A 115,343-nucleotide genomic window follows, 5' to 3' on the forward strand; every position below is an offset into this window, starting at 1 on the left:
CTTCAAGTGTTGACGTTAGCACCTGTGATTCTCTTCGCAGGAATAATCCTATACCTAATGAAGCCAAACCAATAATCAGTATACAGGCTCCTAGCTCTACACTATAAAAAGTCAACTCACCGTGTCTAAAGGCCATTCCACGAATCATACGATTGAGCCAATTCATAGGCAAACCCCATGCTGTAACCTGAAAAAATGTTGGAAATGCAAGCGGCGTCAGTTGAATACCTGTTACCAGAAATGATGGATATAGGATCAAGCTCATTCTGGCACCAACCCTGGACACGTTTTGAACAGAATAACCGAGTAACATCGCGAGCAAACATAATGCCATCGAATACAGCAATAAAGGAATGATAAAGACATACGGTGCCGCTTCAAATCGCATATGTCCCACTTGTTTTAACATCCCATAACTGAGCAGGGAAGAGCAGGTGCTTAATATCACATAGGGCAAGACACGAATCCACAGCTGGAAGGGGGAACTCCCCTCAGATATAAGCTTACCCTCTTGCCGAAGACGGGGAGCGATCGCGCCAGCTGCACCCGTCGTGAGCATCAGTATAATGATATTTACAAATCCGATCACCATGGTACCAATATAACTTGAATTGGGATTATATAACATGCGCTGCGCTTGAGACAGCGGGGATACCAGAGCTTTTGCTGATTCGATGTCCATGCCGGTTTGAGCAAGACGTGATACAGCAAGCGTCATATTTTCGGTTGTTATTATTTCTTGAATTGCAGGCCGAATACCACTCAGGCTAGAAGGCATGGTGTTGTCCATCCATACCCCGATACTTGAGGGCAATCCCTGGTCTTTACGTTGCTCTATTCCTTCCGGCAAGAAAATGACTGCCACTGCCTTCTCGTTCGCCAGCAGCGTATCCGGAGAGAGGCGATTGGCAAACACATTTGTGACTTTCATATATTGAGAAGCATTGATTTCTTCAATAAGTTGCCTTGAATATGAAGAGTGATCCTCATCCACAACGACAACCGGTGTTTCGCTCAACTGATTGCGGGAGAACATAAGCCCGAAAAATACAGCGGCAATTAGAGGGGCAGCAAAAATAATAATGATCCACTTACTCCCGCGTATGTGCTTCCATTCATCAGCCAGTGATTTCATCAAGCTGCACCTCCGCAGTCATTCCCGGAAGCAAATCTGTACTTGTTGGAATAGAGATCCGGATCAGAAACATACTTAGATCTGCTTGGCCTTTTTCCCGCGTCATTCGCAGATTGGCGAATTGAGGAGAGGGGGCGATCGACGTAACCACACCTTCCTTTACAAGAAGATTCTCCAGATATGGAAAACGAACGTTTACCTTTTGATCTGCCTGAAGCTGGTTAATCTGTGATTCTGGAATATACAGATCAACATAAAACCCTTCAGTGTTAGGTTCCGTATTCAATATTCCCTGCTTTTTACTTTCAGCCTGACTCACGGCGTCTGTCCCCTTCGCGATCAACAAACCGCCTGCCAAAATAATGATCAAAGTTATGATGATATATAATCTCCATTTAGTCTTCAAGATAATCTCTCCCTATCTAATTACTCTCTTTATGATATGAATTCGTTCACATACAACTTTCCAACCGTAATCAAACGACTCCGGTTACCTTCTTTCCATTCTCTGATGGGCCTGTTCTGCGGCCTCCATGATGATTTCGCCTAGCGTTGGATGCGGATGAATGGTCATGGTTATATCTTCTACTGTTGCTCCCATCTCAATCGCAAGGGAAAGCTCAGATATAAGAGTAGATGCTTCAGCCCCGACAATCTGTGCACCCAATACAAGGCCAGACTCAGCGTGAGCAACGATTTTGACATATCCTTCGGTTTCCTTCAGAGCCAGTGCACGGCCATTAATGGAGAAAACAGATTTGCCAACGACAACAGGAATTGATTTTTGCTTACATGCCGCTTCGCTAAGACCAACGCTCGTAATCTCCGGGTGAGAAAACACAACGAGCGGAATAGCTTTGTAGTCGATGACAGAGGGTTTACCCACGATAGCTTCTGCTGCAATTTTTGCTTCATAGGAAGCTTTATGAGCCAAAGCAGGGCCTTCAACAATATCTCCAATGGCATAGATATGCGGGATGGATGTTCTGCACTGTTCGTCAATCTCGATCAAGCCTTGTGGAGTAGGGGACAGACCTATATGTTCGAGACCCAAGGTTCCATCTGTGTTCGGTTTCCTGCCCACCGTAATTAATGCATAGTCAGCTTGAACAACATGGTGTTTATTCTGACGCATATAGTGGAGATCGATGTGACTCGTATATTGGTCTGCCCCTGTAACCTTAGCTTCGGTTAAGATGGTTATCCCGTCCTTTTTCAGTTGACGAACGACAGGTGCAACAAGCTCTGCTTCGAATCCCGGCAAAATCTGTTCACCGCCCTCGAGCATCGTAACGTTAGTTCCAAATCTCGCAAACATCTGACCCAGTTCCACGCCAATATAACCGCCGCCAACCACAACGAGACGCTCCGGTATGTCGGGCAGCGATAGCGCCTCAGTGGAAGAGAGAATCCGTCCGCCGTAAGGAAGAGAGCTTATTTCAATCGGACGGGAACCGGTAGCCAGGATGAGATGCTTAAAGCTTATTCGACGCGCCCCCTGTTCAGCGTGATATATTTCAGCGATATTCGCATCAGTTAATCTAGCTTCTCCTTCGATAACAGTCACACCCGCCGTTTTGAGTAAAAACCGAACCCCTCCAGACTGCTTATCCACCACAGCTTGCTTGAACACCTGAGCCTCCTGATAAGAAGAAGCTCCGTCAACAGCTCCCCATTGTCTGCGCATATGAAGACGCTCCGCTTCAGCAATGAGCGCTTTGGAAGGAATACAGCCTACATGCGTACAGACACCTCCGATCTGTTGGCGCTCTACAATGGCTGTTTTCATGCCTAGTTGTGACGAACGTAAAGCAGCCACATAACCGCCAGGCCCTGATCCAATGACCAGCGTATCTACGACTTCTAATAAATTCATGATTCGTACCTCCAAACTTAAAATATGATGATCGTAATATATTATAGTCATCATATTTTAAGGGAGTCAATACTCCATTTATAATCACTCTCCCTTTGCTGAAGATGGTGATATATGAATTGACATTAAATAATATGATAACTATAATATTTTAAAATACACTCACAGATACAGACTTATATAAGGGGGAGAAGTAGGGATGCCTTATCCAAAAGGGCACAAGCTCAAAGTTCGGAACCATATTATTACCAGTGCGGCCAAAGCATTTCGAACCCATGGCGTGCGGAATATTAGTCTTCCACATATTATGAAAGGTGCTGGACTGACACATGGGGGATTTTACTCCCATTTTGAAAATAAAGATCAGCTTGTGATGGAGACCTGTCATTTCGCCATTAGTGATACCATTGCAATGCTACAGAGCATTGCAGACAAAAACAAAAACGAAGATCAGACGTCGATTGAGGCTGTCATTGATTTTTATTTAAGTTCCCTGCACCGAGATCAGACGGAAGTCGGTTGTATCTTACCAGCTTTATCGGGAGAGATTTCCCAACTATCGGAGGATATTCGACAAGCTTACACGCAGGAGTTGCAACGTTTTATCGCGTTTATTACAACTATGGCTGGGATGAATACCGCTGATGGTTATGCGTTGGTAAGCAGTATGGTAGGTACCGTTGCACTGGCACGGGCAGTTAGTGATGCGAAGTTCAGTGATGACTTGTTACAGGCAGGTCGTGTGCAGGCCAAACAAATGGTAAAGATCGGCTCCAGGTAACAACGACATTGATGACACAGAGGAAATGGGGGAATGATCGGATGATCATTAGAGAAGCCCGTATTGCAGACTATCCACAATTGAGACATATTTATTTGGATTCCCGGCGGGAGAGCTTTCACTGGGCCAATGCCGATGAGATGAGTCTAGAAGATTTTGACCGGGATACATCGGAAGAACAGATTCTTTTGGCAGAGGACAACGATCAAGTACTTGGATTTGCGTCACTATATGTACCTGACCGCTTTATTCATAATTTGTTTGTGCACCCAAGTGCTGCCGGCAAAGGGGTGGGAAAGCAGTTACTTCAGCAATCCGTGGTCGAACTGGGAACGCCTGTCACATTAAAATGTGTCTCGGATAATCATAAAGCACTCACATTTTATAAAAAGCAAGGCTGGAAAGCTATTGTAGAAGAAGGTGAACCTGGATCAAGATATTGGGTTCTTCAATATAAGGAATGAGGGAAAAGAAGACATGAATATCAGAAAAATAAATGAAAATGGAGTATCTATTGCTTACGTTACGAGTGATGAAGAATTAATTACCGATGTTCAATCCGCTATCGATCTTATGGCTACGGTTCGATATGAAGCCGATTGTCACCGTATTATAGTTAACAAATCTGCTGTCAGTGAAGTGTTTTTTGATCTGAAAACACGGCTGGCAGGTGAAGTGTTGCAAAAGTTCATCAATTACCAGACCAAAATTGCGATCATTGGTGATTTTTCCGGTTATACTAGCAAAAGTCTTCGAGATTTTATCTATGAAAGCAACATGGGGAACGATATATTCTTCGTAACAGAGGAAGAACTGGCTATTGAAAAGCTAAGCAAGAAACAGTGATTTAAATTAACTAGGGCGTGTCTGAAAACTCCGAAGGGAGCAGATTTTGCCGAATTTTCGTTCCAAGCAAGAAAGTTTTCTGCAGGCGTGCCGGGGCACGTCAAGGGAAAGTGACGCAGCAGGGGGCGAAAAGGCGGTGAAAGATGCACTTCAGCGAGTTTTGAGACACGCCCTAAAGAGAGATGGAGAGATTGAGATGGATATTGTGTCATATCGGGAGCAAGATCAGGAACGACTGGTTCAGATTTGGGAGAGAGCTGTTCGAGCAACACATTCATTTTTGGAGGAACAACACATTCAATTCTATCGGGATGTGGTAAGCAAAGTATTACAGGAACGGCAAGTCGAGGTGTGGGAAACTCTAGATAAAGAACATCAGCCTGTCGGTTTTATCGGGTTGCAAGATAACTTTATTGAGATGTTATTCGTCGATCCAAGTCAGCATGGACAGGGAGTTGGTCGTCTGCTGATCGAACATACTGTCAAGATCAAAGGACGCCACCTGAAGGTGGATGTCAACGAACAGAATCCTGGAGCTGCACAATTCTATAGCAAAATGGGGTTTGTACAGATCGGACGCTCCGAATTCGATGGTTCTGGTAATCCGTTCCCGCTATTGCATCTGGAAATTTCATAAAGGATAAGAATGTTCTCGTTGAAGTCGCTAATTTAGCGGCTTTTTTTGCGAGCGTAACCTAGTATGATCTGAATCCTTCACTTGGTCCTATGCCAAATATAAATATTTACCTCTTGCATAAGGAACACATGTTCGGTTTATAATATATACAAACATACGTTCTTAAATGTACAGGAGTGATTTCAGTGTGGACTAAGCAGCGAACCATCATGCTCATTGATATGCAGAGTTTTTATGCTTCAGTCGAAAAGGCAAAAATGCCCCAATACAAAAATAGACCTCTCGCCGTTGCAGGCGATCCAGCAAGACGTTCTGGCATTATTCTTGCCGCTTGTCCATTAGCCAAAGCTAAGGGGGTATCTACCGCAGAACCACTCTGGCAGTCTCTTCAGAAGTGCCCTGAACTGATCATTGTCAGACCTCACATGCAAGAATACATTGAAGTTTCCACCCAAATTATGTCCATTATTGAGGAATTCACCGATCTGGTTGAGCCATACAGTATAGACGAATTATTCGCTGATTTTACAGGGTCTATGCATTTATTTGGTAATGATCCAATCGATTTGGCCAAACAAATTCAAGACAAAATCTATAACGAAACAGGGGTTTACGCCAGAGCGGGCATTGGTGAAAACAAAATTATCAGTAAATTGTGCTGCGATATGATTGCTAAAAAAGCGGAAGGTGGCATTTTTCACTTAAAGAAAGAGGAGTTACATCTTCACATTGGAGATAAGCCCATCCGCGATATGTGGGGGATTGGCTCAAGAATGGAAAAACATCTCTGGAAGATGGGTATCCGAACCATTAAAGACCTGGCGAATACGCCTCTTTCCAAATTAAGAAGCAAATGGGGTGTTAATGGAGAAGTCATCTGGAGGGTTGCCAATGGACTCGACAATTCGCCGGTAACGGTCAACACACACAATACACAAAAGGATATCGGAAACGGAATGACCCTGCCCAGAGATTTCACAGAAGCATGGGAGATTGAAGTGGTTATTCTCGATATCTGTACAGAAGTGTGCAGAAGAGCCCGTAAAAAGGGGCTGATGGGTAGTGTCATATCTGTGAGTGTATCGGGAGCAGATTTTGATCACCCAACGGGTTTTCACAGGCAGGTTAAACTGTCTGATCCTACAAACATAACCGTTGATGTGTGCAAAATAGCCAAACGCATATTCCATCAACATTGGGATGGGCAACCTGTGCGCCGTGTAGGCGTATCCCTATCTCAATTATCCAATGCGGATACATATCAACTATCTTTCTTCGATGATCAAGAGCAGAAACGAGCCATTGATCAGGTGATGGACAACATCAAGGATCGATATGGCGACATTGCCATTCTTCGAGCGAGCTCCATTACGGCTGCGGGCCAAGCGATCGATCGAGCATCTAAAATTGGGGGGCATTACAAATGAGCAAAAAACTGGAGGCCAATGGATTATGGGAATCGAGCCGCATGATGCTTCCACAACATAAAGAACGAATTATACAGCATCGTACTCAAATTCATGTTCAAGCGAAACCTCTGATTCATGAAGATGAGTGGGAGATTATTGCTCAACATATAGATATGTCCCTCAACTATACGTTGCAAGCCACCTTTGAAGTATTTCATGAGTCAGGCAATCGGTATATACACGGGATCGTCACTTCAGTCAGTGCCTTTGGAAAAAAAATAAAAATTGAAATGGATAATGGATTTGAATGGGTCGATTTTGATCAACTGGTCACTGTAAAGTTTGAAGAAGGAGGAGGTGTGTACGGTGAGACAAACTTCTGAGGAACTTGCACTCGTCAAGAGGCTGGTTGAGCTTCCGTATCTTTTAGGTGCTCTGGAGGTAGATAAGCATAAAATATACGCTTCAAACTTTAAGATGAAATCGGTGTATATTGATTACCTGGACGGTACTCAAAAGAAAATTGCTTTAGAGATGTACAAGTCAAAACAAAGTTTAAAGGAACATCATATAAAAATCATTGAAGAGGAGAGATCCGAGCTGAGTTTAACAGTAAATTATTCGGTAAGAGGTTACCTTCACAAAATGACTCTATTATGGAGCAAAGTGAAAGTGGATGTGACCTTAATGCTTACTGAACATATGAGCGTTGATATTACTGATATGCCAAGATAAACATAGAGTTAGAGCAGAATACGGTATATAACGGCATAGGGTGGATATAATACAGCTATAACCATTGTTTTCTTCTCCCGATTTTGGGTAAACCGACCTTTGAAATTGAAGGGTCGGTATTTTTTGTCTTAAATTTTGTGATTGGCATATTAACCATATAAAATGAGAGAACTCACGATTCAGTTACATACAGATAGACATATTTATCCATATTGTTCCGACCCGAAACAAGAATTTATCCTTCAGAGGAATGGTCTGGATAGCACGGCATGGTTCCGTTATCTTGACAGCCAGGAGTATTATAATACAACGTTGAATAAGAGTAGTACATTGGTGACTCACCGTTGAACAACGGAGGATTTTAATGGGTGGAGGGGAGGAAAGTTATGGACTACAATTCACGGAAGGTAGCAGTGTTTGAGACAGAAGGGTTCCGTAACTGTACTGTAGCGGCAGGTCGCCGTCATACCGTCGCTCTTAAATCTGACGGAACAGTCATAGCCGTGGGTGATAATAAATACGGTCAATGTGATGTAAGCGATTGGTCCCATATCGTCGCCGTTGATGCCGGTAATGTTCATATGGCTACGAACACCGGTAATGCTCATACCGTTGGTCTTAAATCTGATGGTACGGTAACAGCTATAGGTTGGAATAAGCATGATCAATGCAATGTAAGCGAATGGCGCGATATCGTAACCATTTCAGCAGGTTGGTGCCGTACTGTTGGGGTTAAATCAGATGGCACCGTGGTTGCGGTGGGGCGAAATAATGAAGGGGAATGCAACGTGAGCAGCTGGCATGATATTATATCGGTCACGACGGGGGACTGGCATACAGTTGGTCTAAAAATAGACGGTACGGTAACAGCAGTTGGTAACAATAAATATAACCAATGTAGCGTAAACGACTGGGGCGACATGTTGGCTGTTTCGGCAGGGTATCTTCATACGGTTGGGCTTAGATCGGATGGCAAGGTAGTGGCTACGGGTAGAAATCATGAAGGGGAATGCGACGTAAGCGGTTGGCTCGATATTGTCGCAGTTGCAGCGGGAAGTTATCATACCGTTGGTCTTAAGTCTGACGGTACAATGGTTGCTGTGGGTTCTAATAAACATCAACAATGCGACGTAAGGGGCTGGCATGACATTAGAGCTATTTCAGCGGGCTGTGCCCACACAATTGGATTGAAATCGGATGGTACGATGGTTGCTGTGGGTGATAATGATTATGCACAATGTGATGTAAGCGGATGGAGTAACATCCAACAATATCATTTTAACAAGGAAACGAATTGAACAACTCTCAGGACCCATGCTGTCTTTTAAGATAACATGGGTTTTCTATTTATACTGCAAAAGAGGATTGCCATCTCAGTAGGAGACAAACCAAAGTCCCGTTGAATCCAAAGCTGTATGCTCCTTAAGTAGAGGGGGAGGGTAGATTAAAGTCGAAGAGGGACTGCATTTTGCATTCCCTCTTCTTAGTGATTTTACAATTAGGAAGATATAATCTTCTAGTTTTTAGCCTAGTTTTCGCGAACCATTGAACCACACGGATTGGATTGACAATGTATCTGAAATATTAGTGATCGGATCACCGTTTATGAGAATAAGATCAGCACGTGCACCTTCGGTAATCCGGCCACGATCATGTAGACCAAAGCAACGGGCCGGTTTGGAAGTAGCCGACTGAAGAGCTTCGATCGGAGTGAACCCAGCCTTCACCAGCAGCTGCATTTCGTGGTGAACACTGGCCCCATGAGCAAGGCCACCAAGGTTCGGAACGGGAACCGGTGCGACATCCGTCCCTACAAGAATATCAACTCCGGCACGGTGAAGATCCATCACATTTTTAAAGCTGTTCTCCATATTGCCATGTGGGAACGTATTGAAGCTTGAGTTCAAGATATCGATCCAATCTGGACTTAATTTGGAATGAACTCGTGGATCATTAGCCAATTCCGATGCCGGATTACCTATAATCGATGAATTCAACACCAAGCACGGTGTAACAAAAGCTCCAGAATCAGCTATGGATTTGACCAATTCGGACGTGTACTCGGGTCTGTCGATAAACAAGTGCCCCAAACCGTCGACTCCAAAATCGATGGCTGCTTTCGATGAAAGAGCCGTCAAAACGTGGGCAATAACCAACTTATCAAACTTGTGGGCTTCAGTAACGGCTGTTTTTAGGATCTCATCACTTAGAACAGGCAGGCCAGGTGCACCCATAACCGTTCCTTCTTCAATCATGATCTTAATATAGTCGGATCCATTCTCCACTTGGGTATGCACATGTTTGATCGCTTCTTCAACCGTCGTCACTTGAGGTATTTCGTCGTGATCGTGAGCGTAGGCGGCCAACATGGCTTCCCGGTCTTCCTCCGATAACTTCTCCAGTTCCTTTAATACGAATTCAGGTATTTCATCTCCATCAGGCAGTAATTCATCTGGGTGCCCACCAGGAGCGGTAATCGCCGTACCAGCAGATCGGACGTCTGCGATGTCATCGACATTTTTTAGCTGAATTTCTCGCCCTCTTTTAGTAAAGTCGCCGTTCATTTCGAGTTCTGTTGTAACGCCGAATTTTAAGGCATCCCGTAATCCGCCAATTGAGGTATGGACATGTGCATCAATCAGGCCGGGTATTAATGTCGCATTTTCTCCATCGATAATTGTTGCGTCGCTTGGAATGTCTCCGCCCACTGAAATAATGGACACCCCTTTAATGACAATATGTCTGGGAGCGATGATTTGATATCCATCAAAGATCCGTACATTCGTAATCGCAGTAATTTTTTCTAACCCAGCATTCTGATTTAATTTCTCCATCATAAATCCTCCTAATGTGTTTGTGACTGAACAACTCGCAGTATAACTGTTAGATACCTAACAGTCAATAGTCTAACAATCGTTTGACAAGCCTACTGGGATCACTGTATATTTTAGCTACTTACAATTAGATTCCTAACAATTAGAGAGGGGACGATGGACGGTCATGCATTCCCGAGAAGATACGCCTTATATGGAGTTGTTTCAAATTATCGGTCTTAAGTTAAAGAAAAGAGCGGATGAAAGTATAAAAGAGTTAGGATTAAGTTCTCAACAAGGAAAAGTAATCGATTATATTTATGAGAATCAAGATAATCATATTATTCAAAAGGATCTTGCAGATCGGTTTCATCTGCGTGGGGCAAGTGTTACAAGCATGCTTCAAGGTCTAGAGCAAAAAGGTTTCATCGAACGGAAAATCCCGGCCAATAATGAACGGCAAAAAAATATTTATGTATTACCAAAAGCGGTTGACTTGATTGAAGACTTTAATAACTCATTTCAAAAAGTAGAGGATGAAATCGTTCAAGCCCTAAATGACGAGGAGAAGCAAATCTTAAAGAAATTATTGATCAGAATTAATGAACGCATATAACAGATGAGCCTGCATAGGTAACTGAGGGCCATAGAACACTGATTTAATATAATCTTTAGAAAAAATTGGATAGGGACAAGAACATTAGTTAAGTAAAAGTCACTATCTATGATCATTACCCTGTCAAAGTAGACAAAAAGGGGAAATTTAAGCTACGACCGTTTCTCGGTATTCCACCGGGGGATGGTCGTTTGGATTATGAGACATACAAAAACTGTAATATTTAAAACAAAAGTGAGAGGAGCATAATTCATGTTTGATGAAATTGCTTTCTCACCAGGAATTATTCTTACAATGGAATGGAAATCTTGGATCAAAAAGATATTTTTCAAATCAGGTATAATTATAGAATGAATGTTATTGATGTTTAGACTCGAATAATTTACATAACTTAGTCCAAGAGTGCTATAAATATGTAAAGGAAATAATAGGATGAAGATAGTTGGCACTGAATAGAGTAAATACTTCATCATTTGAAATCTTTCTATTTAAGGCGGTATATTGATGAAAAAAATTGAAATTAAAGTAACTAACTATAATCCCAAGTATGCTGAACATACCGTGAAAATGTGGAGAGATAGCAAGGAACGGGCAATTGGCCAGGCTGAAACCCATAGCTTCGAAGACCATCTAAATTTTTTAAATCATATCCTATCTAAACAGTATCAAATAGATTTAGCGTTAATTGATGAAAAAGTAGTTGGAATGATTGCCTATAGTGAAACTGAGATAAGCCAACTTTATATTCATATTGATTATCAAGGGAATGGAATAGGGCGAACCTTGCTTAATAAAGCAAAAGCACAAGCAAATGGAAACTTAACTTTGTATACATTTGAAATTAATAAAAATGCCCAAAGATTTTATGAGAATAATGGTTTTGAAATCACTGGTAGAGGACAAGAAAATGAAGAGAATTTACCTGATATACGATATGAATTGAAGTTGTAAAAATCGAATATCAATTTACAGTCCAAAAAGAAACAGTCTGCAGGTTAGCTGGGTGCTTGACCACCCAACCATATTCACTGGAACTGTAATCCCACGTATTTATTATCTTGACAGTAATTGAGTCTGACTCGTAATATTTGAAGTGGAGATGTAGGAAAGGGGACTCGCTGGACAATGTGGACTTCCTTGTAATGATTATCTAAACTGGATCGCTCGACTTGGTGTTTTGGTTATAACCACACGCCTCGTTTGTGATGCCGATCTGCAATCATTCAAGGGACGCGAGGAACCGTTTGATCAAACCCGGACGCGGATACTTGATGTATCCGTTTTTTGTTTTACCCAGGATAATTCCATCTCCAACGAAAAATGGATTTCTCCCTCCCCTATTAAACGGAGGAAATAAAATGAGCAAACTATATGGAAAAACGGCTATCGTGACAGGCACAAGCCGCCCTGGTGGGATCGGAACCGCCGTCTGCCGCACGTTGGCGCAAGAAGGCGCTAATGTGTTCTATACCCATCTGTACGATTACGATAAGACAGAGAATCCGGGAGATGCCGACAAGAACTGGCCGGATCTCTTCGCTGAAGAACTTCGCTCGTATGGCATTAAGGCAGCGCATATGGAGGTCGATCTTACCGATCCCGCTTCTCCGGCGCGAGTGCTTGATGCGTGCCGGTCGGCTGTCGGGCTGCCGACCATTCTCGTCAACAACGCTACGTACAGCGTATCAGCTGATTTCCGTCAATTGAATGCATCACTGATCGATGCGCACTGCGCTATGAACATTCGAGGCACGTTCATGCTATCGGCCGAATTTGCGCGTATGCTGGAGGTTGAACTGGCCGGTCGGCAGGTCCTTTGCGGTGGCCGGATCATCAACCTTACATCCGGTCAGGGTAAGGGGCCGATGCCTGGCAATCTCGCTTATGCCGCAACAAAAGGCGCTGTCTCCACCTTTACCGAATGTCTGTCTGCTGAGCTGGCTCCGTTTCACATTACTGTGAATGCGGTTGATCCCGGTCCTACTGATACGGGTTGGATGTCAGAAGAAGTGAAAAAAGCCTTGCTACCGGGATTTCCGATGGGCAGGATCGGTCTTCCTGAAGATGTATCCCGCCTGATTGCTTTTCTGGCAAGCGATGACTCCCAATGGATCACCGGACAAATCATCCATTCTCGAGGTGGGTTTAATTAGGCAGACGGTTCATTAACTCAAGGGAAACAATAGTTCCATAAAATCAAAGAAGGCCGCCGATCAACAGGATCGGCGGCTTTATTCAATTACTGAGCAGTAAAGTTTAGTTATAATCAATTTTTATCACCAGAAGATAAAGTCTGCTTGGTAGAATTGTGGAGTAAAAATCACATCAACTGGAGTGGATACTATGCTTTCTGAGGAAGATTATGCGAAGGTAGCGAAAGAAGCTTTACATCGATACCCAATCATTTGGGAAAAACTTGTGTATCTCGGAAAGAATGATAATGTTACATTTCAAGTTCAGACCAACGATGATAATCAAAAGTATCTTATCAAAATCCATATCTCAACGATTTCCATTCATCCAAAAGGGAATGTGGCATCAGAGCTTATTTGGCTTGAAGCTTTGGTTAAAGATACAAATCTCGTCGTACCTGCCCCTGTCAGAAATTTTCAAGGTGATCTGGTAACAGAAATATCAACTGATCTTAGCGAAAATACAATCATGGTGACTATTCATCATTGGATTCATGGAAGTGTGCTTAGAAGAGAGCCAACAAGTAATGAAACTGAAAATTTGGCTCTCTTAATGGCGGCTCTCCATAAACATTCTATGCAGTGGAATCCACCTGAAGGCTTTAATAGACCAATATACAATTCTGATCATTTATATTCATCACTTAATCAATTAAAACAGTTAGTAAATTTGGAGCTTATCTCAAGTGAGGTATTTGTTTATGTGGAGGAGTCAGCCCATAAAATAGCAAATGTGATACAAAATCATAAACGTTTGCCAAGTAACTGGGGAATTATTCATTCTGACCTTCATGAGAGTAACTATGTTTTTTATGAGGATACTCCTCGACCCATAGATTTTTCCAATTGTGGCTATGGTTTTTATTTATTTGATATGGCTGAAACATTTATGCATCTTTCATCTGAGAATAGGAAAGTATTTATTTCAACGTATAGCAAAGTAAATCAACTACAAGAGAATTATTTCGAGTTATTAGAAGCATTTTTTATTTGGTCAATAATTAGGACTTTTGCATTCCACTCTCTAAATTCAAATGAACAACCATCCTTAGCGGAAAATTTCCCGTCAGTTATTCAGAACTATTTTAGGAAATATCTTAAAGGTGAAAATTTTTTATTGAACTGACGGCGAAATTATAGTTTAACAAAAAACTAAGAAGCAGCCGACCAAATTAATTGGCTGCCCTCACGACCAATTTACTCAGACCGATCCGGATGACTTCTTCATTAATACGCTAGCAAACGTGAGGGGGGGCATAATTATGTTTGATGACATAGATTTTTCACCAGGAATTATTGCTTTCAAACGGAATTCTTGGATCAAGAAGATATTTTTCAAGTCAGCTATAACGATGGAAGGATTATTATTGATGTTGGCCCGAATCGTTAATCATTCTAAGATTATCGGTTCGGGCCTTTTTGATGAAAGTCTCTGATGTCGCAGCATCTCTGATCAGGATTATCCAATATACAACAGGTTTACGTCTCCGCCTGTTAACGTCTTCGGAACGCTCCACCACGGGCCAGAGCATAGAAAATCAAGAGAGCAATGATTGAGCCAACGATCGCGGGTATGATATGAAATCCACCCACCACCGGCCCCCTCGGTCCCAACAGTTCATACCCTAACCATGATCCAACAAAACCAGCAATGATATTCCCGAGTACGCCTCCCGGCACGTCCCGTCCAATCAGATTTCCACTTAACCAGCCAATTAGCCCACCGACAATAAGTATCCAGATTAGATACACGCATTGGTCTCCCTTCCATTGAATTATTACAAGTTATGTTTCATTAGGGGGAATGTTGCGGATGATCCGAGAATCGATCATGAAAGCATTTCCATTTTAATCCAATGATAGTAAAATCGGTTGTACCACCACTAGGTATGAATGCTGGTGCAGATAGGGATTGAAGATGACTAGTACAGAAAGGAGGCAGTTAGGTGTTCTTATTTCGAAGTCCTTTTATTATAGCCTTGTTGATGATGTGTCTGATGTCGGGCTTGGCTGCTTGTTCCAAGTCAGAGCATGCGGAAGATAGGGGTGTTACGACAAATGCTGACTTCACAGAGCAGAGCCAGCATTTTAATCTGAATGTGCAAGAGCCGTCATGGAAGCTGGATACCACCCCCGTCAATCTAACGTGGTTCGTTGGAGCCGAATGGTACGGGCACACTTGGGGTGAGAGTCTGACTTCCAAATATGTCACCAAAAAAACAGGGGTCAATATCGAATTTGAAGTATTAACTGGTGAACCAAGCGAGAGGTTATCACGGATGTTGACGACCGATCGTCTGCCGGATTTGATAACCATCGGCTCCTGGGAGAGTGCGGTTATCAAACTTCGGGAGAGTCATCTCATCTATGCCCTGGATGAGCTGGCCAACCAGTATGATCCTTACTTTTTCAAGGTAGCAGATGATGGTGCTCTACAATGGTATCGGCAGGAGGACGGTCATACCTATGTCATTCCCAATGATGCGTACAGTCCCGAACAGATGCGTTCAACCGACTTGACGGGAGCAAACCAAACCTTTCTCGTACGTAAAGATCTGTATGAGTCGATGGGCAAACCGGACCTTAGCACGCCGACAGGTTTTCTTAATGCATTGCGATTGTTGAAGAATCAATATTCGGTTTATAAAGGCCAACTAATCAGTCCGTTTTGGGCACAGGGAAATGCATCCTATGGAATGACCGAATACTTGCAAAATTTGCTTGCGATCCCCCATGAACAGAACGGAAAGGTATACGACCGAATGACAGATCCCGATTATATCGAGTGGCTGAAAACATTTCGTACTGCATACGAGCAGGGCTTGATTAATGTTGATTTTCTGGTCGACTCCAGTGCACAGGTGCAGGAAAAAACCAGCCATGCCCAATATTTTATGATGATTCGGGAATGGACAGACATATCGGACCTCAATTCGAAATTGGAAGTCCTTACGAATCAAAATTCAACCTATATTGCTGTAGATGGACCCCGGAACAGCAGGGGAGAATCCGCCAAACTGTTCCCTGGCAGCATGGATGGCTGGATGGTTACGATGATCAGCAAATCCACGAAAAACCCTGAACGAGCCATCCGTTTTTTGACCTATCTGGCCAGCGAAGAAGGCCAAAGAGATTTATTTTTGGGCAAAGAAGGTGAAACTTGGACGATGGAGAATGGCAAACCCCGATTGACAGCGGCAATGGTCCAGTTGTATGACACGGATCGGGAGCGGCTGGAAAAGGAATATGGCATTATGGATACCTACTGGATGCTGCGAAACCCTGCTTTCGTCAACCCGTGGAGACCCGAGCATACTCCGTCCATTAAGCAAATGGAGGCGTTCGCTAACCAACACGCCGATCTGGACAGCGGCATCTATAAGGGACTCGATCCTGTAGGGGATTCCGATATAGCATTAGCCTGGTCACGTATTTCTCAGAATTGGGAAGAGGTGCTGCCAGAACTGATTACAGCGAAGGATGAAGCTGCCTTTGACAAAATTTTCGAAAATTTTCTGATCCGTCGTGTGAACTACGGCTTTAACCAGGTAATGGAATATCGCCAAGCTGAACTGGAACTGCGAAAATCCAAGATAGCCAGATAACCATTCCCTAATACATTGTTACCGACATAATAACTAGTAATATACGGTATAACAAAGGTGGTGAATATATCAGAATGAAATACCTACTGACGAGATTGAGGAAGCTTTATCGCAATGCCCGTATATCCCAAAAGCTGTTTCTGGCATTTAGCCTGATGATTGCCATACCTGTTGTTTTGATATCCTTTGTGTATATCCGCATGCAAGAAACCCAGCTATATAAGGACGCTATGGCGACAGGCAACAGCCACGTTACATGGCTGAATGAACAATTGCGCAGAAGAATGGATACAATTGAGAACGCTTCCAATACAGCCCTCACTCAAAAGTCATTTGTGGATTTTATTCATTCCAATATGCTTGTGGATGGACTGCGTCTGGTGAAGTTTAAGCAAAACCAGTTTGAGCAAATGCTCAATATCATTCAAAGTAATGCGATGATCAGTGAACTTAGTTTTTACGTCGATAACCCAAACTTGTATGAAATCTGGCCTGAAATCTATCATTACAAGAAATTTTCACCGCAGGATTATTGGGTAAAGCTTCGGGATGAAGGCGGTGCGGGATACCGCTTATTTTCTTTTAGGGATGGTGAGCACACCTTATCCTACTATCGTCTGGTTCGCCTTCAAGGGCAGGAACAAAAACGCCCTAGCATTATGGAAGTGCGCGTTCCCCACAGCATGTTTTTCAGCGACCTGCTACAAGAGAACAAGGGGGACTTCTTTTCGGTGTTGATGAACGCAAGCGATTCTCCCCAGTATGTTTACAATCCCCAGCATGAGTTTTCGGAGAAGTACGGGCTGGGGCTGGAGGAGATCCTCGGCAGTATCCATCGTCAGCTCGATATATCGCCGCAGGAAAGCCCGCTTCAGGTCAGGGTGGGAGATCAGAGTTACTATGTATTGTATCGATACATCGCTCCGTTGAACACTTATGTGGTCGATATCGCTTCTCATCAGGCATTGATGAAGGGACCACGCAGTTGGTATGCATATGTGGTGACGATTACATTATGTGTATTGCTGCTGATTATGCTACTTGTATCCCAAACGACGCGGCGTATTTTCCGGCGGTTGGACAGCGTACTCATTTCAATGCGTCAGGTACGGAAAGGGGAGCTGGATGCAATGATTGATACAGGCCTTGATGAGAACGAAAGAGGAGATGAAATCGATGAGGTGGCGGTGAATTATAATAAAATGTTACATGAAGTCAAACGCCTGATGACACAGGTCGTGGATAAGCAGTTAATTGCCAAAAACGCACAGTTACACTCTCTGCATTCGCAGATCAATTCCCATTTTTTATATAATGCGCTGGAATCCATTCGAATGGTGGCAGAGGTACAGCGGCAACCTGCTATAGCCAATTCATTGGTGTCGCTCGGCTCCCAGCTACGTTACAGCATGCAGTGGCGCAGCGATACTGTTGCTTTTCGTGACGAGCTTGCCAACATCCAAAGTTATATTGAATTTATCAACTTCATGGAAGGTGGCAATATCATTATGACGGCAGATCTTCCGCAGGAGATCCTTCGCTACGCCATTCCCAAGATGTGTATGCAGCCCATCGTTGAAAATGCAGTTCATCACGGAGCACCTTCAGGCGGTAGCGTATCTATAGAAATTACGTTTTCTGTGGAGAATGACTGTCTGCTATTCATTAACATAAAAGATGACGGAGAAGGGTTAGAGCCTGCGATGTTACAACGTCTTCAGGCAGTACTGCGAAGCGAATCGGATACGCCGATGGTAACCCGCAGGAGCGGACTTGGTTTGGAAAACGTGAATAAGCGGTTGCAGCTTCATTATGGCAAGAATTGCGGTCTTTGGATTGATAGTGTGCAAGGCGAATATACCTGTGTAACGATACGCTTGCCTTGGGAAAATGAAAATCTTGGAGGGTGGTAGAGCATGATTAATATCCTGATTGTGGACGATCAAAAACACATTCGTGACGGCCTGCAGGCCATGCTGCATCAATTTCCTCTGAAGCTGAACAACATTTACTGTGCCGCGAGCGGGATGGAGGCGCTGTGCCTATTGCGGCAGCATTGCATTCACATCGTTATTACCGATATCAGGATGCCGGATATGGATGGGTTGGCACTCATGGCTCAAAGCAAAAAGGAATACATGGATGTGGAATACCTCATTATCAGCGGTTATAGTGAATTTACATATGCTCAAAAAGCGATCGGACTTGGGGCAAAGGGCTACTTGCTAAAACCTTTGAAACGAGAGGATCTGCACAATTCCCTTGAGCATATATGGCAAGAGATCCAGACACGGCAGGCACTTACGCATAATATGCAGCATGTATCCCGTCTCGCCCAAGAGACCGAGAGTAAAGAATTAAGAATGTTTATGCAAGGTGCGTTAAGTGATGATACATGGATTCTTCAGATTGAGGAACAAAATGATGTATTATGGCGTAATTATCGCCTAGCCCTGCTGAAGGAAGAAGTTGGCATTAAGCAGCCCGGAGCCAGCAGCGTCCATAGCATGGAAGCCATTGCTTATCGTGTGTTCGGCAGACAAGGTTGTATTTGCCTGCAACATCGCCCATACCTGATCCTTGCGGTGGATGCGTCCATAGATCCAAGTGTTTTTTCTGCAGCACTCAAGGAAGGAAAGATCGATGCCATAACAGCCATGACTAACCCGATTCAGGGGTTAAAAGAACTACCACACAGCTATACCCAAGTGCTTGAGCTCTATCGCCACAGTTACCTGTTTCCTGATCAGTATAGTATCTTCCCAGCACATATTAAGCATATGGAGCAGCAGTGGCAACTTCCCTATGAAGACTTATATGAACTCTTCCAGTCAATCGGAACAGATAACAGTGGAATAATGACTCAGGGTATTTCTGCACTATTTCACAAAAAGGTATTGCAACGCTATCCTATTCGCTATACCCAGCAGCTCTGCGCAGCCACCGTTCAGATGATGGAGGAATACGAACGAGTTATCCGCCCTTATATGGGGGAGGAAGCGCTGGACCTTGAATCATTGCGTAATCTCTTTGATTATCCAGGGATGCGTGATTATATACAAGCACTACAACAGCAGCTGCTTCGGCTGAATCAGTTCTATTATGACTATAAATGCAGCTATCGCCATTCGAACGATCTTAATGAAGCCATTCGTTTTATACACGAGAGTTACCATAAACCGCTGGATCTTGCGATGGTATCCAATCATGTATCGCTTAATTATGCTTATTTTTCAAATCTGTTTAAGAAGAATATGGGTAAAGGTTTTGCTGAATACCTACGGGATGTACGTCTGGATAAAGCGCGGCGGCTTCTCGCCGAAACTGATCATAAAATTGTTGAGGTGGCTGCTATGGTTGGATATGAAAGCTATAAAAGCTTTACACGTGCGTTCCGACAGGTGATGCAGATCCAACCCACTGAGTACCGACAGATGATGCGGCAGAAGGCAGATTGAATCAAAAGCCAAAAAAATGGGATACCACAAAAACAATTGTACCTTTTCAGCAAATTAACCTATTCGATAGAATAAAGATATCCCTTATGTAAGCGATTACCTTAATACGTATGGATTGGGAGAAGCTATTATTCTATTAAAGGAGGGCAATTATGAATCCATCTCACTTTAGGGAGAAACGGTTTATGAAAAAGGTACTCGGTATGTTGCTTGTGGTTGTGATACTGGCTAGTATTGGCATACTTCCGGCTTCAAAGGTTCAGGCAGCGGGAACTACCGTAACCTCAATGGAGTACTTCTCACCCGCAGACGGGCCTGTTATTTCAAAATCAGGTGTTGGCAAGGCCAGCTACGGATTTGTTATGCCTAAGTTCAATGGTGGCTCCGCGACATGGAATGATGTTTACAGTGATGTAGGCGTTAATGTGAAAGTGGGCAACAACTGGGTTGATATCGACCAGGCAGGCGGATATATCTATAACCAAAACTGGGGGCACTGGAGCGATGGAGGATTCAATGGCTATTGGTTCACACTCTCCGCAACAACCGAGATTCAACTGTACTCCAAAGCAAATGGTGTGAAGCTGGAGTATCAACTTGTATTTCAAAACATCAACAAAACAACCATCACAGCGATGAATGCAACACAAGGTCCACAGATCACAGCAGGCTTCACCGGCGGTGCAGGTTTTACATATCCAACGTTCAACAATAATCCTGCGGTCACTTATGAAGCTGTTGCGGATGATTTGAAGGTATATGTCAAACCTGTAAACAGCAGCACTTGGATTGATATTGACAATAACGCAGCTAGCGGCTGGATCTACGATCAAAATTTTGGCCAATTCACGGATGGCGGCGGTGGGTACTGGTTTAACGTAACGGAGTCGATCAATGTCAAATTGGAATCAAAGACTTCTTCGGCTAACCTTGTTTATACCATTACGTTTAATGAACCTACAAGAAATTCATATGTCATTACGCCATACGAAGGAACAACCTTCACAGCAGATGCGAATGGTTCCATTGGGGTTCCGCTTCCGAAAATTGATGGGGGGGCGCCAATCGCCAAGGAACTGGGCAATTTTGTATACCAAATTAACATCAATGGACAATGGGTTGATTTGAGTAACGCCAGCCAGAGCAAATTTGCATACTCCGGTAATGGGTACAACAATATGTCCGATGCCAACCAGTGGGGATACTGGGCCGATTACGTCTATGGCCTGTGGTTCCAGCCGATCCAGGAAAATATGCAGATTCGTATCGGCTATCCACTGAACGGTCAGGCGGGCGGAAGTATTGGCAACAACTTCGTCAACTATACCTTTATCGGCAATCCCAATGCTCCGCGTCCGGATATATCTGACCAAGAGGATATCTCCATCGGAACGCCAACCAACCCGGCTATCGCGGGCATGAACCTCATCTGGCAGGATGAGTTTAACGGAACTACGCTGGATACAAGTAAATGGAACTATGAAACAGGATATTATCTCAACAACGATCCCGGTACATGGGGGTGGGGTAATGCAGAGCTACAGCACTACACGAACAGCACCCAAAATGTATATGTACAGGACGGAAAGCTGAATATCAAAGCTATGAACGACAGTAAATCTTTCCCGCAGGACCCTAATCGGTATGCACAGTATTCTTCTGGAAAGATTAACACCAAGGATAAACTGTCCTTGAAGTACGGCAGAGTCGATTTTCGAGCCAAACTTCCTACCGGTGATGGCATATGGCCAGCACTGTGGATGCTTCCACAAGACTCTGTATACGGCACTTGGGCTGCATCAGGTGAAATTGATGTGATGGAAGCGAGAGGCCGTCTGCCTGGATCCGTAAGCGGTACCATACACTTTGGTGGACAATGGCCCGCGAACCAGTATTCGGGCGGCGATTATCACTTCCCGGCAGGGCAAACTTTTGCCAATGATTATCATGTATACTCAGTAGTCTGGGAAGAGGACAACATTAAATGGTATGTAGACGGCAAGTTTTACTATAAAGTCACTAACGAGCAGTGGTATTCCGCAGCTACACCGAACAATCCGAATGCACCTTTCGATGAGCCGTTCTACCTCATTATGAACCTGGCAGTCGGCGGAAACTTTGACGGCGGCCGCACTCCGAACGCATCTGATATCCCGGCGACGATGCAAGTGGATTATGTACGCGTGTATAAAGAACAGTAATAAAACAGCAATTTCCATAATTAATAAGCCGTTGATCTAATTCAGATGATCAACGGTTTTTTTATTGTTCATTTGTCTACAAGAGCTTGAGCATATGAATTTAGTATGTTCAGAAGGATGACAGAGTACAGTTATCTGTCCTAGATTGTAAAGTGATATTGTAATGCCAGAGGAATGCAGTTGATAAACATTATCATTCATGATATATTGTTCACCAGTAAACAAAATATAAGTAATTATTTAAAAATACTTTATTATTTAAGAAATATTTTTGTTTACAAGTAAATAAGGAGCGATCACAAGATGACTTCAAAAGATCGAACAAAACAATTGCTTCATGACCAATTTATCCGTTTTTTACATGTATATGAGAACCACAAGAATACAGAAATTGAGCATTTCCTAAGTATCGCCCAGCGAGAAAGCATCGAGAACATTCCTCAGCATTTGACCGCCGTTCATATGATCGATTGCATAGGAAAGCATGAGCCTATTAACAACACAGGTATTGCCGAGGCGATGAATTTATCCAAAGCAAGTATCACCAAAATTGGCAACAAACTGCTGGAAGAAGGATTCGTCAAACGCACAAAAATGAATGACAACAAGAAGGAGAGTTATTTCCGGTTGTCACCGCAAGGCAAAAAGATCTTTGAATTGCATGAACGTCTGCATGTACATGAGGCTGAACGCTTCTATCGTACGCTCGACAAATATTCGGATACAGAGCTAAAAGTCATTCATCAATTTCTTCAAGACAGTAGCATCAATATTGAATCCAGATCAAACGAAGGAGAGTGAGGTATTTGAGTCTGGCGGAATTGATCAGGGAGCGCAGAAGCATTCGTAAATGTAACTCTACGCCGGTGGACCAGGAGTTAGTTGTTGAATTACTACGTAAGGCTAATCGGCTTCAACCATTTGATGAGGCTGGCTCGTGGCGTGTGGTATATGCCGGAACTCCAGAAGCGCGCAAACGGTTGGTGGACTGCATGCTCGAACAGATGTCGCAGAGCAAACTCGGCAAACTGATTCCCGGAAAACTTCTGGAGGTGTTCAAAAAGAGAGTTACCGATATTCCTGCACACGTCATTGTTATGTCGACTGTAGGGCCGGATCGTTTGACCAATGACCGCAATTATGCGGCTGCCTGCGGGATGATGCAGAGTTTCCAACTGATGGGTTGGGAACATGGGTTAGGAATGTTATGGGATACAGAGTCCATGATTCAGCATGAAGGATTTTTCAGAGGAATTGGCATGCGTGAGGATGAAAGATTCGTTGGCATTCTTCATATAGGGTATTTCGACAAAGTGCCGAGAAGTCGGAAAAGAACACCAGCCGAGCAGAAGTGGACCATATTACGAGGTCAATCTACATAGAAGAGGGAGGATGTAAAAAATGAAATTGTCAGATCTGGAAGGAGACATGGGCGGCCCGAGTGAGTTTTTGGATCGACCGGTATCGCAGGACCTAATTCTTGAGTTGCTCAATCATGCCGTATGGGCACCAAATGATGGACTCCGAGAGCCGTGGCGATTTATCTTTGTTGATAACCCGTATGGAGACATCCTGCAGGGATTGCAAGAGCAGGCCCCTTCGTATCTTCTAGTCTTGGTAAAAACAGAGGCTGATCAACATAAGCGGGAAGAGGATTTTGCAGCGGTCTGCTGCCTAATTCAAAATTTCCGCTTGCTAGCATATGAGCAGAGTCTGGGTGTGCGCTGTACATTGCATGACTGGATGTACGAATCGAGCCGTACTGAAGTGTTTGGTGTACTGAATAACGAGCGTATTGCTGCAGTTCTAGAATTGGGATACGGTGCAAATCAGTCGAAAGGGACTACTGATTTATCTGAAACTCAACTTCATTTTGAACTTCTCTAGGGTGTTTTTCATTAAAGTCGCTTTGTTGAGCGGCTTTTTTTATTTTATCGACCACGTTTTGATCGTGTTGATCTTTTTGAAAGCTTGACAAAGTCAAAATGTTTATATATAACTAAATTAGTTATAACCATTATGGTTATATTTAAAAAATCAAAATTGGAGGTTCATATGAAAATCATAAATCATTTTATACCCGTTTTTACCGAGCAATTGGAGGTAACCGTTGCATATTATGAATCTCTTGCGAATCGATCTATGGATCGTACGTGGAATATTCCCGAGGCAGGCTTATCTTTAGCCACAGTATATCCTTACGTCATTGTGTCTGGAAGTCCTGAGGCGCTGGAACCTGCTAGATCACTCCGAGCAGTGGTGTATGTCGATTCCATGGACGAATTAAAGGCAGAATTAACCAAACAAAATACCCTTATCGTAAGAGATCAGCATGGTCCTATTGGTCCAAGCGTTTTTGTTCAACATCCAGATGGCAGTTTTATTGAATATGTTGAGCCTGAGGCAGCTTCTGTCTGAATTGGTGCAACATCAATACATACAAAATAAAGCTACTCCATTAGAGGAGCAGCTTTATTTTGTATTTGCCTTTATCCGTAGTTGCTCCACAATTTGAGCAAGGGTAACAGAAGCGAGTTCATCCTCCATAGCCTTCTGGGCATTAGAGAATTGGGGTAATAGAATGGATTCAATGTTCATTCCTACAGAACAATTGGGGTCAGTATCCTTGTGGATTTTGAAAAGCTGGTCTCCGTCCACCGATTCGACTGCTTGGAAGATATCCAGTAGCGTTAACTTTTCAGGAGATATCAGAAGAGAGGCCCCTGCAACTCCTGGTTTTGTATCGATATAACCCGCTTTCTTGAGCTGGGCCATGATCCTTCTAATGACTACAGGGTTACTATTGATGCTACGCGCAATTCGATCGCCTGTACTGTAAAGCGGGTCCAGCGCGATCATGGAAAGAATATGGACGGCCATCGAAAAGCGACTACTTATTTGTTTCAATCTACTCACCTTCTTTGCTGAATAGTATAGTTTCTTTCATAGAACAGGTCAATCGACGGCTTCGTCACCAGGCAAACAGAGTGGATGTGAGGAATTGTCAAAAACCACCCGCTATGAACTGCACCTCCAATCGTTAGATAGCCTCCAACAATTTAAGATACAGCTCACCGAGCGCGTGGTTACGATTTTCCTTATCCTAATGGAAGGTAATGAATTGGTGCTTATGTTTCTATGGAAGAGCAGTAATCACGATATCATCCACGAAAGCTGTGTTGTCCCCGGTTCCCGAAGTTGCCACAAACCGAATTTGATGTTTTCCGGGCTTGTTGAGCTGAAAGGAGTTCGTGGTGAACTCGGCATAAGCACCGCTTGTCGGTATAAATGAACCGAGCAACTGATCATCCATGTAGACATCAAAGGACTGTTGCCCCCCAAAACTGCTCCGCTTCGCAGACTGAAATTGAATGGCGTAGTGGCCTGCTGGGAAAATCAGCGATTGGCTGAACTCGCCCTGCTTGCCATTCAGGGTCTGCAAGTATGCAGCTTGCGTGCCTTCAGGCGCGTTGGAAGCACCGAACACACTGCCATTGCGAATGCGGCCTGCATTGTTTTTGAAGCTCCAGCCGTCACCGCTTGCCACAGCTACTCCGTTCTGGGACGTGACGGTTGGACTTTCGAATCCGCCATGTTGCAGAGCGGCATAGTCAGGAACGGCAACCTTTTCTATGGAAACCTGATCAATAAACGTTGCACCTGTGCCTGTCCCTGTTGCGGAAAATAGAATCGTATGCGATCCAGGTTCAACGGTAAACCAATCCGTAGTGAAGGATTCGTAGGTGCTGCCAGACGGCGTAATCGTTGCGACCGTTTGCCCATCCACTTCAATCTGCACCGGTTGAGCTTGCCCTGCATTCTGAGCGGCAGCTTTCAGGTTCATGACGTAGCTGCCTGCTGGAAACGTCAGCGACTGTTGAAATGAACCATGAACGCCATCCTGAGTTCGAACAAATGCAGCCTGAACCCCGGCAGGTGCTGGAGTAGAAGTCATGCTGCTGCCACTTCGCAATATCCCCGCCTGATCATTGAAGCTCCATCCAGCAGTTATGCCGCTCACCGTGCCAGACGGATCAGTAACTCCAGGTGACTCAAAGCTCGAATTGGTGATATAAGGGTCTTCCGGAGTCTGTGGCAACGTAATTCGTACATCATCGATAAAAGCCGTATTGTCACCATCCGTCGTTGTGGCTACAAACTTGATCGTGTGTTTGCCCCCAGCGCTCTCGAAGGGCTCCGTTCGGAAAGTTTGGAAGTTGCTGGATTCAGGCCGATACGAGCCAATAACCTGATCATCGAAATAGATGTCAAAGGACTGCGTGCCGCCAAAGCTGGTGCGTTTGGCCGCCTTGAACGACATTTGGTATGTTCCCGGCTTGAAATGGATCGACTGTCTTATCGTGCCGGAGACGCCGCCATCCGTTTTCAGATAACCTGTCTGTACACCTTGAGGCGCAGCAGTAGCCTGGAATGGACCGTTGTTATGCTGTACGCCGGAGCGGCTGTCGAACACCCATCCGTTGGTCATGGGTCCCGGTCTGGCCGATGTGGTAGCCGGTTTTTCAAAACCAGCGTTGAAGAACGTGACCACAGGAAGCTCATCCGGTATTTCGAGGTTAACAAAGCATCGCTTGTCTACACCCGGAATCGGATCGCCCAGCATGGCACTTGTACAGGCAACGCCGTTTTCCTGAATGGAATAATTAAATAATCCGTCTGCACCGTATGCGACAACCGCTTTCCCCTGAAAATAACACTCTCCGCCGTTTTCGATCATGCACAGCTTATACCCGTCCGGAGCGCTGCTGATTTGTCCAATCTGATACAGGGAGGACACCGTGCCGGATGGTTGCAACCCATTTTTGAATGCTTTGGCTTTGTAGTGTGCAAGCGAACCTTCGTTCAGAACAATCGGTCTGACATACAGGGAAGACTGGGCTGTAGGCTCGCTGCCGTCTGTCGTGTACCGTATTTGCGCTCCGCTCGTCGTTGTCTCCAGATAGAGCACTTCGGAGCTAGGGAATATATGCCGATCCAGACTGAATGTTGGAACTTCAACTTTACCCGCCTGTGAAGAAGGCAGGACGCGTACGAGGGCGACACCATACGCCGATGGATCGGCCGTGCTGGTTGCACGAACGGCAATCAACGTTTCATCCGTCACCTGAGGTGCCTGATATACGCCGCTGCTGCTGTTAATGGTGCCGTTGTTCTGTCCGACCACGCTCCAAGTCACACTTCCGGTATTATCAATTACTTCTGCCCCAAGCGTGATGGAGTCACCTGAGCGAACCGTAGGATTAACTTCATCCAGCTTGACCTGGGTCTCGGCTGGTCGGGTCGTGTAGATGATCACATTGTAATCTCCATCCACGTTGGTGTCTGTCAACGAATTCCCTCCTGGAAAAGTTGCTGCAACCGGAGGAAGAACCGCGTTGGCTTCTTGAACAATATCGTTGTTGTATACAAATTTGCGGAACGTTTGATTCACCGCAGTATCGCCAAAATTCAGCTTGATTTCTTTTTCCGTGCCGGCTTTGGTCTCCACAAGCACGGTATAATTGCCGTCGTCGCCTCTGAACGCCGCAGCGCGTACATCGTTCGAACCGCCCGTGTCCACAGCCAGAACCTCGCTATGCTCGGGAATATAACGGTTCAGCATGCCTGCGATATAAAATGTTTTGCGAGGGGTCAGCCCCAGAACAAGCGCATCCCACATCGTATATGTGCCGTTCGTTCCGCCGGTAGGATCATTGGTCCAAACCCCGTTTAACTGCCACATGAGGGCTGATTTCACACCCATATTGGCGGTTTGGATGACCGAGTTCGCATATCCCGCATCCCAATTGCTCGCCTGATCATCTGCCCAGCCGAATTCGGTCAGGTGGAGCGGCTTGTCGCCAACATACCCTTTCCGCAGCGCAAAGGCGTTGCCGAGCCCTTCATACGATTCTCCATATACATGGAAGCTGTATCCATCGATGGCGTCATCCGCATATTGCTTCATGTACTCAATCCAGGCCGGAGCGCCCGTCTCTTCAGGACCCCAGATTTCGATCAGATCGCGCAGACCATCCACAGTCAGCCTGGCACTCGTTTTATTCACCATTTCGGCATAATAGGCTTTCTGGTCACCGGGAGCCTCAAAGTCCCAACTGCCGTTCGGTTCGTTATAAAACGTCAGATATTTCACGTTGTCGTAACCGCGGTTCAGTATCAATTCCTCCAGCAGGGCAGAGGCAGAAGCGGCATAAGCATCCAAATCAGCTGGCGCACTCGTCCATGGATCAATGCCCGGTATTGTGAACCAGTCATGCACAGTCGATCCGACTTTCCAACCAAAGTTTAGCTCAATTTCGGTTCCGGCAGCCTTGAAGGCGTCGAGATATTTGTAGAAAGCTTTCATTTTGGCACTGTCCCATGTATAGGTTCCTTTCGCGGGTTCCATCCAGTCGATCTGAAACCACACTCTGGCCACCTTGGGCTGAATGGTCTGAATTCGCTTGTTGTCTACCTCCCAGTGGGCTTCCGAATAGCCGTATTGAGTTTGCCCGGGCATGAGGGCCGTAGGAATGGTGTTGACGCCGACGCCGAGAAAATCATCCTGAATCACATCACTCGTATCCATCGTAATTGTGTGGCTGGTACGGTTCAGATTCTGGCTCTCGTTCTGATCCGCATAAATGAGGGAAGGAGCGGGAACAAACGAAGCGAGCATGGTGGATATAAGGAACGGAATTGCCCATTGTGAAGCTAAACGACCGGATCTACTTTTCATTTCAGCTCTCCTTTTTCATGGTTTACCGCAAGGGCTACTCCATGAGGTGGTTTAAGACAGTCGACTTGCGGCACTTAAAATGATAGCGTTTACAATATAAGTAAGATTTGAATTATCCATGGATACAGTTGAAAAAATAACGGCTGAGGTTGAACAAAACGAAGCCGGGTTGAACGATTCTGCTTGGTAAAGGCCCTTTACGAATACAAATGTGCATTTTATGCTTTTATTAGAGAGTGTTTCGTCAGAAACATGAAAATGATCGTCATAGCAATGCCCATGGAACTGTAAAAATAGGGAGGGTCCAATAACATGTCAACTAATCCATACTCTACCATCACTGCGCTTCAGGTTTCCGACACCGGTCGCTATCTGGAAACGTCGGAAGGAGTCCCTTTTTTCTGGCTTGGTGACACGGCTTGGGAACTTCTGCATCGTTTGAACCGGGAAGAGACTGAACTGTACCTTCGTACAAGGGCCAACCAGCGTTTCACGGTCATTCAAACGGTGCTGCTGGCCGAGTTCAGCGGTACCACAACGGGCAATGCTCAAGGCAGACTGCCTTTTCATATGGACGAGAACGGTCAACCTGAACCAATCCGTCCGGATACCGATGGACCTTATTCCTATTGGGATCATGTAGACGCTATGCTTCAACTTGCAGGCAATCTGGGTCTGTATGTTGCACTGCTCCCGACTTGGGGTGACAAGTTCAACAGGAAGTGGGGGAAAGGCCCAGAAGTATTTTCACCGGAAACGGCCTTTGATTACGGAAAATGGCTGGGAGAGCGATACGCTGAATATCCTCAGATTATCTGGGTACTGGGGGGAGACCGTCCTCTGGAGACGAAGCGTCATTTCGACATTGTCACGTCCATGGCACAGGGGCTGAAACAAGGCGGTGCCCGGCAACTAATGACGTTCCATCCACCGGGATGCGAGTCATCTTCTCGCCAACTGCATGATGAGCCGTGGCTTGATTTCAACATGATTCAATCCGGACACGGGGAGCGGGAGATTACCAATGATAGACGTGTGCAGCAAGATTATGAACGTAAGCCGGCGAAACCCACGCTTGATGCCGAGCCATGTTACGAGGATATCCCTGTCGGCTTCCGGGGTGAACAAGGTTATTTCGATGCAGCAGATGTGAGGAAAGCTGCGTATTACGCTTTATTTGCCGGTGCGCTGGGTCATACGTATGGACACCATTCCATATGGTCAATGTACCAAGGTCCGCATGATCTCATTGAATCGAACAGCCAAGGGGATTATTTCATTATGTCCTGGCGGGAAGCACTGCATCGTCCTGGTGCGGAGCAGATGCGCCATGCGCGTGCATTACTCGAAGGGGAGCTGGGCCCGGATTGGAGACCCAATTCGAATCTGATTCATCAGAACCGTGCAGGCGCAAATCATGCCGTAGCTGCGCAGAGTAAATATAACGCTTACATTTATCTAGCCAATGGCTTGTACGTCGATGTCGTCATGGGGTATATTGAGGGCAAGAAAACAAATGCCATGTGGTTTTGCCCCAGAACAGGAGATACAACCAAGGTTTCTTCAGATTCAGATTCTACAATACCGAATCAAGGCATTAAACGTTTTGCAGCCCCAACCAGCGGAAGAGGGAATGACTGGATTTTGATTTTGAAGGGGGTCTAATGCATGTATAAGGTGATGATCGTAGAGGATGAAATGCTCGTTCGCATCGGACTGAAAAATTCCGTCGAATGGAGTAAATTCGGCTTGGAGGTTACGGCCGATTTCCCGGATGGCCTGGCCGCATGGGATTATTATGAGCGCGAGAAACCCGACGTGGTCATTACCGATATCAGTATGCCCAGAATGGATGGAATGGAGCTGATCTCCAACATCCGCAAGCAAGACAAACATACACGCGTCATTGTGCTGTCATGTCTGGAAGAATTTGAATTGGCTCGCAAAGCACTGACACTGGATGTGTCCAGTTATATTCTTAAACTAACCATGACCGAAGAAGAGATTGAGCAGGTACTAACAGGGGTCAGGGAAGAGCTGGATCAGCAGCATATCCCACCCCAATCGCAAAAGACAGGGACGGCGTCTCCGGATATGGAGCTTGTGAAGGAAAAGATGTTTAAAGATTTTATGTTCTATCGCATCTTCTCAACGCAGGAATTCGCCAGATTCGTCTCGGAGAGCGGTCTACGCCTTTCGCCCGTTCGTCTCGTCGTGTGCGTAATGGAAGTGGATCGATATGCCTCGCTCAAGGAACGTTTTCGGGATGAACACGGCCACTTGGTCAAGATGTCGCTGTTAAACATTTTAAGCGAGATTATGTCCGGTTATAAACGGGGAGAGGCGGTTCAGATCAACGATCGGCATTACGCGCTTGTATTGCATTATGCCGATATACTGTCCGAACAATCCATCGTGCAGGAACTTCGGCAGTTGCTCGAACATGTTCAGGATACGATCCGTCATTATTTCAACAGTACTGTTTCGTTCGGGATCAGCAGCATCAACGGGGGATATGACTCGCTGCCGAGACAATATGCCGAGGCACAACGCGCATTGCAGCGTAAATTCATCACCGGCCCCGGACAACATCATCAAGGAATAGGGCGTGCAGACCATTCGGGCGTGCTTGAACGACTTGAACGGCTTCGAAGCCATACACCTCTTCGGGAATTGCTTCCTTCGCTCAAACAGAAAGAATATGACGAATTCCTGGATGAGATTGAACGCGGCATGAACGAAGAGCGAAAATCAATGGAGATCACGATTTACCAGTTTGTGCAATGGATTAATACGAATGTATATGATCATAACAATGAAAAAACGCTGCTGCTTAGCATGACCGAACAGTTGGAAATCTGTGACACGATGCCGGATATGCTTGACCAGGTCGTTATCTATATTGACACCTTGGTTGATTTAATTCGCAAGCGCTTACAAATGAGTGATGAGATTACCCGCGCCATTGAGTATATCAAACGTCATTATACCGAAAACATCAGCCTCCAGATGGTTGCAGACCATGTAGGTCTTAGCATGGGGTATCTCAGCAACCTGTTCCGGAGAGAGCTGCAGATCACTTATATTGATTATGTGAACCGTTATCGGATTGAACGCGCCAAGGACCTGCTTGCCCAAAATCAACTGCGCTCTTCCGATGTGCCGGCTCTGGTCGGCTTTTCGCCCGAGTATACGTATTTTAGCAAGGTATTCAAAAGAATCACGGGTCTTAATCCGAACGAATATCGGCGCCAAACGACGCTCAAAGACAGAGGGTGACATGAATGAGAACATCCGTCAAATCCCTGTTTGTCTCCAGACAGCTCCGAACACAGCTTATTCTGTATATTATGGTCATCAGCCTCGCCGTACTGGCGGGGGCTTCTTATTTTATTTATTCCTTTATGCAGAACATGATCAAAATCCAGAACGAACGGTTGCTCTACCAGCAATTCCAACAGCTTGACCATAACATAGGCGGCCTGGTGAAAGAGATCGATCGCCTATCCATGCTTTTTCTGCGGGATGATCACATTCAGCAGTTTTTGTACAAAATTTCGGAGAAAACGGAAGAGGAATTTCTCGAATCGAAAAACGACGTGCAGCGGGTCATTGCCGATTTCATCGACAACTACAACTATATTGACTCAATTTATATTACGGCGGATAATCTCGGGGCAGTAGGAGGTAGTCAGAAGCGGACGCTCGTTTACGATCGGGTCGCATGGCAGCAGAGCTTCTTTACTTCCGAGCCCTTCCGTCAAACGCTCGAACAGTACCCTCATCTGGTTATGCATTCCGGGATCAAAAAATCATTCTACAATCCGTATCTGACCGGAGAAGACGATGGTTACCTGATCAGCCTGATGCGTGGCACGCGTGCCATCTATGATCCAACCACAAGCGCCACCTTGATTTTTAATATCGATGAACGGTATCTATCATCCATCTACGCTACGGCGCTGAACAGTGAAGAAGGCGACATGTATATCGCCAGCGCTGAGGGAACAATCATTTCGGCCAGTGAAGCGGATCGGGTCGGTACACAGAGCCACTTCACACCGGGAGCGGAGCTGACGGACGGAGATTACGGAAGCCTGGATGACGAAAAGGCCGGACGCAGCATGCAGGTTGTATATTACAAACTTCATGACGGCGGGTGGTACCTGCTGAAAGAAATTCCGCTCAGTCAGTACGCAGACCAGATTCTGGGCGTTCAACGAATGCTTGTACTCGTGTTCACGATTAGTGTGCTTGCGATATTCATAGCCTCCTATTTCTGGCTTCGCAAAATCATTAAACCCCTCAACCAATTGTCTAGCAAAATGAAAGACATGAGCCGCGGTGAACTCGGGGTTACCGTCGATCACGTTCCGAATAATGAGCTGGGCACGGTCATTCGCCGCTTTAATGAGATGTCGCTCAGCATGGTAGAACTGGTGGACAAAAACAATGAGATTCAGGAGAAAAAGAGGGAGCTGGAACTGGAGGCATTGCAGTATCAGATTAATCCGCATTTTCTGTATAACACCTTGAACATGATCCGCTGGATGGCTGTCATTGTGAAGGCGGACAACATCGTAAATACGATTGTAGCACTGGGCAATATATTGCGCCCCGTATTCTCCAGCAAAGACTCCATGTGTTCTCTGCGGGACGAACTGTCGTATCTGGACAATTATCTGAAGATCATTAATATGCGATTCAACAATAATATTACATTTACAATGGACGTGGATGAAGAGTGGATGGATTGTCAGGTGCCACGTTTTATCCTGCAACCGCTGCTGGAAAATTCCATTGCTTCCGGCAGACAGAGTGAAGATTTTGCCATTCAGATTGGAATTACGGCCTCAGTCAACCAGGAACGTCTGATGCTGAGGGTCACCGATTCCGGCGTCGGAATGGATGCAGAGAGCATCTTAAAGTTAAACGAAAAGCTGGCTAAGGGAGAATCGCCCAAATCCACTGTTGGCGGGAGCGGAATCGGACTGAATAACGTCAATAAACGGATTCGTTTGTATTATGGACCGGACTTCGGCATTCATTTCGTTCCGGCCGATCAGGGCGCAGAGGCCATCGTTACCTTGCCTGTACATCGATGATAGAAGAGGAGCTGCGGCTTCGAATGATCCATGCTCTCGTGAGCTTCGCCGAAAGGCAGCACATGAGGGCGTTTTTTGCATATTGGAGCACTGCTTATTCGTTCAAGCGGAGTCTCAAAATTGTTCAAGTCGGCTCGGAGGGCAGCTTTGTTTTTTTCAAGCAAATCAGGAGATCTTTCATTCAAGGACCATCAAGAAAGCGTTATCATATGAATAAGCCAATACGAAAGCACACGTACAAAGGAGAAATTCATATGCAACGTACCAAGACCCTGAACAGAGCCGTAACCCAAAGGACCGGCAAGCTGAATCGCAAGGACGGCATACACCTCCTGCTTCTGGCCACACCATTTGTACTGTTTACGCTGGCCTTCAGCTACGTACCTTTATTCGGATGGATCTACGCATTCTTTGATTACAAACCAGGCATCCCACTTCAACAAACCCCTTTTCTGGGGCTGGAAAATTTCCGCAACATGCTGGATGATCCACGGATGGGACCCGTGCTGGCGAACACGCTGGCACTAAGCTTGTTGTCCATTGCAACCGCTCCCGTACCGATGCTGCTTGCCATACTGATCTCGGAAGTCCGCTCCGGCTGGTTCAAAAGGCTGGTGCAGACCGTCTCTACACTACCGAATTATATTAGCTGGATCATCGTATTTTCCCTCGCATTCAGCATGTTCAGTACGGAGGGAGCCGTCAATTCCATCATGATGAAAACGGGGATCGGCAGTCCACCCGTGGATATTCTTGGTAACTATGACCGGGTATGGACGGTGCAAACCTTGCTGTTGCTGTGGAAGTCCGCAGGATGGAGCGCCATCATCTATCTAGCTGCCATCGTTGGCATCGACAGCGAACAGTATGATGCAGCCAAGGTGGATGGCGCCGGGCGCATGCGTACGATCTGGCACATTACGCTACCGAGCATCATGCCGACCTTCATTGTGCTTTTGCTGCTCTCTGTCAGCAACCTGCTGTCCGCAGGGTTTGAGCAATATCTCGTATTCAGCAACGTCATGATTGCAGACCGGATCGAAGTGCTTGACCTCTACGTGTATCGGCTCGGATTGGTGACAGGTGACTATTCGTACTCGACGGCTGTGGGCATTTTCAAAACGGTAATTAGCGTTCTGCTGCTCTTCAGCGTCAACATTCTATCCAAGAAAGTTCGCGGTCAAGGCATCGTCTGACCCCAGGGAAAGGAGCAAAACAAACATGCGCACACAACCCGCAGGACAGACGCTTCGTCCCGTCCGCCATACCGATTGGAAAGACCTTACGTTCACCCTTTTTAATTACATCGTGCTGTCCTTGATTGTCATCATCACCATCTATCCGTTCTATTATATCTTCATCTATTCAATCAGCGATCCCATCGAGGTTCAGAAAGGGGTATATTTCTGGCCAGCCGGCTTCTCCCTTGAAGCATACCAAGCGACGGTGAAATTGCCGGGCATCATGGACGCTGCCATTGTCAGTGTCTCCCGGACCGTGCTCGGAACGTTAATTACGGTGTTCAGCTGTTCCTTCTTTGCTTATCTCATTACCAAAGAAGAGATGCCATTCCGCAAAATCATTTACCGTTTTGTACTGATCACCATGTACTTCAATGCAGGCTTTATCCCATGGTATCTGACGATGAAAACGTATGGATTGCAGAATAATTTCCTGCTGTACATCATTCCAAGCGCGATGTCGGGCTTTAACATCATCTTGATCAAAACGTTCATCGAACAGCTACCCGCATCCCTGGAGGAATCGGCCAAGATCGATGGGGCCGGGTACTTCCGGATCTATCGCAGCATTATTTTCCCGCTGTCGATGCCGATTATCGCCACCATTGCCGTATTCTCCGCCGTAGGTCAGTGGAATACCTGGTTCGACAACTTTTTCCTGGTGGAAAATCCGAAGCTGCAAACGTTGCAACTGGTACTCTACAACTTCCTGAACCAGTCCAGTAACCTGTCCAACATGACGACAGATGAGTTGACCCGCGGCGATGTTGTCCGGACGCTCACACCGCAGTCCATTCGCATGACCATTACGATGCTTGTCACGCTGCCGATTGTCCTGGTGTATCCGATGCTGCAGCGGTATTTTGTCAAAGGCATCATGATGGGAGCCGTCAAGGGTTAAGACTGTAAAAGGTGCAATCACACCGGATTATCCGGCAATCGCCGATAATTATAGAAGAAGAAACAGGAGGGTTATGACATGAGAACTAAAAAGTCGTTCCGCCAAGTAATTGCACTGCTCATGATGACATCGTTGCTGCTGGCAGCTTGTACGGGCAGCGGCTCGGGAACGGGCCAGACCAGCACGGGGGAAACCGGTTCGTCAGATACCGGCTCGGACAAAGACCTCGTGACGCTGCGAGTGCTCATCATGGAAACCGGCTCCAAGTGGAATACGCAGCAGAACAACGAAGTGGCCAAGGCTATTGCCGAGAAGATCGGTGTCAAAATTGAATACGTTGAAGCAGATGAAAACAAATTCAATGTATTGCTTGCTGGCGGCGATCTGCCCGACCTGGTACGTACAGACGTGAACAAATATCAAAAACAGTTAATTGAAGGGGATCTAATCGTTCCGCTCGACGATCTGCTCGCTACATCCGGCAAAGACATCACGGCGAACATCGGTACTGTGGTCGAATACAGCAAAAAGAACTGGAGCAACGGCACCGGAAACCTGTATTTCCTGCCTCCCCAAGTGCAATCCAAACCGGGCACTTCCATTGCGCCAATTACCATAGGCCCGACGATTCGTTGGGACTGGTATAAGGAGATCGGCACCCCGGAAATGGCCACAATGGATGACTTGCTGGACGTTGTAGGAAAAATTGTGGAAAAGCACCCGCAGACCGAAGACGGCAAAAAAGTGTACGGCGTGTCCATGTGGCAAGATTGGGGATTATGGCCTTATACGATTCCGCCAATTATCTTTACCGAGAATGTAGGCACGACAAGCGACCTGACTGCAGCCAAAGTTGGCGGTAGCGATTTCATCAGCAACTTGACCGACGAATCCTCCAACTTCTGGACTGCACTTAACTTTTATAACAAGGCTCAACGCAGAGGATTGCTCGATCCGGATTCCCTGACGATGAAGAACAATGACTACATGGCTAAGGCAACTGCAGGACAGATCGTTGTTGGCCCCGCCACCTGGGCGATGGGGGATTTCAATGCACAGCATGCCAAGGATGGCAAAGGTTATCTCGTTGTACCTGCCGGCAAACTGGCCTGGACGGGTGCAGTCAATCCGCTCGGATGGCAGGATAAAGCCTACAGCATATCCAAAACATCCAAACATCCTGAAAAAGCGATGGAATTCCTCAATTATATATACTCCTATGAAGGTGCACGCACCATGTATAACGGCGTAGAAGGAACGCACTGGAAGATGGTAGACGGCAAACCGACACTTACGGACGAAACACTCGCATTGAAAGCAGCAGGCGGAGCTCCATACGAAGCAACTGGACTTTCACTGGATCGCAACATCATCGGTCTGGGCGGCGACATGGTCAATCCTGATGACAAGATGCCAATCGACCTCTTTACCTCGGAGGAGGCGCTGTCCAAAGCGGCCACCCCGCTTGAGAAAGATTTTGCAGAACACTATGGCGCTTCTTACTCGGGAGAAGTATTCAAAAATTGGATCGATCAAGGCAAACTAAATACGTTCACCACCTGGATGGACGGCATGACGGACGAGGAGATCGTACAGCGGAACACCGTTCCAGGCGTAACCTTGGACGACAAATTGAAGAAACAGGAAGCAGAACTTAAAGAACTGGCAGCGCGCGAAGCGGCCAAAGTGATTCTTTCCAAGGATGAACAGGCATTCGAAGCAAATAAACAGGCTGCACTTGCGGCATTCAAAAAAGCAGGAGCAGATGAGTTTACCGCTTGGTATAACGCCGAAGTGCAGCGGCTTCGTCAAGCTCACGGGCTGTAATACGACTTCGCTCGTAACGACAAGCGTCACGAAGAGGAGCTAAAGCTGTGAAGTTTTAGCTCCTTTTCTTTTAAAACATTCAGTCAAACGGGAGTTGATACAGCCGTGGAGCATATTTTATCGACTGGCGGGAGGGATCTGCCGACGGAACGGAAAGAGAACGCTGTTCAGACGGAAGCATTCACGTGGCATGCCTCATGGATCTGGGGAGAAGGCGAGGACTGGCCGCGCAACGAATGGCGTTGTTTTCGCCGGGAATTCGAATGGCATCATGGGGACCATGGAAGCGCTGAGGTAACCATTACAGCAGATGCCCGATATGTGTTATATGTCAACGGAGTGCTGTGCGGAAGAGGACCCAATCGCTCTTGGCCTTTTGAACTTAACTATCACGTGCATGAAGTGGGCCATCTGCTGCATTCCGGTCATAATACGCTGGCTGTACTTGTTATCAGCTATGGTGTAGCTACGTTTGCGTATTTGCCGGGAAGGGGCGGGCTTCTCGCTCAACTGGAGTCCGTTCGCTATGAGGCTGATGGGAGTTACCTGAGAAAAGAACTCATCGTGGGTACGGATGCATCCTGGCAGACCGCTCTGCATGATGGATATGAACGAAGGGCGGCACGCATGTCCTGTCAGCTTGGCTTTGCCGAACAGATGGATGCTCGCTGCTGGAATGATCGTTGGCAAGAAGTTGACACCTTGACGCTCGAAGAGCAAGGAATCTGGACTCCTGCCCGCATCATTGGCACGCCTGGCGATGCGCCATGGGAATGCTTGGTCGCAAGTGATATTCCGGAACTGACGGAGCAAGAAGTATGGCCTGTCCGAGTGGAATCATTGAAAGAAGCAACTCTTGTGTCCTGGACGCATGTGCTCGATGTACGCGAAGCGATGGAGCCGACAAGTCGGATGCACGCCAATCCGGTATCCTTTGCCGGTTATGTCGCAGCGGTCATTCGGGCAAGTGGCGAAGCCGAAGCAGTTGTCGGATTTTTCAGCGCGTTCCATGCTCTGCGCGGCATCACGCTTAACGGCTCATATTACCCTGCATCAGATATGGAGGGAGAACGGCCGCGCAGGCTTCAGCGAGTTAGGTTGCGGCAGGGAGAGAATCTGCTGCTGATCGAGCTGGCAGGGCAGGATCATGGCGGAGGACTGCACTTTGGAATCGACTGCGATGTTCCGTTTACGGTTGTATCGCCATTCGATGATGCGCCAATAGGCAACACACCGTTTGTCCTGATTGGTCCGTTTGCCACCCTCGTGCATATCGACCACCAGCCGGATCGCGATCCCATCCGTGCATATCAGGGCTTTGGCGGAAATCTACCTCTGGACGAAAAGGCATTTCCGGATGCCGAGGTATATCTGCGATGCCGCAGCTTGGCTGCCACCCCTGAGCTTGTTCCATTCCGCGGCTGGATGAAGCCATTCCCCGAGAGGCTTAGCTCGGAAGCTTCAATCTTTGCGTCCAGCATCTGGAAGATACAGGAGCAGGCGCGTCCCGTTCCTGCGGACTTGCAGCAGATATGCGTCGCCAATCGGCAGCCGGCAATCGTGCCGACAAGCTCTGGCGGAAGGAGCACGGAGCTGATTCTAGACTTTGGCCGCGAATGGTCGGGCTATCTGCGATTCGAGGTCGATGCGGGGGAAGGCACCGTCATCGACGCGTATGGCTTCGAGTATATGGACGGTGACTGGCGACAGGATACCTTTGGTGTGGATAATACGCTTCGCTACGTATGCCGCGAAGGCAGACAACGCTACGAATCGCCGATTCGGCGCGGACTTCGTTATCTCATGCTTACCATACACGGAAATACGAGACCAGTACGGCTGTTCGGCATTAGCCTTGTGCAAAGCAACTATCCGGTGACAGAGATCGGCCGATTCCATAGTTCGGACGCGATCCTGAATGACATTTGGGAGATCAGCAAGCATACTACCTTACTGTGCATGGAAGATACATTTGTGGATTGTCCCACGTATGAACAGGTATTTTGGGTTGGCGACAGCCGTAATGAAGCACTCGTGAACTACTATCTATTCGGTGCAACAGATATCGTACAACATGGTCTGCAGCTTGTTCCGGGATCAAGCCGGCAAACGCCGCTCTATGTGAATCAGGTACCTAGCGGCTGGAGTAGCGTGATTCCAAACTGGACGTTTTTCTGGGTCACCGCTTGCCTTGAATATGTCCGACATACTGGAAGCAGGGACTTTGCAGCGAAAATCTGGCCAAAGGTAAAGTTCACGCTTGATCACTATATCTCACATATCGATGCCAGAGGACTATTGTTCATTGAAGCCTGGAATCTGTTGGACTGGGCACCATTGGAGCAGCCGAACGACGGAACGGTCACCCATCAAAATGCGATATTTGCGCGCACGTTGGCAGATGCGGCCCAACTGGCCGAATTGGCAGGTTGCGCAGAAGACAGCCCTTACTACTGTTCCGCATCGGAAAGAGTAACCCGCGCCATAAACAATCATCTATGGAGTGAGGATCGGCAGGCTTATATGGACTGCATTCATGCCGATGGCTCTCTTTCCAGCACCTATAGTATGCAGACGCAGGTCATGGCGCTGGTTACCGGCATTGCAGTTGATGAGCGAAAGGAGAAGCTCAACGCATATTTAACATCGCCACCTGAAGATTTTGTAGCCATAGGCAGTCCGTTCATGACGTTTTTCTATTATGAAGCGCTGGTGATGCACGGCAAGACGGATCTAATGCTCCGGGACATGAGAGAGAAGTTTGGGGAAATGGTGAAACATGAGGCGACCACTTGCTGGGAGATGTATCCGGGATTTGCCGAGAATCGGCCCCATCCGAAATACCTGACACGCAGTCATTGCCACGCCTGGTCGGCAGCACCAGGTTACTTTTTGGGAACATCCGTGCTCGGGGTTCGCCCGATTGCAGACGGTTGGACACAAGTTAAGGTTGCCCCCCAGCCTTGCAATCTGCAATGGGCGAAAGGAGCTGTACCTCTGCCTGGCAACGGAAGGATCGACGTGAAATGGGAGATTCGGGAAGAGGAAGGTAGCGAGTCCACGTTTCATTTGGAGGTATGTGCTCCGAAAGAAATTGCAATTGTGATGGAAGCACCTGAAGGATACCGACCAGTACTGGTACACAGGACATTATGAGTGCACATGCAAAGCGAAACTGATCAAGAATGGAGAGTTAGCGCGATGACACACATCTCATATTACCGTTCAGATGAAGGTAAACGCTTTCTGGACGAAGTTCAGGACGAGGCCTACGTCCGTTCCTCGCTGCATGGGGATGCATGGGTGGAGAAGGACAGCCACATTCCAATCCACTGTACGACAGACAAAGTGCACATTTCAATAGCACCCCGCCATGCCGATGCAGAGCCATCAGCTGATTTCACATATACCAATCACCACAACGCTCGCAATTCTGCCTTCAAAGAAACATTACTTTTGTCCGGAATCTGGCGTATGAAGGGAGGCGAGGCAGCTGATCATGGAGATCCGGCGCCTGCGACAGGCTGGTTTGGACGAAAAGCCCAGGCAAGTGAAGGCATGCGGGAACGCTGGTACGAACCGGATCACGATCGGAGCGATTGGCTGGAAGTTAGCGTGCCCACAACGGTGCAGAAAGCCCTGGTTGATCAGGAACTGCTCGATGATCCCCACTGGAATACCAACACGATCGATGAACTGGAGAATCACGGTATGCCTGAAGAGACCCCCGTCTGGTTCCGCAGGACATGCGTGGAATGCAAGGAATGGTGGTTTGCTACGTCATTTGAACTGCCTGAAGAATGGGTGGGAGGCCGACTCTCCTTACAATTCGACGGGATCGACTACTCGGGCACCGTATTTTTTAATGGCGCATCACTGGGACATCATCAGGGCATGTTTGGCGGCCCAATTCGTGATATTACAGACTTGGTTCGACATGATAAATCCAATGTGGTTGTTGTTCGACTGGACCCTGCACCTCAAAGTTGGAACGGCCTGATGAAGCCCAGTCCGGGCTTTGGCTGGCATTATGGACACCTGATTTCACTCGGCATCTGGAAGGATGTACGGGTGGTGGCCGAACCGGACATCGCTTTGCTTGATCCGTATGTTGTAACCCTGTCCCACACCTCGGATGAAGCTGTGCTTCACTTGGAGTTTACGGCTGAGAGTAATCTCGTTGAGCAAGTGGAATTATCCATCAAAGGCTGTATCCGATCGAAGAAATCGAAAACGAGTGTGGATTCATTTGACCCTGATAACCAGACACTTTGCCAAAGGGATACCCATTTTACGTATTCCATTGAAGTGCCATATGGCAGCAGCAAATTCAGTACCGTAATCAGACTGACTGATCCCGAGGTTTGGTGGCCGACGGGTTACGGGGAACAGCCTCTCTATGAGCTTGTGTTATCTGGATCCAATTCTGAGCCCATTAACGTTGGCGAAGCTCACACGTCTTTTGGCATCCGTACGATTGAAATGCGTCCTATGAACGATGCCGCACCGGAAACGGAATATCGCTGGCAGTTTGTCATCAATGGCGAGCCCATGTTCATCAAAGGCGCGAACTGGTGTTGGCCTGATGCCATGCTTGACCATCAGAATGGGCAGTATGAACGGCTGCTGGAGCTCGCCCGCAGGGGAAATGTGCAGATGCTCCGGGCATGGGGCGGCGGCTTGGTGGAAAGTGACGAATTTTATAATCTGTGTGATGAAAAAGGCATTATGGTCTATCAGGAATTCCCGCTCTGCTGGGGTCCACCCGATTCACCACTGACGGACCTTGGCATTATTGACCGCCAGACCACCATTTCAGTAAAACGGCTCAGAAACCACCCTTCCTTGATCATGTGGGGGGGCGGCAATGAAAACGGCAATCATGGCGGTGCAGACGAAGGATTATTTTTGGTCGGAAAAAGATGCCGCGGATACGATCCGTCCCGTCCGTTCCATCGAACCGATCCATGGGGCGGAAGTGTGCATAACTGGAACGTATATCACGGGGGTGAATCCCTGGATGAGGCAACATTAGCGATGCCATCGGTATTTTACGGCGAATTCGGCATTCCAAGTCAGACCAATGTTTCAAGCTGTCTGCGCTATATGCCGGAAGAAACGTTGGCGTCATTTCCTCCAACTGAGGAGAGCAGGGGTTGGAAAGCGCATTTTCACCAGTTCGGTCTGAAGGATGTCATTAAAGTCATGCGCTACGCGGCGTACGGACCGATCCGCAACTGGCAGGACTACATCACGTATTCTCAGACCGCTCAAGGTGATGCGATTCGACTGACCGCTGATGTACAGAGGGCGGGAACAGGAAGAGATAAGAGCGGCTTCTGGTACTACAAATTCACGGATTGTTTTCCCGGACATTCGTGGGCGGTGGTCGATTATTACGGAACAGCCAAGCTTTCCTATTATCGTGCCAAACAGGCTTCACGTCCGCAAAATGCCTTCATCACCTGCACCAAACTGGATGCGTGGCAGCCAGGTGAGATATTCCGCGCAGCACTGCATGTCGTGAACGATTCGCGTAACGCTCTTATCAATGCAGCTATCCAAGTCTCGATGTACGATAGTCAATTAACCGAGGTGATGAATTGGAATTATCCGGCTCTAACCGTGAAGACCGGGCTGGCGAGCTGTATCGATCAACTGGAAGTCACGTTGCCGGAAGAATCAGCAATTCGGCCGTTCTTGATTGTCGTCACGCTTCATGAAAGCAATGGAGATCTTGTGTCCGATCAGTGGTATTGGTTCAATGCCCAGCCGAAGACTCCTGAGTTGATCACGTTTGAGAGAGAGCACCGCCATCAAGCAAACGAATATCCTGGCGATGAGGCTAAGCAGGCATTTGCATTGTACGCCGAACTCTCCGATGCACCGCTGCGTGAACTTCCGCGCACTACGCTTGAATGGTCTGTCGAGACCCAAGACCAGAGCGGTTTCATTGTCATTCGAAACATGGGAAACGTGCCTGCGATTCGAGTGATGATTCACCATTTTCCAGACGAGTGGAGTTGTTATCTGGATGACAATGATTTTGGATTGCTTGCGGGAGAAGAGAGACGTATCCCGTTTGAAATCGGGCCTGACGTGATCCTGGACGGCATTACGGTAAGTGCCTGGAATGCGTTTGAGATATCCCGAAGTGGCGTGCCTATCACAAGTAAATCGTGCTGACTGACAGGAAGGAGCGACAACATGACATCCATGAAGAACATGGCGGAAACGAAGGAGAAATCCGTATCTGACGAATGGTGTGCCAAGTGGATTACACGCCCGGTAGTCCAGCCTCATGACTGGATTTCATATCAGGCGGAAGTCATTCTCAGTGTGGAAGAAGGCGGTGCAGCATTTCTGTTCGGTTATCGTGACGAAGGCAATCACTGTGGTATTGAACTGCTTGAGCCTGAAGAAGATGCACAGCAGACACACGTGTGCATATACCGCGTTGAAGAAGACGTACGCCAGGTTCTGGGGAAGATGGTTTTACCTGCACTGCACAAACTTCCTCAACGTTTATCACTCAAGATAAGTACGGAAGCCGGGGAATGGCAAGTATCCATCAATGAACTTTACACGCATCGCTGCATGGCAGCAGCTTATGAAGGAACGATTGCATTCCGGACGACTGACGGGCAAAAGGCAACCTTCCGTGATCTAAGGCTCAGCGGGAGTGATGGCCGCGTGCTGTACTCCAACCGCTTTTATGATCCGAAGACGACTCATTTTACCACAGATACGATTAGCCCTTCGGGGAATGGGCTTGTGCTTGAGGAAAATATGCTGTCGATCTGTGAGGCACCCATTCCAGTTGACAGCCCTCTGTTTCGAAAAACATTTGAATTGCCATCGTCCGCAGTTGAAGCCAGATTGCGCATCTATTCGGTAGGTTGGTATGAGCTCTGCATCAACGGGAACCCGGCGGACAACCGAGTTCTGGCTCCAGCCAATTCGCCCTATTCCCGCAGAATGCTCTATGACACCTATGACGTGACCCATCTGCTTCAAGACAAAGATAACGTACTCGGCGTGTGGCTCGGGAATGGTTACCATTTCAATTATTCACGGTGGGGATGGAAATGGAATCAGGATAAAACCTTTATCATGCAATTGGACCTCCAGTTTGAGGATGGCAGCAAGCGTACGATTATAACCGATGAATCTTGGTCATTCGCGTCAAGCCCGATACGTTCCAATGATATCTATGACGGAGAGTCCTATGATGCACGACAGGAGCACATCGGTTGGGATCAACCGGGATTTCTTGAAAACGGAAAGTGGTCGAGGGCAGTAACTGCCGAACCACCTGTCGGCAAGCTTGAAGCGAACATTCAACCTCCTGTTGTACCTCACAACCCGGTCGAGCCCATCGCTGTCTTAAGGCCACGTCCAGGCGTGGGCGTATACGATTTTGGTCAGAACATGGCAGGGTGGGTTCGCATTCAGGTAACAGGCCCGGAAGGCAGTCAAGTGATGCTGAGATACAGCGAACTGGTCGATGAACAAGGCAACATTGATCCCTGGACGAATCGAAATGCCAAAGCAACCGACACATACATTCTCCGTGGGGAGGCGGAAGAACGTTATGAACCTCGCTTCACGTATCATGGGTTCCGTTATGTGGAAGTCAGCGGTGAGGCAGATCATCTTTCCATTCAGGCCATTCCCATTCATGCAGATGTAGAGCCGGCAGGCAGCTTTGAAAGTTCGGATGAAGGACTCAATCAGCTCTACAGCAATATTCGATGGTCGTACCTCAACAATCTGGTCAGCATACCCACGGACTGCTGTCAGCGAGATGAACGTACGCCTTGTCTCATGGATTCCGCAGTTGTGGAGGAAGCCGGCATGCACCATTTCAATATGCAGAATTACTATCGCAAATGGCTCGGAGATATTGAAGAAAGCACGACCAACCCGGACTGGAGCGGGGACAAAGTGTTTCTTCCTTGGCGTCTCTATCAGCATTATAACGATCTGGATATCTTGCTCCAGCGTTATCCGTCCATGAAAGCATATATTGACCATCTGCATCAGGAGTGGCCACACCATCAGGTGAGGGATGGCTTTGGGGACTGGTGTCCTCCCAATGATGATGGTTGGGAAAATTACTTTCACGAAGTCGAACTGGTGAATACAAGTATTTACTACAAAATCACGTCCATTGTTGCCGAAACGGCGTTGATCCTGGGCTTGAGCGCAGATCATGAACATTATTCGACGCTGGCTCGGGATATCAACCAGGCCTTTCATCGAAAATGGGACGTGGGGAACGGCGTTTACAGCAGCGGTTCCCAGACCGCTCAGCTTCTGCCGCTCGCTTTTGGCATGGTGCCGGTCAAAGAGCGGGCCTCAGCCGCAAAACGGCTTGTGGAAGCTATTGGGGAACACGACGGTCATCTTCATACAGGCATCTATGGCACCAGATATCTGATTGACGTACTGGCGGACTACGGATACATCGATGTTGCCTATGAGCTTCTGAGCAAAAAGGAATATCCCGGGTTCGGATACCAGATTGAACGCGGAGCAACGACGCTCTGGGAGCAATGGAGCGAGAAAGGTGGCATGCATTCCCATGACCACGCCATGTTCGGGGGCATCAGCGTTTCTTTTTACACGCGGCTGGCTGGTATTAGGCCCGACTCTCCCGGTTACGAAAAAATATGGATTGAGCCGATGATCCCCTCGAAGTTGGAAAGGGTGAGCGCTTCGCTCAGGACGGCACATGGACTCATTGCAGTAACTTGGAAAAAAGACGAGGCAGGGCTTCATATGGAGGTGACGATCCCTGAAGGAACCACAGCCACGTTTGTCGTGCCGGCTGATATGGTAAATGCCGTGAATCTACGCCGTTCTCACACATTGAACCCGGGACAACACATCTTCTCCATCCCAATCCATACGATCCAATAAAATATGCAGAAAAGGGGAAATACAGATGACGGATATGAAGCATCGTTATGAGAGTGGATTTCCAAAGATCGGCATTCGCCCCATCGTGGATCGCCGTAAGCTTGTAAAGGCTTCACTGGCTGAAAGCACGATGGAACTGGCGCACGAAGCTGCTGCTGCGATTACCTCCATTCTCCGAAACCCGGACGGCTCCCCGGTGCAGGTTGTCATCTTTGATACATGCATCTCCGGAATGAGCGAAGCAGCCCGTTGTGCCGAACAGTTCAGGAAGGAAGGCGTCGGGGTCTTGGTCACAGTTGCAAACGGTTGGTGTTATCCACTTGAAACGATGGAAACGGACCCAACCCTGCCGCACGCCGTCTGGGGATTCAATGGCACTGAACGCCCCGGTGCGGTCTACCTGGCTGCGCTGCATGCGGCGCATAATCAGAAAGGCCTGCCCATTTTCAAAATCTACGGCAGACATATTCAGGATCTGGAGGAACGCAAACTGCCAGAGGATGTTCGGGATCAACTGGTCCGGTTCACTCGTGCGGGTCTGGCTGCTGCACTGCTGCGAGGAAAATCCTATCTGTCGATCGGCTCCGTCTCCATGGGCATCGCAGGTTGTATTGTAGACGAAGATTTCTACCAGCGTTATCTGGGTATGCGCAATGCCTATGTAGACATGACTGAGGTTACGCGCAGGCTGGAGAAGCAAATCTATGACGAGCAGGAATTCCACTCAGCTATGGCTTGGGCCGATCTTCATTGCAAGGAAGGGCCTGATCCCAATCCGGAGTCGGTTCAAATCGATCCAGAGAGCAAAAAGGAGAACTGGAAAACTTCCATTCGCATGACGTTGATTGTGCGTGATCTGATGATCGGCAATCCCAAACTGGCCGAAATGGGATACGAAGAAGAGGCGTATGGTTATAATGCCATTGCTTCCGGGTTTCAGGGACAGCGTGAATGGACCGATCACCTTCCCAGTGCAGACGTGCTAGAGGCGATTCTATGCAGTTCATTCGACTGGAATGGCACTCGCGAACCCTACATGGTCGCCACCGAGAACGACAACCTGAACGCCATCACCATGTTGTTCAATCACTATTTGTCGCATACTGCCCAGATTTTTGCGGATGTTCGTGCATTTTGGAGCCCGGAAGCCGTGAAACGCGTAACAGACTGGCAGCCGGTTGGTCTGGCTACGGCAGGATTCATACATCTGATCAATTCTGGACCGGCAGCGCTTGATGGAACGGGAGAGCAGCTTCGCGACGGTCATCCCGCGATGAAACCTCACTGGGAGATTGATGAGAAGGAAGTTCATGCCTGCCTCAATGCGGTTAGCTGGCGACCAACCTATATGGACCAATTTGCAGGCGGAGGCTATTCTACCGATTATACAACGCGTGGGGGGATGCCCGTCACCATGGCACGCATTAACCTCATAGCAGGGCTGGGGCCGGTGCTTCAGCTTGCGGAAGGGTATACGTTGGAGTTGCCAGAGGAAGTGCATCAACGACTGGATCTGCGAACGACACCAACGTGGCCAACAACATGGTTTGTCCCGAATCGGGTAGCAGGTGATCCGATATTTGATGACGTCTACAGCGTGATGGAAGCCTGGGGTTCGAACCATTGTGCTGTAAGCTATGGCCATATCGGAGCCGACTTGATTACACTTGCGAGCATACTGCGCATTCCGGTTAACATGCACAATGTTGAAGCAAAGCGCATTTTTAGGCCCAGCGCCTGGTCAGCATTTGGCACAAAAGATCATGAGGGTGCAGACTATCGTGCATGTGCTGCATATGGCCCGTTGTATGGCTGAGCAGAGAGGATGACAGGATTGGAAATGCTTTGTGACTTTGGAAGGTATTCATCTAATGACTCGGAGGTTGCAGACATATGACGACCCATTTACAGCCTAAAGGGATTGGCAATATGGAGAGGTTCGACTTGCTTCCTGTATTAAAAGACGGTGTGCAGGTTCACTATGAAGGAAGCATCGACAAGCAAGGACGCAATGCGGACTGGGATTGGTGGCTTTATAAGGACAAGGAGGAATGGGTGATTTTTGATTATTGCGGTCCAGGATGCATCTATAATTTTGTCCAACACCGTTATCCCGAAAGTCCGGAACCCACCTTTTCTTTTTATTTTGACGGCGAAGATACGCCCCAATTTGTAATTAAGGCCTCCGAATTCGGGAGTAAATTTCCTTTCGTAACTCCACTGGCAGACGCTTATATTGGACCCGAGGACAATGGGCGTGGACCGATACGCGTCGTTCGAAGTTATGTGCCTATGCCTTTCAAGAAATCATGCAGGATTACTTCGGATATTCAACTAAAAGGAGCAGCCAAAGGGGATGGCGGTTGGGGCCATGTCGTTTATCATTCCTATGATGACTCTGATCAAATATCTACGTTCACGGGAAAAGAAAACTATTCCCCGCTGATCGAAATATGGTCTCGGGTTGGTGAAGATCCCAAAACAGCCGTGAGATGCAAATCCCGATATTACGAAATGCTGGCCGTTAAAGCAGGAGAGAAACGAACCATTCTGGAAGAGGCGGGTCAAGGCAGTATCGCCTCCATAAGCGCTGCGTTCGATCCCCACTCCTTTGCATCTGAAGACCTGCAACACCTCTGGATCAAAGCAAGCTGGGATAAACATGAGCAACCGGATATTTGGTGCCCCATAGGTGTATTCTTTGGCAACGAGCTTGGATTCAATCCTGTCGGCGTACTCTCGCATGGAAGAAGAGGGGACGAATCATTCTATAACTATTTCTCCATGCCGTACTGGGAGCATGCGGTGATTGAACTGGTGAACAAAGGGAACCGTGACGTTTTGTTATCCGAATTACACATTGAATTTACAGCAGAGCGAAACGCTGTTTATGAGAAGGGTCGAACCGGTTATTTTCGCACATCGAAATATTATGAACGCAAGGCAACACTAGGGTCGGACAGCATCATCGGTCAGCTCAAGGGAAGAGGACACATGGTAGCTGGGCACGTAACAGGCTTTACCCGTAAACCGGGCACAGTCAGCTGTGAAGGCGATGTCCGTATCCACATTGACGGCAATGCAACACCACAAGTTGAGAGCGACGGTTCCGAGAGCTGGGTATGTTATGGTTGGGGGTTTCCCACGCCGCCCGAATGTAATCCATCCAGCGCCTATGACGGAATCCCTGACAACCCATGGTCCATGGTCAGAATGTGCAGCGGTGACTGGTATCCGTTTCAGACGGAGCTTGTATTTGGTATCGAAGCAGGCGAGTATAACAACCAGTATCTCGAACATTCAGGCATTCTGTTCTACTATGGTGTGGACGAACCCGGAATGGTTCTGACGGACGAAATGGATATTGGCGATCCGATATCGGAGAGGAACCATGATTACAAAACAGAAGGCAGCCGCGGTTACTATACTCTGGATTCAGCTTATGAAGGCGACCAAGACGATATCATAATTCGTGACAGCGGTCATGAAACAAATGGTTATAGTGAATTCACAATCCGTATCAGGGAGGACAACAGAGGCGTAAGACTGCGGCGGCGGTGTGATCAGATCACAGGCAGACAACGGGCCTTTGTTCATGTAGATGGGGTGAAAGTAACAGAAAGAACGTGGTACACGGCGGACCGAAATCCCTATAAACGATGGCTGGATGATGAGTTTGTAATCCCTGAATCCTATACCAGAGGAAAAAAGGAGCTGCATATTCGAATCGAATTCATTCAGGACGGCGAGGCCAGAGCATGGAACGAATTCCGTTATTGGGTATATACGATGATTTAGAAGAACGGAAAGATGTGCTGGGCGTTCGACTCTTTGAATCAATTGGGCAAGCAACTCGCTTTTAAAACTGTGGGCAAACGCTTTTTACCGCATGCCCAAGACGTACTTGAAAAATTGGAAGAAGCTCGTAGTGCTGTCCATAACAATGAAAAAACTTAATGGTACCCTAACGAGAAGAGGGACTTCATTTTGAAGTCCCTCTTCTTGGAAATTTCACAATTAGCAACGCCATAATTTACTAGGTTTAACCTAGTTGTTGCGAACCATTGAACCACACGGATTGGATTGACAAGGTATCAGAAATATTAGTGGTCGGATCACCGTTTATGAGAATAAGATCCGCACGCGCACCTTCGGTAATCCGGCCGCGATCATGTAGGCCAAAACAACGGGCCGGTTTGGCAATAGCCGACTGAAGAGCTTCGATCGTAGTGAACCCGACCTTCACTCATTCCAAAAAGAAGAGGATGAAATTGCTCAAACCTTTAATGACGAGCAGAAGCAAATCTTAAAGAAATTGCTAATCAAAATTAATGAAAGCATATATGGAAAAGGAAATATATAGATAGTCTAAAGCTAAAAGGAATGTTGCCTTGCAAACACGTTTAAACGAACGGGAAACAAAGTTCCATAAAACCAAAGGAGGCCGCTGATCAACAGGATCAGCGGCCTTATTCGACTACCGGGCTGAAAGACGATGACAATCAAAAGTTTCGCGGGACAAGAACATTGTGCCATTTCCGATTTGTTAGTGATTTATCTGGTGATGAGATCGAATCTGTCCGTTCCGGTTCGTTGACGACCTACACCTCCAACAAAGTGGCTGCTGTTGAGCATTTAAGCGCTCGTGAGCTTTTGCTGGCTTGCTCATCAGGTACCGGATGGTATTGGCAGCCAGGATGTCATTGAGAACATAACCTGGACACCGTTTCGCATCTTGCAGTGATGTCCAGATTCTGAAAGCCAAGTACACTTGTGGGTTGGTTTTCAAGTCGAATAAATAATTGTCTACCACAGAGACAGGAAAGTTATCCTGTTTTGAAGAAACAGTTTATGTAAGCGCATGCAGCAAGGTTAACCTTGTCGATAACACGTTTACGGATGTTCCAAATAGAATTGGCTAGCTAATGAGAGAATTTTAAGGGAGAGTGCACATGAAACTTCAATATGACAAACCTGCAAATGTATGGACGGAAGGGCTTCCCATAGGTAATGGCCGTCTTGGCGGCATGATCTTTGGTGGGGTGGAGCAGGAGAAAATCAGCTTGAATGAGGACACCCTGTGGTCCGGTTATCCGAAGGACGGCAACAATCCTGGGGCAAAGGATACTCTGCCAAAGGTCCGCGCGCTGTTACAGGAGGAACGTTATACGGAAGCAGACACGCTGACCAGAGAGATGATGGGCCCGTACACCCAATCGTACCTACCCTTCGGAGATTTACTCCTGCATTTTGAACACGGGGATATCTACCATTCCTACAAGCGGACGCTGGATGTAGAAAATGCAGTGCACAGCCTTGAATATCAGATTGGCCATGTGATTTATACCCGCGAAATGTTTGCGTCGCATCCGGATCAGGTACTTGTGCTGCGGCTGGCTGCTAGTGTGGAAGGTGCGCTGAATGTACATGCGTCACTGGATAGCCCGCTTCGGCATGTGACTAGTGCTAGGGAAGAACGTTTGGTTCTGGAAGGAACTGCCCCGGAGCATGTAGATCCGAGCTATTTTGCAAGCGATGAGCCGATTCGATACGGTGACCCTGAACATAACAAGGCAATGGTATTTGAAGGACAGCTAGCGGTGAAGACAGAGGACGGACAGGTAACGGTGGATGGCAATGGAATTCATGTATTGGGTGCAACAACGGCAACCTTTTATTTCAGCGCAGCTACAAGTTTTAACGGTATGGATGCCATTCCGGGAGTTGAGGGAAAAGATGCTTCCTTCACTGCAAGTTCATTTCTGGATGAGGCGGTAGCCAAGCAATATGACAGCATGCTTGACTCGCATATTGAAGATTACCGTAGGTTGTTTGATCGGGTGAAGCTCCAGATTGGGAATTCACCTGCTCCGGAGGAGATGTCCACCGAACAGCGGATTACAACCTATGGAGCGGAGGACCCGGGGCTTGTGGAACTGCTCTTTCACTATGGGCGCTACTTGCTGATCTCAAGCTCCCGTCCGGGAACACAAGCCGCGAACCTTCAGGGTATATGGAATGCAGTAACTCGCCCTCCCTGGAGCAGCAATTATACGTTGAACATCAACACGGAGATGAACTATTGGCCTGCTGAAGTATGCAATCTGGCGGAATGCCATGAGCCCTTACTGGACTTGATCAGCAATCTGGCGAAGAAGGGCGTTGAAACAGCACAGGTCAATTATGGAACTCGCGGGTGGACCGCGCATCATAACACGGATATCTGGGGACAGACGGCGCCGGTGGGCAATTATGGTGACGGTGATCCAAGCTGGGCCTTCTGGCCGATGGGAGGTGTTTGGCTGACTCAGCATCTATGGGAGCATTATACCTTTAGCGGAGACGAGGAGTATTTGCGTACTTCCGCTTATCCTGTGTTGAAGGAGGCAGCCCTGTTCGCACTGGACTGGCTGATTGACGATGGTAGCGGTTGTCTTGTGACTGCACCTTCGACATCGCCGGAGCATAAATTCAGAACAGCGCAAGGTGTAGCAGCGGTCAGTCCAGGTTCAACCATGGATATCTCATTGATCTGGGAATTGTTCACCAACTGTATTGAAGCCTCGGAGATTCTTGGAACGGACCCGGATTTCAGAAACGAACTGGTGAGCATCCGTGAGCGTCTTCACCCGCTGCAAATCGGCAAATACGGCCAATTGCAGGAGTGGTCGAAGGACTTTGAGGATGAGGATATCTATCATCGGCATACCTCACATCTGGTAGGGGGTTATCCGGGTCGCCAGCTTTCGGACGAGGAGACACCAGAGTTGTTTGGCGCTGCCAGAACCTCGCTTGAGCGACGGGGAGATGAAAGCACGGGCTGGAGCCTGGGATGGCGTGTTGCGCTTTGGAGTCGTTTCAGGGAAGGAAACCGTTCCCTGCGTCTGCTATCCAACATGCTACGCCTGGTCAGAGATGGGTCGTCGGAACAATACAACCATGGAGGGGTTTATCCGAATCTTCTGGGAGCACATCCTCCGTTTCAGATCGACGGCAACTTCGCCGCCTCTGCCGGGATAGCCGAGATGCTGCTGCAATCTCACCGTCCTTATATGGAACTGCTTCCCGCACTGCCGGATGCTTGGCAACAAGGCAGCGTTTCCGGTCTGCGTGCCCGAGGCGGATTTGAGGTTAGTATCCGGTGGGACAACGGACAACTTGCAGAAGCGTATATCACTTCACACCTGAGCCGGGACTGCGTGCTTAAAGGTGAAGGTCCAGTTGTGGTAACACTTGACGGCAACGTGATTGAAACGGAGAGCATCGATTTAAATCACATAAGCTTCCCTACATCTGCAGGACGTACTTACAAGGTTAAGTTGAGTTAAATCGCGTTATGTATCGGAAGATCGTTGCATGGCAAATGCTCTATTCGGTCTTTATAATTAGGGCAGACTTGGGCAGGAGAGACATAACCAGCTCCGCTCAGGGCACAGCATGCAACAATAAGGAGGCGCATCATGCTAACTAGCGATACAGCCGTACAAGTGCAGCAACAGAATGATAATCTTGTAAGCATTACAAATGGGCACGTGAGCCTGGAGATTAATCTTGAAAATGGTGAAGTATCCTTTATCGGCAAGCATTCTTCCCATGTAAAGGGCATTCGTAGTGCTTTTCGCTGGCAGGGCCGGGAATACAGCACCGATCATTATCAGAACCATGAGCTGGCGTTACAGGAAGATATTGTTCGAGAAGGTTTTGGAAAAGGTATCCGCTTGGTCGTATTGCATAAAACCTCGTTGCTGCCGCAACTGGAGCAGCATTTTTATATGTATGAATCCTCACCGTTTGTACTGGTGCAGACCGCTATAGTCAGTGATGAAGAGCTTAAGGCGAATCGCATGGCTGTCATCCAATCCAAAACCATATCCCTCGGCGGAAATTCCGGCCAGGATGAACCGAGCGTTCTGCGTGTACCATTTGACAACGATAAATGGGTGAGATATACGGTGGTCAAGCCGCCGCTTGATGTGGAGAGCTACGAAGCGACAGCCTTGTTCGCTCCCGATAGCCGACGGGGAATTGTGATGGGTTCCCTTACGCATAAAGTATGGAAAACAGGGATTCGTATGCAAAGCGAAAAAAGCGGACGGATTGAGGGACTTGATCTGTACGGTGGTGCCGTGAGTGAACTGACTCGCGATTCCCAGCCTCATGGTTATGTGAAGGGAAAAAGAGTGGAATCTCCCCTGGTATTCGTCGGGTTCTATGAAGACTACCGTGAAGGTCTTGAAGCTTACGGTCAGGCGAATACCTGGATTGAGACTCAATTGCCTTGGGAGGGCGGTGTTCCAATCGGGTGGAACAGTTGGTCTGCGGCCATGAGTGATCTGGACTATGATCTGTATACAGCAACCAGCGATTTTCTAAAAAAAGAAGTGCAACCACTTGGATTCCAGAATGAAGATACTTTATATATTAACTTTGATGCGTTCTGGGACAATTTCACACCGGAAGAAATGAAGAGTGCGTTGGACCGGGTACGGCAAAACGGACATAGAGCGGGCACGTACTGGACCCCATTTGCCTTCTGGGGAGGGCCTGATCAGTTCGGTCAGACGGTCGAAGGAAGTAACGGCAAATACACCTATGCTGATATCCTGCTGCGTGACGGTGAGGGCGAGATCCTGCCGGATGTAGACGGTGGTCTGGCTATTGACCCGACACATCCTGGAAACCTGCAAAGGATTGACTGGTTCACGGGCAAATTCATCTCGGAAGGTTTCGAATATATCAAATTGGATTTCTTGGCGCATGGCGCGCTTGAAGGGCAGCACCACAACCCGGATATTACAACAGGAATCGCGGCTTATCATTATGGCATGTCTTATTTGCAACATAAGCTCTCGCCAGACGTAATCGGACGACCGTTTTTCATTAACTTGTCCATCGCTCCATTATTTCCTTATGCTTTTGCCCACAGCCGCCGTATCTCCTGTGATGTCTTCGGTACACTTGCGGATACGGAATACCTGCTGAACTCATTGACACACGGCTGGTGGATGAGCAATACGCTCTATCGCTACAATGATCCTGACCATTCGGTATTGTACAAAAGCTTCAACCAGGAAGCTACCGGTTGGCATGAAGGACGCAGCCGTCTGACCGCTTCAGTTATTGCCGGTACGGTGCTCCTGCTAGGGGATGACTTCCGTAAAGAGGAAGCTGCCGAACGAGCAAAAGAATGGCTTGGCAACAAGGATATTTTGAGCGTTGTTCGTATGGGCAAAACCTTCCGTCCAGTTGAAGGTGATTATGGGAAGCTGTCTTCTGACGTGTTTGTCTTGGAATCGCCGGAAGAGAACAGTTTCTATCTCGCCGTCTTCAACTTTGATGCTGAACAAGCTGCGGTTAAATCTATCTCGCTGGAGCGGGCCGGACTAAATTCCAATGCTGTATACAGCTTGCAGGATCTGTGGGAAGGCTCACAAGGGGAAACGTCTGGAGGGCTTACTGTCTCACTGGAACCTGCGGAATCCAAAATCTTCAGATTGACTGTGAAGGGAAACTGACCTGAGGCGAAGTGACCATTCAAAGCCTTGTTCAGTTTTAGAATAAAAACAAAGACAAACGCGCGCTTATGTATCTCACAGATCGCGCGTTTGTCTATTTTTGGGAAGGAGTCTATTTCTAGAGATAATCATTTTGGACCGGAGGACATGATATGAATGATTTTACTATGTGGTATTCAACGCCTGCTGCACATTGGTCTCAAGGCCTGCCGCTGGGAAATGGAAGAATAGGGGCAGTTGTTATGGCTTCATCCCATCGAGAGGTATGGAGTATGAGCGAAGTTACCTTCTGGTCGGGTCGGATTGAACAAGAACAGCCTTCTGCAGGAAGCAAGGCTGCACTGGAAGAGATGCGTAGCCATTTCTTCTCCGGCGATTATGATGAAGGAGATCGTCTTGCCAAACAACATTTGCAGCCAAAGAAGGGTAATTTCGGTACCCATCTCGGATTATGTGAAGTTGTTATTGATATGGAGAAGAAGAATTCGAGTTCGGATGAAGCGGGAAGCTTCCAACGTGAGTTGGATCTGACTCAAGCGCTTGCCGGAGCGTTCTGGAAGGATGACAACAGCATGATTCGACGTGAAGTTTTCGCATCCAATGTCGATGATTTAGTGGCCTCCAGAGTCTGGAGCGAAGCTCCGGGTGGAGTAACCTTTACACTTGGCTTACAGGCAGGCACGGAATCATTCAAGGTTGTAGCTTTAGATGACAATACGCTTGAATTCCAAGGACAGGCAACGGAAAATGTACATAGCGATGGGACTTGTGGCGTATGGTCCAAGGGTTTGGTCAAGTTGGTTATTTCCGGGGGGACCATCGCAAGTATTGATGGTCGATTAACTGTGACCAGAGCGGATGAGGCATGGATTTATTTTAGTGTGAGCACAGATTATCGCCGTACAGATCAGGATTGGGAAACAGAGAGCGAGTCTACGCTGTTGAAGGCTTTAAAGAAGGGGTATGCCTCGTTGAGGGAGGAGCATGTCCGCGATTACAGCGAGCAATATGACAAGGTTGATATTCAATTGGGGGGCAAGAGGAAAGCCGATCTGGCTACAGACCAACGCATTCGTTTGTTGGAACAGAATGACAAGAATGAAGATCCGCAGCTTTTCGCTTTATTTTTTCAATATGGACGGTATCTGACCATTGCGGGTTCTCGCAAGAACTCTCCGCTACCGCTCCATCTCCAGGGAATCTGGAATGATGGTGAAGCGTGCCGGATGGGATGGAGCTGTGACTATCACCTGGACGTGAATACCCAGATGAATTATTACCCCACAGAGATTGTGAATCTGGGAGAGAGCCATCTTCCGCTGTTGCGCTACATTGAAGATCTGGCACTGGCGGGCAGAGAAACGGCACGTAACGTATATGGATGCGACGGATGGGTCGCTCATGTGTTCTCCAATGTATGGGGTTTTACGTTACCTGGATGGGAGACCTCGTGGGGGTTGAATGTTACAGGAGGATTATGGCTGGCTACACACCTGATTGAGCATTATGAGTACAGTCAGGATCGTGCTTTCCTAGAGAATGTGGCCTATCCCGTACTTAAAGAATCGGCGGTTTTCAATCTGGACTATATGTGTGAGCATCCTCGGAACGGTTGGCTGGTAACGGGTCCTTCGAATTCGCCGGAGAATCATTTTTATCCTGATAATTCAAGAGAGGGGACACAGCAGCTGTCCATGGGAACGACAATGGACCAGATGCTGGTGCGCAGGCTCTTTGAGTTTTGTCTTCATTCAGTTGAACTTCTGAACAAAGACGAGGAACTTGGACGCAAGCTGTATGAAGCAATTAGCAAGCTTCCACCTCTACAGATCGGCAAGAAAGGCCAGTTACAAGAGTGGCTGGAGGATTATGAGGAGGGGCAGCCGGAGCATCGGCATTTGTCCCATATGTATGCTCTGTATCCGGACAGTCAGATTACACCTGAACGTACACCGGAACTCAGTGCGGCAGCACGAGTAACGCTGGAGAACCGCATGGTCCAGGAAGAGCTGGAGGATGTTGAATTTACAGCTGCTTTGTTTGGACTGGGTTTTGCAGGATTGCACGATGGGGAAATGGCATATAAACACCTCTCACATTTGATCGGCGGCTTGTGTTTTGATAATCTGTTCACCTATTCCAAATCCGGAATTGCAGGAGCAGAGAGTAATATTTTCGTCATTGATGGAAATTTCGGCGGTACAGCTGTCTTAGCGGAGATGCTGCTGCAAAGTTATGCGGGCGAGATTCACCTTCTCCCAGCACTGCCACAGGCATGGAGCACAGGATCTATCTCCGGTCTGCGGGCAAAAGGGAATGCTGAGGTTGACATCGTCTGGGAGAATGGAAAGCTGACCTCTGCGAACATTCACACTTGCTCGTCAGGAACGTTCACCATTGGTTGGGGGGAACAAAGAACAATCCTTCATGCCGAAGCAGGCGAAAGGTACTATTTCAATAGCGAGCTGGAGTTGGTAAAATAACGATCTATACTTGAAAATGACTTTCATTGATATAAACCATGGTCCCACGGGGGGAAAAACATATAATAGAGACAGAAAGAGACAAAGGGAGGGGACATGGATGTACAGTATTTTTTTGGTAGACGATGAAGAACTGGGACTTGAGATGATGAGGGATTATATCCGTTGGGAAGAGATGGGTATCTATATCATGGGAACAGCGAGTAACGGCAGGGAGGCCTTGGAGAAGATTGAGGCTACCCAGCCGGATATCGTTCTTACCGATGTTCAGATGCCGATAATGAACGGTATTGATCTGGCTAGAAAGATATATGAGAGCTACGACTCGATCCAGGTGATGTTTCTGACCGGACACGACGAATTCCAATATGTAAAATCGGCTATCAACGTAGGGGCCGTGGGGTATATGTTAAAACCTTTGGATATGAACGAAATTGAAAGCGTTATCAGTAAAGTTAAACAGCGTTGTGAAGAGGTTGCAATGAAGAACCGTTCTTTGGAGGCGGCCAAAGCCAATATCCTGAAGGAGTTATCTTACGAAAAAAATGAGGCTCGTGCTAATGATCTTGCTTGTAGTTACAGCCGTCTAACCCGACAACCAGAGACCGACCGATATGCAATGGCCTTGTTCAGTATCGATCCCAAGGAGGCTGAAGAGGAACAGCAAAGTCTGGAGGAATGTACAGGTCGGCTGGTGGCTTTTCTCGACCATTTCTTCAAGGCGAAGAACATGAAAGGGATCTTTGTGGATTACAAGGAAGGAGAGACTGGTGTATTTATGGAAGCAGCCCAGCAGCCGGGACACTATGCGTGGGAAGACTTGGCTGAGGCTATTCGTAGTGCACTGGATTTCACGGTGACGGCAGCTGTAGGAGGACAAGAGACCGAGTTAGCCCATATTCACTGTCTGTACGAACAGACGCGTATCGTTTTGAACGAGCGTTTCTATGAAGGTACAGGCACGATTATTCATGCGGAGTCACTTTCGAACCAGTTTTATACGGAGCATATGCCCCCTTTTGAACAAAAGGGATGGTTTGAGGCTATTAACCGACTAGATTTTGAATGGGCGGCACAGAATCTGCACGGGTATATTGAGGGATTGGCGAAACTGCGAGTCAAGAAGAAAATCATCTGCGACTGGTCGATAGATCTCGTGAATGAGCTGCTGGAGCAGCTTCATAAACCTGTTCCGAAGCGGGCTGAGCTATATCATTCCATCTATAATGCACTGACTCTGCATGAGATCGAAGATCTGATTCTCGGTACTGCGGAAGATGCTGTGAGCATGCTGGGTGAACGGTTTATGGACAAAAATGCAAAATTGATTCATAAGGTCCGTACCCTCATCGATCAGAATTACAATCAGCCGATTACCATCAACAGCCTGTCTGATCAGGTCTATCTGTCACCGAACTATTTGAGATCCATTTTTAAGGACAAAACAGGGATGACTATTCATGATTACCTGACACACATCAGACTGGATAAAGCCAAGGAAATGCTGGCAGATGGCTCGCTCAAGATTCACGATATCGCGCAGAACGTGGGCTATGAGAGTACATCCTATTTTATTTCTCTATTCCTTAAGACACAGGGCGTAACACCCAACGAATACAGGAAAAGTATATGACGATAAAGGTAATGATGGTATTGATATGGTAAATGAAAGAGGCTTTCCTGTATGAATAATAACATTGTGGTATGGAACATCCCCCTCCTCCTTTTTACAATTAGGCATATAGGAAAGGAAGGAGGAGAGAGGGGATTTAACAGCTCTTTATGAAAGCGATTACAGATAATAGCTATGAACCACTAAAGGATAGGCATATGGAGATCTAACTCAATCAAAAGAAAATGGAGGCATGATATGTTGGGACGAATTATGAAAAAAGGATTTGTGTTCTTTATCATTATTTGTTTGGTCATAGGCGGGGGCCAGTTCGCCCGAACAGCTCACGCCGATGAGATGAATACCTATGAAGCTGAGGCCGAGGGGAATATTTTGCTTGGTAACGCGACAATCTCTGATAGCCCGACGGCTTCAGGCGGCAAGAAAGTCGGAGGCATGTATCAGGGCAGTTCCTTGCAATTTAATAATATTACTGTAAGTGAGACAGGAAATTATAAGATTTCCGTTTACTACATTTCAGGTGATTCGCGGCCATTCAATATTAGTGCGAATGGCGGGGAGAAGCAATATGAAGAACCGCCCAAGACAGTTGACTGGGATACGGTGGGAATGTTTGACGTGACCCTTCCGTTGAACGCGGGTACCAACGCCATCCTGATCGATGATAACAACTGGTATTCTCCCGACATCGACAAGATCGTGATCCGAGGTTTGGACAGTGGTCATCCTGGAGAAGGTGGCGGAGACGACTGGAAGAAAAATCTGCATGGTGCAGTCATTGAGGCAGAAGCAGCCGACAATATTTTGAAAGGCAATGCCAAGGTGGTGGACAGCAGTATCAGTTCAGGCGGAAAAAAAGTAACGGATCTGAACAAAAACAGCTCACTGCAATTTACGAATGTTACTGTACCGGCAGAGGGTACATATTTGATCCGAATATCTTATATCTCTGGTGACCAGCGACCTGTATATATGCAAGTAAACAATGGCACGGATGAGATGATTGATCTGCCCAAAACGGCAAGTTGGAATACGGTAGGTACGTATGATGCGGAAGTTTCCCTCCATAAGGGAGTTAATACCATTACGTTCTCGGATCATGATTGGTACTCCCCCGATTTGGACCGAATTGAAGTCATCCCGTATACGCTTAGCTATGAAGCCGAAGATTCGGGTAATACGCTGACTGGTGAAGCGCGTGTAACAGAGAGTCCGAATGCTTCCGGCGGCAAAAAGGTCGGCTATCTGAATGGTGGGAGCTCCTTGACGTTCAACAAAATTATAGCCCCCATGACAGGTGATTACCGCGTTAAGGTAGATTATTTTTCCGGTGATCCACGGAGTTTCTATGTCCATGCGAATGGTGGGGAAGAGCAGTTCCATGACCTGCCCAAAACCCCGGATTGGGATACGGTAGGTACGTATGATCTTACACTCCCATTAAATGAAGGCGAGAATACGATAACTTTTTCAGACAATAATGGCTATTCTCCCGATCTGGATCGGATTATCGTTGAGCCTGCAATAGAGACGGAACCCGAAACTCCGGGTGAAGGCGATGATGATCTGGGAACACCGGGTGACTCACAACGATACGGGGATATCACGGTGACCGATTACACCCATGGCCTTCTGGTATCGAACGGAAAATATGAAGTGTCTTATAGTACCCAAACCGGATTTGCCGGGTACAGCTGGGCAGACGGACAGAAGATGCGTGGTATCTTCAGCAGCATTAAAATTGGGGAGAATCTTGTTGAAACCAAAGGGTATGAGAGTCATGTAAGCGGTGGAAAACCGGTGGAAATTCAGGATGGCTTCGGCAAAGGCGTGGAGCTGACTTTTGTTCATACTTCCACTGGCAAGCCAACTCTGAAGCAAGTCTATCGGTTTTATGAAGATCAATCGTATTTCCTCAACCGTCTGGATGCCCTCAGTGATACAGAGATTCAGAGCAATTACATGTCACCCATAACGGTGAAAAATACGGGCGGTGTAGATATCGGCGTCAGCTCAGATAATCGAGTACTGACCGTGCCTTTTGACAATGATGCCTGGATTCGTTACAAATCTCAAACGATGAACCGGGCGGATACCAGCTACGAAATGACGACGGTATTTAATAACTCGTCTCGTCATGGTCTGGTGATCGGTTCAGTAACCCATGACACATGGAAGACTGGTATTGATTGGAAAGGGTCTGCTAATCGTTTGAATGAATTTGCTGTGTACGGTGGCGCAGCGAGTGACGTTACTCGTGACACCCAGCCACATGGCAGCCTGACCGGTACTGAAATATCCTCACCTATGATTATGGTAGGCGGTTTCAGTGATTATCGTACAGGACTTGAAGAATACGGTAAAGCCAATGCGATCATCACACCTCCCCTGGCCTTGAATCCAGAATTGCCGCAAGGTGTTCCAGTTGGATGGAATAGCTGGGGAGCTTATGATAGCGGGCTGTCGTATCAGAACGTAGTGGATGTGTCTAATTATTTTAAGAACAGCCTGAAGAAGTTCAATAATAACGGCAATGTGTTCATTAATATGGATTCCTACTGGGATAATCTGAGTGATGCAGAGCTTGCCCAAGCCGTATCCGTCATTAAGAACAATGGTCAGCATGCGGGCATCTATTGGGGACCATTTGTATATTGGGGCAACGATATGAGCCAAAAAGTGGATGGTACCAATGGGCAATATACGTATGGGGACATTGTACTCAAGGATAGTGCAGGGAAACCTCTGCCTACACTGGATGGAGCGTATGCACTGGATGTGACACATCCGGGGAGTCAATTGCGCATGAATTATTTTCTGGATAAGTTTAAAGCGCTGGGCTTCACATTCATCAAACTGGATTTCTTAACCCATGGCTCGCTGGAAGGCCAACATTATGATACTAATGTGACGACAGGGATTCAGGCGTACAATGAAGGAATGCATTACGTCGAAGAACGATTGGACGGGAAAATGTTTATTAGTGCGTCCATCGCACCAATCTTTCCGAGCCAATACGCGCACAGCAGACGGATCTCCTGTGACACCTATGGCAAAATCAACGAGACGGAGTACATGCTTAATTCATTGACATATGGCTTCTGGCAAAATGGAACGATCTATTCCTACACAGACCCTGATCATCTGGCATTAAGCAGAGCATCCAGCCTGGAGGAAGCCCGTACCCGCGTGAATTCCGGTGTAATTGCCGGTACGGTGATGCTGGATTCCGATGATGTGAATGATCCGAAGGCACAGGAGTACATGACGGCATTGTACAATAACACGGATGTTCTTCAGGTGGCGCTGAAAGGGAAAGTATTCAAACCACTTGAAGGGAATACAAACGCCAACGCCGCAGATACGTTTGTTCTGAAGGAAGGCAATGATTATTACCTTGCTATATTTAATTACAACGGCAACAGTTCAGCAAACAAAACGATCGATCTGGGCCGCGCCGGACTGAATGATTCCAAAACCTATACTTTAAAAGACTTGTGGACAAGTGAATCTTCGTCAGCCACAGGTTCATGGTCCATCTCGCTGGGGCCGGCTGAATCGAAGTTGGTTAAATTGACCGAAAAAAAGAATATCCCTGAAAATCCAGGCAACCCAGGTAACCCAGGTAATCCAAGCAATCCTGGCAACAACGGCAATAACAATACTACTACTAGTGGGAACTCCGGCAACAGCACAGCTCAGGAGAACGATACAGTAACACTGGTCATCACAGCGGATATGCTGAAAGTGGACAGTGGAGCAGGGAAAGCCGTCGTAGACATCAAAGCAGATACTCAGGAAGTAAAACTTTCAACGGCTGTCTTACGCCAGCTCGGCAACTATACACTGGAAGTGAAATCAGGCAAGCTATCCCTGCAAATTCCTTCGAGTTTGTTCAAGCAGCTGTTAAATAAGTTACCGGCAGGGCAACAGGAAGAAAGTACGATTTACTTGAAAATGGTTCCACTTGGCAGCAAGGCCAAGGAGGTCGTTGCAGCAGTGGAATCATCATCTCGGGCAACCGTTGCTCTTAAGGGAGAAATCTATGAATTCAGCCTCTCGGCAACAACCAAATCAGGTACAACCGAAACACTCTCTGTGTTTGATCACCCCATTACGCTGAGCCTGGCAGCAGCCGAGAGCTTCGACCCTTCACAGGGAGGAATGTATTATATTAACGAAAATGACGAACTGAAATTTTTAAAATCGGATTATGCGAATGGTGTATTAACGACTACAGTGAGCCACTTCAGCAAGTATGCCGTGCTGGAACTCGATCGGACTTTTACCGATGTTCCGGCCAGTCATTGGGCCAACTCTGTAATCAAGGAGTTGGCAGCAAAGGGCTATGTCGAAGGTACAAACGAGGATCAATTTGAGCCAGGACGTGCAGTCACCCGCGCTGAATTCACCACCATGCTCGTTCATTCTCTGGGGCTGACCGTAGCTGGAGAAATACAATTTTCAGATGTTGCGACAGATGCCTGGTACGCGGAACCCATCTCGATTGCGACCCAAGCCGGTATTGTGAAGGGACGAAGCGCAGTCAGCTTCCAGCCGGATTCGCAGATTACCCGGGAGGAAATCACGGTGATGCTGATGAAGGCATATGAACTGAATGTTGGGAACGTGCCTGTTGGTTCTACAGATATCTTGTTTACCGATATGGATCAAGTTTCTTCATGGGCAGCTGATTCGGTAAAGGATGCAGCCCGACTAGGACTGGTTCAAGGCCAAAGACGGGGACAGTTTGTGCCGAAAGAGATTGCATCCCGTGCTGAAGCGGCTCAGGTCATCTATAACTTAATTTTGAAGTAGGCTTTAAGGCTGCGAATTCCATCGCAGCCTTATTTTCATACCTTTGAAATGACAGACGATATCCCTTATGGATTGTAAGAATGCGATATGGCTAATGTAACTCCTGCTTCTTACAATAATAAGTATGTTCACAACACACAGCACGAGGGTAACAGGAACTCGAAAGGATGATAAACTTGACGATTCAATATAATGAACAGCTACGTATATTTGCAATACAGACGCAAAATTCGTCCTACATTTTCGGAATTAATGAGAGAGACCACCTCCAACATCTGTATTGGGGTGACCTCGTTGACATTGAGGACAGCGCGCCGTTGCTCCAACTACAATCCCATAGCTCTTTTGACGCGGAAGTGGAGAGAGAGGTGGAGGAGTATAGCTTCTGGGGAGGTGCTTCTTATACAGAGCCATCTCTGAAACTGCGTATGCCAGATGGTGTCCGCGATCTTCAGGTAAGGTATGACCGTCACGAGATCATAGAACAGGATGGCAGACAGACGTTGATAATTACGTTGAAGGATCAGGTATATGCACTTGAGACGCAGCTGATATATCGGGTCATCCCGGAATTCGATCTGGTGGAGCGTTACGCCAACATCATCAATATGGGACAGAAGGATATCGTGCTGGAAAGCATGCAATCCGCAGCCTGGACTTTGCCATATCTCCAGGATTACCGTCTGACGCATGTTACGGGGAAATGGTCGGGTGAATTCCAACTGCGAAATACCATTTTGACAGAGGGGAAAAAGGTGCTTGAATCACGGAGAGGTTTCACTGACGGTCATGCCAACCCATGGTTTGCAATAGATGACGGCCTTTCGACTGAAACAGGCGGCAGGGTATGGTTTGGTGCTCTCGCCTGGAGCGGCAACTGGAAGATGGTCGCTGAGAAGACGCCATTCACGCATGTGCGGGTCACAGGTGGCATCCATGATTTTGACAATGAATGGTTGCTGGGTGCGGGCGAGAGTTTTGAGACACCTGTCTTTGTCGGCGGATTCAGCCCTGAGGGCTTTGGCGGAATGAGCCACCGCTTACATCAATATCAATACAAGTACATATTGCCCCGCAGTAAAATTGGGAAAGTGCTGTACAACTCCTGGGAAGCTACCTACTTCGATGTGAACGCACAGGATCAAATGGCGCTTGCCGAGCGGGCAGCCAGGATGGGTGTGGAGCTATTTGTCGTGGATGACGGCTGGTTTGGGCAGCGACACTCCGACCGTGCAGGGTTGGGTGACTGGAACGTGAATAAGGAGAAATTTCCGAACGGACTTGTGGAGCTGATTGACCGGGTTCACGGACTTGGGATGGAATTCGGCATATGGGTAGAGCCGGAGTCGGTCAACCCGGATAGTGATCTCTATAGAGCACATCCAGACTGGGTATATCATTTTGAAACCCGGGGACGAACGGAGCTTCGCAATCAGCTGCTGCTGAACATTTCCAAGCCTGAGGTTAAGCAATACATTATCCATTTTATGATCGAACTGCTTGGTAACCATGAGATTAAGTTCATTAAATGGGACATGAACCGGACCATCACGGAGCCTGGCATGAAGGGTCACCCCATTAACCGCCAGAAAGAAATATGGGTAAGGCATGTCCAGAGTCTCTATGATATATGGGCACAGCTACGAGCCAAGTTCCCGGATGTCGAGTTTGAGACTTGCGCAGGAGGTGGCTCGCGGATTGATCTGGGTATCTTCCGTTATGCTGACCAATCCTGGCCGAGCGACAATACGGATGCGTTCGACCGTCTGAGCATTCAGGAAGGCTTCTCGTATACGTACGCGCCACGTATGATGACCTGTTGGGTAACCGAGTCACCTACAGGAATGAATGGTCGAAACGTCTCCCTGAAGTATCGTTTCCACAGTGCAATGATGGGCACGCTTGGTATTGGCTCCAACCTGAACGAGTGGAGTAATGAATGGATTGAGCAGTCCCAGGAATTCATCGGTCAGTACAAAGCCATTCGCCACCTGGTACAATTCGGTAGACAATTCCGTTTGACTGCGCTTCGTCATAAGGGAGTTACCGCTGTACAGTACAGCGATGCAGCTGGAAGTGACCATGTGCTGTTCGCCTTTCTTCACTCGCAGAAGCTGGGTGAACCGTTGCCCAGACTCCGTTTGGTAGGTCTCCATGCTGACAAGACCTATATAATTGAAGAGTTGGGGTTATCGGTCCGTGGCCGTGCTCTGATGAACATTGGCGTGGAATTGCCTCTACGCGGTGATTTTGACAGCCTGGTGTATCGTATTCGTGAGCAAGTATAACGTTCTGTAGAATGGTTTAAAGGGAGTGCTTTGCAAGCCAATAGTGGCTGCATCGCACTCCTTTTTTATTGAATCTCTTTTTGAGGCAGACGGATCTGGACCGTGGTTCCCATGCCTAGTTTGCTAAACACTTTGACACCGTAGTATTCACCAAATTTGAGCTTAATTCTCCGATCCACATTTGAAATGCCATAGCCCCGTCCTTCTTTCTCCTCAAACAAAGACTGAAGCGTCTCACGCCGCATGCCCATTCCATCGTCTATAACCGATAAGATGATGCTACTGTTCTCGATGACGCCCTTGATATGGATATTTAGGGGCCGATCCTGATTCCAAAGAGCGTGAATGACTGCATTCTCCACAAAAGGCTGTAACGCTAGCTTCACAGTGGAGTAAGGCAGGATCGATTGATCTATCGTGTAGATGATGTTGAGCTTGCCCTTAAATCGAATAAGCTGAATGGCATTATAGCTCTGCGTCAGTTTCAGTTCCTCATTGATGGTCAGGATGCTCTTTCCTTTATTCAGGGATATCCGATAAAACTTGGCCAGATGAAGGACCATATCCTGAATCTGTGGATCTTGATGCTTTACGGCCAGAGAGGAGATCGAGCCGAGTGTGTTATACAGAAAATGAGGATTGATCTGAGCTTGAAGCAGGTCAAGCTCGGCTTCCTTGCTCTGCAGCTCCTTTTGGTAGACCTCCGTCACCAGGCTTTTCAACCGGGTTGTCATCTGTTCAAATGCAAAGTGAAGCTGTCCGATCTCATCACTGCCCATTTGTTCCTCATGGGTAGGGTTGAAATCTCCTCGTTCAATGCGCCGAATCATCCGTATTAACGTCCTGATGCGTTTGCTGAACAGCGATGCGGTAATATAAATGAGCAGCAGCGCCACGCCGATGAAGCCTAGTGAAATTTTGATAATAAGCTGAGAGAGAGCTTTGGCATCCTTGATAATACTGTCATAAGGGAAGATGGATACTGTTTTCCAGCCGTTTTTGAGCGTGTTATAAACCGCTAGAGCCTTTACCCCTTGATACGTTGTATCAAATCTTCCAGAAGCCGTATCGTCAAAATGTTGATGAAGAAGTTCGGGCAGGCTTGTATTAATTAACTGTTTGTCGGCGGAGGACAGAATCATACCTTTGTCATTAATGATGAAAATATCTTTGCCGCCTGCTTCCTTTTCCATTAAGGAATAGATGACCGACTCCGAGATTTGAAAGACCAGCATCCCATAGGGATACTGATTACTATTGTTGTTCAGCAGCCGGGCGAGTGTAAACATGGCAGGACCGTTCTCTGTCTGCGGCGTTGAGAGATGAATAATGTTCCCATAGGATTGTTTCAATTTGTGGAACAGTTCCGTGTTCTTAACTTCGGGTGTAATCTGCCGGATATAATAATTGTCTTTGGGCAATGATGGATTGTCTGAATAAATGAATGCGCTATCAAAATCAGGGTAGGCAGCCATCACAGTGTCAATTCGATTGCCAATGTAATTATAGACGTCCAGATAGGATGGGTCATCCTGATACTCGTTCGTCAGGTAATTGGCAAGGCGGTTATCCAAATAAATGGAGGCGGAAATGTGTTCGTAGCTATCCAGTTTGTTCTCCAGATTTTTAGTGATCTGAGCTGTTGAGTTCGTCATATTGATGTAGATCTGCTCAGTAAGTTTCGTTTTGGTAAGTTCGTAGGAAAAATAAACCAATAGCATCATTGGAATGATGGTGACCAGAACAAATACCATGAACAATTTGGAACGAAAGTTCAGGTTAACAAAAGGCATGTATATGTATTTTCGATAGAATTGGCGCATCCGGAAGCCCTCTCTTGACTGAATATTCGTTGCACAGTTCATCATAGCAGAGTGAATATGGAAATCCAATCCTCACTTTGCACAAAAACATCTTTAAAAAGCGGTATCTTTCGGAGAATTCAACTATGGCGAGTAATCCGTGTCAAATTTATGATTAATAGGAGAGAAGTTGAATCAAGATATGGCCGACCATGCTGCTGTATAGAAAAAGGGAGGGTACTTAATGCATAAGGTAAGCGCTATCAAAACAGTCAGGAGCAATAACTTGATAAGCAGACTAAAAGAGCAAAAATGGTTATTCGTGCTTATGCTTCCTGCCTTCATTGCGACATTGTTATTTTCCTATGGTCCGATGTTTGGATTGTATATGGCGTTTACGAATTATCAACCGGGTGGGGGATCGTTCTTTTACCAGTTCTTCCATGCCGAATTTGTAGGTTTCCAATGGTTTGAGTATTTCTTTACTACAGGTGATTTCTACCGGGTTATGCGTAATACGCTTGCGACAAGCTTGCTGACACTGTTCTTCGGATTTCCTGCCCCGATCATCCTCGCGCTTGTGCTGAATGAAGCGAGACAGGGATTTTTCAAACGTTTTGTGCAGACGGTTTCTTATCTGCCGCATTTTATCTCATGGGTTATTGCAGCCAACATTGTGATTACGCTGCTGGCTTCGGATGGAATGCTAAACAACATTCTGGTTCTGCTGGGTATTGTCAAAGAACCTGTCGCATTTTTGCAGAACGGCCCTCTATTTTGGTGGATTATCGCATTGTCGAACATGTGGAAAGAGATGGGATTCAGCGCCATTATGTATCTCGCTGCAATCGCTTCCATAAATCCGGAGCTGTATGAAGCTGCCAGGGTGGACGGAGCCAGCAGATTTAAGCAAATGTGGCATATTACGCTGCCATCTATGCGCCCTACCATTGTCATATTGGCTATTCTCGCGGTCGGAGGTATTTTGAATGCAGGATTTGAACAGCAATACCTGCTGCAAAATAACACCGTACTTGAATACTCCGAAGTGATTGACATTTATGCCTACAAATACGGACTACAGAATAGCATGTTCTCCTACGGGGCTGCTGTAGGGATGTTCAAATCCGTTGTTGCCTTTATTCTTGTTCTCATCGTGAACCGGATTTCCAGAAAAGTGAACGACCAGGCGTTGTTCTAACTATAAAAGACAGAGGGGAGCGCTTGTGATGATTCTGAACAGATTCGGGGATCGTACTTTCAAAATAATTGTGTATTTCATTCTTATTCTCGTATTACTGGTTACATTTCTTCCGTTTTGGAATATACTCGTTCTTTCATTGAATAGCGCGGAAGATACGGTACGAGGCGGCGTCTACCTGTGGCCAAGGGATCTGACCTTGGATAGTTATCAGCAGATTCTGAAAGATAGCGAGATATTGAACGGGCTCTGGGTCACCGTCAAGCGAACGCTTATTGGTGCACCGCTGTCGGTTCTGGTCATTACGATGCTTGCGTATCCGCTAAGTCGGCGGAATCTGATTGGACGCAAAGGCTGGAACTTGTACTTTATCTTTACCATGTATTTCAGTGGTGGACTCATTCCATTCTACATGGTGCTTAAGGCACTCAACATGATCGATACATTCTCGGTATTCATTTTGCCAAGTTTGATGAATGTCTTCTATATGATTATCGTCCGTACTTTTATGGAACAGCTGCCCCATGAGATTGAAGAATCGGCGAGGGTGGACGGGGCTAACGATCTGACGATTTTCTTCCGGATTGTGATGCCGCTGACAACACCTGTGCTTGCAACGGTGGGTCTTTTCCAAGCCATTGGGCATTGGAATGCCTGGTTTGATTCCTATGCGTTCACCTACAGCTCGGACCTGAAAACTCTTCAAGCCGTGCTTGTCAAAATATTGAATCAATTTCAGACTGGTGGCATGATTTCCCAAACGCAAATGCTAGCTAACTCTGCCAAACGAAATGCCGTTTCCAGCGATACCATTCGAATGGCTGCTACGATGGTAGCCACTTTACCAATCGTTATGGTGTACCCGTTCCTGCAAAAATACTTTGTTAAAGGCATGACTTTGGGAGCGGTCAAGAGTTAATCTGTTCCATAATCCGGTTACAGGGAAGGCTTGTCCGGTGGCCTCTCCCTGAAAGGGGGTGGGCAAAAATCGTTTTGGAAATGCTCAATCTAGCACGACAGGAATTTATTCATTGGGAGGAATTAGGGTGTCAATGACAAAGACTAAAAAATGGATAATAATGGGGATTACGGCTGCATTAGCGTTTGGTTTACTAGCGGGTTGCTCCTCCAATGATGGGGAGAACAATACAGCAGGTAAAGACGGGGAACAAGGGCCGATTACGCTGACTTGGTTTGATGGCAATACCAAGGGAGAACCTTTTACCGATGCTGTTGCCCAGGAAATTACCAAAAAGACGGGCATAGAGATTTCCATCCAGCAGCCAACGGGTAATCCAACGGAAAAACTGAGCCTAATGCTGGCGAGTGGGGACTATCCCGATGTGGTGGTCATGAGCCGGGGAGATGCTTCCCTTGATAAGTACATTTCAAGCGGCGCATTCATTCCACTGGATGAGTTGATTGAGAAATATGGTTCTGATCTGAAAGAAATGTACGGAGATACCTTGACCAAAACACGTAATACAGACGGCAAGAACTACTATCTGGCAAACTGGTATGGACTCGACAGTGATCCGGTTTTCGGTATGCTGATGAGACAGAGCCTGTTGGAAGAGTTTCTTCCGGACAAAGCAGATGGTTCACAGCCCCTCACAACAGACGAATTCGAAGCACTCCTGAAAAATTTTAAAGAGAAATACAATACGATTGATGGCAAAGAGTCCATTCCGATGACGATGAACGGGGAGAACATGGGTGCGAATCTGGGCACATTCAAAGGCATGTGGGGCTTAAAAACGTATTATGACAACAACGGACGTCTGCAATATGATGTCAAGGACCCCAAATATCGCGAGATGCTGTTATACATGAATCGCTTATATAGAGAAGGTCTGATCGAAAAGGAATTTGCGATTAGCAAAACACAGACCTGGATTCAAAAGCTGACGACTGGTGCGGTATTTACTACCCCAGGTGCATATTGGGATCCGGGGAACGGCAATGCGGCCTTGAAGAAGGATGGCGGGGAAAAGAATCAACTCTTTGCTTACAAAGTTGTTGCTCCAGGTGTAGATCCGGCTCAAACGACGTTTGGCCCAAGAAGTTCGCTTGGATGGGATGCAATCGCCATTACCAAAAACAACAAACACCCGGAAGAAACGATAAAGCTGTTTAATTATCTGGCGAGTGATGAAGGACAGCATTTGCTGCTGTGGGGCAGGGAAGGCGAACAGTACACCATGGTGGATGGCAAGCGACAACCAAAACCTGAATTCCTGCAAAGCTTCAAGGATAATTGGGATGATACGGTGAAGAAAAGCGGCGTTCGCAAATGGTTATGGTTTATCAAAAATGGTCTGGACCCGAACGGACAGCCGTATGACATGGCAGTTAAATTCCAGCGCAGTGAAGTGGATGAACTGGCCATTAAGAGTCTGGGCGATTCCGTATGGGATACAGCGCAGTATGACAACCTGAATCCGGATGGGGGAACACCTCAAGCTCTGACCGCCCAGAAGGTGAAGGATATTATGGATCAGAGCATTACGAGAGCGATAATTGCTCCAAGTGAAGCTGAAGCCAACTCTGTATTTGACAAGATGCTGGAGGATATGAAGAAGGCTGGCGATGAGAAAGTGGAAGATATCATTAACGAGAAATATGCTCAGCGTATGGAACTGTGGTCTTCGAAATAATTGGAAATCAACTCAAGAGTGTCCCGGGTGATTGCTCGGGGCTCTTTTTATTTGTGGACGCATTTAATCATCCTGTTGCTGTCGCGGGAGAAGAGAATTTTTACCGATTAGAGTGTTACCCAATGATTATCATGACAGAAATGATGTGGCGAGATAAAAGCACAATTCGCTTAGTGCTTCACCGAGCAGGTAATGTTGCCTTGGAGTCATACTGTTACCGAAATTATGCGTTGTGTTTCCGTTTCTGGTTATTATGTTTTTTTGTACATATTAAAAAACGTCCCTGATGCTCGTTTTTAGAGTTTTTATCAAAAATACGTATATGGGGATTAATGATGGTTTTCATAAGGGTAACGACCCTGTTTTGTTTCTTAAAAAGCTATATTGACCTATAGTTTTAGGTCTATTATTATGTTGCGGAACGCGTTCGCATTGTTTGAGATATTGTTGTTGAGGAGTAGGTAGAATGGAGTTTATATGGTATTTGGCTTTAATCATTGTTAGTACAAAAATAGCAGGACATGTATCCGTGAAATTGGGGCAACCCTCTGTTCTTGGGAAATTGGTTGTCGGTATTATTTTGGGACCTGCAATTCTGGGGTGGATTGATAATAATGAATTCATTCATTATGTCTCTGATGTAGGTGTGTTATTACTTATGTTTATTGCTGGATTAGAAACTGACCTAAATCAGTTAAAGAAAAATTGGAGATCAGCAGTTGCTGTTGCTTTTGGTGGGATTATACTTCCTTTTGTAGGTGGATTTGGAGTAGCAGATTTATTTGGATTATCTACGAACTATGCACTTTTTATGGGAGTTTTATTCAGTGCAACATCTGTAAGTATATCAGTACAGGTGCTAAAGGATATGGATCGTTTAAGTTCCAGGGAGGGCACAACCATTCTTGGAGCTGCTGTAGTAGACGATATTTTAGTTGTTATCCTTTTAGCATTTATGATGAGTTTCTTGGGTACAGGTCAGGATGTATCCTTGGGACTTCTAGTAGGAAAGAAAGTGCTGTTCTTCATAGGTGTATTTGTTGCAGGGGCATTTATAGTTCCTCGTGTTATGAAATGGCTCTCAACTCTTAAAGTAACAGAGCCCATAATATCAATCGCACTCTTCATTTGCTTTGGATTTGCATACTTTGCTGATCTGATGGGTATGGCCGGTATAATCGGTTCATTTGCTGCCGGTATTGCAATCTCACAAACAAATTTTAAGAATGTTATTGAAAAGAAGATCGAGCCCATTGCATATTCAATTTTTGTGCCCGTATTTTTTGTAAGCATTGGTCTCAATGTTTCATTTGAAGGTGTAGGTCAACAGATCGGATTCCTTATCGTTCTAACCGTTGCTGCTGTTTTGACTAAATTACTCGGCGGTGCATTGGGAGCAAAGATTACAGGATTCAGCAATGTTTCTTCTTTTGCTATAGGAGCTGGGATGGTATCACGAGGAGAGGTTGCATTAATTATTGCATCAACTGGTTTACAAGCAGAACTTCTTTTACCTGAATACTTCACTTCAGTTATTATAATGGTCATACTTACAACTTTAATAGCGCCACCATTGTTAAAGGTGTTATTTAATCCACGTCAGGGGATTGCTTCAAAAGAAGCCGGGTAATAAAGTAAAAGGGGGCGACTATTATATCTAAACTTTATTTGTTTTCTTATAAGCCTAAAAATGAAGGATGGACTGAGGAGTGTATTAACTTTCATCTTGAACATCTTTTTGAGGTCAAACATCTTCATGACAGAGTGTATTTAATTAAAACAGCGGATGATATTGATTTGTTAGATAAGTATCTTCTTGAGTGTCTACGTACACACGATAGTTACTTTTTGCTACAAATCAGTGAAATGCCTGTCACACATCGTCAGAATGGTCTTATATCTGAAGATGTGGCTAGATGGCTTCAACTGTAACTAATTTCAACGGACTATCATTAGATAGTTCGTTTTCTTTTTGTTGAAAAAAGGAGGAGTCAACAGTAGTGCAACTCCACTCAAGAAGTTGATTTCGGATCTAGGGATGAAGGAATACATAGCAAAGCACATGGAGAAGAGGTAATTGCTGCACAGGAAGTTACCGAGCGGCAAAAGATATAAACAAAAATTTAATACCGATTACTTCCGGTGAAGGGGGAATAATCACTATGTATATTTGCGTATTTTTTTAATTTTTGTCCTTCACATGTGTAAAAAGAATAAAAATGATGCTACATTGAAATTAGTAAAATCCCATTAACAACAAGGTTTTTTCGCATAATGACATGTCTCCTGTACAAGGACAAACGTATATTAAGGAGGGAATCAAATGTCAAGTCAAGCATTGGACCAATTTTTAAGTTCGAACATCGAAGATTTAAAGAATAAAGGTCTATATAACTCCATCGATACACTGCAGGGTGCAAATGGTCCTGTTATTCGTATTGACGAAAAGTCCCTAATCAATTTGTCTTCTAATAACTATTTGGGCTTGGCAACAGATTACCGACTGATTGATGCTTCTGTTAAGGCGGCGCAGACATACGGGGCAGGAGCAGGGGCTGTGAGAACAATTAATGGTACGATGGATCTTCATATTGAGCTGGAAGAAAAACTGGCCCGTTTCAAACAAACGGAAGCCGTTATCGTGTATCAATCGGGATTTAACTGCAATATGGCTGCGATATCCGCGGTAATGGACCAACTTGATGCGATTTTATCCGATGAGCTGAACCACGCTTCCATTATTGATGGCTGCCGCCTGTCGAGAGCCAAGGTAATTCGCTTTAAGCATTCGGATATGAATGATTTAAGACGGCTGGCGAAAGAGACCAAGGAATCCGGTCAGTACCATAAAATTATGGTCATCACCGACGGGGTTTTCTCCATGGATGGTGATATAGCAAAGCTGCCCGAAATCGTGAAAATAGCAGAAGAATTCGATCTGATTACTTATGTGGATGATGCCCACGGTTCGGGCGTTCTCGGAGCAGGTGCAGGAACCGTGAAGCATTTTGGATTGTCCGACCGTATCGACTTTCAAATAGGTACTCTTTCCAAGGCAATTGGCGTTGTCGGCGGTTATGTGGCGGGAAAAAAACAACTGATCGAATGGTTGAAGCTGAGAAGCCGCCCGTTTCTGTTCTCCACATCGCTACCTCCGGCTGCAATCGCTTCCTGTAGCGCTTCGATCGACATTTTGATGAATGACAAGGAGCTGATTGAAAAGCTGTGGGAGAACGGCAATCATTTGAAAAATGGATTGAGCAGGCTTGGATATAATGTAGGTCAAAGTGAAACACCGATCACCCCTTGTATCATTGGCGATGAAGTAACCACCCAACAGTTCAGCAAACGGCTCTATGAAGAAGGCGTTTACGCTAAGGCCATCGTGTTTCCGACAGTCCCGAAGGGAACCGGAAGAATACGCAACATGCCGACAGCAGCCCATACTAAGGAGATGCTCGAACAGGTGATCTCCGTTTATGAGAAAGTTGGCACAGAAATGAAGCTGATTTAGCTACATTCGCGGGAGACTATTTCGGGAGGAATGTCTATGAAGAAGATATTGGTGACCGGAGCACTGGGCCAGATCGGTTCTGAGTTAGTTGTTAAATTACGTGAGATTTATGGTGCGGATCACGTTGTTGCTACGGATCTCAGGTCATCATCCCACGAGATCACCCGATCCGGGCCATTCGAACTGCTGGATGTGACAAATGATAAAGCGATGTTTGAAATCGCCAAGCGGTACGAAGTAGATACCGTCATGCATTTGGCTGCGCTACTCTCGGCTACGGCAGAGGAGAAGCCCCTGCTTGCCTGGAATTTGAATATGGGCGGATTGATGAATGCACTTGAAATATCCAGGGAGCTCAGTTGCCAATTTTTCACTCCGAGCTCCATTGGATCTTTTGGCCCTTCGACTCCGAAAGATAATACCCCGCAGGATACGATCCAGAGGCCTAATACGATGTACGGCGTGAACAAGGTGTCCGGCGAACTGCTTTGTGATTATTATTTTCACAAATATGGTCTTGATACCAGGGGACTGCGATTCCCGGGTTTGATATCTTATATGACGCCTCCCGGCGGAGGAACGACGGATTATGCGGTGGAAATTTACTATGCAGCTGTGACGAGTGGTCGGTATACATCTTATATCGCCAAAGACTCAAATATGGACATGATGTATATGCCGGATGCGCTGAACGCCATCATTGATTTAATGGAAGCGGATTCATCCTGTTTGATACATCGAAACTCATTTAATGTCACCGCAATGAGCGTCGATCCAGAAGCGATCGCTGCCGCGATTCGGGAAGAGATTCCCGGATTCATCCTGGATTATGATGTTGATCCGAAGAGACAGGCAATTGCCGATAGTTGGCCGCACTCCATGGATGCAACAGCTGCGAGAACAGAATGGGGATTTCATGCCCGCTACGACTTAAAGACCATGACGAAAGATATGCTATCACAGTTAAGTGAGAGACAAATGCTTCGCAAAGCTTAATGTTATTGTAAACTTACAGTACAGAGCGAGTAGAAATAAGGCTGGGTTGAAGGTACAGAACATGTTAATTACGAAATTTATCAATTCCATTAAGCTAACGGGCAGGATAGTGGTAAAGCGAAGAGCGGAGATGTTTTGATTTATCTTCAAGCGTACAATATTATTTTTTAAAAGTGCAGTCATAGAAAAGGAGCCGTCATTCGAGGGGCTCCTTTTCTGTGATATCTACCCAGCTACTGTTCGCAAGCATTTATCACTCATCATCTATTGGAATACCTGCGGCTTTTAAGTGTCCGTGAGTGAGAATTTTTCCGAATTGAGAAGCAAGTTCACTTGGGGTATAAGAAAAATCATTTTTAACCCACCATATTACAATGCCCATAAAAGTAGATGCGATATATTGAAGTAATAATTCCTTTGAAATCTGAAGGGGCATATTATCCAAGCCATCTTCCACTGTATTTTTTATAATTTCCTCCATCTTTGATTGAAACCCATAAATTCTATTCTCATCAAGTAACAATGCTTTATAAAAGGGAATATTGCCTTTAATTTTCTCCAGTATGGTTTGCATTAGTTGTTCAAGCATAGAGCCGCTTATAGGAGATTTGCTGCTCGAACAAAGATTGAGTGTACTCTTTAGTTCTTCTAATAATTCGTCCATAGATACGTTTAACAAATCGGGTTTGTTCTGATAATGAAGGTAAAAGGTATTTCGGTTAATCATCGCCTTATCGGCTATATCTTGAATCGTAATTCCTTCGTACCCTTTTTCATTAAGAAGTTCTATAAACGCCTTTTTTATCGAATGTTTGGAGCGAAGGATACGTAAATCGATTTTTTTGCTCATTATGGCTCATTCCCTTAACTTTTTTTGTTAGATATACGACATTTAAGTTGAAACTGTATTTTATCTCTCAAAATCAAAATTATTAAACATTGAATGCTGACCTTTTATTTATCATAATAAACAAAAGATAAATATACAACACATTGACCATTATTTATCTGGTTGATAATTAACTTTAATTAAAGGAGAGATTTTAGATGAAAACGATAGCGATTGTTGGAGCAGGAGCAGGTTTAGGGATGTCCATTGCAAAGAAATTCGGACAAAATGGATTCCGCGTAGCGCTTATTGCACGAAATGAAGAAAAGTTGAACCAACTAGTTATTGAATTAGAACAATTGGGAATCGAAGCTGCTTCATTTCAAGCGGACATATTAAATAAAGAACAAATTGAGATGGCATTTGCTGCTATTAAAGAGAAATACGGATTTATTGATGTTCTTGAATACAGTCCAACGCCGAGCTTTGACTCAGTAGCGCCAACACTAGATGTAACTGAAGAAAATGCATTATACCAATTTCAATATAATGTTTTAGGTGCTTTATCAAGTGTTAAACAAGTGCTTCCGGATATGTTGGATAAGCAAAGCGGTGCTCTGTTATTTACAACGGGAGGTGCTTCAGTACACCCGGTACCGATGATGGGTAATGTCGGCATTGCAATTTCAGGACTTCGTAATTATATCTTTAATTTGAACAGCGAACTAGCTGACAAAGGAGTTTATGCAGGTCACCTTTCGATCGGAATTTGGATGCAGCCAAATTCAGGAGTTCAAGATAAAATCGCTGATATTTGGTACGACATGTACAGCAAAAGAGACAGAGTAGAAGAGTTTATAACTGAAGATAAAGTGTAAGCTGAATAATTTATATTAGAGGAGACACAGGAAAGAATATGAATATCACTGTTTTTGGTGCAACTGGTGCAATTGGACAGCTTGTGACCCAACAAGCATTAGATCACGGAGATTTCGTTACGGCATACGTTAGAAACCCCCAAAAAATCAGCCTCAAACATCCAAATTTGAGTCTTGTACAAGGGGAACTTTCGAATAGCTCAACCATCGAGAAAGCCGTTGCCGAATCTGATGTCGTAATCAGCACATTGGGGCCAGCCTCCGATATGTCACGAAAGCTTAAAGGCACGCCGATTGCTGACGGACACGAACTGATAATTAAGGCTATGAAGAAACATAACAAAAAAAGGTTCATTACACTTGCGACGCCAGCTTTGCAATCAGATGACGATAAGAAAAACATGTCCACGATACTTCCAGGTGTATTAGCCAAAGTTCTCCTTCCGAACGGTTATGCAGAAATGAAGAAAATAGAAGGAATAATTAAAACATCGAATATGGATTGGACAGTCGTTCGAATTATTAACCCCAATGTTAAATACACAGGGCAGTCTTATGACTATTCATTTGGAGATCAATCGGCTAAAATGTCTGTTTCCAGAGAAAATGTTGCCAAATTCATGTATTCTGCTGCTCGTGACAACCAATTGATTAGAAAAATGCCTATTATTTATAACAAATAAACTCAATAAAAATGAAGTATTCACCGATTAAGGTGGTTAGTGAGGGAGAATTCAAAATGAAAATCGAGATATGGTCGGATTATGTTTGTCCATTTTGTTATATTGGTAAACGACGATTAGAGTCTGCATTGGAGCAATTCGCTCATCCAAATGAAGTGGTCATTGAATATAGAAGCTTTGAACTTAATCCGCAAACATCCATGTACTCAGGCAAAAGTATGCATCAAATCCTTTCTGAGAAACATGGTATGAGTATCGAGCAAGCGAAAAAGGCACATGCTGAACTTGAAAAACAAGCAGCAATGATGGGGCTCGTGTATAATATCGACCAAATACAGCCCACCAATACGTTTGATGCGCATCGTTTAACCCAATATGCCAAATCAGTGGGTAAAGATCAGGAATTAGCAGAGAAGTTGTTCTATTCTTATTATACGGACGCCAAGTTAATTAGCGATTATGAAACCTTAGCAGATATTGCAGAATCAGTTGGAATGAACAGAGATGAGTCCATGGCAGTTCTCCATGACCGCTCCAAATATGCTAGCGAAGTGCGTTCAGATGAAGCTACAGCAAAACAATTAGGGATTACAGGAGCACCTTTCTTTGTCATTGATAGAAAATACGCGATATCCGGCGCACAACCAACAGAGGTATTTTTAAAAGCTCTTAACCAAGCATCTCAATAAATAAATCCAGGTATTGGTAAGACAAAGATACTATGAAAGCATTATCGAGAGAGCAATCACAATGTATTTTAGAACAGCGTGTAGATAGTCAGTTCAAGCGAAATAGGCAAAATCATAAACCGCCCAAACTCCTTATTGGAATTGGACGGTTTTTTCTTTTCGTCATCAAATAATATTTGCTTCTCAATCGTGTATGCGATATATTGCATATAAGATTAATTGTAATGAGGATGAAAACCATGCCAATTCCCAAAGATTTTGCCTTACCCGCCCGTATGTCTGCAAAAGAAAGAGCGTTTTCTCAGATTCAGCGATGGATTATTGATGGAACACTGCAACCAGGTGAAAAGCTTATGGATGCGGAATTGGCTGAATCGCTTGGAGTCAGCCGGACACCGATTCGGGAGGCATTTCAGTTGCTCGAAGTTCAAGGCCTCGTGTCTATGCATCCAGGAAAAGAAACAAAAGTAACGAATATTGAGAAAAACGATATTTTCAAGATGTACTCAACGATGGCTGCTCTTCAGGCTTTAGCTGCTGAAATCACCGCCCAAATTATTGTTTCAGAACAGATCGAGAAACTAAGATCCATAAATTTGGAATTTGCTAGTTCCATTAAAAATGGACAAGTTTATCAAGCTATGGAGGTGGATGAGCAATTTCATAACTATATTGTGGAGCTCTCAGATAATCCTTATGTAGCCACATTTAATGCCTCTCTACAGATTCACATTAGGCGATTTAAGTATGTGTTTTTAAAACAACCCATCACGGCTACACTAGCTTCAGTGGAAGAGCATGATTTGATTATTAAAGCTTTTGAAGGCAAAAATAGCGATGATGCTCACATAATAATGAAACAAAATTTTATCCGACCGATGCAGGAACTGTACGAAATACTTTGAAATGAGGAATAAAAAACATGGAGAATAAAAAAGATCTTCGTATTCGAAGCAAGGTAATCAGTGAAGGTGCTAACCGTGTACCGAACAGAGCCATGCTGCGTGCAGTTGGTTTTCAGGATGATGATTTTAAAAAGCCAATGATTGGAATAGCGAGTACGTGGAGTGAGGTAACCCCGTGTAATATGCACATCAATGATTTGGCGGTACAAGCTAAGCAGGGCGCACGTGATAACGGCGGTGCTCCACTGATTTTTAATACGATTACCGTTTCGGATGGAATTTCGATGGGGCACGGCGGGATGTTGTTCTCGCTGCCAAGTCGGGAAGCTATCGCTGATTCGATTGAAATTGTGACCGGAGCGGAGCGATTTGACGGCGTTGTTGCAATCGGTGGCTGTGACAAGAATACACCTGCATGTCTGATGGCTATTGGACGCATGAACATTCCTTCCGTTTATGTATATGGGGGAACCATTCAACCAGGTAATCTCGACGGCAAAAAAGTGGATATCGTTTCCGCTTTTGAAGCCGTTGGTCAATATCAAGATGGTAAAATAACAGATGAACAGTTGCATAAGGTAGAATGCAGTGTTTGCCCAGGTCCAGGCGCTTGCGGAGGCATGTATACCGCTAATACGATGGCAGCCGCTGCAGAAGCAATGGGGATGTGTTTACCTGGTTCTTCTTCGACATCAGCAATTTCAGCGGATAAAGCATCGGAATGCGAAGCAGCCGGTAAACAGGTCATCTCACTGCTTGAACAAGAGATTTATCCAAGAGACATTATGACGAAGAAAGCATTTGAGAATGCGATCACTGTTGTTATGGCTCTGGGGGGATCAACTAACGCATTTCTCCATCTGCTAGCTATTGCGCACTCGGTAGAAGTCGATTTAACTTTGGATGATTTTGAGCGCATTCGCCTGCGTGTTCCTCATTTGGCGGATCTGAAGCCAAGTGGTCAATATGTAATGCAGGATTTGAACGATATCGGTGGCGTTTCAGGGGTAATGAAGCTATTGCTTGCTGAGGGATTACTTCATGGGGATTGCCTCACGGTAACAGGCAAAACGTTGGCGGAGAATTTAGCGGAAGCTGCTCCACTTCCGAATGGTCAAGAGATTATACGTCCGCTCGATAATCCGCTAAAGCCAGATGGACCATTAGTTGTGCTTCGCGGAAACCTCGCTCCTGAAGGCGCTGTTGCAAAAATGTCAGGTATGAAGATACAACAGTTCTCTGGCCCAACTAAGGTGTATGATAGCGAAGATGAGGCGACAGTAGCGATTATGAATGATGAAATTAAAGAAGGCGATGTCGTGGTCATACGTTACTGTGGTCCGAAGGGTGGACCAGGTATGCCAGAGATGCTTTCCGTAACAGCACTCATCGTAGGCAAAGGACTCGGTGGGAAAGTTGCTCTCATTACAGATGGTCGATTCTCGGGTGGCTCGCATGGATTTGTAGTCGGCCATGTATCACCTGAAGCACAGGTAGGTGGACCGATCGCTTTGCTCCAAAATGGGGATATGATCACCATTAACAGTGACATCCAGGAGATGAAGGTTGAGGTGTCAGAAGAAGAGTTAGCCGCTCGAGCGGAAGCGTGGGTACAACCTCCGCTGAAAGTAAAATCTGGTGTACTGGGCAAATATGCCAAATTAGTTTCATCTGCTTCCAAAGGGGCAGTAACCGATTCGATGGATTAAACCAAATATAATCGATAAATTTTAATGATTGCTTATTCAAAGTCGCTCCGCTATGCGGGGCGACTTTTTGTTGCTCTCTATCACATGAACGATATATAGATATTGCGATTGAAAAAAGAGTTAATTTCTATGTGGGAATTGTATATTTTATCGGGGGAAGACCTTTAGTATGTGTATAGGAAAAAACTAGCGGGGAGTGTAGAATTACATCATATATTGTAAGCGCTTGCTTTAATTGCTGAGAGAGGGTACGATGCATTCAATGAATTAACTCAACCCTGTAATTCTATTATTCCAATACCAAAGGAGATGCCTTATGAATCAACAACAACTACCTAAGCCTCACCAGCCGCTCGTAACCCACATCTTCACTGCTGACCCGTCCGCCCATGTCTACGAGGGCAAAATCTACATCTATCCTTCCCATGACCTCGATCATGATGAGCCGAGCAACGATAACGGCGACCAGTATAAAATGGAAGACTACCATGTTCTCTCAATGGACAACTTCGATTCCCCGGTGGTCGATCACGGTGAAGCACTGCATCTGAGAGATATTCCATGGGCCTCCAAGCAGCTCTGGGCACCGGACGCCGCTTACAAGAACAATACCTATTACCTGTTCTTCCCGGCACGGGACCACGACGGCATCTTCCGTCTGGGTGTGGCAATATCAGAGTCTCCGGCAGGCCCGTTCACGCCGCAGCCGAATTATATGGAAGGCAGCTTCAGTATCGATCCGGCCGTATTGGTGGATGACGACAATCAGTCATACATCTATTTCGGCGGACTCTGGGGTGGCCAGCTGGAGAAGTGGCAGACTGGCAGCTTCGTACCAGATGCAGAAGGACCGGCTCCTGACCAGCCGGCGCTTGGACCGCAAGTTGCCGTGCTTAGCGACGACATGCTGTCCTTCCAGGGCAAGCCTGCTGAGATATCAATTGTCGATGAAGACGGGAATCCGATTCTGGCGGGGGATGAGGACCGGAGATATTTTGAAGGACCGTGGATGCATAAATATAACGGATATTACTACCTGTCCTACTCTACAGGCACCACACATAAGCTCGTATATGCGATCGGCAAGAATCCGATGGGACCATTCACGTTCAAGGGTGAGATTCTATCTCCGGTTATCGGCTGGACAACACACCACTCCATTGTGCAAGTTGAAGACAAGTGGTATTTGTTCTATCACGACAGCTCCCTGTCGGAAGGCGTCAACCACAAGCGGTGCGTTAAATATTCCGAGCTGAAATACAACGAAGACGGAACGATTCAGAAGATCAATCCTTATCCGGACGGTGAGTAAGCTGGCCGGTTAGCGAAAACAGATACAATTCAAGATAAGGCATAACATGAGGCAGCTCCTGACGGAGCTGCTTTTTTGATAGGAGGATCAATTGTGTCACTCAAACGTAATTCTTAACTCCTGATCATGTTTAGGCTGCTTAAACTCGTTACATTGAATTTCAACCCAGGTTTGTAATCTACTATCTTTTTGCACTTTATAAACAAACCGACCTTATTCCGATTTAATTAGTATGTAAGGTCGGTTTGTTTGTTTTAATGAAGGGACATTACTAACTGTCAATAATGCTCTTGATATTTTTAATTGTTGCAAAGTGCATGGCTTCATGGTAAATCAGAAAACTCAGTAATTGTTCTACATTTGTAAAGGTAAGTCCTGTAGAAGACTTGTAATGGGGATTGATTTCTTCTTTCAATTTGCCTGAAAGTATCGTTTCAACCCTTTCAATTTGTTCAGTTAACAAGTCGATTAGCTGTGCCATCGTTGGAGGCTCTATATTCCAGTCAGTCGGTTTAGTTCCTGGATCAAACAACTTGCTAAAATGAGCAGGATATTTGGTTTCTTCCCCAGAAAGTTGGAACGCGAACTTCTCATGTATTACATACATGTGGCCTAGATTCCATTTTATATTGTTTTTCAAACCAGTTGGAATGATTTCCGAGGCAGAGTCATCTATATCCCTCACATAATCAACTGCCTGACGGCGAACAAATCCCAATTGATCAGCGACAAAATTGCTCATGATATGGACCTCCTATTAAACAATTTTGTGTCAGTTAGCAGAGTTGCTTTTGGAAACATGAGTTGACACTCGTTGTGACAGATTTGCCAACGTACGTTCAAAAAAGGATTCATCATTAAGAGCTCTACTCAGAATTAATCCCCCTTGAATACTGGCAATGGTTTCCTCTGAAATTTGGTCAGCAGTCTCTTTAGAGATACCTGTTTGAACTAGTGCCGCGCTGAAGGCTTCAATCCATCTTATAAAATATTGCCGAATGACAGCAGCGAATCGATCTCTTGTTTCGTCCAAAGCGAATGCACCAATAAGGCATATACGCTGACCGGATTGAAAATAAGTATCGACCTCTTGCCACATATGATCAATGGCTGCCCGGGGTTCATTCTTTTCGAGCGGTTCAAAAATGTTCTTGATAAACCATTGATCAATATGGGCAAGAATTTCAGCAGCCATCTCATCTTTTCCACCCGGAAAGAAATAATACAAGCTTCCTTTAGATAGACGCGTACGGGCTGTAATTTTACTCAAAGATGCGCCCTCATAACCTAATTCACGAAATACCTCAGCAACGAGAGGGATGACATCCGCTTTTTCAAAAACAGTACGAGTCATAGGTTTAACTCACTTAGGCTTGGATGATCAGCGGGGCGCGTGCCGAGAGGCCAATGAAATTTACGTTCCTCTTCCTTAATCGGCATGTCATTAATCGAAGCAAATCTGCGCTGCATCAAGCCGTCCTCAGCAAATTCCCAATTCTCATTTCCATACGATCTGAACCAATTGCCACTATCATCACGCCATTCATATGCAAATCTAACGGCAATACGGTTATCCGTAAATGACCAAAGCTCCTTGATCAGGCGGTATTCCAGTTCTTTGGCCCATTTCCGAGTTAGTAAAGATACAATATCTTGGCGGCCTGTTATAAATTCGCTCCGATTTCTCCAATAACAATCCTCAGTATACACAAGTGAGACGCGCTGAGGATCTCGGCTATTCCAGCTGTCTTCAGCCATACGCGTTTTTTGGATTGCTGTCTCAAGAGTGAATGGGGGAGTTAAATTATTCATTAGATTTCCTCGCTTTCTAAACTGTTTGTATCAGTATAAACCGATCGGTTTATAAGTGCAAGTTTACATCCGAAATTCAATACAAATTTCGAATCGGTTCAGATTCATAATGTACCAAGTAGCCGTCAATCTTATGCGTAGTGGCACTTTTGGTGTATTACCAATGATCACGAGAGTGTTCATTCTTCATATGCATATCCTATGAAAATATTGAACAAGCAGGACGTTCTCCTCTATAGGAGGCGTTCTGCTTGTTCTCTCATTTTGTTCTTTTAGCTAAATGATCAGTCGAATTAACTTTAATCTTGCAAAAATTCGATCAATGCTACATTAAATTGTTCAGAATGGGTCGCATTGAAACCGTGTGGTCCACCTTCAACAACGACCAGACGGCTGCCAGGGATGGATTCATGAGTACGTTGTCCGCTCACCTCCAAAGGCACGATGGCATCGGAATCACCATGGATAACCAGTGTAGGAATGTTGAACTTCTCCAGATCCTGACGGAAATCCGTAAGGGCAAAGGCAGCAATACAATCCAGTGTGCCTTTAGGTGAAGCCAGAGCTGCAATATCACGGTTATAAATACGGAATGGTTCGCTCACAAGATCTGTGCGGTCTCCAGCAGCGAAAAAGTTGCTTGTAAAACCATCCAGGAATGCTAGCCGATCCGCTTTTACCCCGTTTTGGAACTCTGCAATCGTTGCATCATCCAATCCGCCTTGAGGATTGTCTTCGGTTATATAGAGATAGGGAGGAACCGCTCCCGCGAATACGGCTTTAGAAACGCGTTCTGTGCCGTAGGTTCCCACATAACGTGCAACTTCGCCGCCACCCATGGAGAATCCGACTAATGTGGCATCACGCAGATCAAGGTGAAGTATCAATTTATGCAAATCCGAAGCAAATGAATCATAGTCATAACCATCCCAAGGTTGAGAAGACTGACCGAATCCACGACGGTCATATGTGATAACACGGTAGCCTGCTTCAATTAGGGCAGGAACTTGCTTCTCCCAGGATCGCCCACTCAAAGGCCAGCCATGAATCAGAATAATTGGTTTTCCCGCACCATGATCTTCATAATAGAGTTCAATTGCTTGTTCATTCTCAGCGCCTACATTCACTTTTGCCATGGAAAATACCTCCATTAGTTGTTATATTTTGTTTATACACAAGCTATTTGGATCAGACATACGAAAGGGGACTTGTTCATGAATCGCCTCACTCTCTATACCGTTTGTTTTATTATAAACCGATCGGTTTATAATTGCAAGTTCATATCTTAGTGTGGGTACTCAGTTGAGTTACCACGATAATTGAGAATCTGAGATGTTAACGCTTCAATTTATTGAATCCATTATTTAATATAGGAGTGTATTTTATCGATATTCAATTACGTTTAACTGTCAAAGAGAATATTGAACAACGAATTGAAGAGCAAAAAAAAGAGGCTGATCAAATGGACAAGTGGTTGATGACTTATTTCAACATATCCAATAGCCTTACTTACAGATCATCTGCTTTTAAAATCTGTACAATTAGAGGGAACAGCAACAAGTTCGAAATCTCGAGTTTCAGTTTGTAACTCGAGATTTCGAACTTGTTTTTTTGGTGTTCATCTTGAATGAAGGAAATCAAGTCCGTGCATAACGTAAGGAATAGCCGTTTTTATATATTCTTCTGGTGGCACAGTGTTATTGTGTTGCCAATCAACTGAAGCCCCGAAAATTCCCCAGCTTAACATGACTGCTGCAACTCTCAGTGATTCATCGCTGTCTGTGGAATGTTGTTTTAATAACATTTGGTAAAATAAAAGCTCTAGTTCTTTTTGTATTATGACTTCAATTGTTGTCTTAAAAGTCTCGAAGCCGCTTCGACACTGTTTTGATAAATCCACTTGAAAATTTGTGATGGACAGGAAAACATTTATGATCGTTGTTTGATTTAGCTCTCTATACTCAACGATTTCATTATACACAGTGGTCATGAATCCCTCTTTTATTACTTTTTCCAATAAATCATATTTATCAATGAAGTGATAATAGAAGGTGGCACGATTTACTGTTGCTTCTTCCGTAATATCATGGATGGTGATATCCTTAAATTCTTTGTTCTTTAAAACGTGAATAAATCCATCCATGATTAATCTACGTGTTCGAATAATACGTGGATCTATTTTTGTTTCAGCCATAAGAAATCTCCTTTTCTTTTTACTATTTTCTATACATATTTGCTTATTTGTCGGATATCCGACATCGGCTTAAAACTGTTGGTTGAACAATATTTGAATAATAATATAATTCAATTATACAACATGTGTTGTAAAAACAATAGGTGATAAAAAAGCGAGGTGTTTACAGCTAAATATAAGTGACTTGGAATTTAACAAGTTAACTCGCAAATAGATGGAAGCTTGAGATATAAAAAATTATTATTTTGGAGGTTATCCTTATGACAAGTGTATTATTCATCAAAGCTAACAACAGACCAGCAGAACAAGCTGTGAGCGTTCAAATGTACGATACTTTTCTGAAAACATACAAGGAGCGCAATCCGCAGGACACCATCATAGAACTCGACCTTTACAGTGCGGAGCTGCCGTATTACGGCAATGAGACCATCTCGGGACTTTATAAGAATGCTCAGGGATTGGAAGTCACTGCCGAAGAACGGCTGGCTGCGGAAATCGCGAACCGTTACTTGGACGAATTCCTGTCCGTGGACAAAGTCGTTTTCGCATTCCCTTTATGGAACTTAACAGTTCCGGCCCCTCTCATCACTTATCTTTCCTATTTGTTGCAAGCAGGGAAAACGTTCAGATACACGGCAGAAGGGCAACCCGAAGGGCTGATTGGGGACAAAAAATTTGCTCTTCTCAATGCGCGCGGCAGTGACTTCTCATCGGAAGAAGTGGCCCCGTTGGACATGGGTTTAAACTACGTCAAGAATATAATCGGATTATTGTTTGGTATTAAAAATCCAGAGAGCGTCGTTATTGAAGGACATGCTAAATATCGGGACCAAGCTGCGGAGATTATCGAATCCGGATTGAAAAAAACGGCTGAACTGGCGGCAAGATTCTAAAAAAGCAAGCACACGAAAGGGGCGGAACGAATTAAAAGTTAGAGATTTGGGCAGACATCGGCTGCCCCTTTTGTTATATCGGTAAACGCTATTTAACTCAATCTGCTAGCATAAAGGGGCTTAACGATATGAAAAACGCAATTTTCCAAGGCACAATAGAACATTCGGGATTTGTAGTACCCAATATTGAAGTAGCAGTTGAATTCTTCACTAACATTTTGGGTTTTGAAGTCTTGTTCCGGCCAAAAGGAATGCAATTTGAAGACGATAGTTTAAAGAGGTGCTTCGGGGTTCACGAGAATTCCGTTGTGGAAGGGGCAGCATTTTTACAATACGGGGGTAGAAAGATTGAATTGGTTCAATGGTCGACGCCAGATCAACAGAATGTTCACCTAAAACCCAGTGATATCGGTGTAGCTCATCTAGCTATTACAGTTACCAATTTAGAAGAGGCTTTGAAGTATTTTGCAGAACAGTCTGATGTTAAAGTTAGAGAGCTGAGCCCTCTTGGATTTTTCTATATAACAACTTCATGGGGGATGGAGATTCAAATAATGAAACAGATGCCAGGCACAGAAAGTATTCTTGAACACTCTTAACTATAAGTTCCACTAACTCTGGAAGAAGCAGTACTTTCGCTGGCGTCTCAAGAGGTACGTGTGTCGGTGCTTCATCTTTCAGCAACGGGTCATGGCGGTGGTGAACACAATTTTATTAAGAAGCTAATTCACTTCCCACGTGATAAAGGTGTTTCAGCGTATACAGGCGACGGGACTAACCGTTGGGCGTCTGGTAGCAAGAGTTGTTTGTGACCATGCTGGAGCTCTTCAAGCGCATCGACAATTTGGTTCAGCGGAATATATGCCATGACAATCACTTCCTAGCATTAGTTCTCATCAAAGAATACAAGTAAGAATGTTCCTAACTAACAAAGACGCTGAACTCGCCGAAAAATTAGAGGAGTGATTTATTTGACACGCCAAACGGGCAAAAGCGGAGAAATCGGTCACACAGGATTTACGGATGCCAATGTACCTGACCAGTCGGGCAAATGCTTCATCGTCACCGGGGCCAATACTGGAATTGGCTTCGAAGTATCGCAAGTACTGGCAGCGCGAGGTGCACGGGTGCTGCTGGCCTGCCGCAACGAAACGAAGGCGAAAGAAGCCATGGATCGGATTCGGATGAATACCCCCGGAGCTGACCTTGCTTTCCTGCCGCTCGACCTGGCGGACCTGGAGAGTGTGCGGAGTGCAGCCGAATTGGCTTCCAAGGAGCCGCGCGTCGATGTATTGATCAACAATGCCGGCGTACAGGGTTCGAAGCTGAGGCATACAGTGCAAGGCTTCGAGCTGACGTTCGGTGTCAATCACCTCGGTTGCTTCGCGCTCACCACACTGTTGCTGCCCAAGCTCATGGAAACGCCTGGGTCGCGCATCGTCGTCACAAGTAGCGGTCAACACAAAGACGCGAAAATCGAATGGGACGATCTTAATGCAGAAAAGAGCTACAAATGGCTCCCACGCTATGGCGCGAGTAAGCTCGCGAATATGCTCTTCGTCTTCGAGTTGGACCGGCGGCTGAGTGCTGCGGGATCACCAGTAACAGTCGTGGCCTGTCACCCGGGCCTTGTGGGGACGGACCTTGGACGCGATAACATGGCTGGCAAAGTGATGATGCCGTTGATCGGCCTATTCTTTGCCAAACCTGCCATGGGTGCCTGGGGCGCGTTGCACGCAGCCTCAGGGAAGATAAAGCCAGGCGGCTATTACGGGCCGTCAGGATTAGGCGAGTTGCGGGGACCTTCCCGCGAATGCTCCTGCTCCGAGCAGGCGCGAGATCCGAAGCTTGCCAAGCAACTGTGGGATATATCCGTCGACATGACAGGGATCGATCCCGGCTTGCCTCCTGTAAACTGAAAGTGCACTTTTGTTTATAACAAGAAAAAGTTCTCCTATGGCGTCATCCGCGGGACGAACCGATTCCTGGTACCGGCGTTGGAATTGAGGGAGCTTTCGACCGAACGGATGAGAATTGTCATGGAGCAGGTGGTGCGTCATACCTCCTCACTGGGACTTGGCACCTGCTGGCCGGGAGGCACATTTAACTCTTCGGCAAAATGATGGGGGCTCGAGAGAAGGAATAACATTCGCGCAATCGGCTATCCGAAGGACGGTCTGGTGTCGTGGGACAAGAACACGCTCCCATTGAAGTCGCTATTTTAGCGGCTTTTTTTATTTTACCGATTACCGTATTGGACAAGAATCTGTTCCAATTGATGATTAGATATATATCTAATCTACATATTACGGATTAGATTAGAGTAGCCTCCCCCTTTTTAAAGCTAAACGATATCATTTGCTAGCTGGAAGTGTACATTATGAAGAAAATAAAAATAGAAGAAGGAATTTACCTCGAAATGATTTACTTTGGCGAAGTCTGCGCGACCTCCAGTCATTGCTGATTGATATCCAAAAGTTCCAATACTGTGATTGGATCAATTTTGTTAGCTATGGCAATTGTATGGGTACGTTTTTGGATCACTGAGGCTCATATCTCATCCTAGAATGCTTGTTGCATGGCGGACGTTAGATATAAAGCAAAGAAATTGAGGTTCCTAGGTATACCCTAGACCTTTTTTTGAAAAATTTGTCTCTCGGAAGACATTAAATGCCTAAACATAAGTCCCAGCTTTAAGAGCAGCAGATGATCGGTATTCTTTAAATCCAGATTCAGCAGCCCCGAAATTTTCTCCAGTCTGTACAGTACGGTGTTGCGATGGATATATAACTCACGTGCAGTTTCATTCACTTGACCGTTGTTGGCGAAATAGGCTTCAAGTGTGTGCATCATCTCGCTGGTGTATTCCTCTTCTTTGTCCAGTAGAGGACGGAATAAATAAGAGCAATACCTGATCATGACCTCCTGTGGAATATGTTTGAAGAGATAAATAAATTCCAGGTCAGCAAACATGACAATCGGTTCACTTAAACCAAGCTCCGTACTGATTCTCTCAGCATCCCCGCACTCCCGGAAGCCGTCGATGAACTCCTCCATTCCCGTTCTTACTTTACTGATAAAACATGTCCTTGTTCCGTGGTCCCATGAATGCATCAAATCCGCATACAAACGTACCGAATCCTCATACTTTTTTCGATCCTTGGCCTCTTCTTCTAGAAGGGGGAAGAGTGAATATATGCGATTCATCACATAAAAATGATGGGATTCCAAGGAGGACGTTTTGGGATGATCCTGAAGCCTATTCTGAATCTCCCTCAGTTTGCGCCTCTGAATTTCATGGTCCCAAGCATCCGCTCTTGAGGAAGATACCATGCATACGTAAGGCGTGCTCCAAAATGTGCTGCCCAATGCTTCGGCAAATTCAAGCACCGTTTTTAAAGAGGCGTTCCCCTTTAAGTAACGTTCCATGGCCGTGCCAAGACGACTACCTGCTGCAGTTGCCTCCTGATTCTGGATGACCTCCAGATGATAGGAAAGAATAACGGCAGCTTGGTGAAAAATGCCCTCCATTTCATGTGCTTCGAGCAGGTTTTCAGTTTGTATCAGCAAGTAGCCGTATGACTTTCCGTTTTTCAGCAGGGGCACCCGATACAATAAGTTGCTCGCCGACTTGTAAAACCGATTGTCCTGATTCCAGGGCCAATCGCTCAATAGCTCCATATCGGAACAGCGGGTCATATTATACAAGGTCTGTCCTTCAGAGGTAACAATGGCTAAAGGAACCCCTAAAATGCTTGTGATACTTTGAAAATAATTGGTGTACTCATCCGCCTGCATCGCAAAATCAACCAGCTTCTTCTGTGTTTCAAGCAATTCATTCAGCCGGCGCGTATCGCGTTGGAACTCGGATTGGTAGAGAGCAGTGATCTGCTCGGAAAAGGTGAATTGAAAAGGCAGCTCAATTAGGGGCAGGCCCAGCCGATCAGCTTCCAGCAGGGCTATCTCTGGTATTTCGGCCCAATATCGACCAAGCTTGATGCCAAGTCCGGAGGCCCCACGTTCATTCAGCTTTTGCAGCAAATTAACAAATTCCTCGGGTGAATCCCTAATCGCATACGCTGTAGTCAACAAGAGTTCCCCTTCTTTCATCCAGTTGATCACATCCGGCGCATCCATCAAATTGATGGAGCTAATCGTTCGAGAAATTCCTTTTTTACCGGCTGCCAACTTGCCTTCCGATAACGGGTACACCGCCAACGCATCTTCTATCGTCAATTGCATGTCATTTCATCCTCCTAAAAGATACATATCTGAATCAGGTACCGGACACCATGTAACTTTTTAAGTAATTATATAGGGGCTTGTCGAATTTCTGCAATCCCTTTTGTTATATATATGTAATATAAGTTAACACAAAACATCAAATGTTCTGTTTTTGAACCAACATAAAGCGTATACCGTTAGATAAAAAACCAAAATTGTGTTAGGAATATTTACACTCATATTTTTTGGCTATATGATAGGACACAACTTCAAAGAGAAGAGGGGATTCAGATGCAGCTCACCCAAAATCAACAGGCAGCGGCCCAAAAGGACAGTCGTTCCATGCTTGTAATCGATGATGTCGGCAAAATCTACCCCAATGGCACTGTAGCTGTGCAGCATGCGAATCTGCATGTGGGGGAAGGAGAATTCCTATGTTTTGTCGGTCCTTCCGGTTGCGGGAAATCTACCATTTTCAATATGATTGCCGGTTTGACGGAACCGACCTCCGGTCATCTGACCGTGCTGGGTACTTCCCCAAAGGAAGCACGCAAACAGAATGAAATTGCCTTTGTATTTCAGGAGCATACCCTGCTCCCGTGGGCCAAGCTGATTGATAATGTCACCATGCCTCTTACTTTGCGTGGTGTATCCAAAAAGGAGCGGATTACCGAAGGGGAGCGGGTTCTAGAGCTGGTAGGCCTGAAGGATTATATGAAAGTGCTGCCCCGTGAGTTGTCAGGCGGAATGAAGATGAGAGTATCTATTGCACGAGCGTTGATATCTCGTCCCAAGCTGCTGTTAATGGACGAACCGTTTGGCGCCCTTGATGAAATTACCAGACAGACGCTGCAGAATGAACTGCTAAATATTTGGGAACAGGACAAGAAGATGTCGGTTCTGTTCATTACGCATAACGTTTTTGAAAGTGTGTTCCTATCGACAAAAGTCGTGGTGATGACGCCTCGTCCCGGTAAAATTTCGGATTTCATTGATATTCCGTTTGCCTATCCGAGGGATGATGAATTCCGGACCCAACCTGAATTCGGTGAATATGTACGCAGCGTGTCCAATGTACTGAATCATTGATAGCAAGAAATGAGAGGAGAGGGAAGCAACATGGAAGAGATGGTAGCTAATCCAGCCGTTGAAACAACACCAGGTATCCGAGCTTCTGGGAAGGACAATGCCCGCAGCCATCATCCGGCAGAAGAGAGCCCAATCATTGGACTGCTGAAAAAAATTCTGCCGCCAATCGTCGTGTTTGTCCTGTTTATCGGTGGATGGGAATTAATCGTGCGGATATTCGGAATGCCCCCATATATCTTGCCCAAGCCATCCGATATTGCCGCAGCCGCTGCTGAGAACAGTGCGAATCTGATTACATCAGTAAGCACAACCATTGTTGAGGCGTTGATCGGTTTTACGATCAGTGTCGTGCTCGGTATTTCATTGGCCATTCTACTGGCCCTTTCCAAAACAGTGGAAAAAAGCGTATATCCCTACGCTATTATCCTACAGACTATTCCGGTCGTTGCGGTAGCGCCAATCATAGTGATCTGGTTCGGAGCGGGAATAAATGCCATTGTGATCATTTCATTCTTAATTAGCTTTTTCCCGATTTTATCAAATACGCTGATCGGATTGAATTCAACGGATCAGAACATGAAGAATTTATTCTATTTGTATAATGCAAGCAAGCTGCAAACCATTTGGAGGCTGAGATTTCCAGCGGCACTTCCATACATTATGGCAGGACTGAAAATTTCATGCTCCAGTTCGGTTGTCGGAGCGATCGTGGGTGAATACATTGCAGGCATTGGTGGCGGACAAGGCGGACTCGGTTACGGGATTACTGTTGCGGCAACCCGCCTGCAAACGCCTTATCTGTTCGCCTGCGGTTTAGCGGCATCTGCCCTAGGAATCGCATTTTTCCTGATCATCAACATGGTGTCGAACAAACTTTTGAAGTCCTGGCATGAATCAGCAATGAAATGATACCAGAACCGGGGGAGAAGATCCAACATGTCCAAACATCATATGAACTTTCGTTACAAGAAATGGCTGCTGTCGGCTGCTTCTTTGATCCTACTGCTTCTAAACGCATGCTCCAATTCCTCCGCTCTAGAATCCGCCGCCTCGGCGGGAGGGGAAGCGGGAACAGATTTGAAGCAGGTGAAACTGATCGAGGGCTGGTACGCCAAAGGGGAAGATGGAGGCTATTTTGCGGCATTGCAGCAGAACTTTTATAAGGACAAGGGCATAGACATGACGATTCAGCCAGGAGGCCCCGAGGTGTCAACCATGCAGCTTGTCGCTGCAGGCAAAGCTGAATTCGGTATCTCGTATGCGGATGAAATTCTGAAGGCGCGGGAACAGGGAATCCCTGTTGTCGGTATCCTTGCCGGTTTCCAAAGCACACCGCAGGTTCTGATGTACCACAAGGGGGAGAACATTCAGGATTTCGCAGACCTGAACGGCAAAACCGTATACATCGGTACAGCGGTGCCTTACTGGGAATATATCAAGAGCCAATACAATCTGACAGATGTAAAAGAAATGAAGTATAACGGACAGCTGGTCAATTTTATCAATGATCCCAGTTCGCTCAATCAGGGTTACATCACGAATGAGCCTTACGCACTTTCTCAGCAGGGGGTTGAGGTGGACTATCTGAAAATCGCCGATTCCGGTTATGCGAACTATGCAGACGTTCTTTTTACGACGGAAGATTACCTTAAAGAGCACCCTGATGTTGTTGAAGCTGTGGTGCAGGCAAGTCAGAAAGGTTGGAGCTATTATCTGGACAACTATGAAAAGGTAAACCCGTTTATCCAAACCTACAATCCCGATATGACGGTAGAAGCAATGAATTATGAAGCAGTGCAGGAAAAACCCTTTATTCTTAACAAGGATTCCGAAGCAAATGGTGTTGGTTATATGACAAAGGAACGCTGGAGCACCTTGCAGGATCAGATGATCAAGGGCGGAGGATTAACGAAATCACTAGATGTTACCCAGGCGTTTACAACGGAGTATCTGATGAAGCCATAGACCTGAACCAAAAGTAATGTGAAGCTTCAAATCAGAAATTTCAGAAAAAATGAGGGGACTTAATATGTTCAAACTTGGAAATCGAAAGAGCTATTGGCAAGTGTCCGAAACGCTGGTGGATCTGAGGCGAACGCAAAAGTACGGCAAGTCAGTAACCCTCCCTGCACAGCCGCAGGAAGTCATATTTGATCTCGACCATACGGCAGTTATTGTCATCGATATGCAGAATGATTTCTGTTCACCGGGTGGATGGCTGGATTCCATTGGGGTCGATACCTCTCCACTCCTTAACCCGGTCAGCCGGCTGAACCGACTGATGCCCGAGCTACGCAAAGCGGGAGTGCCTGTGATATGGGTGAACTGGGGCAATCGGGAAGACCGAATGAACGTGCCGCCATCCGTGCTTCATGTATACAATTCGGATGGGCGAGGCAACGGCATCGGGGACCCGCTGCCGGGGAACGGCTCCAAGGTGCTGGAGAAAGGCAGTTGGGGAACGGCCATTGTCGATGGTCTGGATTCGTCCCCCGATGATATCTATGTGGATAAATATCGCATGAGCGGGTTTTGGGATACACCACTGGACAGTATTCTACGCAATCTCAATATTCAAACGGTATTGTTTGCCGGAGTAAATCTCGATCAGTGTGTCATGCATACACTGCAGGACGCGGCTTGTCTCGGATATGACGGCATACTTCTGGAGGATTGCTCGGCAACAAGCTCCCCGGATTTCTGCATAGAAGCGACATTGTACAATATCAAGCAATGTTATGGCTTCGTTGCGGATTCCACCTGGTTGGTACAAGAGCTGAGCGGGGGAGCGACTCCTATAGAGAGGAATACCTCGGAAGAGCTGGCATCCTTAGAAGGCTGAGCGGAAGGATGGGATGAAGAAATGAAGGACCAATGGAACGCCATTGTCAACCAGGTGATCGTTGAACCGACAGGACAGGGTAGGCTGAACGGACTCAGCTATATGGTCAAGGATGTATATGCCGTCCGTGGCAATACAAATGGCGCGGGTAATCCGTGTTGGCTCCAGACGCATGGACCCGAGGCGGAACACGCGGAAACGCTCAACCTGTTATTGCAGCAAGGAGCAAGGCTAACGGGCATGACGCATACGGATGAGCTGATGTTCAGCTTGAATGGTGAAAATGTTCATTATGGAACACCAGTGAATCCAAGGGCTCCCGATCGCATCCCTGGCGGTTCATCGAGCGGATCGGCGGTTGCCGTCGCCGCTGGGCTTGCTGACTTCTCCCTTGGAACGGATACGGGAGGATCGGTCCGTGTTCCATCTTCGTACTGTGGAATTTATGGAATGCGTCCATCGCATGGCCTTGTCTCCGCGAAAGGCGTTATCCCACTCGCTCCCAGCTTCGACACCATCGGCTGGATGGCACGTGATCTCGAAACGCTGTGCCGGGTAGGAGAAGTGCTTTTGCCGCAGACAGACTCGGGTACAGGCTTCAGCCGGGTGCTCATCGGTGAGGATGCGTGGGAGCTTGCTGACACGGAGAGCAAAGAGGCGCTTACCCCTTACCTGAAGTTGCTGTGCGGCATGGCTGCGAGCCATGAAACTGTTCGCATCGCCCCTCAGGGTCTACCTGAATGGATGACCATGTTCAGGACGATCCAGGGTTATGAAATATGGCAGGAGCATGGGGCGTGGATTGAACGTGAGCAGCCGACCTTCGGACCAGATACGGCCGGGCGATTCTCCTGGGCAAGCACCGTTGAACGTGCCGATCAGGAGAAGGCAGCCAAACGCCGGGTTGAGGTGTGCAAGCACATGGCTGACCTACTCAGAACGGATACGGTGCTTGTGATTCCGACGACGACTGGAGCGGCCCCGAAGTTGGGCTTGGGCGGGCCTTTAATTGAAGAACGAAGAGTGAAAACGATGCGTTTAACCTGCATTTCCGGCTTGTCGGGTCTGCCGCAGCTTACGATTCCCGCTGCGGAGGTACTGGGCTGCCCGGTCGGTATTTCGATCATTGCCGGTCCGGGACAAGATCAACGTCTGCTGGAATGGGCCACATCCTTTCTTTCAGCAATAAATTCAGAAGTAAAAGGATAAGAGCATCATTCGATATATGAACATGAAGTTACACGTATAAACAATAAAGCCTCAGGAGAAAGGGTGTCTGTTATGTTTCAACGATATGAAGGAACAGCGTGGGAGGAACGATTTTTGCCCCGTCTGACAAGCAAACAGGTTCAAGAACTGCCAAAGGATAAGGCGCTGATTATTCTCCCAGTCGGAGCTGTGGAGCAGCATGGCCCCCATCTGCCTGTATATACGGACACTTTGATTGGGGAAGCGACATTATCACAAACGCTGGAGCGGGTGCGGGCGGATAAAGAAATCTGGCTGCTGCCTCCGGTCTCGTATGGCAAAAGCAATGAACATATCGGACTTCCGGGCACGATTTCCTTATCTGCGAGCACACTGCATGCCATCATGCTGGACATTGCAGAAAGTCTGAAGGCTAGTGGTTTTCGCAAGTTACTGTTGTTTAACACCCATGGCGGCAACGCGGATTTGCTAAATACGGTATCACGAGAAATACGGATCAGAACGGGGATGATGGTTTTCTATCTCAGTCCCGGCAGTCTGAATGTGGCAGAGGATCTCCTGTCTTCCGAGGAGCTGGAATACGGTATTCATGGTGGTGATTATGAGACCTCTCTCGTGATGTCCATCAAACCGGACTGGGTGGACAAGGAGTTCCTCGTCAAAGAGCTTCCTGATATGTCCTCTTACCGCTTTCTTACATTAGAAGGGAAAATTCGTTTCGCCTGGAAGATGGCTGATATCTCCGCTACCGGCATTGCTGGTGATGCTACGACGGCCACGCCTGAGAAAGGCAGCATTATTCAGGATAGAATCTCAACGATTTTGTCAGAGGCGCTGGAGGAACTGTGTGATTTTGAAATCACCGATGTCCGCAGGACCGAACCGGTTCAACAGCCAGCAGGAAGCACCCTGTGAAGCTCGTCAGTCTGAAATACGGCGATGGCGAACAGGCCGCGATTGAACATGCGGAACAATTCTTTCTTCTGCATGAGATCAACAGGGCGGAAGGAAGCACATGGGGCACCTCCGTTATGGAGATTTTGCAGCAAGGCCAGCTAGAGGAGCTAATCCAGTGGTATCAGAAGCACGGGGATAGAGCAGTTTCATCAATACCTTTCATACCTTCAGAAGGAGCCATAGCTGCTCCGCTCTTCCGCCACCCTCGTAAAATATGGGGAATTGGCATGAATTATGTGCAAAAAGCAATCGATCTCGCATCCACTCCTCCAGAGCGTGAGCCAGTCTGCTTCATGAAGCCGGACTCAAGCCTGATCGGGCCGGAAGAGTATATCCAGCTGACGGCTCAGGATGTGAATGTGACATCAGAAGCAGAGCTTGGCATTATCATCGGCCGAACCTGCAAAAATGTGCCGGAAGAACGTGCGCAGGAGGTCATTGCAGGTTTTGCCGCAACGCTGGATATGACTAACCAGGACATTCACGCACGGAACCCGAGATTCCTGCAGCGATCCAAGGTATTCGATACATTCTTCAGTCTCGGACCACAACTAATAACACCTGATGAAATAAGTGATCTGCAGAGCCTCGTCGTTGAAACGGTGTTGAATGATGAGGTTATTCATAGCAATACGGTGTCTCGCATGATGTATCATCCATGGTTCATTGTCTCGTATTTTTCACAGATGATGACTCTCTATCCGGGTGATGTGATCATGACAGGCACACCCGGGTCCGTCCGGATTCAGCAAGGAGATGTGGCCGAGTGTAGAATCAGTGGCTTTATGACGCTTCGAAATCCGGTAGGAGAAGTCGTATAAATCATCAGTAATTTTCCTTGGGGAGTGGTAATGAGATGAACAAGTACAGACAAAAGGGAACTGTCGTTTTACTTGCAGCAATACTTTCCTTATCCACATTGCTGGCGGCTTGCGGGAATCAGCCAACGGCTGAGAATGCCTCTGCTGCAGGGGGAAGCGAGGAACTCATGGCAATTACACAGGTGACGAACTGGTTTGCACAAGCAGAGCACGGGGGTCTGTATGCGGCAAAGGAACAAGGATATTACAATGAGGCTGGTCTCGATATGACCATCCAGGCAGGTGGGCCGCAGGTGTCTCCAACACAGATTGTGGCTTCAGGCAAGGCGCAGTTCGGACTGGCAACAGCGGATCAATTGCTGGTCGCTCGTGAAGAAGGAATCCCTCTTGTTGCGATTGCAACGATATTCCAGAAAAGCCCGCAGGGACTTATGGTTCATGCCAATCAGAACATGTCCTCCCTGGCCGATTTGAACAACCGCTCCGTATACGTGGGGACAGGCTCGGTGTTTTGGGATTTTGTGAAGAGTAAATACCAATTGGGTAACGTGAAGGAATTGGCTTATACCGGTTCTTTGGCTCCTTTTGTAGCCGATGAAACGGTTGCCATTCAGGGATATGTAACCAGTGAGCCGTACGAGATGAAGCAGCAGAATGTAGACATTGATTTCCTGCTACTGGCGGATGCCGGTTATAACCCGTATTCCAATGTGCTGTTCACCACGGAGCAGTATATCCAGGATCATCCTGATATTGTGCGTGGTTATGTCGAGGCTTCGATGAAGGGCTGGGATTATTACAAAACCAATTATGATACCGTGAATGACGTCATTTTAAAGGAAAACCCTGATTTTACGAAAGAAAAGCTGAACTATGCCGCAGAAGCGCTTATCCCGTTTGTATATGAAGGTGATGCGGCGACACATGGTGTTGGCTACATGACAGAGGAACGCTGGACGGAGCTCGGAAAGCAGCTTAAGGAGATTGGGGCATTGAAAGAGGAGCCTGATGTCAGCAAAGTATTTACGGATGAGTTCTTGCCGAATTCCTAAGAGATTCCTTTAATGAGATCAGTATTACAACATACGGGAGGGGAACCGAATGAATGAACATTGGATAACCGTATTGAAAGAACGCATGGATCCGGAATTGCTGCATTGGGAGGAGGCGGCGCTTGCCAAATATTCGATGGATTATCATCACTTCTCTCCTGTGCTGGCCAGTCAGCTGCAGGGTAAGGTCGCCGAGTGCATCGCCAGTCCGCGCACCGAGGAAGAACTTGACGATCTGCTCTCCATAGCAGCAGAGCTGGGAGTTCCGCTAACCATCAGGGGGAACGGCACCGGCAACTATGGCCAATGTGTTCCGGTCACAGGCGGAATCGTCCTGAATCTGGCCAAATACAACAAGGTGCTCGAAATGGGAGAAGGCACGATGCGGATCCAGGCCGGGGCCAGACTCGGCAAAATGGAATCTACTGCCCGCAAGGCAGGTTACGAGCTGCGTACGATGCCTTCCACCTTTCAATCCGCGACGATCGGCGGTTTTTTATGCGGCGGTTTTGGCGGCATCGGTTCGATCAGCTGGGGAACGATCTGGGATGGGCTGGTACGTTCTCTAAAAATCAAGACTGTTGAGGTTCATCCCCGTACCATTGAGCTCCAGGGGGACGAAGTGCTGCCTTACCTGCATACTTACGGTACAATCGGCATTTTGTCCGAAGTGGAAATCAATCTGGCTCCCCGAGTGGAATGGATGCAATGGGCAGTGACCTTTGACCGTTTTGAACAGGCTTTTCGCTTCGGGCAGTCGGTAGCTGAGGACAATTCCTTGGTGAAACGGCTAATTTCCATCCATGAATGGCCGGTACCATCCTATTTTCTTCCGCTTGATCTCCCCGCTGACCATGCTGTCGCATTACTGGAAGTGGATACAGCCAACGAATCCCAGCTTGAACGTATCCTATCGGAGTATGGAGGGCACTTGGCTATGAAGGTCTCTGCCGAACAGTATCACAAAGGTGTAGGTGTCTCCGATTTCACATGGAATCATACAACTTTGTGGGCGCGCAAGGCAGATCCTGACTTGACTTACCTGCAGCTCAATTTTGACCCCTCCAGTGCCCTTGAGCAAATCTCATCAATGAAAAAGGAATATCCGGAAGTGATGAATCATATCGAGTTTGCCCGGCAAAACGGAAATTTGCTGATCTCCGGCTTGCCGCTGGTTCCCTTCACAACGGAGGAAAACCTGAATCAGCTGATGGAATGTTACGAGAAAAACCGCGTTATCGTCAACAATCCGCATACATGGGATTTGAAGGAAGGCGGGCGATCGTACGCCCATGATCGTTTGTGGGAAATCAAACATCGCAATGACCCGAAGGGAATTTTGAATCAGGAGAAATTAAAGCGTTCGGCAGTTAGCGGTATCTGATCAACGGGTGACGGAAGAATGGCGCAGCCTGCAGCAGTTAACGTGACATGCGGATTTTACTAGTCAATCCGTATCTACAGCAAAGGAGCGAGTTGCATGAAATTTGGAAATGTAGTCATCCGCCGAAAGGTCCCTTGCACGATGCGCGACGGCATAACGTTGTATTCAGATATATACCTGCCGGACGAGACAGGAGAATATCCTGTGCTGCTGATGCGCCAGCCCTACGGACGGTCGATTGCTTCTACCGTTACGCATGCCCACCCCGTCTGGTATGCAAGTAAGGGATATATCGTGGTAATCCAGGATGTCAGAGGGCGGGGCGAGTCGGAAGGCGAATTTAATCCGTTTGTTCAAGAAGCAGAGGACGGATTTGATACCATCGAATGGGCAGCCAGTCTGTCCGGCTCGACCGGGAACGTAGGCATGTACGGTTTCTCTTATCAAGGGCTAACACAATGGGCAGCAGCTTCCCTTCACCCTCCTGCGCTCAAGGCGATTGCACCGAGCATGTGTCCGGCAGACATGTATCATGGCTTGTTTTATCCACATGGCTCCTTCGCACTTGGCAACCATCTGCCGTGGGCTTTCCAACTGGCTCGTGACACGGCACAAAGAGCGGGTGACTTCGAAACGGCAGAGCAATGCTCACGACTCATGCGCAGCCCCGATGAGATGCTTTGGAAAATGCCATTGAATGAAAGACATCCAATTCTGGAGCAATACTTTCCCTCATTTTATGATTGGATCGATCATCAAGCGTACGATGAGTACTGGGAGCAGATGAACTGGATCAACGATATCGTAAAGGAACCCGTGCCGGCGCTTCATATTGGGGGATGGTATGACGGTTTCCTCATGGGCACGTTACAGTCGTTCGAAGCTCTGCAAGCTACGGCCACACCGGATTGCTTTCATCGGCTCATTGTCGGCCCGTGGGCCCATATTCCATGGGGGCGAAGAGCGGGCGGAATCGATCATGGCGAGCAGGCGGATGGTGATCATCATCTGGAGCAGCTGCGCTGGTTTGATTATTGGCTGAAGGGCAAGGAAGACATGGAACTGTCTGGTGAACTGCCGATCCGATATTTTGACCAATTGAGTCATGAATGGCATACGGGAGAACAGCTGCCTTCTCTATATGAGGATGGGGCCTCTCCGTCCGAATGGTTTTATCTGTCCGGGTCACAGACCCCGGCGAATGGTGCGGCAGGAGGGGGGAGACTCGAAAAGCATAAGGAAGATGTAGAGGAAGCTGTGCCGGATGTATTCGTGTACGACTCACGTCTGCCGATGCGCCTGGACTCTTACCTGCCGTCGGACCGAGCTGCCATTCAGGAACGGCAAGAAATTCTGGTATATACGGGAGGGCCGCTTGCAGAGGATATCCCGATTTTTGGGTCCCCGGAGTTATCCGTGCAGTACCAAACATTGGGAGGTCCGACGGATCTGGTAGCCATCCTCACCACCGTATCCGAGAAAGGAACGGCCCGGCTACTGAGTGTGGGTCGCACGGAAATCTGCAGTGAAGGAGCAGATGCTTCCAATGAATGGAGAACAGCGCAGATCCGGCTGCGTCCCTTGGCGGCCACCCTTCCGGCTGGCTCGTATGTCCGGCTTGAGTTGACAGGCAGCGCCTTCCCGTTATTCGCCCGGCATCCAAACGGTGTTAGAGACGAGATGAACAGCACGGGAACAGGTGGGTTGAAAATTGCTACCACAGCTGTTCGCAGTACAGAACAGGACATATCCTGTTTGAGGCTACCGGTAAAAAGATAAAAAGCGAAGCATAAATTAAAATCAATCAAAGTGAGGTTGAATGTATATGGTGAACATTCCAGGTCTGGTTGCTGGTAACTTTGAGAATTGTCCCGTCCACAAAATTTCCGCACAGGATACGAATAAGTTCATCCTGCTGTGCGACAGGGAGCAGGTTCCTTTCACTTCATTTGTGGAGATCTTCGAGGTTGGAGGCAGAACTCCATCCAATGAACACCGGGAAGCTTATGAATATTTTTATGTGTTAAAAGGGGAGGGGCTAGCCAAAGTTGGCAGCGAGTATGAGACTCCGGTCCGCCAAGGCTCGTTCATTATCATTCCACCGGGCAACCATCACGATATTATTAACACGGGCAGCACACGTCTGTATTGTCTGACGACCATGGTACCGGACGAAATGTTCTCGGATATGATCAAAGCGGGTCCGGCCACCAAGCTTGACGAGGAGGATCTGGCCGTGCTTCAGGCGCTGGCTACCGCACAATGAGTGCAGGGCTGCGTTTCATTAATGTATGCCTTCCGCACCGGAAAGACCTTGGTCTTTATGAACTAAAGGCGGAGGTTGGAAAATGGGTTAGCATCCGTCGGCAAGATGATTTCCTTGATGCATGGGAAAGCGGCGCTTCCCGTCTGATGGTCCCGCATCAGGCTGGATCGGATCTGAAACGGCTCGCAGACGCAGATTGCATCGATCTGCAGGGCGGCATGATGCTTCCTGGCCTGGTTGACTGTCATATGCATCTGGATAAGGCCTTCTCGCTTGAGCAGGTGTCGAATCGATCCGGTACACTTCATGAAGCTATTCTTAATTACAGCCAGGCTGTACAGACATTCAGCAAGGAGCAGTTAGCGGAACGCATGCTGACGGCTGCCAGAATGGCACTGAGCTACGGGACCACGACCATAAGGAGCCACCTCGACTTCCCTGTTCATTTGGGGAGAGAGGTGGCCTTTCGGACAATTGAGGCAGCCTTGGAAGTACGGGAGAAGTTGAAGGGTAATATGGCTATCCAATATGCGCTCATGGTTCCGTTCCGTGGCAATCATGAAGCTGCGGATGAGGCCATCGAGGAAGCACTGCGGATGGGAATTGATGTACTTGGCGGAGCCCCTCATCTGGCAGATGACTCTGAAGGAGAGATTAGCAGGATTTTTCGTATAGCAGAACGTTTCGGTGTACCCATTGATCTGCATGCTGATGAAAGTGATCATCCCGGAAAAAAAACCGTGCTGAGCATCGCTGAGCATACGATTCGCTACGGTTATCAGGGCAGAGTGACGGCAGATCATCTGTGCTCATTGTCCGCAATGACGGAAAAAGATGCACAGTATGTGATGGCGAAGATGAAGGAAGCCGGTCTGAACGCGGTAACGCTGCCTGCGGTGAACCTGTATCTTCAAGGACGGGAAGATCACGGCCTGGTAAGACGGGGCACAACACGCATTCGCGAGCTGCTTGCAGAAGGCATTCCGCTTGCTGCTGCCTCCGACAATATTCAAGACCCATTCCATCCGTTCGGTCGCGGGGATCTGATACAGATTGCACAAATCACATCATATGCTGCCCATATGGGCAGTGAACGGGATTTCGTACAGCTGCTGCGGATGATCACGGATATACCTGCTGGAATCACGGGCTGCGACGAGTATGGAATAGAAGAAGGGTATGAGTGCAACTTTGTTGTCACGGATGCTTCGGATGTGACGCAGCTGTTATCAGGTACAAAAATGAGTCGCTGGGTGTATGCCTCCGGCAGATGGCAGTCTGCTTTGCATACCGCTCAGGCATTCGCGTCTGAACTGGTAACATGATTAGCAACAAACAGGAATTACCCTCAGTTGAACATAGAAGAGAAAGAAGGTGGCAAGATGGTTCCACAAGTCACAGGCACACAGACGATGGTAGTCAGTCCTCACTCTTTGGCCAGCGCGGCAGGATCGCGTATTTTGCAGCAGGGAGGTAACGCCTTTGATGCCGCCGTGGCGGTGAGCGCCTGTCTTGCCGTCGTATACCCCCATATGACGGGGCTGGGAGGTGATTCCTTCTGGCTGACCTATAGCACCGAAGAGAGAAAGGTCAGGGCATATAACGCGAGTGGACGTTCGGGCAGTCGGATTACCGCGGCCTGCTTTGCCGGCGAATCAGCCATCCCGCAGCGGGGACCCCGAAGCGTCATTACCGTGCCGGGTATGGTGGACGGTTGGGATGCCATATTACAGGAATATGGCTCGAAGACGCTGGCGGAGGTGCTTGAGCCCGCGATCCGTTATGCGCTGGAAGGCTTCCCGCTATCGCCGGACCAGCATGTCAATACGGCTGAGCGTTTCGATGTGCTGGCAGCTTATCCACAGACTGCCGCCATCTATCTGCCTGGAGGCAAGGTTCCGGAGCAAGGCAGCCGCTTTGTGCAGTCTGCTTTGGGAAGCAGCCTGCTCCAGGTTGCGGATCAAGGTCGTGATGTATTTTATTCAGGCAGTGTTGGTCAGGAGATTGTTCGCTCACTTAAGGAGCAGGGAGGTCTACTGACACTGGAGGACTTTGCGAGACACAGAGGTGAATGGGTGGAGCCGATCAAAGGGAGTTACCGAGGGCTTGATCTTTATCAAGTCCCACCGAATTCACAGGGCTTTACCGGTATAATGGCGCTTCAAATTATAGAACAGTTTGATTTGGAGAATATAGAGCACGGTTCCTATGAGTACTATCACTTGCTCGTGGAGGCGCTGAAGCTGAGCTTCCGTGACCGTGATCGTTATTTGACAGACCCACAATTTTCCTCCATTCCGTTGGACCGACTGCTATCCAAATCCTATGCTGCGAAGCTGGCGGCCTGCATCGATATGGAGCGAGCTCTGCCCATGGATACCCAGCCGGTAGGTCATGATACGGCATATGCGGCAGTAGTAGACAGCGAGGGGAATGCTGTGTCATTTATCCAAAGTCTCTATTTTGAATTCGGCTCGGCTGTGGTTGGGGGAGACACCGGTATATTGCTGCAGAACCGAGGCTCATTCTTCTCCCTTGATCCGTCGCATGTGAACAGGCTGGAACCGGACAAAAGAACCTTTCATACGCTGATGCCGGCGATGGCTTGCCGTGATGGGAAGCCATATATTTTGTACGGTACCCAGGGAGGAGAAGGTCAGCCCCAGACTCAGACCGCGCTGCTGACTCGCATGGTGGACTATGGTATGACTCCCCAGACCGCTGTGCGTGAACCCCGCTGGGTGTGGGGAAGAACATGGGGAGAGGCAACACAAGAATTGAGAGTGGAGGACCGAATCGCGGCAGAAGTGCAGCAGCGTTTAAGGCTAGCCGGACACAAGGTCAACACAGTTGAAGATTTTGCTAGAGTCATGGGACATGCGCATGTCACTATGATCGATGACAATGGCTTCCTGCTCGGGGGCACAGACCCCCGCTGCGATGGTGCGGCTATCGGATGGTAAACCAGAACCAAGTGAAAGGTCTGGGTGTATGCCGCCCAGGCTTTTATTATGGCTTTAGCCAGTTGAGTGCGCGAAACGCGCGAAACAAAAACCACCTGCTATGCGGGTGGAGGGATTGAGGGTTTGACCACTAAGACCATTCCGATACAAACCCGCTCTAGGCGCGTTTTTTTCAATTTAAAGGGTCAAGTTCATGTCCTTGGTCAGGCACATGAATTTGACCCTTATAGCCGTTGACTACACAGAGAGTCTACTCCCGCTACTCTGGTGAATGGGACTGGGAAACTGCATATAACTTACGGAATACTCAGAAATTGCTCGGGTAAAATGGTTTACCAAGGCACAACTCCATTTTCATCAAAAAATCTACCGGTTGGACCATCATTATTGATTGTGGCGAGCTTAACTACACTGGAAGCTGCTTGTTCGACTGTGCGATAGCCACTATTACCATTTAAATCGGTAGCTGTAAATCCAGGGCAAACCGAGTTGATTTTAATAGGAGTATCTCTTAATTCTTTAGCAAAGAAAACAGTTAAAGCATTTACAGCCGTTTTGGAACTATTATAGGCGAGCGAATTCACATTATAAAATTCCGACGTTGGGTCTGAATTCAAAGTTAAGGAACCTAATCCGCTGGAAAGATTTACGATTCTTCCGGCAGAAGATTTTTGGAGCAAGGGAAGTAATGATTTCGTGACAGAAAATACGCCGAAAACGTTTGTCTCAAAAGTATTCTTGAGAACGGACAGTTCCAGTTCACTTGGAGAGGTGGTGCCTTCAAAAAACACGCCTGCATTATTAATCAAGATATCAAGGTATCCATATTCTTGTTCAATCCATTCTACTGCGGAGAGAACGGAGCTGGGTTTTGTGACATCAAGAACCACCGTTTTAGCTTTAATGTTCTCCGTTTCCAAGTGCATTACGGCCTCTTGTCCTTTTTCTTCGCTTCTTGCTCCTATTAAAATCTCATACCCCATGTTTCCCAATTGTCTTGCTGTCTCAAAACCAATACCCTTATTGCCACCTGTAATTAATACGATCTTGGATTTATTCATAAGATTGCCTCCCTAATCTGTTTTCTAAAACCTGTACCTACGAAAATATATTTAATTCTTATAGTTGTGACTGCCATTAAGATTCTCTCATTGTACCCATGATATATCTCCTTTCATTTTTGATATAGTTAATATAGTGGAAATGATTGAGACTTATAAGTACGCACATTTTTGTAACTTAATGAATGGAGTGACAATATGGGATATGGATTAAAAAATTATGGGGATTGCAGTGAAGAGGTTATAAAGGCTTGTCCTGTTGAAATGGTTTTACATATGATAGGAGGAAAATGGAAGGGAATCATTATCGACATTTTATCCGAAAAATCGGTCAGATTTAATGAACTTAAACGATTAATACCAGGGATTACACAACGGATGTTGACTTTACAGCTCAGGGAACTTGAGGCGGATGGAATTGTGAAGAGGATAGTAGATGACACTGTGCCACCCAAAGTAGAATACTCCCTCACTGAACAAGGAAATAAATTGTCGAGTATCATCGATTCTATAAGAGTATGGGGAAAAGAGTTTCAATCCTAAGTCTGCGATCGGGAAGTCTTGATGGATAGCCGCATCGAAAAAAAATCCTAGGCGTCTCCACTTTTCACCGCGCTGCATAGCGAGATTCGATTCAGAAGTTTTGATTCTGGGCGGACTGCAACTCTAATGTTGGAATTCCTGAATCGCTGAACCAAAAAGGCTTTTGTTTCCTAAGGGATCACCAAGCACGATTAGTTTATGGCCACACGAGAGTAGGGAATCAACACCTGATGAACCTGCGCCCAGAAAAATGGTTTGTCTCCCCAATAGAGAAGATGAGTCAAGGAATGAAGGATTGACAGGCATTATGCGGTTGTTTATTGTACTTATATGTGTAAAAATATTTTATATATAAAAATATAATGAATGAATTGGTGATGTGATTATCATGAGTACGAATGATAGAATACCGTTGTACCAACAAATTCAAGACTACATCCGCAAATTCATTGCTTCCGAAAATATGAAGCCGGGTGATCGAATACCGACAGAGAAGGAACTCATGGATCGATTTAACGTCAGCAAAATTACAGTTGTGAATGCCCTGACAGGCTTGGCTAACGAGAAATTGATTGCACGCGTCCCGGGGAAAGGAAGCTTTGTCGCGGAAGGCACAGATGCAGCAGACCCCGCATTTTCTGAATCTCCGGCAGTAAAGGGAGGCAGATCGAGTACAAGAATGATTGGGGTGATCATGCCTACGATTCACGACTACTTTGCGATTCGACTCATCGAAGGAATCGAGCAGTCACTCAATCAGGAAGGTTATCGCAGCATGATCATGCTGACGCATGGCAACATCGAGAAAGAAAAGGATGCGATCAGGGAGTTAAAGGCACTTGGAACTGAGGGGCTCTTAATCTTTCCTGTGGATGAAGGTAACTATAACGAGGAGATTCTCGGCATGAAGTTATCCGGCTTCCCTTTTTTGCTGATTGACCGATATTTGCCTGGCGTCGAAACCCATTACATTGCGGCAGATGGAAGGTTGGGCGTGAAGCTGGCAGTTGAACATCTATGGGAGCTTGGACATCGTGATATAGCGATCTGCTCGGATTCTCCATTACAAACCGTCACTGTCCAGGAACGGATTGATGGTTATATTGAAGCACTGAAGGATAAAGAAGCATTGATTAACCCTGCACATATGATTACAGATTTCAAACCGCTGTCTGTTCTGAAAGACGCCGAAGCCCATCCGTTGTACCGATATATCAGCAACAAAATGGTGACTGCTTATATATCGCTGAATGGCAGGCTGGGGGTTCAGATCTATCAAATGGCTAAGCAAGCCGGTCTTCGCATTCCCGAAGATGTATCGATTGTAAGCTTTGATGACCCCACTTCCATCGTGGAGGAATTCAGTATTTTTACACATGTAAAGCAATTTGAGAGAGAGATGGGAATCCGAGCAGGCAACCAGCTTCTAGAAGTCATTCGGAATAACCGCGAGATTACGGGCTTCAGCAAAATTCTGATTGAACCTGAACTTGTCGTTCGTCAAACGACTGGAAGATGTCCCTAATCATTATATATGAATGCTTAAATTTAAGTCTTTTCCGTAGATGTACGGAAAGGACTTTTTTATTTTATAAAAACATATTGAATATATTCTTAATATATATTATATTTTGTAAAATGGTGAATATTTACAACGACAGACCAATCCAACAGGGGCAGGGAGGTCATAGCTTTGGTTAGAGATCGGAAAGAAGAACGAACCGGATTCCAGGAATCAGCACCCTATCATCCTGATTATGATCTGCAAACGGATTTTGTCATGGTCTATGGAATGGACGATACGATGCCGCGACGTATTCAGGAATGGAAGGATAAAGGGTACGTGGTTCATTTAATGACAGGAGTAGCATGGGGGACCTATAACGACTATCTGGACGGGGAAGTAGACGGGGAAACGCACTGGGATGAAGCCCAGATGGATCGCGATGGCGAGATGATTGTACATGGGAAGGAACCTATTATTCCTTACATGGTCCCAACGGTTTCCTTTGGTAAATATATCGCTGAACGCATCCGTGCGGCTGTTGATTCTGGCGTGGAGGCGATCCATCTGGAGGAGCCTGAATTTTGGGTAAATGGGGGGTACTCTGAATCGTTTAAGAGAGAATGGCAGTTATATTACAAAGAACCCTGGAGTCCGCCTCACTCCTCACCCGATGCACAGTTTCGGGCTTCCAAATTGAAAGCGTATTTATACACATGTGTGTTAGACCGATTGTGTACCGAGATGAAAGATTACGCTCTGAAACGTTACAATCGCATCTTACGATTCTACGTTCCGACCCACAGCCTGATCAATTATACGCAGTGGCGAATTGTTAGCCCGCAGTCTCGATTGATAGAGCTTCCCTCCGTAGATGGATATATTGCACAAATCTGGACCGGGACATCACGAACACCGAACGTGTATGAAGGGGTGCGCAAAGAACGCACTTTTGAAACCGCTTACTTGGAATATGGTGTCATGCAAGAGCTTGTGCGGGGTACAGACAGACGAATGTGGTTTCTGCATGACCCTATCGAGGACAATCCGAATTATACATGGGCCGACTATAAACAGAACTACCTGAAGACCGTTGCTGCTTCCCTGCTTCATCCCGGGGTTTCCCATTACGAGGTCGCACCTTGGCCGCGAAGAATTTTCAAAGGAACTTATCCTTCCGATGAAGGCACGCATAAAGAGCGGATTCCACCTGACTATGCAACGACATTGCTGCATGTCATGCACACGCTTGGCAACATGGATCAAGACAATGTCGAAACAGAAGGTCAATCTCCCCGCATTGGTGTATTAATTGCCGACTCAGCGATGTTTCAGCGCATGAAGCCGGAGCTGGGGGCATCGAATGCTGCAAAGTATGACGGCACAGATCCGGAAGGCTTCCAAGCGGATGGCGACACGGAGCTGCTGGATTTCTCTCCATTCTATGGGCTTGCCCTGCCATTGCTTAAACACGGAATACCTGTGAGACCCGTCCAGCTTGATAATGTGAGGCGCTATCCACATTACCTAGCTCCATATCGTGTTCTGCTGTTGAGTTATGAGTACATGAAGCCGGAGCACTCCGATATCCATTATGCACTGGCCCAATGGGTACAGGATGGTGGTGCATTGATTTATGTGGGAGACGACAGCGACCCCTATCACAACATCCGGGCTTGGTGGAATGATGACCAGCGCAGGGAAAGCACGCATACCATATATCCCTCACCACGCGAGCACTTGTTTGAACAGCTAGGGCTTAAGTTAGAACAGGAAGGGCTTCACCCTGTGGGCAAAGGGGCGGTGCATTGGCTTCCTGTACATCCGGCTGCATGTGCGTCAAGTAAAGCGAGTGCAGATCAACTTCGCCAGACTGTGAAAGAAACATGGGAGAGACTACAGGATTCCAACTTCCGTTGGGAAGCCAAGCATTATTTTAAAATTAAACGTGGGCCCTACATCATAGCCTCTGTCCTGGAAGAGTCCATATCCGAAGAACCACTGGTTATCCCAGGTCCGGTGGTGGACTTGTTCGATCCTGACCTGCATGTTCGGCAAGAAGTAAGGTTGGCTCCTGGTGAGCAAGCACTGTTATACGACATTACGGCCGGAAGGCCACAGCAAGACAAGGTGGGCCTGATCTCTGCCTCTTCCAGAATTGAAGATCTGACGATAACGAATACAGGTTTTCAATGTGTAGCCAAGGGTCCGACCAACATGCAGGCCACCGCCAGATTCTATTGCCCATTTGAACCCATATCCGTTTGCAGCATAGATCAACACCAGACTGTACCTGCCGAATGGAAATGGGATTCAAAATCGAAAACCGTACTGCTGAACTATGAGCATGGCAGCAAGAACAAGGTTGAGATTCAAGTAAGGTGGGATCATGAGAATGCAAAAGCAAAAACTTGATGAACGAGAGGAGAGAACACAACTATTATGCCATATGAACCGATTAGACTCGGACATCTGAATCAAATGCTGTCCAAACTCCGTGAAGCCATATATGAGCCCATTGCCCAGTTGAATGTAAAGGCATGGGTTACCCCGGAGCCTGTTCCATTCGAGGAAAGAATGTCAGGTCAGCAAATCACTCTTTCACAGGGCGAGCATTGGGGGAAGTTATGGGATTGTGCCTGGTTTTGTTTTACAGGGAGCATTCCACCGTCCGGTAGTGACGCCAAGGCTGTTCTTCTACTGGACGTGAACGGCGAACTCTGTCTGGTGGACCACGAAGGAACGCCTGTACAGGGATTGACAACGATCAATTCAGAGTTTGAATTCACACTGGGTCTCCCTGGGAAAAGAGTTGTTGAACTGGACCATTCGTCAATAACGGTGACGGACGGGGCATTCGAGCTGTGGGCTGATGCCGGCAATAACGACTTATTTGGAAAGTATCAGGGCGGTACGGTAAAAGAAGCGATGTTGGCCATTTGTCATGAAGATATACGAAGCTTGTATTACGATACCGAAGTGCTTCTGGAGACGGCAGAACACCTTCCTGTCAACATGGCGCGCAGAGAAAGGATTCTTCAATCCCTGTATGACGCTTCCATAGTATTGACGGAATTAACGCCTGACCGCATACATCGCGCCAAGTTATTATTGAACGAACCATTATCACGTCGTGGCGGCGATCCTGTGCTGAACATAAGTGCGGTTGGGCATGCACATATTGATTTGGCCTGGTTATGGCCGATCCGTGAGACGATCCGAAAAGGCGCAAGAACATTCTCCACGGTGCTTCGCATGATGGAGCGTTATCCCGATTATGTGTTCGGAGCGAGTCAGCCTCAGCTATACGATTGGATGAAGCAGCACTATCCCAAGATGTATGACCAGATCAAGGAACGGGTGCAGGAAGGCAGATGGGAACCGCAAGGAGCCATGTGGGTGGAATCGGATACCAATGTGCCAGGCGGTGAATCTCTTGTACGCCAGATTCTGTATGGCAAACGTTATTTCCAACAGGAATTTGGAATGGAGATGAAGTCGCTGTGGATGCCAGATGTATTTGGCTACTCCGCAAGCTTGCCGCAGTTGTTGAAAAAATCCGGTGTAGATTACAT

General features: G+C 46.6%; 87 protein-coding genes and 1 pseudogene (2 of these 88 cut by a window edge). 71 read left to right on the forward strand and 17 right to left on the reverse strand.

What is annotated here, in order from left to right:
* From NLBNIHML_RS03015 to lpdA, 3 genes are all read right to left on the reverse strand, one after another.
* Nucleotides 1-1,135, reverse strand: the 5' portion of a protein-coding gene (locus NLBNIHML_RS03015; protein ID WP_342570000.1) for an ABC transporter permease. Its footprint begins 14 nt before the window's first position; 1,135 of the gene's 1,149 nt are visible here — the first part of the coding sequence; it begins with the start codon at nucleotides 1,133-1,135; the stop codon falls past the left edge of the window.
* Nucleotides 1,119-1,541 (reverse strand): HlyD family secretion protein, encoded by a 423-nt coding sequence (locus NLBNIHML_RS03020; protein ID WP_339255422.1) that lies wholly within the window; start codon nucleotides 1,539-1,541, stop codon nucleotides 1,119-1,121. Before NLBNIHML_RS03020 ends, NLBNIHML_RS03015 begins: the two co-directional genes overlap by 17 nt.
* Before the next feature lie 84 nt (nucleotides 1,542-1,625).
* Nucleotides 1,626-3,011: a dihydrolipoyl dehydrogenase gene (lpdA, locus tag NLBNIHML_RS03025; protein WP_494353741.1), complete on the reverse strand. Its 1,386-nt coding sequence runs from the start codon at nucleotides 3,009-3,011 to the stop codon at nucleotides 1,626-1,628.
* A 199-nt stretch (nucleotides 3,012-3,210) separates the two neighbouring features.
* Between lpdA and NLBNIHML_RS03030 the strand changes: the two genes are divergently transcribed.
* The 8 genes from NLBNIHML_RS03030 to NLBNIHML_RS03065 all read left to right on the forward strand — a co-directional run bounded on the left by NLBNIHML_RS03030 (nucleotide 3,211) and on the right by NLBNIHML_RS03065 (nucleotide 8,717).
* Entirely contained in the window at nucleotides 3,211-3,792 is a 582-nt protein-coding gene (locus NLBNIHML_RS03030; RefSeq protein WP_339233814.1) for a TetR/AcrR family transcriptional regulator, read from the forward strand.
* A gap of 41 nt (nucleotides 3,793-3,833) precedes the next feature.
* Nucleotides 3,834-4,256, forward strand: a complete 423-nt coding sequence (locus tag NLBNIHML_RS03035; protein ID WP_342570004.1) for a GNAT family N-acetyltransferase — start codon at nucleotides 3,834-3,836, stop codon at nucleotides 4,254-4,256.
* 13 nt (nucleotides 4,257-4,269) lie between these two features.
* On the forward strand, nucleotides 4,270-4,638 hold the full coding sequence (locus NLBNIHML_RS03040) for a DUF4180 domain-containing protein (RefSeq protein WP_342570006.1): 369 nt from the start codon (nucleotides 4,270-4,272) through the stop codon (nucleotides 4,636-4,638).
* 190 nt (nucleotides 4,639-4,828) lie between these two features.
* The gene (locus tag NLBNIHML_RS03045) at nucleotides 4,829-5,275 is read left to right on the forward strand and encodes an acetyltransferase (protein WP_342573397.1); all 447 of its coding nucleotides are present in this window, start codon (nucleotides 4,829-4,831) and stop codon (nucleotides 5,273-5,275) included.
* A 209-nt stretch (nucleotides 5,276-5,484) separates the two neighbouring features.
* Complete coding sequence (locus NLBNIHML_RS03050) at nucleotides 5,485-6,702, forward strand: DNA polymerase IV (protein ID WP_253442607.1); 1,218 nt, start codon at nucleotides 5,485-5,487, stop codon at nucleotides 6,700-6,702.
* On the forward strand, nucleotides 6,699-7,067 hold the full coding sequence (locus tag NLBNIHML_RS03055; RefSeq protein WP_339255430.1) for a YolD-like family protein: 369 nt from the start codon (nucleotides 6,699-6,701) through the stop codon (nucleotides 7,065-7,067). Before NLBNIHML_RS03050 ends, NLBNIHML_RS03055 begins: the two co-directional genes overlap by 4 nt.
* Complete coding sequence (locus NLBNIHML_RS03060; protein WP_339233825.1) at nucleotides 7,051-7,419, forward strand: YhjD family protein; 369 nt, start codon at nucleotides 7,051-7,053, stop codon at nucleotides 7,417-7,419. The genes NLBNIHML_RS03055 and NLBNIHML_RS03060 overlap by 17 nt, the downstream gene beginning before the upstream one ends.
* A gap of 386 nt (nucleotides 7,420-7,805) precedes the next feature.
* Nucleotides 7,806-8,717, forward strand: a complete 912-nt coding sequence (locus NLBNIHML_RS03065; protein WP_342570008.1) for an RCC1 domain-containing protein — start codon at nucleotides 7,806-7,808, stop codon at nucleotides 8,715-8,717.
* Between the two features lie 225 nt (nucleotides 8,718-8,942).
* On the opposite strand, the gene NLBNIHML_RS03070 is transcribed toward NLBNIHML_RS03065, so the two are convergent.
* The gene (locus NLBNIHML_RS03070) at nucleotides 8,943-10,253 is read right to left on the reverse strand and encodes an amidohydrolase family protein (RefSeq protein WP_339243099.1); all 1,311 of its coding nucleotides are present in this window, start codon (nucleotides 10,251-10,253) and stop codon (nucleotides 8,943-8,945) included.
* Between the two features lie 166 nt (nucleotides 10,254-10,419).
* Between NLBNIHML_RS03070 and NLBNIHML_RS03075 the strand changes: the two genes are divergently transcribed.
* The 5 genes from NLBNIHML_RS03075 to NLBNIHML_RS03095 all read left to right on the forward strand — a co-directional run bounded on the left by NLBNIHML_RS03075 (nucleotide 10,420) and on the right by NLBNIHML_RS03095 (nucleotide 14,476).
* Nucleotides 10,420-10,848 (forward strand): MarR family winged helix-turn-helix transcriptional regulator, encoded by a 429-nt coding sequence (locus tag NLBNIHML_RS03075; RefSeq protein WP_047843226.1) that lies wholly within the window; start codon nucleotides 10,420-10,422, stop codon nucleotides 10,846-10,848.
* A gap of 504 nt (nucleotides 10,849-11,352) precedes the next feature.
* The gene (locus NLBNIHML_RS03080; RefSeq protein WP_339233830.1) at nucleotides 11,353-11,799 is read left to right on the forward strand and encodes a GNAT family N-acetyltransferase; all 447 of its coding nucleotides are present in this window, start codon (nucleotides 11,353-11,355) and stop codon (nucleotides 11,797-11,799) included.
* Between the two features lie 407 nt (nucleotides 11,800-12,206).
* On the forward strand, nucleotides 12,207-13,001 hold the full coding sequence (locus NLBNIHML_RS03085) for an SDR family oxidoreductase (protein ID WP_339233833.1): 795 nt from the start codon (nucleotides 12,207-12,209) through the stop codon (nucleotides 12,999-13,001).
* A gap of 190 nt (nucleotides 13,002-13,191) precedes the next feature.
* Nucleotides 13,192-14,166: a phosphotransferase enzyme family protein gene (locus NLBNIHML_RS03090; protein ID WP_494353742.1), complete on the forward strand. Its 975-nt coding sequence runs from the start codon at nucleotides 13,192-13,194 to the stop codon at nucleotides 14,164-14,166.
* Between the two features lie 136 nt (nucleotides 14,167-14,302).
* Nucleotides 14,303-14,476, forward strand: a complete 174-nt coding sequence (locus NLBNIHML_RS03095; RefSeq protein ID WP_494353743.1) for a hypothetical protein — start codon at nucleotides 14,303-14,305, stop codon at nucleotides 14,474-14,476.
* A 58-nt stretch (nucleotides 14,477-14,534) separates the two neighbouring features.
* Here NLBNIHML_RS03095 and NLBNIHML_RS03100 read toward each other — a convergent pair whose 3' ends face one another.
* Complete coding sequence (locus NLBNIHML_RS03100) at nucleotides 14,535-14,792, reverse strand: GlsB/YeaQ/YmgE family stress response membrane protein (protein ID WP_074095306.1); 258 nt, start codon at nucleotides 14,790-14,792, stop codon at nucleotides 14,535-14,537.
* Between the two features lie 194 nt (nucleotides 14,793-14,986).
* Here NLBNIHML_RS03100 and NLBNIHML_RS03105 point away from each other — a divergent pair, with 194 nt between their 5' ends.
* The 8 genes from NLBNIHML_RS03105 (at nucleotide 14,987) to NLBNIHML_RS03140 (ending at nucleotide 24,722) form a co-directional block, all read left to right on the forward strand.
* On the forward strand, nucleotides 14,987-16,645 hold the full coding sequence (locus tag NLBNIHML_RS03105) for an extracellular solute-binding protein (RefSeq protein WP_494353744.1): 1,659 nt from the start codon (nucleotides 14,987-14,989) through the stop codon (nucleotides 16,643-16,645).
* A gap of 74 nt (nucleotides 16,646-16,719) precedes the next feature.
* Nucleotides 16,720-18,558, forward strand: coding sequence for a sensor histidine kinase (locus tag NLBNIHML_RS03110; RefSeq protein WP_494353745.1), 1,839 nt, complete (start codon nucleotides 16,720-16,722; stop codon nucleotides 18,556-18,558).
* 3 nt (nucleotides 18,559-18,561) lie between these two features.
* A complete protein-coding gene (locus tag NLBNIHML_RS03115; protein WP_494353746.1) occupies nucleotides 18,562-20,103 on the forward strand; it encodes a response regulator in 1,542 nt (513 codons plus the stop codon).
* Nucleotides 20,104-20,255: 152 nt separating this feature from the next.
* Nucleotides 20,256-22,304: a glycoside hydrolase family 16 protein gene (locus NLBNIHML_RS03120; RefSeq protein ID WP_494353747.1), complete on the forward strand. Its 2,049-nt coding sequence runs from the start codon at nucleotides 20,256-20,258 to the stop codon at nucleotides 22,302-22,304.
* Between the two features lie 303 nt (nucleotides 22,305-22,607).
* On the forward strand, nucleotides 22,608-23,105 hold the full coding sequence (locus tag NLBNIHML_RS03125) for a MarR family transcriptional regulator (RefSeq protein ID WP_494353748.1): 498 nt from the start codon (nucleotides 22,608-22,610) through the stop codon (nucleotides 23,103-23,105).
* Entirely contained in the window at nucleotides 23,102-23,686 is a 585-nt protein-coding gene (locus NLBNIHML_RS03130) for a nitroreductase family protein (RefSeq protein WP_494353749.1), read from the forward strand. The genes NLBNIHML_RS03125 and NLBNIHML_RS03130 overlap by 4 nt, the downstream gene beginning before the upstream one ends.
* A gap of 19 nt (nucleotides 23,687-23,705) precedes the next feature.
* Nucleotides 23,706-24,191, forward strand: coding sequence for a nitroreductase family protein (locus NLBNIHML_RS03135; RefSeq protein WP_494353750.1), 486 nt, complete (start codon nucleotides 23,706-23,708; stop codon nucleotides 24,189-24,191).
* A 168-nt stretch (nucleotides 24,192-24,359) separates the two neighbouring features.
* Entirely contained in the window at nucleotides 24,360-24,722 is a 363-nt protein-coding gene (locus NLBNIHML_RS03140; RefSeq protein ID WP_339233879.1) for a VOC family protein, read from the forward strand.
* Nucleotides 24,723-24,776: 54 nt separating this feature from the next.
* Here NLBNIHML_RS03140 and NLBNIHML_RS03145 read toward each other — a convergent pair whose 3' ends face one another.
* The gene (locus tag NLBNIHML_RS03145) at nucleotides 24,777-25,211 is read right to left on the reverse strand and encodes an Rrf2 family transcriptional regulator (RefSeq protein ID WP_479491866.1); all 435 of its coding nucleotides are present in this window, start codon (nucleotides 25,209-25,211) and stop codon (nucleotides 24,777-24,779) included.
* Nucleotides 25,212-25,440: 229 nt separating this feature from the next.
* Nucleotides 25,441-29,043 carry a chitobiase/beta-hexosaminidase C-terminal domain-containing protein gene (locus tag NLBNIHML_RS03150; RefSeq protein ID WP_494353751.1) on the reverse strand — a complete coding sequence of 1,201 codons (3,603 nt, stop codon included), beginning with the start codon at nucleotides 29,041-29,043 and terminating at the stop codon, nucleotides 25,441-25,443.
* Nucleotides 29,044-29,355: 312 nt separating this feature from the next.
* On the opposite strand from NLBNIHML_RS03150, the gene NLBNIHML_RS03155 reads away from it, so the two are divergent.
* From NLBNIHML_RS03155 to NLBNIHML_RS03210, 12 genes are all read left to right on the forward strand, one after another.
* Nucleotides 29,356-30,708: a glycoside hydrolase family 140 protein gene (locus NLBNIHML_RS03155; protein ID WP_494353752.1), complete on the forward strand. Its 1,353-nt coding sequence runs from the start codon at nucleotides 29,356-29,358 to the stop codon at nucleotides 30,706-30,708.
* Nucleotides 30,709-30,711: 3 nt separating this feature from the next.
* Nucleotides 30,712-32,322: a response regulator gene (locus NLBNIHML_RS03160; RefSeq protein ID WP_339255462.1), complete on the forward strand. Its 1,611-nt coding sequence runs from the start codon at nucleotides 30,712-30,714 to the stop codon at nucleotides 32,320-32,322.
* Nucleotides 32,323-32,327: 5 nt separating this feature from the next.
* Nucleotides 32,328-34,148 (forward strand): cache domain-containing sensor histidine kinase, encoded by a 1,821-nt coding sequence (locus NLBNIHML_RS03165; protein ID WP_494353753.1) that lies wholly within the window; start codon nucleotides 32,328-32,330, stop codon nucleotides 34,146-34,148.
* A 254-nt stretch (nucleotides 34,149-34,402) separates the two neighbouring features.
* Entirely contained in the window at nucleotides 34,403-35,344 is a 942-nt protein-coding gene (locus tag NLBNIHML_RS03170) for an ABC transporter permease (protein ID WP_253436441.1), read from the forward strand.
* A gap of 25 nt (nucleotides 35,345-35,369) precedes the next feature.
* Nucleotides 35,370-36,290 (forward strand): carbohydrate ABC transporter permease, encoded by a 921-nt coding sequence (locus tag NLBNIHML_RS03175; protein ID WP_494353754.1) that lies wholly within the window; start codon nucleotides 35,370-35,372, stop codon nucleotides 36,288-36,290.
* 78 nt (nucleotides 36,291-36,368) lie between these two features.
* Nucleotides 36,369-38,117 carry an extracellular solute-binding protein gene (locus tag NLBNIHML_RS03180; RefSeq protein ID WP_494353755.1) on the forward strand — a complete coding sequence of 583 codons (1,749 nt, stop codon included), beginning with the start codon at nucleotides 36,369-36,371 and terminating at the stop codon, nucleotides 38,115-38,117.
* Nucleotides 38,118-38,222: 105 nt separating this feature from the next.
* Entirely contained in the window at nucleotides 38,223-41,273 is a 3,051-nt protein-coding gene (locus NLBNIHML_RS03185; protein ID WP_494353756.1) for a family 78 glycoside hydrolase catalytic domain, read from the forward strand.
* 45 nt (nucleotides 41,274-41,318) lie between these two features.
* Nucleotides 41,319-44,303 carry a glycoside hydrolase family 2 protein gene (locus NLBNIHML_RS03190; protein WP_494353757.1) on the forward strand — a complete coding sequence of 995 codons (2,985 nt, stop codon included), beginning with the start codon at nucleotides 41,319-41,321 and terminating at the stop codon, nucleotides 44,301-44,303.
* Between the two features lie 21 nt (nucleotides 44,304-44,324).
* Nucleotides 44,325-47,042, forward strand: coding sequence for a family 78 glycoside hydrolase catalytic domain (locus NLBNIHML_RS03195; protein WP_494353758.1), 2,718 nt, complete (start codon nucleotides 44,325-44,327; stop codon nucleotides 47,040-47,042).
* 25 nt (nucleotides 47,043-47,067) lie between these two features.
* Nucleotides 47,068-48,858: an L-fucose isomerase gene (locus NLBNIHML_RS03200; RefSeq protein ID WP_494353759.1), complete on the forward strand. Its 1,791-nt coding sequence runs from the start codon at nucleotides 47,068-47,070 to the stop codon at nucleotides 48,856-48,858.
* Nucleotides 48,859-48,935: 77 nt separating this feature from the next.
* Nucleotides 48,936-50,840, forward strand: a complete 1,905-nt coding sequence (locus NLBNIHML_RS03205) for a DUF2961 domain-containing protein (protein WP_494353760.1) — start codon at nucleotides 48,936-48,938, stop codon at nucleotides 50,838-50,840.
* Between the two features lie 33 nt (nucleotides 50,841-50,873).
* Nucleotides 50,874-50,999 (forward strand): hypothetical protein, encoded by a 126-nt coding sequence (locus NLBNIHML_RS03210; protein WP_494353761.1) that lies wholly within the window; start codon nucleotides 50,874-50,876, stop codon nucleotides 50,997-50,999.
* 85 nt (nucleotides 51,000-51,084) lie between these two features.
* On the opposite strand, the pseudogene NLBNIHML_RS03215 reads toward NLBNIHML_RS03210, so the two are convergent.
* Nucleotides 51,085-51,288 (reverse strand): annotated as a pseudogene (locus NLBNIHML_RS03215) (amidohydrolase family protein); the annotation flags it as partial.
* A 706-nt stretch (nucleotides 51,289-51,994) separates the two neighbouring features.
* On the opposite strand from NLBNIHML_RS03215, the gene NLBNIHML_RS03220 reads away from it, so the two are divergent.
* The 6 genes from NLBNIHML_RS03220 to NLBNIHML_RS03245 all read left to right on the forward strand — a co-directional run bounded on the left by NLBNIHML_RS03220 (nucleotide 51,995) and on the right by NLBNIHML_RS03245 (nucleotide 67,779).
* Nucleotides 51,995-54,370, forward strand: a complete 2,376-nt coding sequence (locus NLBNIHML_RS03220; protein WP_494353762.1) for a glycoside hydrolase family 95 protein — start codon at nucleotides 51,995-51,997, stop codon at nucleotides 54,368-54,370.
* A gap of 132 nt (nucleotides 54,371-54,502) precedes the next feature.
* Nucleotides 54,503-56,557: an alpha-galactosidase gene (locus NLBNIHML_RS03225; RefSeq protein WP_494353763.1), complete on the forward strand. Its 2,055-nt coding sequence runs from the start codon at nucleotides 54,503-54,505 to the stop codon at nucleotides 56,555-56,557.
* A gap of 152 nt (nucleotides 56,558-56,709) precedes the next feature.
* The gene (locus tag NLBNIHML_RS03230; protein ID WP_494353764.1) at nucleotides 56,710-59,040 is read left to right on the forward strand and encodes a glycoside hydrolase family 95 protein; all 2,331 of its coding nucleotides are present in this window, start codon (nucleotides 56,710-56,712) and stop codon (nucleotides 59,038-59,040) included.
* Nucleotides 59,041-59,140: 100 nt separating this feature from the next.
* Entirely contained in the window at nucleotides 59,141-60,673 is a 1,533-nt protein-coding gene (locus NLBNIHML_RS03235; protein WP_339255482.1) for a response regulator, read from the forward strand.
* A 237-nt stretch (nucleotides 60,674-60,910) separates the two neighbouring features.
* Complete coding sequence (locus NLBNIHML_RS03240; RefSeq protein ID WP_339255484.1) at nucleotides 60,911-65,491, forward strand: S-layer homology domain-containing protein; 4,581 nt, start codon at nucleotides 60,911-60,913, stop codon at nucleotides 65,489-65,491.
* A gap of 167 nt (nucleotides 65,492-65,658) precedes the next feature.
* Nucleotides 65,659-67,779, forward strand: a complete 2,121-nt coding sequence (locus NLBNIHML_RS03245) for an alpha-galactosidase (RefSeq protein WP_339255486.1) — start codon at nucleotides 65,659-65,661, stop codon at nucleotides 67,777-67,779.
* Between the two features lie 65 nt (nucleotides 67,780-67,844).
* On the opposite strand, the gene NLBNIHML_RS03250 is transcribed toward NLBNIHML_RS03245, so the two are convergent.
* Nucleotides 67,845-69,602: a cache domain-containing sensor histidine kinase gene (locus tag NLBNIHML_RS03250; protein WP_339255488.1), complete on the reverse strand. Its 1,758-nt coding sequence runs from the start codon at nucleotides 69,600-69,602 to the stop codon at nucleotides 67,845-67,847.
* 265 nt (nucleotides 69,603-69,867) lie between these two features.
* Here NLBNIHML_RS03250 and NLBNIHML_RS03255 point away from each other — a divergent pair, with 265 nt between their 5' ends.
* The 6 genes from NLBNIHML_RS03255 to NLBNIHML_RS03280 all read left to right on the forward strand — a co-directional run bounded on the left by NLBNIHML_RS03255 (nucleotide 69,868) and on the right by NLBNIHML_RS03280 (nucleotide 77,949).
* Nucleotides 69,868-70,782, forward strand: a complete 915-nt coding sequence (locus NLBNIHML_RS03255; RefSeq protein ID WP_373564964.1) for an ABC transporter permease — start codon at nucleotides 69,868-69,870, stop codon at nucleotides 70,780-70,782.
* 28 nt (nucleotides 70,783-70,810) lie between these two features.
* Nucleotides 70,811-71,701 (forward strand): carbohydrate ABC transporter permease, encoded by an 891-nt coding sequence (locus NLBNIHML_RS03260; RefSeq protein ID WP_339255492.1) that lies wholly within the window; start codon nucleotides 70,811-70,813, stop codon nucleotides 71,699-71,701.
* Between the two features lie 133 nt (nucleotides 71,702-71,834).
* The gene (locus NLBNIHML_RS03265; RefSeq protein ID WP_494353765.1) at nucleotides 71,835-73,439 is read left to right on the forward strand and encodes an extracellular solute-binding protein; all 1,605 of its coding nucleotides are present in this window, start codon (nucleotides 71,835-71,837) and stop codon (nucleotides 73,437-73,439) included.
* A 466-nt stretch (nucleotides 73,440-73,905) separates the two neighbouring features.
* Nucleotides 73,906-75,069 carry a cation:proton antiporter gene (locus NLBNIHML_RS03270; RefSeq protein ID WP_494353766.1) on the forward strand — a complete coding sequence of 388 codons (1,164 nt, stop codon included), beginning with the start codon at nucleotides 73,906-73,908 and terminating at the stop codon, nucleotides 75,067-75,069.
* Between the two features lie 693 nt (nucleotides 75,070-75,762).
* Complete coding sequence (locus tag NLBNIHML_RS03275; RefSeq protein ID WP_472477879.1) at nucleotides 75,763-76,953, forward strand: glycine C-acetyltransferase; 1,191 nt, start codon at nucleotides 75,763-75,765, stop codon at nucleotides 76,951-76,953.
* Nucleotides 76,954-76,989: 36 nt separating this feature from the next.
* Nucleotides 76,990-77,949 (forward strand): L-threonine 3-dehydrogenase, encoded by a 960-nt coding sequence (locus tag NLBNIHML_RS03280; RefSeq protein WP_339255500.1) that lies wholly within the window; start codon nucleotides 76,990-76,992, stop codon nucleotides 77,947-77,949.
* Nucleotides 77,950-78,202: 253 nt separating this feature from the next.
* Here NLBNIHML_RS03280 and NLBNIHML_RS03285 read toward each other — a convergent pair whose 3' ends face one another.
* The gene (locus tag NLBNIHML_RS03285; protein ID WP_472477877.1) at nucleotides 78,203-78,799 is read right to left on the reverse strand and encodes a TetR/AcrR family transcriptional regulator; all 597 of its coding nucleotides are present in this window, start codon (nucleotides 78,797-78,799) and stop codon (nucleotides 78,203-78,205) included.
* Between the two features lie 197 nt (nucleotides 78,800-78,996).
* Between NLBNIHML_RS03285 and NLBNIHML_RS03290 the strand changes: the two genes are divergently transcribed.
* The 6 genes from NLBNIHML_RS03290 to NLBNIHML_RS03315 all read left to right on the forward strand — a co-directional run bounded on the left by NLBNIHML_RS03290 (nucleotide 78,997) and on the right by NLBNIHML_RS03315 (nucleotide 84,954).
* Nucleotides 78,997-79,656, forward strand: a complete 660-nt coding sequence (locus tag NLBNIHML_RS03290) for an SDR family NAD(P)-dependent oxidoreductase (protein WP_339233940.1) — start codon at nucleotides 78,997-78,999, stop codon at nucleotides 79,654-79,656.
* A gap of 38 nt (nucleotides 79,657-79,694) precedes the next feature.
* Nucleotides 79,695-80,339 (forward strand): NAD(P)H-binding protein, encoded by a 645-nt coding sequence (locus NLBNIHML_RS03295; protein WP_339233942.1) that lies wholly within the window; start codon nucleotides 79,695-79,697, stop codon nucleotides 80,337-80,339.
* A 56-nt stretch (nucleotides 80,340-80,395) separates the two neighbouring features.
* Complete coding sequence (locus tag NLBNIHML_RS03300; RefSeq protein ID WP_494353767.1) at nucleotides 80,396-81,028, forward strand: DsbA family oxidoreductase; 633 nt, start codon at nucleotides 80,396-80,398, stop codon at nucleotides 81,026-81,028.
* 239 nt (nucleotides 81,029-81,267) lie between these two features.
* Nucleotides 81,268-81,933 (forward strand): GntR family transcriptional regulator, encoded by a 666-nt coding sequence (locus NLBNIHML_RS03305; RefSeq protein WP_494353768.1) that lies wholly within the window; start codon nucleotides 81,268-81,270, stop codon nucleotides 81,931-81,933.
* Between the two features lie 17 nt (nucleotides 81,934-81,950).
* Nucleotides 81,951-83,642, forward strand: a complete 1,692-nt coding sequence (ilvD, locus tag NLBNIHML_RS03310) for a dihydroxy-acid dehydratase (RefSeq protein ID WP_339255505.1) — start codon at nucleotides 81,951-81,953, stop codon at nucleotides 83,640-83,642.
* A 316-nt stretch (nucleotides 83,643-83,958) separates the two neighbouring features.
* On the forward strand, nucleotides 83,959-84,954 hold the full coding sequence (locus NLBNIHML_RS03315) for a glycoside hydrolase family 43 protein (protein ID WP_494353769.1): 996 nt from the start codon (nucleotides 83,959-83,961) through the stop codon (nucleotides 84,952-84,954).
* A gap of 271 nt (nucleotides 84,955-85,225) precedes the next feature.
* Here NLBNIHML_RS03315 and NLBNIHML_RS03320 read toward each other — a convergent pair whose 3' ends face one another.
* The 5 genes from NLBNIHML_RS03320 to NLBNIHML_RS03340 all read right to left on the reverse strand — a co-directional run bounded on the left by NLBNIHML_RS03320 (nucleotide 85,226) and on the right by NLBNIHML_RS03340 (nucleotide 88,960).
* Nucleotides 85,226-85,696, reverse strand: a complete 471-nt coding sequence (locus NLBNIHML_RS03320) for a DinB family protein (protein ID WP_494353770.1) — start codon at nucleotides 85,694-85,696, stop codon at nucleotides 85,226-85,228.
* A 30-nt stretch (nucleotides 85,697-85,726) separates the two neighbouring features.
* Nucleotides 85,727-86,308, reverse strand: coding sequence for a TetR/AcrR family transcriptional regulator (locus tag NLBNIHML_RS03325; RefSeq protein ID WP_339308144.1), 582 nt, complete (start codon nucleotides 86,306-86,308; stop codon nucleotides 85,727-85,729).
* Nucleotides 86,305-86,766 (reverse strand): nuclear transport factor 2 family protein, encoded by a 462-nt coding sequence (locus NLBNIHML_RS03330; protein ID WP_339255511.1) that lies wholly within the window; start codon nucleotides 86,764-86,766, stop codon nucleotides 86,305-86,307. The genes NLBNIHML_RS03325 and NLBNIHML_RS03330 overlap by 4 nt, the downstream gene beginning before the upstream one ends.
* Nucleotides 86,767-87,065: 299 nt before the next feature.
* The gene (locus NLBNIHML_RS03335) at nucleotides 87,066-87,902 is read right to left on the reverse strand and encodes an alpha/beta fold hydrolase (protein WP_339255513.1); all 837 of its coding nucleotides are present in this window, start codon (nucleotides 87,900-87,902) and stop codon (nucleotides 87,066-87,068) included.
* Between the two features lie 482 nt (nucleotides 87,903-88,384).
* Entirely contained in the window at nucleotides 88,385-88,960 is a 576-nt protein-coding gene (locus tag NLBNIHML_RS03340) for a TetR/AcrR family transcriptional regulator (protein WP_339255515.1), read from the reverse strand.
* A gap of 260 nt (nucleotides 88,961-89,220) precedes the next feature.
* Here NLBNIHML_RS03340 and NLBNIHML_RS03345 point away from each other — a divergent pair, with 260 nt between their 5' ends.
* The 3 genes from NLBNIHML_RS03345 to NLBNIHML_RS03355 all read left to right on the forward strand — a co-directional run bounded on the left by NLBNIHML_RS03345 (nucleotide 89,221) and on the right by NLBNIHML_RS03355 (nucleotide 91,772).
* Nucleotides 89,221-89,853 carry an FMN-dependent NADH-azoreductase gene (locus NLBNIHML_RS03345; RefSeq protein ID WP_494353771.1) on the forward strand — a complete coding sequence of 211 codons (633 nt, stop codon included), beginning with the start codon at nucleotides 89,221-89,223 and terminating at the stop codon, nucleotides 89,851-89,853.
* A gap of 128 nt (nucleotides 89,854-89,981) precedes the next feature.
* Nucleotides 89,982-90,452, forward strand: coding sequence for a VOC family protein (locus NLBNIHML_RS03350; RefSeq protein ID WP_494353772.1), 471 nt, complete (start codon nucleotides 89,982-89,984; stop codon nucleotides 90,450-90,452).
* Nucleotides 90,453-90,824: 372 nt separating this feature from the next.
* On the forward strand, nucleotides 90,825-91,772 hold the full coding sequence (locus tag NLBNIHML_RS03355; RefSeq protein WP_494353773.1) for an oxidoreductase: 948 nt from the start codon (nucleotides 90,825-90,827) through the stop codon (nucleotides 91,770-91,772).
* A gap of 709 nt (nucleotides 91,773-92,481) precedes the next feature.
* Here the strand turns inward: NLBNIHML_RS03355 and NLBNIHML_RS03360 are convergent.
* Nucleotides 92,482-94,095, reverse strand: a complete 1,614-nt coding sequence (locus NLBNIHML_RS03360) for a PucR family transcriptional regulator (RefSeq protein WP_494353774.1) — start codon at nucleotides 94,093-94,095, stop codon at nucleotides 92,482-92,484.
* 273 nt (nucleotides 94,096-94,368) lie between these two features.
* Between NLBNIHML_RS03360 and NLBNIHML_RS03365 the strand changes: the two genes are divergently transcribed.
* From NLBNIHML_RS03365 to ggt, 13 genes are all read left to right on the forward strand, one after another.
* A complete protein-coding gene (locus tag NLBNIHML_RS03365) occupies nucleotides 94,369-95,166 on the forward strand; it encodes an ABC transporter ATP-binding protein (protein ID WP_110822780.1) in 798 nt (265 codons plus the stop codon).
* Nucleotides 95,167-95,196: 30 nt separating this feature from the next.
* A complete protein-coding gene (locus tag NLBNIHML_RS03370) occupies nucleotides 95,197-96,075 on the forward strand; it encodes an ABC transporter permease (protein ID WP_494353775.1) in 879 nt (292 codons plus the stop codon).
* 27 nt (nucleotides 96,076-96,102) lie between these two features.
* The gene (locus tag NLBNIHML_RS03375) at nucleotides 96,103-97,131 is read left to right on the forward strand and encodes an ABC transporter substrate-binding protein (protein WP_494353776.1); all 1,029 of its coding nucleotides are present in this window, start codon (nucleotides 96,103-96,105) and stop codon (nucleotides 97,129-97,131) included.
* A 64-nt stretch (nucleotides 97,132-97,195) separates the two neighbouring features.
* A complete protein-coding gene (locus NLBNIHML_RS03380) occupies nucleotides 97,196-98,008 on the forward strand; it encodes a cysteine hydrolase family protein (protein WP_494353777.1) in 813 nt (270 codons plus the stop codon).
* Between the two features lie 21 nt (nucleotides 98,009-98,029).
* Nucleotides 98,030-99,217, forward strand: coding sequence for an amidase (locus NLBNIHML_RS03385; protein ID WP_339255529.1), 1,188 nt, complete (start codon nucleotides 98,030-98,032; stop codon nucleotides 99,215-99,217).
* A gap of 72 nt (nucleotides 99,218-99,289) precedes the next feature.
* On the forward strand, nucleotides 99,290-100,132 hold the full coding sequence (locus NLBNIHML_RS03390) for a creatininase family protein (RefSeq protein WP_339255531.1): 843 nt from the start codon (nucleotides 99,290-99,292) through the stop codon (nucleotides 100,130-100,132).
* Nucleotides 100,129-100,995 carry a fumarylacetoacetate hydrolase family protein gene (locus tag NLBNIHML_RS03395; RefSeq protein WP_339255533.1) on the forward strand — a complete coding sequence of 289 codons (867 nt, stop codon included), beginning with the start codon at nucleotides 100,129-100,131 and terminating at the stop codon, nucleotides 100,993-100,995. Before NLBNIHML_RS03390 ends, NLBNIHML_RS03395 begins: the two co-directional genes overlap by 4 nt.
* Before the next feature lie 35 nt (nucleotides 100,996-101,030).
* The gene (locus tag NLBNIHML_RS03400) at nucleotides 101,031-102,047 is read left to right on the forward strand and encodes an ABC transporter substrate-binding protein (RefSeq protein ID WP_339255535.1); all 1,017 of its coding nucleotides are present in this window, start codon (nucleotides 101,031-101,033) and stop codon (nucleotides 102,045-102,047) included.
* Between the two features lie 49 nt (nucleotides 102,048-102,096).
* Nucleotides 102,097-103,431, forward strand: a complete 1,335-nt coding sequence (locus NLBNIHML_RS03405) for an FAD-binding oxidoreductase (RefSeq protein ID WP_494353778.1) — start codon at nucleotides 102,097-102,099, stop codon at nucleotides 103,429-103,431.
* 96 nt (nucleotides 103,432-103,527) lie between these two features.
* On the forward strand, nucleotides 103,528-105,210 hold the full coding sequence (locus NLBNIHML_RS03410; RefSeq protein ID WP_339255539.1) for a CocE/NonD family hydrolase: 1,683 nt from the start codon (nucleotides 103,528-103,530) through the stop codon (nucleotides 105,208-105,210).
* Between the two features lie 46 nt (nucleotides 105,211-105,256).
* Complete coding sequence (locus tag NLBNIHML_RS03415) at nucleotides 105,257-105,697, forward strand: cupin domain-containing protein (RefSeq protein ID WP_339255541.1); 441 nt, start codon at nucleotides 105,257-105,259, stop codon at nucleotides 105,695-105,697.
* Nucleotides 105,694-107,022, forward strand: a complete 1,329-nt coding sequence (locus tag NLBNIHML_RS03420) for an amidohydrolase family protein (RefSeq protein ID WP_494353779.1) — start codon at nucleotides 105,694-105,696, stop codon at nucleotides 107,020-107,022. Before NLBNIHML_RS03415 ends, NLBNIHML_RS03420 begins: the two co-directional genes overlap by 4 nt.
* A gap of 57 nt (nucleotides 107,023-107,079) precedes the next feature.
* Complete coding sequence (gene ggt, locus NLBNIHML_RS03425; RefSeq protein WP_494354665.1) at nucleotides 107,080-108,660, forward strand: gamma-glutamyltransferase; 1,581 nt, start codon at nucleotides 107,080-107,082, stop codon at nucleotides 108,658-108,660.
* 332 nt (nucleotides 108,661-108,992) lie between these two features.
* Here ggt and NLBNIHML_RS03430 read toward each other — a convergent pair whose 3' ends face one another.
* Nucleotides 108,993-109,721 (reverse strand): SDR family oxidoreductase, encoded by a 729-nt coding sequence (locus tag NLBNIHML_RS03430; protein WP_494353780.1) that lies wholly within the window; start codon nucleotides 109,719-109,721, stop codon nucleotides 108,993-108,995.
* Nucleotides 109,722-109,919: 198 nt separating this feature from the next.
* Here NLBNIHML_RS03430 and NLBNIHML_RS03435 point away from each other — a divergent pair, with 198 nt between their 5' ends.
* The 4 genes from NLBNIHML_RS03435 to NLBNIHML_RS03450 all read left to right on the forward strand — a co-directional run.
* Nucleotides 109,920-110,264, forward strand: coding sequence for a winged helix-turn-helix transcriptional regulator (locus tag NLBNIHML_RS03435; protein WP_307534208.1), 345 nt, complete (start codon nucleotides 109,920-109,922; stop codon nucleotides 110,262-110,264).
* Nucleotides 110,265-110,652: 388 nt separating this feature from the next.
* The gene (locus NLBNIHML_RS03440; RefSeq protein WP_494353781.1) at nucleotides 110,653-111,789 is read left to right on the forward strand and encodes a GntR family transcriptional regulator; all 1,137 of its coding nucleotides are present in this window, start codon (nucleotides 110,653-110,655) and stop codon (nucleotides 111,787-111,789) included.
* A gap of 168 nt (nucleotides 111,790-111,957) precedes the next feature.
* Nucleotides 111,958-114,183, forward strand: a complete 2,226-nt coding sequence (locus tag NLBNIHML_RS03445; protein WP_494353782.1) for a hypothetical protein — start codon at nucleotides 111,958-111,960, stop codon at nucleotides 114,181-114,183.
* A 27-nt stretch (nucleotides 114,184-114,210) separates the two neighbouring features.
* Nucleotides 114,211-115,343 carry the start of an alpha-mannosidase gene (locus NLBNIHML_RS03450; RefSeq protein ID WP_494353783.1) on the forward strand. 1,942 nt of this gene lie beyond the right edge of the window, so 1,133 of the gene's 3,075 nt are visible here — the first part of the coding sequence; its start codon is at nucleotides 114,211-114,213; its stop codon lies off the right edge, out of view.

This window comes from Paenibacillus sp. JNU01, from assembly GCF_059130585.1.

Bases quoted from the DNA above. Each gene is read 5' to 3' on its own strand.
- NLBNIHML_RS03325 (WP_339308144.1), bottom strand. From the start codon at position 86,308: ATGACTCGTACTGTTTTTGAAAAAGCGGATGTCATCCCTCTCGTTGCT.
- NLBNIHML_RS03335 (WP_339255513.1), bottom strand. From the start codon at position 87,902: ATGGCAAAAGTGAATGTAGGCGCTGAGAATGAACAAGCAATTGAACTC.
- NLBNIHML_RS03235 (WP_339255482.1), top strand. From the start codon at position 59,141: ATGTACAGTATTTTTTTGGTAGACGATGAAGAACTGGGACTTGAGATG.
- NLBNIHML_RS03260 (WP_339255492.1), top strand. From the start codon at position 70,811: ATGATTCTGAACAGATTCGGGGATCGTACTTTCAAAATAATTGTGTAT.
- NLBNIHML_RS03220 (WP_494353762.1), top strand. From the start codon at position 51,995: ATGAAACTTCAATATGACAAACCTGCAAATGTATGGACGGAAGGGCTT.
- NLBNIHML_RS03120 (WP_494353747.1), top strand. From the start codon at position 20,256: ATGAATCCATCTCACTTTAGGGAGAAACGGTTTATGAAAAAGGTACTC.
- NLBNIHML_RS03340 (WP_339255515.1), bottom strand. From the start codon at position 88,960: ATGGCTGAAACAAAAATAGATCCACGTATTATTCGAACACGTAGATTA.
- NLBNIHML_RS03350 (WP_494353772.1), top strand. From the start codon at position 89,982: ATGAAAAACGCAATTTTCCAAGGCACAATAGAACATTCGGGATTTGTA.
- NLBNIHML_RS03065 (WP_342570008.1), top strand. From the start codon at position 7,806: ATGGACTACAATTCACGGAAGGTAGCAGTGTTTGAGACAGAAGGGTTC.
- ilvD (WP_339255505.1), top strand. From the start codon at position 81,951: ATGGAGAATAAAAAAGATCTTCGTATTCGAAGCAAGGTAATCAGTGAA.
- NLBNIHML_RS03135 (WP_494353750.1), top strand. From the start codon at position 23,706: ATGAAATTGTCAGATCTGGAAGGAGACATGGGCGGCCCGAGTGAGTTT.
- NLBNIHML_RS03115 (WP_494353746.1), top strand. From the start codon at position 18,562: ATGATTAATATCCTGATTGTGGACGATCAAAAACACATTCGTGACGGC.
- NLBNIHML_RS03435 (WP_307534208.1), top strand. From the start codon at position 109,920: ATGGGATATGGATTAAAAAATTATGGGGATTGCAGTGAAGAGGTTATA.
- NLBNIHML_RS03125 (WP_494353748.1), top strand. From the start codon at position 22,608: ATGACTTCAAAAGATCGAACAAAACAATTGCTTCATGACCAATTTATC.
- NLBNIHML_RS03370 (WP_494353775.1), top strand. From the start codon at position 95,197: ATGGAAGAGATGGTAGCTAATCCAGCCGTTGAAACAACACCAGGTATC.
- NLBNIHML_RS03080 (WP_339233830.1), top strand. From the start codon at position 11,353: ATGAAAAAAATTGAAATTAAAGTAACTAACTATAATCCCAAGTATGCT.
- NLBNIHML_RS03305 (WP_494353768.1), top strand. From the start codon at position 81,268: ATGCCAATTCCCAAAGATTTTGCCTTACCCGCCCGTATGTCTGCAAAA.
- NLBNIHML_RS03075 (WP_047843226.1), top strand. From the start codon at position 10,420: ATGCATTCCCGAGAAGATACGCCTTATATGGAGTTGTTTCAAATTATC.
- NLBNIHML_RS03165 (WP_494353753.1), top strand. From the start codon at position 32,328: ATGAGAACATCCGTCAAATCCCTGTTTGTCTCCAGACAGCTCCGAACA.
- NLBNIHML_RS03280 (WP_339255500.1), top strand. From the start codon at position 76,990: ATGAAGAAGATATTGGTGACCGGAGCACTGGGCCAGATCGGTTCTGAG.
- NLBNIHML_RS03415 (WP_339255541.1), top strand. From the start codon at position 105,257: ATGGTGAACATTCCAGGTCTGGTTGCTGGTAACTTTGAGAATTGTCCC.
- NLBNIHML_RS03275 (WP_472477879.1), top strand. From the start codon at position 75,763: ATGTCAAGTCAAGCATTGGACCAATTTTTAAGTTCGAACATCGAAGAT.
- NLBNIHML_RS03320 (WP_494353770.1), bottom strand. From the start codon at position 85,696: ATGAGCAATTTTGTCGCTGATCAATTGGGATTTGTTCGCCGTCAGGCA.
- NLBNIHML_RS03385 (WP_339255529.1), top strand. From the start codon at position 98,030: ATGAAGGACCAATGGAACGCCATTGTCAACCAGGTGATCGTTGAACCG.
- NLBNIHML_RS03420 (WP_494353779.1), top strand. From the start codon at position 105,694: ATGAGTGCAGGGCTGCGTTTCATTAATGTATGCCTTCCGCACCGGAAA.
- NLBNIHML_RS03330 (WP_339255511.1), bottom strand. From the start codon at position 86,766: ATGAATAATTTAACTCCCCCATTCACTCTTGAGACAGCAATCCAAAAA.
- NLBNIHML_RS03440 (WP_494353781.1), top strand. From the start codon at position 110,653: ATGAGTACGAATGATAGAATACCGTTGTACCAACAAATTCAAGACTAC.
- NLBNIHML_RS03375 (WP_494353776.1), top strand. From the start codon at position 96,103: ATGTCCAAACATCATATGAACTTTCGTTACAAGAAATGGCTGCTGTCG.
- NLBNIHML_RS03290 (WP_339233940.1), top strand. From the start codon at position 78,997: ATGAAAACGATAGCGATTGTTGGAGCAGGAGCAGGTTTAGGGATGTCC.
- NLBNIHML_RS03050 (WP_253442607.1), top strand. From the start codon at position 5,485: ATGCTCATTGATATGCAGAGTTTTTATGCTTCAGTCGAAAAGGCAAAA.
- NLBNIHML_RS03055 (WP_339255430.1), top strand. From the start codon at position 6,699: ATGAGCAAAAAACTGGAGGCCAATGGATTATGGGAATCGAGCCGCATG.
- NLBNIHML_RS03140 (WP_339233879.1), top strand. From the start codon at position 24,360: ATGAAAATCATAAATCATTTTATACCCGTTTTTACCGAGCAATTGGAG.
- NLBNIHML_RS03250 (WP_339255488.1), bottom strand. From the start codon at position 69,602: ATGCGCCAATTCTATCGAAAATACATATACATGCCTTTTGTTAACCTG.
- NLBNIHML_RS03070 (WP_339243099.1), bottom strand. From the start codon at position 10,253: ATGGAGAAATTAAATCAGAATGCTGGGTTAGAAAAAATTACTGCGATT.
- NLBNIHML_RS03035 (WP_342570004.1), top strand. From the start codon at position 3,834: ATGATCATTAGAGAAGCCCGTATTGCAGACTATCCACAATTGAGACAT.
- NLBNIHML_RS03180 (WP_494353755.1), top strand. From the start codon at position 36,369: ATGAGAACTAAAAAGTCGTTCCGCCAAGTAATTGCACTGCTCATGATG.
- NLBNIHML_RS03295 (WP_339233942.1), top strand. From the start codon at position 79,695: ATGAATATCACTGTTTTTGGTGCAACTGGTGCAATTGGACAGCTTGTG.
- NLBNIHML_RS03205 (WP_494353760.1), top strand. From the start codon at position 48,936: ATGACGACCCATTTACAGCCTAAAGGGATTGGCAATATGGAGAGGTTC.
- NLBNIHML_RS03315 (WP_494353769.1), top strand. From the start codon at position 83,959: ATGAATCAACAACAACTACCTAAGCCTCACCAGCCGCTCGTAACCCAC.
- NLBNIHML_RS03225 (WP_494353763.1), top strand. From the start codon at position 54,503: ATGCTAACTAGCGATACAGCCGTACAAGTGCAGCAACAGAATGATAAT.
- NLBNIHML_RS03170 (WP_253436441.1), top strand. From the start codon at position 34,403: ATGCAACGTACCAAGACCCTGAACAGAGCCGTAACCCAAAGGACCGGC.
- NLBNIHML_RS03200 (WP_494353759.1), top strand. From the start codon at position 47,068: ATGACGGATATGAAGCATCGTTATGAGAGTGGATTTCCAAAGATCGGC.
- NLBNIHML_RS03430 (WP_494353780.1), bottom strand. From the start codon at position 109,721: ATGAATAAATCCAAGATCGTATTAATTACAGGTGGCAATAAGGGTATT.
- NLBNIHML_RS03270 (WP_494353766.1), top strand. From the start codon at position 73,906: ATGGAGTTTATATGGTATTTGGCTTTAATCATTGTTAGTACAAAAATA.
- NLBNIHML_RS03230 (WP_494353764.1), top strand. From the start codon at position 56,710: ATGAATGATTTTACTATGTGGTATTCAACGCCTGCTGCACATTGGTCT.
- NLBNIHML_RS03365 (WP_110822780.1), top strand. From the start codon at position 94,369: ATGCAGCTCACCCAAAATCAACAGGCAGCGGCCCAAAAGGACAGTCGT.
- NLBNIHML_RS03300 (WP_494353767.1), top strand. From the start codon at position 80,396: ATGAAAATCGAGATATGGTCGGATTATGTTTGTCCATTTTGTTATATT.
- NLBNIHML_RS03360 (WP_494353774.1), bottom strand. From the start codon at position 94,095: ATGCAATTGACGATAGAAGATGCGTTGGCGGTGTACCCGTTATCGGAA.
- NLBNIHML_RS03195 (WP_494353758.1), top strand. From the start codon at position 44,325: ATGACATCCATGAAGAACATGGCGGAAACGAAGGAGAAATCCGTATCT.
- NLBNIHML_RS03400 (WP_339255535.1), top strand. From the start codon at position 101,031: ATGAACAAGTACAGACAAAAGGGAACTGTCGTTTTACTTGCAGCAATA.
- NLBNIHML_RS03090 (WP_494353742.1), top strand. From the start codon at position 13,192: ATGCTTTCTGAGGAAGATTATGCGAAGGTAGCGAAAGAAGCTTTACAT.
- NLBNIHML_RS03150 (WP_494353751.1), bottom strand. From the start codon at position 29,043: ATGAAAAGTAGATCCGGTCGTTTAGCTTCACAATGGGCAATTCCGTTC.
- NLBNIHML_RS03110 (WP_494353745.1), top strand. From the start codon at position 16,720: ATGAAATACCTACTGACGAGATTGAGGAAGCTTTATCGCAATGCCCGT.
- NLBNIHML_RS03040 (WP_342570006.1), top strand. From the start codon at position 4,270: ATGAATATCAGAAAAATAAATGAAAATGGAGTATCTATTGCTTACGTT.
- NLBNIHML_RS03095 (WP_494353743.1), top strand. From the start codon at position 14,303: ATGTTTGATGACATAGATTTTTCACCAGGAATTATTGCTTTCAAACGG.
- NLBNIHML_RS03265 (WP_494353765.1), top strand. From the start codon at position 71,835: ATGACAAAGACTAAAAAATGGATAATAATGGGGATTACGGCTGCATTA.
- NLBNIHML_RS03410 (WP_339255539.1), top strand. From the start codon at position 103,528: ATGAAATTTGGAAATGTAGTCATCCGCCGAAAGGTCCCTTGCACGATG.
- NLBNIHML_RS03380 (WP_494353777.1), top strand. From the start codon at position 97,196: ATGTTCAAACTTGGAAATCGAAAGAGCTATTGGCAAGTGTCCGAAACG.
- NLBNIHML_RS03240 (WP_339255484.1), top strand. From the start codon at position 60,911: ATGTTGGGACGAATTATGAAAAAAGGATTTGTGTTCTTTATCATTATT.
- NLBNIHML_RS03285 (WP_472477877.1), bottom strand. From the start codon at position 78,799: ATGAGCAAAAAAATCGATTTACGTATCCTTCGCTCCAAACATTCGATA.
- NLBNIHML_RS03085 (WP_339233833.1), top strand. From the start codon at position 12,207: ATGAGCAAACTATATGGAAAAACGGCTATCGTGACAGGCACAAGCCGC.
- NLBNIHML_RS03175 (WP_494353754.1), top strand. From the start codon at position 35,370: ATGCGCACACAACCCGCAGGACAGACGCTTCGTCCCGTCCGCCATACC.
- NLBNIHML_RS03190 (WP_494353757.1), top strand. From the start codon at position 41,319: ATGACACACATCTCATATTACCGTTCAGATGAAGGTAAACGCTTTCTG.
- NLBNIHML_RS03345 (WP_494353771.1), top strand. From the start codon at position 89,221: ATGACAAGTGTATTATTCATCAAAGCTAACAACAGACCAGCAGAACAA.
- NLBNIHML_RS03390 (WP_339255531.1), top strand. From the start codon at position 99,290: ATGTTTCAACGATATGAAGGAACAGCGTGGGAGGAACGATTTTTGCCC.
- lpdA (WP_494353741.1), bottom strand. From the start codon at position 3,011: ATGAATTTATTAGAAGTCGTAGATACGCTGGTCATTGGATCAGGGCCT.
- NLBNIHML_RS03160 (WP_339255462.1), top strand. From the start codon at position 30,712: ATGTATAAGGTGATGATCGTAGAGGATGAAATGCTCGTTCGCATCGGA.
- NLBNIHML_RS03030 (WP_339233814.1), top strand. From the start codon at position 3,211: ATGCCTTATCCAAAAGGGCACAAGCTCAAAGTTCGGAACCATATTATT.
- NLBNIHML_RS03155 (WP_494353752.1), top strand. From the start codon at position 29,356: ATGTCAACTAATCCATACTCTACCATCACTGCGCTTCAGGTTTCCGAC.
- ggt (WP_494354665.1), top strand. From the start codon at position 107,080: ATGGTTCCACAAGTCACAGGCACACAGACGATGGTAGTCAGTCCTCAC.
- NLBNIHML_RS03405 (WP_494353778.1), top strand. From the start codon at position 102,097: ATGAATGAACATTGGATAACCGTATTGAAAGAACGCATGGATCCGGAA.
- NLBNIHML_RS03245 (WP_339255486.1), top strand. From the start codon at position 65,659: ATGATAAACTTGACGATTCAATATAATGAACAGCTACGTATATTTGCA.